Origin of the sequence: Streptomyces yangpuensis, from assembly GCF_024666385.1 — a bacterium.
GTDB lineage: Bacteria > Actinomycetota > Actinomycetes > Streptomycetales > Streptomycetaceae > Streptomyces > Streptomyces yangpuensis.
Genome location: NZ_CP102514.1, coordinates 1,928,523 through 2,041,774, shown reverse-complemented (window position 1 = coordinate 2,041,774; position 113,252 = coordinate 1,928,523). Strand labels below are relative to the sequence as shown.

Here is a 113,252-nt window from a genome sequence, read left to right as displayed (position 1 = left end):
GATGGCCTCCGAGATGAACTGCGCCGGGTAGCGCTTCTCGAAGATCTCCTTGTTCTTGTACGGGTAGCCCCACTGCGCGAACGGCATCGAGCCCGAGTCGTACCAGGCGTCGATGACCTCGGGCACGCGGACCGCTTCGAGGGAGCAGCCCTCGGCGGTGCAGGTGAAGGTCACGTCGTCGATGTACGGGCGGTGCGGGTCCAGGTCGGAGTGGTCCTGGCCGGACAGCTCGGACAGCTCGGCGCGGGAGCCGACGCAGGTGAGGTGGTTCTCCTCACAGCGCCAGATCGGCAGGGGGGTGCCCCAGTAGCGGTTGCGGGAGAGCGCCCAGTCGATGTTGTTGTTCAGCCAGTCGCCGAAGCGGCCCTGCTTGACGGAGTCCGGGAACCAGTTGGTCTTCTCGTTCTCCCGCAGCATCGCGTCCTTGACGGCGGTGGTGCGGATGTACCAGGACGGCTGCGCGTAGTAGAGCAGGGCCGTGTGGCAGCGCCAGCAGTGCGGGTAGCTGTGCTCGTAGGCGATGTGCTTGAAGAGCCGGCCGCGCGCGTCGAGGTCGGCGGTCAGCTTCTCGTCGGCCTTCTTGAAGAAGACGCCGCCCACCAGGGGGACCTCCTCCTCGAAGGTGCCGTCGGGGCGGACCGGGTTCACCACGGGCAGGCCGTACGAGCGGCAGACCGCGAGGTCGTCGGCGCCGAAGGCGGGGGACTGGTGGACCAGACCGGTGCCGTCCTCGGTCGTGACGTACTCGGCGTTCACGACGTAGTGGGCGGGCTCGGGGAACTCGACGAGGTCGAAGGGGCGCTCGTAGGTCCAGCGCTCCATCTCCTTGCCGGTGAAGGACTCGCCGGTGGCCTCCCAGCCCTCGCCGAGGGCCTTCTCCAGCAGCGGCTGGGCGACGACCAGCTTCTCGGTCCCGTTCGTGGCGACGACGTAGGTGACCTCCGGGTGGGCGGCGACCGCCGTGTTGGACACCAGGGTCCACGGGGTGGTCGTCCAGACCAGCAGGGCCGCCTCGCCGGCCAGCGGGCCGGAGGTCAGCGGGAAGCGGACGTAGACGGAGGGGTCGACGACCGTCTCGTAGCCCTGGGCGAGCTCGTGGTCGGACAGGCCGGTGCCGCAGCGCGGGCACCAGGGGGCGACGCGGTGGTCCTGGGTGAGCAGGCCCTTGTTGAAGATCTCCTTCAGCGACCACCACACGGACTCGACGTACTCGGGGTCCATGGTCCGGTAGGCGTCGTCCAGGTCGACCCAGTAGCCCATGCGGGTCGTGAGCTCGGTGAACGCGTCGGTGTGGCGGGTCACGGACTCGCGGCACTTGGCGTTGAACTCGGCGATGCCGTACGCCTCGATGTCCTGCTTGCCGTTGAAGCCCAGTTCCTTCTCGACGGCGAGCTCGACGGGCAGGCCGTGGCAGTCCCAGCCGGCCTTGCGGGCCACGTGGTAGCCGCGCATCGTGCGGAAGCGGGGGAAGACGTCCTTGAAGACGCGGGCCTCGATGTGGTGCGCGCCGGGCATGCCGTTCGCGGTGGGCGGGCCCTCGTAGAAGACCCACTCGGGGCGTCCCTCGGACTGCTCCAGGGTCTTGGCGAAGGTCTTGCTCTCGCGCCAGAAGTCGAGGACCGCGTGCTCGAGGGCAGGCAGGTCGACCTGGGCGGGTACCGGGCGGTACTGCGGCGGTGTGGTCATGAGGCTGAACTCTTCCTCCGGCGGGGTGTCACTTCCGTCCGGAGGGACGAGAGCCGACTGCTGCTCCCGCGGTACCACCCTCCTTGGCCGCCGGACGGATCCGGTGGCCCCCTCATTGGGGTGCGAAGCCGGTTCTACTCGCCCTGCGGGGGACCCGCGGCTTTCTTCCGGCGGCTCAGGGGTGATCCTTCACGTCGCGCTCGCCCCCGGGCTCTCACCGTCCCCGGGTCGCTCCTGGCTGCGTCCGACGCTACTCGTCCCCGTCCATGCCTTTCGCTGGGGCCAGTGTACGGGTGCGGGGGGCGCTCGGCAGACCGGTTTACGGGGGCCCGTGCGGGGCCCGCGGGCACGGCGTGGCGGGGGTCCGGCCGGGGGCCGGGGAGGGAGGCAGGGCAGGGGCCGGGAGTGACCCGAACGGGCCATCTGCGGCGCCGGGGCGTCGGGTGGGGTGCGAGGGGCGGATTACCGGGCTTCCGGATGGGCACAACGGATGCAGGTTGACCTCGACGGATGCGTGCCCCGTTGCCGCGGGGGCGGAGCCGATTTATCGTTCCGGCACGATTCGCGAGCAATATCACAGTATGTGAAGGGGCCGCGGCCATGGTGGCGAAGAAGACAGCGGTCTCCGGGGACCCGGCTCCCGCCGAGAAGGCTCCGGCGAAGAAGGCTCCGGCCAGGAAGGCGGCGGCGAAAAAGACGGCCGCGGCCGGTAAGGCATCGGCCGGCAGGCTGACCGCGGCCGGGAAGAAGACGACCGCAGTCAGGAAGACGACCGCCGTCGAGAAGCGGACGGCCCCGGCCAAGAAGGCCGCGGCCGAGGGGGCGGCGCACGCCGCGAAGAAGACGGGAGTCCCGAACGTGGTTGCCAAGAAGAGCGCCGGTGCGGCGAGGAAGACGGCCGCGGCCGCCACGAGCGGGCTGCCCAAGACCCGGGTCACGGCGGCCGCCGCCCCCGGTGAGCTCGCCGTACGGCCCGGGGAGGACCCCTGGACGCCCGAGGAGGTCGAGGAGGCCCGCGAGGAGCTGGCGTCGGAGGTCCTGCGGCTGCGCGCCGAGCTGGACGCCTCCGAGGTGGCCATCTCGGGCCTCATGCGGGACTCGGGCGACGGAGCAGGCGACGACCAGGCCGACACGGGCACCAAGAACATCACGCGGGAGTCGGAGCTGGCGCTCGCGGCCAACGCCAGCTCGATGCTGGAGCAGACCGAGCGGGCCCTGGAACGGCTGGAGGCGGGCACGTACGGGCTCTGCGAGAACTGCGGGCAGCCCATCGGCAAGGCCAGGATGCAGGCCTTCCCCCGGGCCACGCTGTGCGTCGACTGCAAGCAGAAGCAGGAGCGCCGCCACTAGCGGGTGTCCGGCGGCACCGGGGCGCTGCGCCGGTGCGTGACGGGAAAGGCAGGAGGCGGGGAGGGCGGTGTGCGGGGGCCCTGACGTACCCTCGTCTGGTCAGGGTCCAGAAGGAGCCTGGGTCGGCTAGTTCGAGGGACTCACGTGGCAGAGGCGGAGCGCATCATCGGTACGCCGGAGGTCGGGGACGACCCCCAGCCGGAGTCGGCCGCGCCCAAGGGGCATCGGCGGATCGCGGCACTGCTCGTCGTGGCGGTGCTCGCCTACCTGCTGGACCTCGGCACCAAGATGCTGGTCGTGGCGAAGCTGGAGCACCAGCCGCCGATCGAGATCATCGGTGACCTGCTGAAGTTCGAGGCGGTCCGCAACCCGGGCGCCGCGTTCGGGTTCGGCGAGGCCTTCACCATCATCTTCACCGGTATCGCCGCGGCGGTGATCGTGGTGATCGTGCGGCTGGCCCGCAAGCTCTACAGCCTGCCGTGGGCGATCGCCCTGGGTCTGCTGCTGGGCGGCGCACTGGGCAACCTGACCGACCGGATCTTCCGCTCGCCGGGCGTGTTCCGCGGGGCGGTCGTGGACTTCATCGCGCCCGCGCACTTCGCCGTCTTCAACATCGCCGACTCGGCGATCGTGTGCGGCGGCATCCTCATCGTGCTGCTGTCCTTCAAGGGTCTGGACCCGGACGGCACCGTCCACAAGGACTGAGCGAAGCGCTGATCGCGGAACAGCTCGTCCGCCCCGTCCTGCATACTCGACGGGTGAGTACGATTCCCGAGATCCGCACCCTGCCCGTTCCCGATGGCCTCGAAGGCGAGCGCGTCGACGCCGCCATCGCCCGTATGTTCGGTTTCTCCCGGACGAAGGCGGCCGAGCTCGCGGCCGAGGGGAAGGTGTCGGTCGACGGCAGCGTCGTCGGGAAGTCCGAGCGCGTCCACGGCGGTGCCTGGCTCGAAGTCGAGATGCCCGCGCCCCCGCGCCCGGTCGAGGTCGTCGCCGAGCCGGTCCCGGGCATGGAGATCGTCCATGACGACGACGACATCGTCGTCATCATGAAGCCGGTGGGCGTCGCCGCCCACCCGAGCCCCGGCTGGACCGGCACCACCGTCATCGGCGGTCTCGCCGCCGCGGGCTACCGCATCTCCACCTCCGGTGCGTCCGAGCGCCAGGGCATCGTGCACCGCCTCGACGTCGGCACGTCCGGCCTGATGACCGTCGCCAAGTCGGAGCGCGCCTACACCTCGCTGAAGAACCAGTTCCGCGAGCGGGTCGTGGACAAGCGCTACCACGCGCTCGTGCAGGGCCACCCCGACCCGATGAGCGGCACCATCGACGCCCCGATCGGCCGCCACCCCAGCGCGGACTACAAGTGGGCGGTGACCCAGGACGGCAAGGCCTCCGTCACCCACTACGACCTGATCGAGGCCTTCCGCGCCGCCTCGCTGCTGGACATCAAGCTGGAGACGGGGCGTACGCACCAGATCCGCGTGCACATGTCCGCGCACCGCCACCCGTGCGTCGGTGACCTGACCTACGGCGCCGACCCGACCGTCGCGAAGCGGCTCGGGCTCACCCGCCAGTGGCTGCACGCGGTCCGGCTCGGTTTCGAGCACCCCGCGGACGGCCAGTGGGTGGAGTTCGAGAGCAGCTACCCGGCGGACCTCCAGCACGCCCTCGACGTGATCCGGGCGGAGAGCGAGTAACGGCTCCCGCCCGCGGCGCCCCGACACGCGGCCGCGGCCCCGACCGCCGCTGCCGGGCCCGGCGGGCTGGCAGGGTGGGGGAGTGGATCAGCTTGCTCTGCTGTTCGTGCTCCTCCTCGGGGCCGTGGTCATGGTGCCGCTCGGGGACCGGCTGGGACTGCCCGCGCCCGTCCTGATGACCCTCGGCGGGGTGGTCCTCGCCCTGGTGCCGGCGGTGCCCGAGGTCGACGTCCCGCCCGAGTTCATCCTGCCGCTGGTGCTGCCGCCGCTGCTGTACGCCTCCGTGCAGCGGACCTCGTGGCGGCAGTTCGCCGCCAACGTGCGGCCGATCCTGCTGCTGGCCGTGGCCCTGGTGTTCGTCACGACCGCCGCCGTGGCCGCCGTCGCCCATTCCGTGGTGCCGGCGCTGCCGGTCGCCGCGGCCGTCGCGCTCGGCGCGCTCGTGGCGCCGCCCGACCCGGTCGCCGCCACCGCGGTCGCCGGATCGCTCGGGCTGCCCCGGCGCATGGTGTCGATCCTGGAGGGCGAGGGGCTCTTCAACGACGTGACGGCGATCGTGCTCTACCACGTGGCGATCGCCGCGGCCGTCAGCGGCAGCTTCTCCTGGCCCGAGGCGCTGGGCGAGTTCGTGCTGTCCGCCGTCGTCGCCGTGGTCGTCGGCCTGGCCCTCGGCTGGACCACCCACCGGCTGATGGGCCGGCTCGGTGACGCCACCCTCCAGATCGGGCTGACGCTGCTCGTGCCCTTCGTGTCGTACGTCCTCGCCGAGGAACTGCACGGGTCCGGGGTGCTGGCCGTACTGACGACGGCCCTGTTCCTCGCCGAGTACGCCTCCGACGCCGACGACGTGCTGGGCCGGCTGGCCGGGCACACCTTCTGGGAGGTCGTGGACACGCTGGTCACCGGCGTGGCCTTCGGGCTGATCGGGCTGGAGCTCCACAACGTCTTCGGGACGGCGCAGGACCGGATGTGGGAGATGGCCGGGTGGGCGGCGGTCGTCGTCGCGGTCGTGGTCGGCGTACGGCTGGTGTGGCTGCTGCCGGCCGGTTGGCTCGCGAAGAAGCTGCACCAGCGGCGTGACTACGACGAGGAGATCCCGCTGAGCTGGCGGGAGAGCGTGGTGATGTGGTGGGCGGGGATGCGCGGGGTGGCCTCGGTCGCCCTGGCCCTGGCCATTCCCCTCAGGACCGATTCCGGCGAGCCCTTCCCCGCACGGGACGAAATCGTCTTCATCGCCTTCGCGGTGATCATGGTGACCCTGGTGTGCCAGGGGCTGACCCTGCCCTGGCTGGTGCGGCGCCTCGGCGTGGAGGAGGACACCGACGCCCGGCGGGACGCCGAGCGGCAGCTGGCCGTCCGTGCCGCCAGGGCCGCGAAGCACCGGCTGAAGGAGATCGAGGAGGCCGAGGACCTGCCGGAGGACCTGATCGAGCAGCTGAACCGGCGCGCCTACGACGTGGGCGCCCGGATCAGCCCGGACATGGTGGACGAGGAACGGCGCGAGGCGTACGCGAAGCGGGTCCAGCGGCTCCACGACATCCAGCGGATCCAGCGGGAGATGATGTCGGCCGCCCGCCACGAGGTGCTGGCCGCCCGCAGCGAACCCGGCTCCGACCCGGAGGTCGTCGACCGGGTGCTGCGCCACCTGGACGTACGCAGCCTGCGCGCCCCTTAGACGGGGTCCGGCGCGTCCGGGGCGAGGGCGGCCGGGGAGGTCGCGATGCGGGGGAGGGCGTAGGGGTGGTGGGTGGCCAGCCAGGTGATCAGCTGCTCGCGGACCGCGCAGCGCAGGGTCCAGAGGTCGTCGGCGTCCTTGGCCGTGACCACCCCGCGGACCACGACCGTGTGCGGTGTGGTGTCCGTCACGGCGAGGCCGCCGCCGCGGCCGTCCCACTCGGGCAGTTCCGCGAGGATCTGCCCGAACCGTTCCCGCATCAGCCCCAGGGGCGCGCTGTGGTCCAGGTGCCAGAAGACCGTGCCGGTCATCTGCGCGCCGCCGCGCGACCAGTTCTCGTACGGCTTGCTCGTGAAATACGACACAGGCATGGTGATGCGGCGCTCGTCCCAGGTGCGGACGGTCAGGAAGGTCAGGGTGATCTCCTCGACCCGGCCCCACTCCTTGTCGACGACGACCGTGTCGCCGATGCGGACGGTGTCGCCGAAGGCGATCTGGAGGCCGGCGAAGAGGTTGCTCAGCGAGGACTGGGCCGCGATGCCCGCCACGATGCCGAGGACGCCCGCGGAGGCCAGCATCGAGGCGCCGACGGCGCGCATCGGGGGGAAGGTCAGCAGCATCGCCGCCACGGCGACCACGACCACCACCGCGGTGACCACCCGCTGGATCAGCGTGACCTGGGTGCGCACCCGGCGGACCCGGGCCTCGTCCTGGGTCACCGCGGCGTAGCGCGCGTACGTGGAGTCCACGGCGGCGGTCGCGATGCGCACCGCCAGCCAGGCCGCCGAGGCGATCAGCACCAGGGTGAGGAAGCGGCCGACGCCGACGGGATGGTCGGGGAGGATGCCCGCCCGGCGGTAGGAGGCTCTGAGCAGGCAGGTGCACAGCACCACCTGGAACGGGAGCCGGCAGCGGCGCAGCAGTCCCCAGAGCGGGGTCTCGGGGTGCCGGGCGTCGGCCCGGCGCAGCAGCAGGTCGAGCAGCCATCCCGCGATCAGGGTGGCGACCAGCGAGCCGCCGATGACCGTCGCGGGGCGCAGGAAGGTCTCGGTCTCCATGGGGACGAACGTAGCGGGAAGCCGTGGCGCAGCACCGCCCGCGACGGCTGGCACGATGGAGGCATGAACATCATGCTCTTCCATTCGACGTACGGGCTGCGGCCCGCGGTGCACGCGGCGGCCGACCGGCTGCGCGCGGCCGGTCACCAGGTCCAGGTGCCGGACCTCTTCGAGGGGCGCACCTTCGAGACCGTCGAGGAGGGCATGGCCCACCAGGACGAGATCGGCCGTGACGAGTTGCTGAAGCGGGCGGTGCTGGCCTCGGCCCCGCACTCCGACCAGGGCCTGGTCTACGCGGGCTTCTCCTTCGGCGGTTCCCTCGCCCAGCACCTGGCGCTGGCCGACGAGAAGGCGCGCGGGCTGCTCCTGCTGCACGGGACGGCGGACCTGGAGGACAGCGCCTCGGTGGACGGGCTCCCGGTGCAGCTGCACATCGCGGACCCCGACCCCTTCGAGCCGCACGACTGGCTGACGGCCTGGTACCTGCGGATGCAGCGGGCCGGCGCGGACGTCGAGGTCCACAGCTACCCGGGCGCCGGGCACCTGTTCACCGACCCGGGCCTCGACGACTACGACGCCGAGGCGGCGGAGCAGGCGTGGGCGGCCGCGATCGGCTTCCTCGACAGCCTGTAGCGGCGCGGGACATGCGCAGGGGCCCGGTCCGGCGGTCGCCGGTCCGGGCCCTCGTCGTCGCTGGGGTCAGCCCGCCCGGTAGGCGGTCCAGTTGCTGCTCATGCGGGCCACCTGGCCGGCGGTGAACTGGTACATGCAGGAGTCGTACGTGTAGTCCATGAAGTTGCGGATCGGGTCCGCGCCGGGCTTGCTGGCGCAGCTGTCGCGCCCGGTCGGGCACTCGTAGGCGGCGCTCTTCTCGGCCGGGGTGTCGGAGACGTAGTCGCCGTTGCCGTTACAGCCGCCCTGGAAGGTGTGGTACAGCCCGAGCCAGTGGCCGACCTCGTGGGTCGCGGTGTCGCCCTCGTTGTAGTTGGCGGAGGAGCCGCCGGGCAGCGAGCTGTCGAGCACGACCACGCCGTCCATCTTGGGGCTGGAGGCGTAGGAGGTCGGGAAGGTCGCCCAGCCCAGCAGGCCGCCGGAGAGCTTGGCGGTGTAGAAGTTGAGCGCGCCCGGGCCGCCCTTGCGCAGGGTGTTCTTCATGTCCTTCTCGGCCTGGGAGCCGGAGGCCAGGTTGTACCAGGACGCGTTGTCCGTGTAGTCGGTCGACGCCAGGGTGAACTGGAAGTTCGTGTTGACGTTGCCGGTGCCCTGGCCGCCGTAGGCCGCGTTGAGGACCGCGAGCTGGTTGCTGACGTCCGTGGACGTGAGCTTGCCGGCGGTGCCGGAGTGGACGACGTGGAAGTACACCGGGATGTTCACGACGGCCTCGGCGGCGGCGAGGCTGCGCTGCGGCTGGTTCTTGAGGGCCTTGTCCAGCTTCGACTTGAGGTCGGCGTCCATGGCCTTCGCCTGCGCGTCGGTGACCTCGTTCGGCTCGTCGGCGTGCTCGTCGTGGGCGCGGGTGACGCGGGCGTTGGCGGGCGCGGCGGCCTCGTCGGCGCACACCTCGGCGGGGGTCTTCGCGGCCGCGAGCGTGGTGGGGGCGGCAAGTGGGGTGAAGGCCAGGGTTCCGGCCAGGACCGCCGTGCCCATCAGGCGGCGGCGGAGAAGGGGGGATATGCGGGCGTTCGCGCGCACGTGTGCTCCTCGCGGGTGGGGGGTGGTGGGGGGTGGTGGCCTGAAGGATCTTCTTCAGCTGGCGCGAAGCTTATGTGTGCATGACATATTCAGGTCAAGAGCCTTACGTAAAAGATTTGTTGCTTCGAACGCACAAGGGGCGCCTGGTATGTACCAGACGCCCCTTGTGGCCGTAGAATTGACGGTCTATCAGGTAATTCAGCGAACGGGCTGGTAGGACCGCTCCACCTTCTGGGTCCCGTTCAGGGTCCGGTAGGAACGGGACCATTCGGATGTGGCGCCCGGCCGGCGCTTGTCGGATATGACGTAGTAATCCATCTGCGAGCGCTCCGTCGTCACGTCCAGCACGCCATAGCCGTGCGCGTCCATGTCGAGCCACTTCACGTGCCAGTTGGCGGCCTTGATGGCCGACTCGGCCACCAGCGAGACCGTGTCGGGCAGCACGTGCAGGAGGTCGTCGAGGTTGTCGGAGGTCACCGACGTGACGACGAACTCGGTCGCCGCCGTGCCCGAGCCCGGGTAGGTGGCCATGTTCACCGGGACCTCGTTCGCCCAGGCCATGTGGATGTCGCCGGTCAGGAACACCGTGTTCTTGACGTTGCGCTCCTTCAGGTGGCCCAGCAGCTCCTTGCGGTCGTCCGTGTATCCGTCCCACTGGTCCACGTTGATCGCGATACCGCCCTCGGGCAGGCCGAGCAGCTTGGCGAGCGGCCCCAGCAGGTGCGCGGGCAGCGAACCGAAGGCCGCCGGCGAGATCATCACCGAGGTGCCGACCAGCTTCCAGGTCGCGTCGGAGCCGGCCAGGCCCGACTTGAGCCAGTCCAGCTGGGCGCGCCCGGTGATGGTGCGCTCCGGGTCGTCGACCGTGCCGCTGCCCACCTTGGTCTGCTGCGACCGGAAGGAGCGCAGGTCCAGCAGGTGGAGGTCGGCGAGCGTGCCGAAGCGCAGCCTGCGGTAGACGGTGCCCGCGGTGGAGGTCCGTACCGGCATCCACTCGAAGTAGGCCTGTTTGGCGGCCTCGGCGCGGGCGGCCCAGTCGCCCTCGGCGCCCGGCGTGTGGTTCTCGGCGCCCCCGGCCCACATGTCGTTCGCGAACTCGTGGTCGTCCCAGATGGCGATGACCGGGTGGGCCTGGTGCAGAGCCTGGAGGTCCGCGTCCGTCCTGTACCTGCCGTGCCGGGTGCGGTAATCGGCCAGCGAGACGATCTCGTGCTTCGGCTCGTGCTGCCGCACGGTGTACTTGGCCTCCGGGTAGCCCCCGGAGGCGTACTCGTAGATGTAGTCGCCCAGGTGCAGGACCGCGTGCAGGTCCGTACGGGCGGCCAGGTGGCGGTAGGCCGAGAAGTAGCCGGACTCCCAGTTGGCGCAGGAGACCACGCCGAAGCGGACCCCCGGGGTCGTCACGTCGTGGCCCGGGGTGGTCAGCGTGCGCCCGACGGGGGAGACGGCCGAGCCGGCGGTGAACCGGTACCAGTACGGCGTCTGCGGCCGGAGCCCCCGCACGTCCACCTTCACCGTGTGGTCGGCGGCCGCGCTCGCCGTGACGGTTCCCCCGGCGACGATACGGGAGAAGGCCTGGTCGGAGGCCACCTCCCAGGACACCTGGACGGCCGGGCCGAGCCCGGAGCCGGGGACGGCCTCGGGGGCCGGGGTGACACGGGTCCACAGCAGGACGCCGTCGGGCAGCGGGTCGCCGGAGGCGACGCCGTGCAGGAAGGCGGGCGCGGTGCCCGCGGCGTGGGCGGTTCCGGCGCCCAGCGTGGTGAGAGGGGCCAGGGTGGCTGTGGCCGCCGCGGCGAGAACGACCGTACGGCGGCGGGGGGTTGCCGCGGCCGGGTGAGGGGTGAGATGACTGGTCACGGATGATCATATTACCGACGGGTACACCCCTGGGAACAGACGTCGGAATGCAACGGGCGGGCGAACTCTGGGAGTTCGCCCGCCCGTCGGTGCGGCCGGTCCGGGAGGCTGTGCCCCCGAATGCCCGATGTCAGCCCTGCAGGGCCTTGTCGATCGCGGCCGTGAACGCCTCCGCCGTCTGCGGGGTGTCGATCTTCTTGCCGTCCATCTTCAGGGTCGGCGTACCCTTCACACCCGACTTGTCGAAGGTCTTCGACATCTCCAGCGCCCACCGGTCGTACGTGCCGTCCTCGACGGCCTTCTTGAACTCGGCATTGCCCTTGAGCGCCGGAACGGTGTCCGCGACCTTCAGCAGGTAGTCGTCCTTGGCGAAGCTGTCGACGGTCTCCTCGGGGTGCTGCTCCTTGGAGTACAGCGCCCCCTTGAACTCCAGGAAGGCCTCCGGGCTCACGTTCAGCGCCGCGCCCAGCGCGCTCAGCGCGTTCTTCGAGCCCTCGCCCTTGACCGCGTTGTCGATGAAGGTCGCGCCGACGTACTGGAGCTTGTACTTGCCCGCGTCGACGTCCTTCTTGATCTGCTCGCCGGCCGCCTGCTCGAAGGAGGCGCACGCCGGGCAGCGCGAGTCCTCGTACAGCTCCAGGGTCTTCTTCGCGTCGGCCTTGCCGACCACGACCGTGGTGCCGTCCTCACCGGTGGTGTTCTTCGGCTTGACCAGCTCGGCCTTGGCGGCCTTCTCCCAGTGGTCGGGCTCGTTGGCCTTCATGACCCCGTAGGCGATACCGCCGGCGAGGCCCAGAGCGGCCACGACACCGACGCCGACTATGACCTGCCGGCGGATCCTGTCCTTCTTGGCCTGCGCCTCGCGCTCGGCCCGCAGCCGCTCGCGGGCCGCCGCCTTGTTCGCCTGGCTGTTGCGTGAACTCATCATGATCTCCGTGGTGTGTGACGTGGGAAACGGACTGCCGTACGTGCGTCAGGCGCGCGCGAGCGCGCCGAGCACGGGGGGTCCTCGCCGTCCCACGGAGTGTGCGGGGAAACGCGTACGGGCCGCGGCGCCCGCCAGGACCCGCCGCAGCACCCGCCGCGTCGGCCCGCAGGCCACCGTCACCCCGGCCGCCGCCAGCCGCAGCGGCCGGAACGCGAAGGCCGCCACCGCCCGCAGCAGCCGGCCCAGCGCCCGCTCGCCGTGGCGCAGCCAGGCGGCCGCGAGCAGCCCCACCGAGACGTGCGCGCCGAGCAGCAGCCACGGCGTGTACGGACCGGGCGAGGCCAGCAGCGCGGCCGCGTCGGCGGCGGGCCCGGTCACCTCGGCCAGCGGCCCGCCCACCGGCGCACCCCCGCACAGCTCCTCCAGGCCCATGGCGCGCAGCGGACCCGCGACGGGCCCGCCGGCCGGGCCGTAGCACAGGTGCTGGCCCGCGGTGAAGACGGTGTCGGCCGCCAGTTCCAGCGGCACGAGCAGCCCCGCCATGGGGCCGAAGCCCCGCTCGCGGCCCGCGAGCGCGTAGGCGATCGCGAACACACCCGCGAAGGCCCCGGCCACCAGCGTGGGCGGCAGCGGGACCTGCGACATCAGGACGTGCGAGCCGGACGAGAGCAGCACGACGACAGCGCTGAACAGCGCGGCCCGCAGCCCTCTGAGTCCCGTCCCGGAAAAGTCCATCCTCGCGAGTGTGCCACGCGTTCCTGTGGAAACCGGTTCAGGGGGTGAGACGCCCGTTGCGGAACAGGTCCACGAAGATCTGGTGATCGGCGCGCGCCCGGGCCCCGTACGCGTGCGCGAAGTCCACCAGCAGCCCCGCGAAACCCTCCTCGTCCGCCGCGATCGCCGCGTCGATGGCCCGCTCCGTGGAGAACGGCACCAGGGACTGCCCGCTCTCCGCCTCGTCGGCCGACGCGTGCATGGTCGCCGTGGCCCGGCCGAGGTCCGCGACCACCGCCGCGATCTCCTCCGGGTCGTCCAGGTCCGACCAGTCCAGGTCCACCGCGTACGGGGAGACCTCCGCCACCAGCTGCCCGGCGCCGTCCAGCTCCGTCCAGCCCAGCCACGGGTCGGCGTGCGCCTGGAGCGCCCGCTGCGAGATCACCGTGCGGTGCCCCTCGTGCCGGAAGTACTCCCGCACCGCCCGGTCGGTGATGTGCCGGGAGACCGCCGGGGTCTGCGCCTGCTTGAGGTAGATCACGACGTCGTTCTCCAGGGCGTCGCTGTGCCCCTCCAGCAGGATGTTGTAGGAGGGCAGGCCCGCCGAGCCGATGCCGACGCCCCGGCGGCCGACGACGTCCTTGACCCGGTAGGAGTCCGGGCGCACCAGGGACTCGTCGGGCAGCGTCTCCAGATACCCGTCGAAGGCCGCCAGCACCTTGTAGCGGGTCGCGGCGTCCAGCTCCATCGCGCCGCCGCCGGCCGTGAAGCGGCGCTCGTAGTCCCGTATCTCCGTCATCGAGTCCAGCAGCGAGAAGCGGGTGCGGGAACGGGCCGAGCGCAGCGCGTCCAGCAGCGGGCCCTCGGCGGTGTCCAGGGTGAAGGAGGGCACCTCCTCGTGCTTGGCGCCCGCCGCCAGCCGGTGGATCCGCTCCCGGTAGGCGGCGGCGTAGATCCGCACCAGCTCGCTTATCTGGTCGTCGCTGAGCGCCTTGGTGTAGCCGATCAGCGCGACGGAGGCGGCGAAGCGCTTGAGGTCCCAGGTGAAGGGGCCGACATACGCCTCGTCGAAGTCGTTGACGTTGAAGATCAGTCGGCCGGTGGAGTCCATGTACGTGCCGAAGTTCTCGGCGTGGAGATCGCCGTGTATCCACACCCGGCCCGTCCGCTCGTCCAGGTACGGACCGCCGTGCCGGTCCCGCTCCAGGTCGGAGTAGAACAGACAGGCCGTGCCGCGGTAGAAGGCGAAGGCCGAGGCCGCCATCTTGCGGAACTTGACCCGGAACGCAGCGGGGTCGGCGGCGAGCAGTTCACCGAATGCGGTGTCGAACACGTCGAGGATCTCCTCGGCGCGCTGCTCGTCGGTCGTCTCGGGGACCGCCATGGCGGGTTCCTCCTGGTGCACGGGGTGGTACGGGCTCTGCCGGACGGGACGTCGGACCGGTGCCCCTGGTTCTGCAACGCCCGACCGTACCGCTGCGTGCCCCGGATCTGTCACCCGTGGGACGTAGGATTCGAAGCTGCCCCCCTCCCCCGCCGCCAGGAGACCAGCGCCGTGACCAAGACGCCGTTCACGCACCTCCACGTCCACACCCAGTACTCGCTGCTGGACGGTGCCGCACGGCTGAAGGACATGTTCAACGCGTGCAACGAGATGGGCATGACGCACATCGCCATGTCCGACCACGGCAACCTGCACGGGGCCTACGACTTCTTCCACAGCGCCCAGAAGGCCGGGATCACGCCGATCATCGGCATCGAGGCCTACGTCGCCCCCGAGTCCCGGCGCAACAAGCGCCGCATCCAGTGGGGCCAGCCCCACCAGAAGCGCGACGACGTCTCCGGCTCCGGCGGTTACACCCACAAGACGATCTGGGCGGCGAACTCCACCGGCCTGCACAACCTCTTCCGGCTGTCCTCCGACGCGTACGCCGAGGGCTGGCTCACGAAGTGGCCGCGCATGGACAAGGAGACCATCAGCAAGTGGTCCGAGGGGCTGATCGCCTCCACCGGCTGCCCCTCCGGCGAGCTGCAGACCCGGCTGCGCCTCGGCCAGTTCGACGAGGCCCTGAAGTCGGCCTCCGAATACCAGGACATCTTCGGCAAGGACCGCTACTTCCTGGAGCTGATGGACCACGGCATCGAGATCGAGCGCCGGGTCCGCGACGGGCTGCTGGAGATCGGCAAGAAGCTCGGCATCCCGCCGCTGGTGACGAACGACTCCCACTACACCTACGCCAGCGAGGCCGCCGCCCACGACGCCCTGCTGTGCATCCAGACCGGCAAGAACCTCTCGGACCCCGACCGCTTCCGCTTCGACGGCTCCGGCTACTACCTGAAGTCGACCGACGAGATGTACGCCATCGACTCCTCGGACGCCTGGCAGGAGGGCTGCGCCAACACCAAGCTGGTCGCGGACCAGATCGACACCGAGGGCATGTTCACCTTCCGGAACCTGATGCCGAAGTTCGACATCCCGGACGGCTACACCGAGGTCACCTGGTTCCGCGAGGAGACCATGCGCGGCATGCACCGCCGCTTCCCCGGGGGCATCCCCGAGGACCGCATGAAGCAGGTCGAGTACGAGATGGACACGATCATCTCGATGGGCTTCCCGGGCTACTTCCTCGTGGTCGCCGACTTCATCATGTGGGCCAAGAACCAGGGCATCGCGGTGGGCCCCGGCCGAGGCTCCGCGGCCGGCTCGATCGTCGCCTACGCCATGGGCATCACCGACCTCGACCCCATCCCGCACGGCCTGATCTTCGAGCGGTTCCTCAACCCCGAGCGCGTCTCCATGCCCGATGTCGACATCGACTTCGACGAGCGCCGGCGCGTCGAGGTGATCCGGTACGTGACCGAGAAGTACGGGGCCGACAAGGTCGCCATGATCGGCACGTACGGCACCATCAAGGCCAAGAACGCGATCAAGGACTCCGCTCGCGTCCTGGGCTACCCGTACGCCATGGGCGACCGCCTCACCAAGGCCATGCCCGCCGACGTCCTCGGCAAGGGCATCCCGCTCTCCGGCATCCTCGACCCCTCGCACCCCCGCTACAGCGAGGCCGGCGAGATCCGCAGCATGTACGAGAACGAACCCGACGTGAAGAAGGTCATCGACACCGCCCGCGGTGTCGAGGGCCTGGTCCGCCAGATGGGCGTGCACGCCGCCGGCGTGATCATGTCCAGCGAGCGGATCACCGACCACGTGCCCGTCTGGGTACGGCACACCGACGGCGTCACCATCACCCAGTGGGACTACCCGAGCTGCGAGTCGCTCGGCCTGCTGAAGATGGACTTCCTCGGCCTGCGCAACCTCACGATCATGGACGACGCCGTCAAGATGGTGAAGGCCAACAAGGGGATCGACATCGACCTCCTGGGCCTCCCGCTCGACGACCCCAAGACCTTCGAGCTGCTCCAGCGCGGCGACACCCTCGGCGTCTTCCAGTTCGACGGCGGCCCCATGCGCTCCCTGCTGCGCCTGATGAAGCCCGACAACTTCGAAGACATCTCCGCCGTGTCGGCCCTGTACCGCCCGGGCCCGATGGGCATGAACTCGCACACGAACTACGCCCTGCGCAAGAACAAGCAGCAGGAGATCACCCCGATCCACCCCGAGCTGGAGAAGCCGCTCGAAGAGGTGCTCGCGGTCACCTACGGCCTCATCGTCTACCAGGAGCAGGTCCAGAAGGCCGCCCAGATCATCGCCGGCTACTCGCTCGGCGAGGCCGACATCCTGCGCCGCGTGATGGGCAAGAAGAAGCCCGAGGAGCTGGCCAAGAACTTCACGATCTTCCAGGAGGGCGCCCGGAAGAACGGCTACTCCGACACCGCCATCCAGGCCCTCTGGGACGTCCTGGTCCCCTTCGCCGGCTACGCCTTCAACAAGGCCCACTCGGCCGCGTACGGCCTGGTCTCCTACTGGACCGCCTACCTCAAGGCGAACTACCCGGCCGAGTACATGGCCGGCCTGCTCACCTCGGTCAAGGACGACAAGGACAAGTCCGCGATCTACCTCAACGAGTGCCGCCGCATGGGCATCAAGGTGCTCCCGCCCAACGTCAACGAGTCCGAGTCGAATTTCGCCGCCCAGGGCGACGACGTGATCCTCTTCGGCCTCACCGCCGTCCGCAACGTCGGCCAGAACGTCGTCGACTCGATCATCAAGACCAGGAAGGCCAAGGGGAAGTACTCCTCCTTCCCCGACTTCCTCGACAAGGTCGAGGCCGTCGTCTGCAACAAGCGCACCATCGAGTCGCTGATCAAGGCCGGCGCCTACGACGAGATGGGCCACACCCGCAAGGGCCTGGTCGCCCACCACGAGTCGATGATCGACAACGTGGTCGCCGTCAAGCGCAAGGAGGCCGAGGGACAGTTCGACCTCTTCGGCGGCATGGGTGACGACGACGGCGGCGACGAGCCCGGCTTCGGCCTCGACGTGGAGTTCTCCGACGTCGAATGGGAGAAGTCCTACCTGCTCGCCCAGGAACGCGAGATGCTCGGCCTCTACGTCTCGGACCACCCGCTCTTCGGCCTGGAGCACGTGCTCTCCGACAAGACCGACGCCGGTATCTCCCAGCTCACCGGCGGCGAGCACTCCGACGGCGCCGTCGTCACCATCGGCGGCATCATCTCCGGCCTCCAGCGCAAGATGACCAAGCAGGGCAACGCCTGGGCCATCGCCACCGTCGAGGACCTGGCCGGCTCCATCGAGTGCATGTTCTTCCCCGCGACCTACCAGCTCGTCTCCACCCAGCTGGTCGAGGACACCGTCGTCTTCGTCAAGGGCCGCCTCGACAAGCGCGAGGACGTCCCACGCCTGGTCGCCATGGAGATGATGGTCCCCGACCTCTCCTCGGCCGGCACCAACGCCCCCGTCGTCCTCACCATCCCCACGGTCAAGGTCACGCCCCCGATGGTGACCCGTCTGGGCGAGATCCTGCGCCACCACAAGGGCAACACCGAGGTACGGATCAAGCTCCAGGGGCCGCGCACCACCACCGTGCTGCGCCTCGACCGGCACCGCGTACAGCCCGACCCGGCCCTCTTCGGTGACCTCAAGGTCCTCCTCGGACCGTCCTGCCTGGCCGGATAACAGCGGCCGCCGCGCGTACGGAAGGGCCTGCCCGGCGATGCCGGGCAGGCCCTTTCGGTTCCGGTCGTCACAGACCGACGCGAAGGACGTCAGTTGTGGCCGAACTTCTTCTGCTTGCTCTTGTGGGCCAGATCCATGGGGCTGGGGGCGTGCGACGACTGCTCGGGGGAGTCCGAGGAGCGCGACGTGTCCTGCCCGGACGAGCGGGCCTGCTGCTTCGCCGGCTGCTTCTGGTTCTTGTTCTTGGCCATGGGGGAGCCTCCGTGAGGGTCTAGGGGCCAGGACCGCCTTCACACTCACACAGCGCCAGAAACCGCGCATTTTGGATCATTACTGCGCGTAGCCGATGGCCGTGGCCCGCCACCCCGCCGGATCCGCCACGCCGATGATCGAGTTCCGGCCTTCAACACCCGCCAGGTCGGGCAGACTCGGGGCACCCCGGAAAACACACGGGGACCCCCCAGGGAAGAGGGTGGAACGCGTGGACCGCTGCGTCGTCCTGGTGGACGCCGGCTACCTGCTGGGCGCCGCCGCCAGCCTTCTCGCCGGGGAGCCCTCCCGCTCCCGGATCACCGTCGACCATGCCGCCCTCATCCAGGGCCTGCGCGAGCGCGCCGAGGCCGACACCCAGCAGCCCCTGCTGCGCATCTACTGGTTCGACGGCGCACCCGACCGGGTGCCGCAGCCCGAACACCGCAGGCTGCGCGTCATGTCCCGGGTCACCGTCCGCCTCGGCGCCCTGACCCGCAGCGACGGCCGCTGGGCCCAGAAGGGCGTCGACGCCGCCATGCACGCCGAACTCACCGAGCTCGCCCGCAACCGCGCCTGCTCCGACGTGGTCCTCGTCACCGGCGACGGCGACCTCCTGCCCGGCCTGATGTCCGCCAAGGAACACGGCGTCGCCGTCCACCTGTGGGCCGTCCAGGCCGCCGACGGCGACTACAACCAGTCCGAGGACCTCGTCGCCGAGGCCGACGAACGCCGCGTCCTCGACCGGGCCTGGATCACCCGGGCCGTCCGCGCCAAGGACCTCGCCGGACTGTGCTCCCCGCCGCCCGTGCCCCGCCCCGACATCGCCGCCATCCTCTCGGCCCCGCTGCCCGAGGCGGCCCTCGCCGAAGCCGCCCGCAACGGCGCCGCCGCCCCCGCCGACGACGACCGGGAGGCGGTCCCCGTACCGGCGCCCACCACCCCCGGCGGAAAGAGCGTCCCCACACCCAAGGACCTCGCCGGCGCCCTGCGCGCCCCCGCACCGCACACCGGCCAGCACACCGCCGCCGCCACCACGCCCGCCCCCGCCAGCGCCCTGCGCTGGTCCTCCGACAAGGGATGGATCGACCGGGCCGGACCCCTCGGCGAGCCGGCCGAGACCGCCTCGCTGCCCACCCTCGCCCAGCTCACCAGCGCCGAACAGCGCTGGGCGGACCGCGAGGAGGACATCACCACCGTCGGCGGCGACCCGTTCGAGGTGGGACAGGTGTTCGCCCGGCGCTGGATGGAGCGGCTCCCCGAGACCGCGCACCTCCAGAAACTCGCCACCATGTACCCGCGCATCCCGCACCGCATCGACGGCGAGCTGCTGCGCTACGCCGCCCGGTTCGGCCTGCTCGCCCACAAGGACGACCAGATCGACGAACACGACCGCTACGCCATCCGCGCCGGGTTCTGGAGGGAGATCGACGTCCGCGCCGCCGCCGAGCACGTCGCCGCGGTACCGGCCGCCGCACCCGGAACCGCACCGGGCGACCTCACCGCCCCGCTGACCCCGGCGGCCGAGTAGGGGCGGGAACCCCGTAGGCTGCTCCCTCGTGAGTACGGGCACAGCACAGGCGCAGGACAGCACGGCGGCGGCCGCGGGAGCGGCGTCGGACGTGGTCTGCGCGGTACGTGACCTGGTCAAGACGTACCCCGCGGTACGCGGACGGCGCGGCGCCCCCGCCCTGCCCGAGACCCGCGCCAACGACGGCGTCAGCCTCGACGTCCGGCGCGGCGAGATCTTCGGCCTGCTCGGCCCCAACGGCGCCGGCAAGTCCACCCTGGTCCGCCAGCTCACCGGCCTGATGCGACCCGACTCGGGCACCGTGACCCTCCTCGGCCACGACCTCGTACGCCACCCCGGACGGGCCTCCCGGCTGCTCGCCTACCTCGGCCAGGAGTCCACCGCCCTGGACGAGCTCACGGTGGCACTGGCCGCCGAGACCACCGGACGGCTCCGCGGCCTCGACGTACGGGCGGCACGCGCCGAGCGCGACGCCGTACTGGAGGAACTCGGGCTGACCCCGATCGCCGGGCGGCCCCTGAAGAAGCTCTCCGGCGGCCAGCGGCGCCTCGCCTGCTTCGCCGCCGCACTCGTGGGCGAGCGGCCCGTCCTCGTCCTCGACGAACCCACCACCGGCATGGACCCCGTGGCCCGGCGGGCCGTGTGGTCGGCCGTGGACCGGCGCCGCGCCCGGCACGGCGCGACCGTCCTGCTCGTCACCCACAACGTCATCGAGGCCGAGACCGTCCTCGACCGGGTCGCCGTCATCGACCAGGGCAAGGTCATCGCCTGCGACACCCCCGCCGCGCTGAAGGCCCGGGTCTCCGGCGAGGTCCGGCTGGAACTCGTATGGCGCGAGGCCGCTCCGCTGGAGGTGCCCGAGGTCGCCCGGCTGCGCGAGCGGGCCGCCGAATCGGGACGCCGCTGGGTGCTCCGGCTGGCGCCGGACGAGGCCAGGGCGGCGGTGGCCTCGGTCACCGGCGGCCCCGCCTTCGCCGCACTCGACGACTTCACCCTGGCCACCCCCAGCCTCGAAGACGTGTACCTGGCCCTCGGCGGCAAGACGAAAGGGCTGGTGAAGTCGTGAGCGACCGCACGACGGGAGCCGTCCGGGCCACGCCCGCGCCCGACGCCGCCGCAGCGACCCCGGTAGCCGTGCAGGTGGCCGCGCCGCTGGCGCCCGGCGCGCGGTTCCTCCCCGCGCTGGCCGCCGTCTACCGCGCCCAGCTGTCCCGGGCGCGGGTCGCGCGGATCCCGCTGCTGTTCGTCGCCACCTTCCAGTCCGTCGGGATCATGATCCTGATGCGGGGGGTCGTCGACGGGGGCTCCGAGGCCCGGGCCGTCGTGGCCGGCTCCTCGGTGCTCGTCGTCGCCTTCGTCGCGCTGAACCTGCTCGCGCAGTACTTCGGGCAGCTACGGGCCGGCGGCGGACTCGACCACTACGCCACCCTGCCCGTACCGCCCGCCTCGGTGGTGCTGGGCGCGGCCGCCGCGTACGCCTCCTTCACCCTGCCGGGGACGCTGGTCACGGCGGTCTTCGGATGCCTGCTCTTCGGCCTGCCGATGGGCGGCCTGTGGATCCTGGCCGCCGTGGTGCCGCTGGCCGGGGCCGCGCTGGCCGGGCTCGGCGCGGCGCTGGGGCTGCTGGCCCCGCGCCAGGAGCTGGCCACCCTCGCGGGACAGCTCGGGATGTCCGCGGCACTGCTGCTGGGGGTCCTGCCGCCCGAGCGGATGCCTGCCCTGATCGTCTGGGCGCGCGACCTGCTGCCGTCCACGTACGGGGTGGAGGCGTTCGCCCGGACCTTCGAGCAGTCACCCGACTGGGCCGCCGTCGCCTTCGACCTCGGCGTCTGCGGGGCCGTGGGCGTCGCCTCCCTGGCCGCCGCGACCTGGGCGTACCGGCGGGCCTCGGTGCGCTGACGCGGTCCGCCGACACCCCGGCCGGGCACACCTGGCACGATGTGGGGGTGACCGAAGCCGTGACCCCGCAGTCCCCGTTCGACCCGCCGCCGTCGCCGCCCGAGAAGCCGGGCCCCGCCGCCGCGGCCATCACCCCGGAGGACATCCGCGACGGGGCCGTCGTGGCCCTGGCGGTCGCGGTGGCCGGACTGCTCCTCGGACTGCTGTGGATGTGGCTCGCGCCCCGGGTGCAGTACGTCTCCAACGGTGAGGCGGTCTTCCTGCGCAACAGCGAGAGCGAGGCGCGGATCGCCGCCGACGGCACCTTCTTCCTGCTGGCGGTCGGGCTGGGCGTGCTGAGCGCCGTCGGCACGTTCCTGTGGCGCCGGGCCGGTGGCGTGCCGCTGGTGATCGGGCTCGCCGTGGGATCCTGCTTCGCCGCGCTGGCGGGATGGCGGTTCGGGCTGTGGCTCGGGGCGTCGTCGACCGACCTGGCCGCCGCCGCGGCCGCCGCGGGCAAGGGCGTGCCGTTCGACGCGCCGCTGGAGCTGATGGCGCACGGCGCGCTGCTGGCCTGGCCGATGACCGCCGTGCTGCTGCACCTGGGGTTCACCGCGCTGTGGACGCCGCGGGATCCGGAGCCGGATCCGCTGTACGGGTGGAGCGGGTACTACCAGCCGGCGGCGCCGCCGTCGGCCGAGCGGACGCTGCCGCCCACCGACACCGGGCCGACGGCGTCGGAGGCTCCCCGCGCCTGACCCCTTTCGGGGCTGCGGAACGAGCCCCGCCGGCGTTCGAGGCCAGGGATCCCGGGTTGAGCCCCGGGAGCACGGGCGCGAGCCCGGTGGACCTCCCGGGAGCGGGCGCGAGCCCGGTGAGCCTGCCGAGCCGGAGGCTAAGGGCGGCCGATCGGGGCCAGAATGGCTTCCGTGAGGGTGGTCAGGTCGGTCGGGGACAGTTCGATCTCCAGGCCGCGGCGGCCCGCCGAGCAGCAGATCGTCGGGTGCGCCGACGCCGACTCGTCGATCACCGTACGCAGCCGCTTGCGCTGCCCCAGCGGGGAGATGCCCCCGCGGACGTAACCCGTCGTGCGTTCCGCCAGGGCCGGGTCCGCCATGGCCGCCCGCTTGCCGCCGACCGCCGTCGCCAGCGCCTTCAGATCGAGCGACCCCGAGACCGGAACCACCGCCACCGTCAGGACGCCGTCCACGTCCGCCACCAGGGTCTTGAAGACCTGCGTGGGCGAGACCCCCATGGCCTCGGCCGCCTCCTCGCCGTACGAGGGATGCGCCGGGTCGTGCTCGTACGCGTGCGTGGTGAAGGCCACCCCCGCCGCCGTCAGCGCCGCGATCGCCGGAGTGCCGGCCGCCTGCTTCGTCCTCTTCGCCATCGGTCCCCCGTCAGTTGGGGCTCGTCGGAGCCCGGGTCAGTTCCACCGCCGGCAGCGACGGCAGGTGGCGGATCACCGCCGTCTCCGTACGCAGCAGCTTCAGCTCCTCCGCCAGCCGCGTCGCCGTGTCCGGGGCCTGGAGCAGCCGCTGCTTCGACGGGATGTCCAGCACCGCCGCCGCGGCCACCAGGTACGAGACCACCGACGGCTCGTCGGGGAGCTCCGCGCCCGTCAGGGACCGCTCACGGGCCCCCGCCAGCCGCTTCTGATAGCTGCGGAAGGCCCGCAGCACCCCCTCCGAGAGGACCCCGGCGCCGTCGCCCGCGTCCTCCGGGAGCTCCTCCAGCTCCGCCGTCAGGAACGGGCCCGAGGAATCGACCGACAGCAGACGGACCCGCGTCGTACCGGTCGCCAGCACCTCGAAGCTGCCGTCCTCCCGCTCCCGGATCGTCGCCGCGTCCGCGATGCAGCCCACCCGGTGGAACGCCTGGATCGGATCCGCACCGAAGCCCGCGGACGGGCCCCGCTCGGGCACGGCCGTCGGATCCGGCAGGCCGGGCGCGGTCGGGGCGACCTCCCGGCCGTCGCGGATCGCGACGACCGCGAAACGGCGCGGCTTGTCCTCACCCGTCTTCAGCAGCTCGCGCATCATGGCGCGATAACGCTCCTCGAAGACGTTCAGCGGGAGGACGAGTCCCGGGAACAGCACCGAGTTCAGCGGGAAGAGTGGCAGGCGAACGGTGGTCACGACGCACAGGGTAATCGTCCGAAGACGCCCCCCGTCACCCCCGCCGCAGCAGCCGGGAGGCCCCCGCCGCCACCGTCGTGGCCAGGATCCAGCCCATGATGACGAGGGCAGCCGCCCCCCACTGCCAGCCGCCCGCCAGTTTCCAATGACCCTGCTGGCCGAGGTCGATCACCGGGAGCAGCAGATCCAGCGCGTACAGCGGGGCGTTCCAGTGCGGATGCTCGTCCTGCTTGATCGCCGGCGGGTCGAGCTGCGCGAACAGCAGCGTCCCCGCCGCCCACAGCACCGCCATCCACAGCGCCGCCCGGCCCGGACGGTACCCGTACACCACCGTCCAGTCCTGGAGGTACCCCCACGCCTTCGGCCCCGGCGGCAGCGTGGCCCGGCGCCGCCGCTGCTTGGCCAGCAGCACCTCGCGCGCGTCCGCGTCCTCGCCGCAGGCCCGCAGCACGGCCGCCAGCCGCTCGTACGGCCCCGGCGAGTACTCGGGGGTGGCCGCCTCCAGCCAGGCCAGCCGGCGGGAGAGGGGGAAGTGCCCGCGGGGCGCCAGGTCCTCGTACTCGAACCCCTCGATGGACACCCCGCCCGGGCCCGGCCAGCTCGTGGCGGTGTCGACGAGCTTGACCACCTTGGCCCCCGACACCACCACCCGGCCGCGCTCCGGGCCCTCCCCGACGAAACGGAACTCCGGGGTCTGGATCCGGCGCAGGGAGATCTCCTGCTCGTCCGTGAGCAGGAACCGCGCGCCGTAGAAGTCGATGGCGTCCCCGAACCGTCCGTCGTCCAGCCGCAGCCCGCCCCGGCACTCGAACGGCTGCGCCCGCTGCCCCCGCGTCGGCGTCCGGCCCAGCCCGTACGGGGGAGTGGAGGAGCCCGAGCCGCCCCGGCCGTAGTCCATCGCGATCGACGTCAGGTACAAGGTCCGCTCCACGGTCAGCTGCGGCGCGTTCAGCGCGTACCGCCCGGAAGGATTGCCCAGCCGGGCCCCGCGCAGATTCATCGACACGCCGACCTTCGCGCCGCGCAGGCTCACCTCCCCGTACGTCTCCAGCAGCTCGCCCTGGAAGTCCTGCGCGACCGACATCCCGTCGGCGGCGATCGCCCGGCCCTTGGTGTCCCGCTGCACCACCACCTGGCTGACCAGCAGGTCCGTCCCGATCTGCGCGTCGGTCAGCCGGATCCCGCGCGCCACCCGGCAGCGGGGCAGATGCAGATCGCCCTCCGTGTGCAGCCGGGACGCCTCCAGCCGCGGGATCGCACAGTTGACCAGGCGCAACGTGCCGAAGCGAGCCTCGGACAGCTGGATCTCGCTGTCGAACCGGCACGACTGGAGCTCCACGTACGGAGCAACCGTCCCACCGGAAAGATCCAGCCGCCCGGTGATCCGTACGCCGCGCAGCTTCAGCGACGCCACCCGCCCCGGCACCGGCGGCGGACCGTGGAGCAGCAGCAGCGCCACCACCCGGGCGCGGACGCTGCGCCCCGGACCCCACACCCGGTCGGAATGCGGATCGTCCTGGTCGGCGGCGCGGGCACTGAGATCGCAGACGCTGCCCGTGCGGAAGGCGTCCCACATGCGCCGCTCGGAAGCGCTCAGATCCGCCGGTTCCCCGTCCGGGCTCGCCTCGGTCACCGCGGTCCCCCTCCGCCGTCAGGTACGTGTAGGCGAACGCTAACGGGCACCGGTGACGTCCGGGGCCGTCCGTGACGTGTATCAGCCAGTGATACGGGCGGACAGTGGCACCAGGCGGTCTGAGAGAATTGGGAGGTGATCTCTCGTATCGACCTGCGCGGTGACGCCCTCCCCGAGGGCGGCGCCCTGCGCGACCTGCTGCCCCGTGCCGAGTTCGACGTGGAAGCCGCCCTGGAGAAGGTGCGGCCCATCTGCGAGGACGTCCATCATCGTGGCACGGCGGCGCTGATCGAGTACGCGCAGAAGTTCGACGGGGTGACGCTGGAGCAGGTCAGGGTGCCCGTCGAGGCACTCAAGACCGCCCTCGACGAGCTCGACCCGGCCGTCCGCGCAGCCCTGGAGGAGTCGATCCGGCGCGCCCGGATCGTGCACCGCGAACAGCGCCGCACCGAGCACACCACCCAGGTGGTCCCCGGCGGCACCGTGACCGAGAAGTGGGTTCCGGTCGAGCGCGTGGGGCTGTACGCCCCCGGCGGCCGTTCGGTGTACCCGTCGTCCGTCGTCATGAACGTGGTGCCGGCCCAGGAGGCAGGCGTCGAGTCCATCGCGCTCGCGTCCCCGCCGCAGAAGGAGCACGGCGGGCTGCCGCACCCGACGATCCTCGCCGCCTGCGCCCTGCTCGGCGTGGACGAGGTGTACGCGGCCGGCGGCGCCCAGGCCGTCGCGATGTTCGCCTACGGGACCTCCGGCCCCGACGGCTGCCCGCCCGCCAACATGGTCACCGGCCCCGGCAACATCTGGGTCGCCGCCGCCAAGCGCTACTTCACCGGCCGGATCGGCATCGACACCGAGGCCGGCCCGACCGAGATCGCCGTCCTCGCCGACTCCACCGCCGACCCGGCGCACGTCGCCGCCGACCTGATCAGCCAGGCCGAGCACGACCCGCTGGCCGCGGCCGTCCTCGTCACGGACTCGGAGGAGCTCGCGGACGCCGTCGAGCGGGAGCTGGAGCCGCAGATCGCCGCGACCAAGCACGTCGAGGACCGGATCAAGCCCGCCCTCGCCGGCAAGCAGTCCGCGATCGTCCTCGTCGACAGCCTGGAGGACGGCCTCAAGGTCGTCGACGCCTACGGCGCCGAGCACCTGGAGATCCAGACCGCCGACGCCGCCGCCTGGGCCGCCCGGGTCCGCAACGCCGGCGCGATCTTCGTCGGCCCCTGGGCCCCGGTCTCCCTCGGCGACTACTGCGCCGGCTCCAACCACGTCCTGCCCACCGGCGGCTGCGCCTGCCACTCCTCGGGCCTGTCCGTGCAGTCCTTCCTGCGCGGCATCCACATCGTCGACTACACCCGCGACGCCCTCGCCGAGGTCACCCACCACGTGGTCACCCTCGCCGAGGCCGAGGACCTGCCCGCCCACGGCGCCGCCCTCAAGGCCCGCTTCGGATGGAAGGTCCCCACCCCGTGACCATCGGCATCGACGACCTCCCCATCCGGGACGAACTGCGCGGCAAGAGCCCGTACGGCGCCCCGCAGCTCGACGTGCCCGTCCAGCTGAACACCAACGAGAACCCCTACGAGCTGCCCGCCGAGCTCGTCGCGCGCATCGCCGAACGCGTCGCCGACGCCGCCCGAACCCTCAACCGCTACCCGGACCGGGACGCGGTCGAGCTGCGCACCGAGCTGGCCGCCTACCTCACCCGTACCGGCAAGCACCCCGTCGCACGGGAGAACGTATGGGCCGCCAACGGCTCCAACGAGGTCATCCAGCAACTGCTGCAGACCTTCGGCGGGCCCGGCCGCACCGCGATCGGCTTCGAGCCCTCCTACTCCATGCACGCGCTGATCTCCCGCGGCACCGGCACCGGCTGGATCTCCGGCCCGCGCCGCGAGGATTTCACCATCGACACGGAGGCGGCCGAGCGGGCGATCGCCGACCACGCACCCGACGTCGTCTTCATCACCTCCCCCAACAACCCCACCGGCACCGCCGTCGACGCGGAGACCGTCCTGGCCCTCTACGAGGCGGCCCAGGCGGCCAAGCCCTCCCTCGTCATCGTCGACGAGGCCTACGTGGAGTTCAGCCACCGGGACTCCCTGCTGCCCCTCATCGAGGGCCGGCCCCACATGGTGATCTCCCGGACCATGTCCAAGGCCTTCGGCGCGGCCGGCCTGCGCCTGGGCTACCTGGCCGCACACCCCGCCGTCGTCGACGCCGTCCAGCTGGTCCGCCTGCCGTACCACCTGTCCGCCGTCACCCAGGCGACGGCCCTGGCCGCCCTGGAGCACACCGACACCCTGCTCGGCTACGTCGAGCAGCTCAAGGCCGAGCGGGACCGCCTCGTCACCGAGCTGCGGGCCATCGGCTACGAGGTCACCGAGTCCGACGCGAACTTCATCCAGTTCGGGAAGTTCGAGGACTCGCACACCGCCTGGCAGAAGATCCTCGACCACGGGGTCCTGGTCCGGGACAACGGCGTACCCGGCCGGCTGCGGGTCACCGCCGGCACCCCGGCAGAGAACGACGCGTTCCTGGAAGCGGTTCGCGCACTGAAGAAGGAGCAGCACGCATGAGCCGCATCGGACGGGTCGAACGGACCACCAAGGAGACCTCCGTCGTCGTCGAGATAAACCTCGACGGAACCGGCAAGGTCGACGTGTCCACCGGCGTGGGCTTCTACGACCACATGCTCGACCAGCTCGGCCGCCACGGCCTCTTCGACCTCACCGTCAAGACCGACGGCGACCTGCACATCGACTCCCACCACACCATCGAGGACACCGCGCTCGCGCTCGGCGCCGCCTTCAAGCAGGCCCTCGGCGACAAGGTGGGCATCTACCGCTTCGGCAACTGCACCGTGCCGCTCGACGAGTCCCTCGCCCAGGTGACCGTCGACCTGTCCGGCCGCCCCTACCTCGTGCACACCGAGCCCGAGAACATGGCACCGATGATCGGCTCCTACGACACCACGATGACCCGGCACATCCTGGAGTCCTTCGTCGCCCAGGCGCAGATCGCCCTGCACGTCCACGTCCCGTACGGCCGCAACGCCCACCACATCGTGGAGTGCCAGTTCAAGGCCCTCGCCCGCGCCCTGCGCTACGCCGCTGAGTTCGACCCGCGCGCCGCCGGCATCCTGCCCTCCACGAAGGGCGCCCTCTAGCAGTGAACGGGCTCAACACCATCCTGATCGTCCTCGGCCTCTTCCTGGCCGGGGGCGTCTACTCCTTCCAGAAGCAGCAGATGCCCAAATCGGTCATCATCCTGCTCGCCCTCGCCTCCGCGATGTGTCTGGCAGCCGGAGTCCTGCGAATCCAAGGAATCTGGGAATGAGCACAGCACGCCCCACCAAGAAGGTCGTCGTCTTCGACTACGGCTTCGGCAACGTCCGCTCCGCCGAACGCGCCCTCGCCCGCGTCGGCGCCGACGTCGAGATCACCCGCGACTACGACAAGGCCATGGACGCCGACGGACTCCTCGTCCCCGGCGTCGGCGCCTTCTCCGCCTGCATGCAGGGACTCAAGGACGTCCGCGGCGACTGGATCATCGGCCGCCGCCTCTCCGGCGGCCGCCCGGTCATGGGCATCTGCGTCGGCATGCAGATCCTCTTCGAGCGCGGCATCGAACACGGCGTGGAGACCGAAGGCCTCGACGAGTGGCCCGGCACTGTCGGCCCGCTCAAGGCCCCGATCGTCCCGCACATGGGCTGGAACACCGTCGAGGCCCCGGCCGACAGCCAGGCCTTCGCCGGCCTCGACGCCGACGCCCGGTTCTACTTCGTGCACTCCTACGCGGCACGCGACTGGAGCCTGGAAGTCACCAACCCGCTGATCCGCGCCCCCAAGGTCACCTGGGCCACCCACGGCGAACGCTTCGTCGCGGCGGTGGAGAACGGGGCCCTGTGGGCCACCCAGTTCCACCCCGAGAAGTCCGGCGACGCCGGAGCCCAGCTCCTCACCAACTGGATCGAGACCCTCTGATGCCGAACACGCTTGAACTGCTCCCCGCGGTCGACGTCCGCGACGGCCAGGCCGTCCGCCTCGTCCACGGCGTCTCCGGCAGCGAGACCTCCTACGGCTCCCCGCTGCAGGCCGCCCTCGCCTGGCAGGCCGCCGGCGCCGAATGGCTCCACCTCGTCGACCTGGACGCCGCCTTCGGCACCGGCGACAACCGCGCCCTGGTCGCCGAGATCACCCGCGCAATGGACATCAAGGTCGAGCTGTCCGGCGGCATCCGCGACGACGCCTCGCTCGCCGCGGCCCTCGCCACCGGCTGCACCCGCGTCAACCTCGGCACCGCCGCCCTGGAGACCCCCGAGTGGGCCGCCAAGGCCATCGCCGAACACGGCGACAAGATCGCCATCGGCCTCGACGTACGCGGCACCACCCTCAAGGGCCGCGGCTGGACCAGCGAGGGCGGCGACCTCTACGAGACCCTCGCCCGCCTCGACTCCGAGGGCTGCGCCCGCTACGTCGTCACCGACATCGGCAAGGACGGCACGCTCACCGGCCCCAACCTGGAGCTGCTCCGCAACGTCTGCGCCGCCACCGACCGGCCCGTCGTCGCCTCCGGCGGCGTCTCCTCCCTGGACGACCTGCGGGCCCTGTCCGAGCTGGTCCCGCTGGGCGTCGAGGGCGCGATCGTCGGCAAGGCCCTGTACGCCAAGGCCTTCACTCTGGAAGAAGCCCTGAAGGTGGTCTCCGCATGAGCTCCCCCGACACCGCCGCCGTACGCCGCATCTCCTCCGGCGGCCCCTACGAGGACGTCATCGCGTACTCCCGCGCCGTGCAGCTGCCCAACGGCCTCGTGCTGGTCTCCGGCTGCACCGCGGCCGACGCGGGCGGCCCGTACGACCAGACCGTCGCCGCCTTCGGCGTCGCCTTCAAGGCCCTCGCCCAGGCCGGCCTCGGCCCCGAGGACGTCGTCCGCACCCGCATGTACCTGACGCACGCCCGCGACGTGGACGAGGTGGGCCGCGCCCACAAGGAGCTCTTCGACGCGGTCCGCCCGGCCGCGACGATGCTCATCGTCTCCGGCTTCGTCGACCCGTCGATGGTCGTCGAGGTGGAGGTCGAGGCGTACAAGGCGGTGCCCGCATGAGCCTCGCCGTACGCGTGATCCCCTGCCTGGACGTCGACAACGGCCGGGTCGTCAAGGGCGTCAACTTCCAGAACCTGCGCGACGCGGGCGACCCGGTGGAGATGGCCAAGCTGTACGACGCCGAGGGCGCCGACGAGCTGACCTTCCTCGACATCACCGCGTCCTCCGGGAACCGCGAGACCACCTACGACGTGGTGCGGCGCACCGCCGAGCAGGTCTTCATCCCGCTGACGGTGGGCGGCGGCGTCCGTACCGCCGACGACGTGGACAAGCTGCTGCGCGCCGGAGCGGACAAGGTCGGCGTGAACACCGCCGCCATCGCCCGCCCCGAGCTCATCCAGGAGATCGCGGAACGGTTCGGGCGGCAGGTCCTCGTCCTGTCGGTCGACGCCCGCCGCACCGAGTCGGGCTCCTTCGAGGTCACCACCCACGGCGGCCGCCGGGGCACCGGCATCGACGCCGTCGAGTGGGCCCACCGGGCCGCGGAGCTGGGCGCGGGCGAGATCCTGCTGAACTCGATGGACGCGGACGGTACGAAGGACGGCTACGACACCGAGATGATCGCGGCGGTCCGCAAGCACGTCACCGTGCCGGTGATCGCCTCCGGCGGCGCGGGCCGCCTCGGCGACTTCGCCCCGGCGATCGCGGCGGGCGCGGACGCGGTGCTCGCGGCGTCGGTGTTCCACTTCGGCGACCTCCGCATCGCCGAGGTCAAGTCGGCCCTCCGCGAAGCGGGCCACCCCGTCCGCTAGTCCCGGTGCCCTGGCCGGGCGGGGCCGTTGCCCTGGCCGGGCGGTGCGGGGGTTTTCCGGGTGCGGGCCGGTGGCCGCCTCTGCCCTGGCCGGGCGGTGCGGGGGTTTTCCGGGTGCGGGCCGGTGGCCGCGCCTCAATCGCCGGCGGGGCTGGGTGGTGCGGCGGTGGTTTCGGGGTGGGCGGTGGTGTGGGGTGGGGCGGCGTCCCTCCGGGGGCTCTCCTCGGCTCGGCGCGTGCGGCTTTGGCTCGAACGTACGGCCCTGGTCGCGCCTCGTCCTGCGGGGAGCCCCCGCAGTGCCCCCGCCCCACGGCCCCGCTGCGGAGGAGACGGCCCGACCCCGCCAAGGAGGAGGGTGGGGGCGGCCCCGCTGCGGAGGAGACGGCCCGACCCCGCCAAGGAGGAGGGGTGGGGGCGGCCCCGGCTCCGCACGAGACGGCCCGACCCCGCCGAGGGAGGGACCCGACTCGCCTCGTCCGGGGTGGGCGGGAGCTGCCGGGTGGGGGTGTGGGGACGGTGGGGGGTGTCCCCGCAGGACGAGGCGGTACCGCCGCCCGGCGGCCGGGACAGGGCCGCACGCGCCGAGCCGAGGAGACACCCCCCGGCGGCCCCGCACCCCCACCCCCTCTCCCGCTCCGCCCCGCGACACCACCCAGCCCCGCCGGCGATTGAGGCGCGGCCACCGGCCCGCGCGGGGGACAGGATCACGCACAGCCGGCCAGGCTAGAGGCCCAGTTCGGCCGTCGTCAGCCTGGCGACGGCCTCCTTCTCGCCTTCCAGCGTCACCGCGGCAGCCGCCTGACGGCCGAAGCAGAACAGGGTCAGTTCCCCCGGCTCGCCCGTCACCGTCACCACCGGCGCACCCTTGTGCGCCACCGCCGTCTGCCCGTTCGGACGCCTCAGCACCAGGCCCACCGGCGAGCGCCGCCCCGTCAGCCGTGCCATCCTCTCCAGCCGGGACCACAGCGCGTCCGAGAACACCGGGTCCAGCTCCCGCGGGGACCAGTCCGGCTGGGCCCGGCGTACGTCCTCCGCGTGGACGTAGAACTCCACCGCGTTCGCCGCCTCGTCGATCTGCTTCAGCGCGTACAGCGACATCCGCGGCGGCCCGGTCCGGATCAGCTGGACCAGCTCCTCGTACGGCTTGGCCGTGTACTCGGCCATCGCCGCGTCCAGCCGCCCCTTCAGCACGTTCAGCAGCAGGCCGCCCGCCGCGTCCGGCCGCCGCTCCCGGACCACCACGTGTGCGGCCAGCTCCCGGCACCTCCAGCCGGTGCACAGCGTGGGGGCCTCCGGACCGGCCGCCTCCAACAGGTCCGCCAGCAGCAGTCGTTCACGCTTCGCATGGGTAGACATGCGCGCCAGCCTACGGCCGGAACGCGTCGTACGCCCGCCCATCGGTCGGACATGGATCACCACGTCCATCCGGGCCCGGCACAATGGCCCCATGAGTATGTCCCCCCGCCCCGGCAACCTCGATCCCGCCATCGCCGCGCGCCTCAAGCGCTCCGCCGACGGCCTGGTACCGGCCATCGCCCAGCAGTACGACACCGGTGAGGTGCTCATGCTCGGGTGGATGGACGACGAGGCCCTGCACCGCACCCTGACCACCGGTCGCTGCACGTACTGGTCCCGCAGCCGCCAGGAGTACTGGGTGAAGGGGGATACCTCCGGCCACTTCCAGCACGTCAAGTCCGTCGCCCTCGACTGCGACGCCGACACCGTGCTCGTCCGGGTCGACCAGGTCGGGGCCGCCTGCCACACCGGATCCCGCACCTGCTTCGACGACGATGTCCTCCTCCGCGCAGCCGACTAGGTAGGGGTCCCACGCAATGGATCTTGAGACGTTCCGCAAGCTCGCGGCCGACCGCCGCGTCATCCCCGTGAGCCGCAAGCTGCTCGCCGACGGGGACACGCCCGTCGGGCTGTACCGCAAGCTGGCCGCCGAACGCCCCGGCACCTTCCTCCTGGAGTCCGCGGAGAACGGCCGGTCCTGGTCGCGGTACTCCTTCGTAGGGGTGCGCAGCGACGCGACCCTGACCGTCCGGGACGGCCGGGCCCACTGGATCGGCACCCCGCCCGTCGGCGTACCCACCGACGGCGACCCCCTCGACGCCCTGCGCGCCACCGTCGAGGCCCTGCACACCCCCCGCGACCTCGCGGGCGGAATGCCGCCCTTCACCGGCGGCATGGTCGGCTACCTCGGCTACGACATCGTGCGCCGCCTGGAGCGCATCGGCGAGCACGGCAGCGACGATCTCCAGCTGCCCGAGCTGACGATGCTGCTCACCTCCGACCTCGCGGTGCTGGACCACTGGGACGGCACCGTCCAGCTCATCGCCAACGCCATCAACCACAACGACCTCGACTCCGGGGTCGACGAGGCCCACGCCGACGCCGTGGCCCGCCTCGACGCCATGGAGGCCGACCTGGCCCGGCCCGCGCCCTACGTGCCGGCCCCGCTGCCCGCCTCCGAGCTGCCCGAGTTCTCCGCCCTGTGGGGCGGCGAGAAGTACCAGGCGGCCGTCGAGGACATCAAGGAGCGGATCCGGGCCGGCGAGGCCTTCCAGGTGGTGCCCTCGCAGCGGTTCGAGACCTCCTGCGAGGCCTCCGCGCTGGACGTCTACCGGGTGCTGCGGGCCACCAACCCGTCGCCGTACATGTACCTCTTCCGCTTCGAGAACGGCTTCGACGTGGTCGGGTCCAGCCCGGAGGCGCTGGTCAAGGTCGAGGACGGGCGGGCCATGGTCCACCCCATCGCCGGCACCCGCCACCGGGGCGCGACCCCGCAGGAGGACAACGACCTCGCCGAGGAGCTGCTGGCCGACCCCAAGGAGCGCGCCGAGCACCTGATGCTCGTCGACCTGGGCCGCAACGACCTCGGCCGGGTCTGCGAGCCCGGTTCGGTGGAGGTCGTCGACTTCATGTCGATCGAGCGCTACTCCCACGTCATGCACATCGTCTCCACCGTGACGGGGCGCGTGGCCGAGGGGAAGACCGCCTTCGACGTGCTGACCGCCTGCTTCCCGGCCGGCACCCTTTCCGGGGCGCCCAAGCCGCGCGCCATGCAGATCATCGAGGAGCTGGAGCCCTCCCGCCGCGGCCTCTACGGCGGCTGCGTCGGCTATCTGGACTTCGCCGGGGACTCCGACACGGCCATCGCCATCCGTACGGCGCTGCTGCGCGACGGTACGGCGTACGTGCAGGCCGGAGCCGGTGTCGTCGCGGACTCGGTGCCCGAGCTGGAGGACAACGAGTGCCGCAACAAGGCCTCCGCCGTGCTGCGCGCGGTGGCGGCGGCGAACCGCCTGAGCGGCTCTTGAGGGCGTAGGGGATAGTGGGGTACGTGAGTGCCGTACCCCCGCCCCGTTCCGATGCCTCCGCCGAGCCCGGGCCCGAGGCCGCCGACAGCCGCGGCAGCCGCCGCAGCGTGGGCGCCGCCCTGCTGCTCGGCGCGCTCGGCGCCACCGTCGTCCTGCTCGCCTCCGGCAGGGTCTGGGCCCGGGGCACGGCCGCGATCGGCAGCGACTCGCTCCAGCTGAGCGCCGACGGGCGGGCCGTGACCGGGCTCCCGGCGGCCCTGGCCATCGTCGGCCTGGCCGCGCTGGTCGCCGTCTTCGCCGTACGCGGCAAGGGCCGGCTGCTGGTGTCGGGCCTGCTGGCGCTCAGCGGCCTCGGCGCGGCACTGTCGGCGCTCTTCGGCTCCGACGGCCGCAGCGCGCTGGACGCCCAGGCCGCCCGTACGACCGCGGACAGCGCGGCGCACGTGGCCGGCCTGACGCAGACCACGTGGCCGTACGTCACGGCCGCCGGAGCGGTCCTGATCCTGGCCGCGGGCCTGCTGGCGCTGCGCTTCGGCCGCGGCTGGCCCTCGATGGGCGGCCGCTACGAGCGTGACGGCAGCCCCCGTGCGCGGGCCGTCGCGGCGGTGGATCCGGACCGGCCGGAAGATCTGTGGAAGGCTCTGGACCGCGGCGAGGACCCGACCACCGACCCGGGCAGCGACCGGACCCGCCGACCCGGTCCCTGAGCCGACCCCCCTGGACGGCCAGGGCGCCCGGTGCGGGACAATGTCACCGAGCGTCCGACACAGACCGCACGTTCGACACAGCAGCGCGACAGAGCAACGAGGAGCAAACTCATGGCGGGCACGAGCCACGGACATACCCCGGCCGCCTGGACCGGTGTCATCATCGCCTTCATCGGTTTCTGCATCTCCGGCGCCTTCATGGTGCTCGCGAACCCGCTCGGCTTCTGGGCCGGCATGGTCGTCGTCGCGCTCGGCGGTGTCGTCGGCCTGGCGATGAGGGCCGCGGGCATGGGTGCGCCGAAGGCCGAGCACAAGGACCTCGCCGACGTCATCGCCGCGAACAAGGTCCCCGCCAAGGCCTGAGCGCGCCACCTGCGCCAGTACCTGGAAGAGAGCCGAAAGGCGCGGCCCCGCCGGGCTGCGCCTTTTGTCGTGAGCGGAGAGAATCAGCAGGTGGACGCCTCCAGCACCCCCGATGCCGTGCCCGGTCCGCAGGCCGGACCGGCCGGACCGGCCCTGCCCGCGGTGCCCGTCCAGCGGGCGTCCCGGGCCAGGCGGCTCGCCGCCCCGGCGCTCTACCTGGCCGCGGCCGGTGCGGCGTTCGCGTACGTGGGTGCGGTGGACCCCAACGAGCCGGGCCACTACCCGGTCTGCCCGCTGCTGCGGCTGACGGGCGTCCTGTGCCCGGGCTGCGGCGGGCTGCGCAGTGCGCACGCGTTCGCCCACGGGGATCTGGCCGCTGCTTTCGGGTCGAATGCCCTCGCCGTGGTCGGCTACTTCGTCTTCGCGGGTTTCATGGCCCTGTGGCTGGTTCGCGCCTTCCGGGGCGGGCCGGTCCCGAGGATCGTGCTGCGTCCCGCCCTCGCGTGGGCGGTGGGCGCGGTGGTACTGGTTTTCGCCGTTGTCCGAAATCTCTCTTTCGGGTCGGCGCTGGCGCCCTGAGCCCCGTGCGCAGCCGGGATGAAGGGCGTATTCCGAATGTCCAGTTACTGGGACGCCGTCAACCGAGTGCGGAGGGCGACGCCTCCGCCGGATACCATTTGATTGCCGACCTTGCAGAGGTACGTGTCCGCAGGGCGGCCGACCGTCATCGACCCGGAAGGGGGCCGCTCGCGTGAGTGTGCTCGACGAGATCATCGAAGGGGTCCGCGAAGACCTTGCCGAACGGCAGGCGCGCGTGAGCCTCGACGAGCTCAAGGAGCGTGCCGCCAAGGCGCCCCAGGCCAAGGACGGCGTCGCGGCCCTGCGCGGCGACGGCGTCAAGGTGATCTGCGAGGTCAAGCGCTCCAGCCCCTCCAAGGGCGCGCTGGCCGCGATCGCGGATCCGGCCGGGCTCGCCGCGGACTACGAGGCGGGCGGTGCGGCGGTCATCTCCGTCCTCACCGAGCAGCGCCGGTTCGGCGGCTCGCTGGCCGACCTGGAGGCCGTCCGCGCCCGCGTGGACATCCCGATCCTGCGCAAGGACTTCATCGTCACGGCGTACCAGCTGTGGGAGGCCCGCGCCTACGGCGCCGACCTCGCGCTGCTGATCGTCGCGGCCCTGGAGCAGGAGGCCCTCGTCTCCCTCATCGAGCGGGCCGAGTCCATCGGTCTCACCCCGCTCGTCGAAGTCCACGACGAGGAGGAGGTGGAGCGTGCGGTGGCCGCCGGTGCCAAGATCATCGGTGTCAACGCCCGCAACCTCAAGGACCTCAAGGTCGACCGCTCCACCTTCGAGCGCGTCGTCGGCGAGATCCCGCCCCACATCGTGAAGGTCGCCGAGTCCGGCATCCGCGGACCGCACGACCTGATCGCCTACGCGAACGAGGGCGCGGACGCCGTCCTCGTCGGCGAGTCCCTGGTGACCGGCCGCGACCCGAAGGCGGCCGTGGCCGACCTCGTCGCCGCCGGCGCCCACCCGGCCCTGCGCCACGGACGGAGCTGACCCGTCCCATGACCCCTGACCGCCCCTCCGTCCGCACGCGCCGCGTGCCGACGGCGTACGCGCCCCTGGCGCGCGGCTGCCGCCCCCGCGGCTGCCGCGCCCCGGCCCGGCGCGTCCACGGGCGGCGGGTCCGGTACGTGATCGGCTCCGAGCCCGGCCAGGTCAACGGCATGCGATGGCGCCGCGGAGGCGCGCCGTAACGAGGGCCGCCGCGGCCCGGTACGCGAGACGTACCGCGCCGCCGTGCGGTCCCGTACGGCCTGCTGCCCGGGCCGGCCGGCTCCGGGAGCGGGCCGCTGCGCACCGTACGCGCGACATTCCCCCAGCGGGGTGTCCGCGACGCGGGCGGGCGGCGCAATACGGTGAAACCACCCGCCGCATCTCGCACCCGTAGGAGCACTGGACATGTCCAGCGAGTTCTTCATCCCGGACCCGGAGGGTCACGTCCCCAACGCCGAGGGTTACTTCGGCGACTTCGGCGGCAAGTTCATCCCGGAGGCGCTCGTCGCCGCCGTGGACGAGGTCGCCGTCGAGTACGAGAAGGCCAAGGGCGACCCGTCCTTCGCGGCCGAACTGGGCGACCTCATGGTCAACTACACCGGCCGCCCCAGCGCCCTCACCGAGGTGCCCCGCTTCGCCGAGCACGCCGGCGGTGCGCGGATCTTCCTCAAGCGCGAGGACCTCAACCACACCGGCTCGCACAAGATCAACAACGTGCTGGGCCAGGCGCTGCTCACCAAGCGCATGGGCAAGACCCGGGTGATCGCCGAGACCGGCGCCGGCCAGCACGGCGTGGCCACCGCCACCGCCTGCGCCCTCTTCGGCCTCGAATGCGTCATCTACATGGGCGAGATCGACACCCAGCGCCAGGCACTGAACGTCGCCCGCATGCGCATGCTGGGCGCCGAGGTCATCGCGGTGAAGTCCGGCTCGCGGACCCTGAAGGACGCGATCAACGAGGCGTTCCGCGACTGGGTCGCCAACGTGGACCGCACCCACTACCTCTTCGGCACGGTCGCCGGCCCGCACCCCTTCCCGGCGATGGTCCGCGACTTCCACCGCGTCATCGGCGTCGAGGCCCGCCGCCAGATCCTGGAGCGCGCCGGCCGGCTTCCCGACGCCGTCGCGGCCTGCGTCGGCGGCGGCTCCAACGCCATCGGCCTCTTCCACGCCTTCATCCCGGACACGGAAGTCCGTCTGGTCGGCTTCGAGCCCGCCGGGCACGGCGTCGAGACCGGCGAGCACGCGGCGACCCTGACCGCGGGCGAGCCCGGCATCCTGCACGGCTCCCGCTCCTACGTCCTCCAGGACGAGGAGGGCCAGATCACCGAGCCGTACTCCATCTCGGCCGGCCTGGACTACCCCGGCATCGGCCCGGAGCACTCCTACCTCAAGGACGTCGGCCGCGGCGAGTACCGCGCCGTCACCGACGACGCCGCGATGCAGGCCCTGCGCCTGCTGTCGCGCACGGAGGGCATCATTCCGGCGATCGAGTCGGCGCACGCCCTCGCGGGCGCACTGGAGCTCGGCAGGGAGCTGGGCAAGGACGGCCTGCTGGTCGTCAACCTGTCCGGCCGCGGCGACAAGGACATGGACACGGCGGCCCGCTACTTCGGGCTGTACGACGGCGAGAGCGCCGAGGGGGAGTCGAAGTGACCATGGGCAACATCCAGCTGCTGAGCGACACCCTCGCCAAGGCGAAGTCCGAGGACCGCGCGGCCCTCGTCGCCTACCTCCCGGCCGGCTTCCCGACCGTCGACGGCGCCATCGAAGCGGTCAAGGCCGTCATCGAGGGCGGCGCCGACGTGGTCGAGATCGGCCTCCCGCACAGCGACCCGGTGCTGGACGGCGCGATCATCCAGACCGCCGACGACATCGCCCTGCGCGGCGGGGTCAAGATCGCCGACGTGCTCCGCACGGTCCGCGAGGCGTACGAGGCGACCGGCGCCCCGGTCCTGGTGATGACCTACTGGAACCCCATCGACCGCTACGGCGTCGAGCGGTTCACGGCCGAGCTGGCGGAGGCCGGCGGAGCCGGCTGCATCCTGCCCGACCTGCCGGTCCAGGAGTCCGCGCTGTGGCGCGAGCACGCCGGGAAGCACGGGCTGGCGACCGTTTTCGTCGTCGCGCCGAGCAGCAAGGACGCGCGTCTGGCCACCATCACGGCGGCCGGCTCCGGCTTCGTCTACGCCGCCTCGCTGATGGGCGTCACCGGCACCCGCGAGTCGGTCGGCAACCAGGCCCAGGACCTGGTGCGGCGCACCCGCGCGACGACCGAGCTGCCGGTCTGCGTGGGCCTCGGCGTCTCCAACGCCGTCCAGGCCAAGGAGGTGGCAGGCTTCGCCGACGGCGTGATCGTCGGTTCGGCCTTCGTGAAGCTGCTGCTGGACGCGCCGGACCTGCCGGCCGGGCTGGACGCCGTACGGGCACTGGCGGGCGAGCTTGCGGAAGGCGTACGCAGGAGCTGAGACAAAACGGACGCCTGATCGGGTTCTGTAGTCCGATCGGGTGGAATGGCGAGCAGGGAGGCACGCGAGTGCCTCCCTGCTTCGTTTGGCGGAGCGTGAGCGACAAGAACGACGGTGCGAACCGCGATGCGACGAAACGATCGGCCCGGGAGCGACTCCTCGTGGAGCGCGAGCGGCAGAAGACCCGGGACAAGCGCCGGCGGACCCTCATCGTGGCGGCGGCGGTGGTCGGCGTCCTGGGTCTGGCGACGGTCGTGGGCGTGATCGCGGCCAACGCCGGCAAAGGCGACAAGTCCGACTCGGCGGGCCCGGTCGTCGCCCCCTCCGGCGCCACCGGCAAGGACGCTCTCGCCATTCAGACGGGCAAGCCCGAGGCCAAGGCCACCCTCACGGTGTGGGAGGACTTCCGCTGCCCCGCCTGCAAGGTCTTCGAGGACAACTACCGGGACACCATCCACGAGCTGGAGGACAAGGGCCTGCTCAAGGTGGACTACCACCTGGTGACGCTCATCGACGGGAACATGGGCGGCAGCGGCTCCCTCAAGGGTGCGAACGCGGCGGCCTGCGCGCAGGACGCCGGCAAGTTCACCGAGTACCACGACGTCCTCTTCCAGAACCAGCCGCAGGAGGTCGACGACGCCTACGGCAAGAACGCCAAGCTGCTGGAGCTCGCGGGCAAGGTGGACGGGCTGGTCACCCCCGAGTTCACGGCGTGCGTCGAGAACGGCACGCACAACAGCTGGGTGGGCAAGTCGCACGAGGCCTTCGCCGCCGGGAACTTCCGCGGCACGCCGACGGTGCTGCTCGACGGCAAGGACATCTTCTCCGACCAGGCGAACCCGCTGACCCCGCAGAAGCTGAAGGAGAAGGTGGAGGCCGGCGCCACCGGCTCGGGCGGAGCCGGAGCGAAGGGCTCCGAGAAGGGGACGGGCGAGAAGGACACGGGGAAGAGCGGGGCGAAGGGGTCGGCCTCGCCGTCGGCCTCGGCCTCGAGGACGGCGTCGAAGAACTCCGCGACCGGAACCGGTTCCGGGGCGGGGTCCGGGAGTGGGACCGGGTCGGGGAACGGGTCCGGGGCCGGGTCCGGTTCAGGGTCGGGCTCCGGGACCGGGAACGGGTCCTCGGGGGGCTGACTTCCGCCGTTCCATGTCTGGATTTGGTTTCGACCCTGCCGGGCGGGTTGCGGTACGCACCGTCCGGCAGGGTAGCGTCAGGTCTGCCATGGACATTGCTTACATCCCCAGTCCGTCGACCGGCGTGATCCATCTCGGACCGATCCCGCTCCGCGGCTACGCGTTCTGCATCATCATCGGCGTCTTCGTCGCCGTCTGGCTCGGCAACAAGCGCTGGATCGCGCGCGGCGGCAAGCCGGGCACGGTCGCGGACATCGCCGTGTGGGCGGTGCCGTTCGGGCTCGTCGGCGGTCGCCTCTACCACGTGATCACCGACTACCAGCTCTACTTCGGCGAGGGCCGCAACTGGGTCGACGCCTTCAAGATCTGGGAGGGCGGCCTCGGTATCTGGGGCGCGATCGCGCTCGGCGCGGTGGGCGCCTGGATCGGCTGCCGGCTCCGCGGCATCCCGCTGCCGGCCTGGGCCGACGCCCTGGCCCCCGGCATCGCGCTGGCTCAGGCCTGCGGACGCTGGGGCAACTGGTTCAACCAGGAGCTCTACGGCCGGGCCACCGACCTGCCCTGGGCGGTGGAGATCAGCGCCGGCCCGAACCGGGACGCCGGGACCTACCACCCGACCTTCCTGTACGAGTCGCTGTGGTGCGTCGGTGTCGCCGTCCTGGTGATCTGGGCCGACCGCCGCTTCAAGCTCGGCCACGGCCGGGCCTTCGCCCTGTACGTCGCCGCGTACTGCGTCGGCCGCGGCTGGATCGAGTACATGCGGGTCGACGAGGCGCACCACATCCTGGGCGTGCGGCTGAACGTCTGGACCTCGATCGTCGTCTTCGTGCTCGCGGTGATCTACTTCGTCCTCTCGGCGAAGCTGCGGCCGGGCCGCGAGGAGATCGTCGAGCCGGACCGCTCCGGCGGCAAGGACGACAAGGAAGGCAAGGACGGCAAGGACGGCAAGGCTGCCGTCGGGACCACGGCCGAGGCCGAGGACAAGGCGGCGGTGGAGGCGGCCGACGCCGGTCCGAAGGACTCCGCGCCGGCCCTCGCCCAGGGCGCCGTCAAGGCGGACCTGCGCAAGCCGGCCGTGGACGCCGAGGCCCCGGAGGCCGACAAGTCCTGACCGCGGGAGCGGTCGGGAAGGGGGGTGCCGCGCACAGCGCGGCACCCCCCTTCCCGCATCCTCGGGCCACACCGGACCGATCCCCGCGCGGTGAGCGCAGAGGCGGCGCGCGGCTGCCGGGGCCGCGGCCGGGATCCGGGCCGGGTGGGGTCAGGCAGGGCTCGGCCGGCAGCGCGTGGCGAGCGCACGGTCAGTGGACCGGTACCCGCGCGGCGAGCGCGAGCGTGCGGTGGGCCGACGCCACGACGGCCGGATCCACGAACCGGCCGTCGGGCAGCGCCAGCGCCCCCGGCGCGGCACGCGCCGCGCTGAGCACCTCCACCGCGGCGGTCACCTCCTCGGGCGCCGGGAGATAGGCCCGCTCGATCACCGGGAGCTGGCGCGGGTGGATCGCCGCCCGGCCGAGGAAACCGAGGGACCGGCCGCGGGCGCAGGAGACCGCCAGCGCGTCCAGGTCCCGGATGTCCGGGAACACCGACTGGGCCGGCGGCGCCAGCCCGGCCGCGCGTGCCGCGACCACCACCCGGGAGCGGCACCAGTCCAGGCCCTCCTCCGCGCTGACCGCCAGGTCCGCCCGCAGGTCGGCCTCGCCGAGGGAGAGCCCGTGCAGAGCGGGGTGCGCGCGGGCGATCTCGTACGCGCGCTCCACGCCCAGCGCCGACTCCAGCAGGGCGTAGAGGCCCACCCCGCCCGTACGGTCCGCGGCCGCGGCGATCTGCTCCGGCGCGCTGATCTTCGGCAGGCGGAGTCCCGCGAGCCCGCGCAGCCCGGCCAGCGCGGCGAGATCCGCACCGCCCCACGGGGAGTCCAGGGCGTTGACGCGGACATGGACCGGTACCGGTGGCCGCTCGGCGAGCAGTTCGACGGTGGCGGCGCGGGCGTACTCCTTGCGGGAGGCCGCCACCGCGTCCTCCAGGTCGACGATGACGGCGTCCGCCCCGCAGCCCAGCGCCTTGGCGACCACCGCCGGGCGGTCGCCGGGCGCGTAGAGCCAGGTGAGGATCACAGGGCCCCCTCGGTGCGCAGCGCGGTGATCTCCGCCCCGGTCAGTCCGAGCTCGGCCAGCACCTCGGTCGTGTCCGCGCCGTGCGGGCGGCCCGCCCAGCGGATCCCGCCGGGGGTCTCGGACAGCCGGAAGAGGATGTTCTGCATCCGCAGGGGCCCGAGCTCCGGATCCTCGACCTCGGTCACCGTGTCGAGGGCCGCGAACTGCGGATCCGTCATCACGTCGCGGACGTCGTAGACCGGCGCGACGGCCGCCTCCGCGTCCTCGAAGGCGCAGACGACCTCCTCCGCCTTGTGGCGGGCGATCCAGCCGCCGACCGCGTCGTCGATGACGTCGGCGTGCCGGGCCCGCCCGGCACCGGTGGCGAACCAGGGTTCGGCGATCAGGTCCGGCCGGTCGACCAGCCGCATCACCCGCTCGGCGATGGACTGGGCGGAGGCGGAGACCGCCAGCCAGCGGCCGTCGGCGCTGCGGTAGGTGTTGCGGGGGGCGTTGTTGGCGGACCGGTTTCCGGTGCGCGGCTGGACGTGGCCCAGCTGGTCGTACCAGAGCGGCTGCGGGCCGAGCACGGTGAGGATCGGCTCGATGATGGCCAGGTCCACGACTTGGCCGTGCCCGGTGCGGTCCCGTCCGGCGAGCGCCGTCATCACGGCGTACGCGCAGGTCAGCGCGGCGATCGAGTCGGCGAGGCCGAAGGGCGGGAGGGTCGGCGGACCCTCCGGCTCCCCGGTGACCGCGGCGAAGCCGCTCATGGCTTCGGCGAGGGTGCCGAAGCCGGGGCGGTGGGCGTACGGGCCCTGCTGGCCGAAGGCCGTGACGCGGGCCAGGATCAGCCGCGGGTTGGCGGCGGACAGCTCCGGCCAGCCCAGGCCCCACCTTTCCAGGGTGCCGGGGCGGAAGTTCTCGACGACCACGTCGGCGGTGGCGGCGAGCCGCAGCAGGGTGTCCCGGCCGCCGGGGGTGGACAGGTCGAGGGTGATGGTCCGCTTGTTCCGGCCGAGCAGTTTCCACCACAGGCCGATGCCGTCCTTGGCGGGGCCGTGGCCGCGGGAGGGGTCGGGGAGGGTCGGGTGCTCGACCTTGACGACGTCGGCGCCGAAGTCGCCGAGCAGGGTGGCGGCGAGGGGGCCGGCGAAGAGGGTCGCCAGGTCCAGGACGCGCAGTCCGCGGAGGGGGCCTTGGCCCTGGCTCTGCCCATGCGCATGCCCTGGCCGGGCGCTGGCGGGGGTGGGGGGTGGTGCGGGTTCTGTGCCGGTGGCTTCGGCCGGGGCGGGGGTGGCTTCGGTGGGGCCGGGTGCGCGCCGGGGCGTCTCCTCGGGCGCCGAACGGTTCTCGGGGCCGGAATGTGGGGCGGTGGTGCGTTCGGCGCCCTGCGGGGATCGCCCCGGCACACCCCCGGCCCCGGCGGAGGCGGACGGCGCGGCCGTGGTGCGCTCGGCGTTGTGGGGGGATCGTCCCGGTACGTGGTCGGCCTCGGTGGGCGTGGGGGTGGCTTCGGTGGGGCCGGGTGCGCGCCGGGGCGTCTCCTCGGGCGCCGAACGGTTCTCGGGGCCGGAATGTGGGGCCGTGGTGCGTTCGGCGCCCTGCGGGGATCGCCCCGGCACACCCCCGGCCCCGGCGGAGGCGGACGGCGCGGCCGTGGTGCGCTCGGCGTTGTGGGGGGATCGTCCCGGTACGTGGTCGGCCCTGGCGGTGGCGGACGGTGCGGGCGTGGTGTGTTCGGCGTTGTGGGGGGATCGTCCCGGTACGCTCCCGGCCCTGGCGGGGGTCATGAGGCGGCTCCGGTGTCGGGGTGGTGGTTGGCCTGCCAGTCGGCCAGGGCGAAGGCGTCGGTCTCGGCGCGGGTCGGCATCGAGTCCTGGGCGCCGTGGCGCTGCACGGAGAGCGCGGCCGCCGCCGAGGCCCAGCGCAGCGCCTCCGGCATCGGGCGGCCCTCGCCCAGGGCCACGGCCAGCGCCCCGACGAAGGTGTCCCCGGCCGCGGTGGTGTCCACGGCCCGGACCCTGGGCGCGGGCACGTTCAGCGGATCCCGGCCACGCGCCGCGTAGAGGACTCCGGCCGCGCCGAGGGTGATCACCACCTCCGGCACGGTGGCCAGCAGCGCCTCGGCGGCCTGCCGGGGGTCGGTCAGGCCGGTCAGGGCGGCCGCCTCGTGCTCGTTGGGCACGAGCAGGTCGGTCGCGGCGAGGAGTTCGGCGGGCAGCGGCTGGACGGGGGCCGGGGTGAGTACCGTACGGACGCCGTGCGCGCGGGCCGCGCGGGCTCCGGCGAGTACCGCGGGCAGGGGCAGTTCGAGCTGGAGGAGCAGGGCGCCGGCGGCGGCGATCCGGGCCTCGTCGCCCGCTTCCAGGGCGGTGACGCTGCCGTTCGCACCGGGGATGACGACGATGCGGTTGCCGCCCTCGTCGTCCACGGTGATGTGCGCGGTGCCGCTCGCGCCCTCGACGGTACGCAGGGCCGCCGTCTCGACCCCGGCGGCGGTGAGCGCGGAGCGCAGCCGTACGCCGAACTCGTCGGCCCCGACCGCGCCGATCATCACCACCTTCCCGCCGGAGCGGGCGGCGGCGACGGCCTGGTTGGCGCCCTTGCCGCCGGGGACGGTCCGGAACGCGCGGCCGGTGACCGTCTCCCCGGGGAGGGGGGCCTTGGGGACGTAGGCGACGAGATCCATGTTGGTGCTGCCGAGCACGGCGATGGCCGTCATGAGCGTGCTGCCTCCTGTGCGGTGAGGTGGGCGAGGGTGTCGAAGCCGATGCCGTCGAAGCCGGGGACGGTGGTGGCGAGGCGGTTCTTGAGGGGGGCGGTCCAGCGGTGCGGGATGCGCTGCGGCGAGCCGGTGAGCAGTCCGGCGAGGGCGCCGGCGGTGGCCCCGTTGGAGTCGGTGTCCCAGCCGCCGGAGACGGCTCGGCAGACGGAGCGGGTGAAGTCGCCGTCGGCGTGGGTCAGGGCGGCGGCGATCAGGGCGGTGTTCGGGACGGCGTGGACCCAGTGGTAGTGCCCGTAGCGGGCGTGCAGCCGGTCGACGACGAGGTCGAAGTCGGTTTCGTCGGCGGCCGTGCGGAGGCCGAAGCGGACGGCTTCGGCGAGGCGGGAGCGGGGCGGTACGGCGGCCAGCCCGGTGCGCAGCGCGGTGTGCACGTCGGCGCGGCCGGTGGCGGCCTCGGCGGTGGCGGCGGCGACGAAGAGGGCGGCGTAGAGGCCGTTGCCGGTGTGGGTCAGGGTGGCGTCCCGGTAGGCCTGGGCCGCGGCGGCGGCCGGGTCGCCGGGGTTGGTCCAGCCGTGGACGTCGGCCCGGATGAGGGCGCCGATCCATTCGCGGAAGGGGTTGTGGTGGGTGGCGGTGGCGGGGGGTTCCAGCCCGAGGAGGAGGTTGCGGTAGGCGATCCGCTCGGCGGTGAACGTACGCCCGGCGGGCAGCTCGTCGAGCCACAGGCGGGCGACGTCGGCGGTGGTGAAGGCCTTGCCGTGGCGCTGGAGCAGGAGGAGGCCCAGAAGGGGGTAGTTGAGGTCGTCGTCCTCGGGCATGCCGTCGATGTTCTCGGCGAGTGAGGTGGGGGCGGAGCGGCGGTTCCAGGGGTGCGCGGCCAGCAGGGCGGGCGGGACGCCGCGGGCGCTGAACCAGTCGTCCAGCGGCCAGTTGCCGGCGGCGCGGGCGAGGGCGCGGATCCCTTCGAGCGGCAGCTTCTCGACGGGCTTGCCCAGCAGACACCCGACGGCCCGCCCGACCCACGCCGCCTCCAGCCGCTCCCGCAGCCCGCGCCCGCCGGGCCGCCCGGGCCCGGCCGCGGAGCCGGCCTGCGGTGGGCGCGCCGCCGCCCCGCGGGCCGCGGGGGCGTCCGGGCGGGCGGGGGCCGCGCGGTCGGGCCCGGTCCCTGTGGCGGCAGCCCGCAGCGGGCGGGCCGGGCCGGAGGGTTCGGGGCCGGTACCGGCCCGGCTCGTCGCGGGGGTTGCCCGTCCGGGCGCAAGGGGGCCGGTCCTGGTGGTGGCAGCCCGCAGGGGGCGGACCGGTGCGGTGGGTCCGGCTGCCGGACCGGGGCCGGAGGGCTCCGGGCCCGTACCGGCCCGGCTTGTCGTGGGGGCGTCGTGGGCGGCGTGCGGCCGGGCGCCGGGTTCGGGGGGCTGTGTCCCGTCCGGGTCCCGGGGCCCAGGGCCGGCCGTCGGGTACGTGACTCCAGCGGGCCCGGGCGGGGTGGCGTGCGGCCATACCGGCTCGGGTGCCGCGGGAACGGGGGACCCGGCCGTCGCGCAGGCTGCGACGATGGCCGCCCAGCCGGTGGGCTCGTCGGCGGCCCAGGGGGAGGGGAGGCGGGCCAGTTCGTCCAGCAGGCGCGTCGCCAGCGCCCGCAGGTGCGGGGGCGCCGGGGTGGGGGAGGCCCCGGCGCGCTCGGGCGCCGGGTGGCCGCCCGCGGCGGACCAGGCCCGCAGGGCGGGACCGGGGTTCCGCCCGTCCTCGGCGGCCTGGCGCAACTCGTGCCCGACGAGATCCTCCGGCTGGGCCCAGGTCAGGCGTACGCCGTCGGCCGGTCCGGGGCCTGGGCCGTCGGGCCGTTCGGGTGCCCGGGCGGCGTCCGGGGTGTGGCTACTCGGCCCGGGCGCCGCCGCCGCGCGGGCCGCGGGGTGCGAGGCCAGTGACGGGGCCGCCTCGTCGCAGGCGTTCCGGCGGGTCGGGTCCGCGCGGGTGGGGCCGGGGCCGGTCACCGGCCGGGCGGCCGTCGGCCCTGCGGTCCCCACCGGGGCGGCGGCCCGGGGCGTGTCCGGGCCCGCGGTCGCTCGCGACGGTGGCGCGTCGGCGGGGGCGCGGACGGGGTTTGCCGGGGTGGGGGTCATCGGGGGGTTGCGATCTTGGTGAAGGCCGATTCGTGGGTGCGGCGGCGGGCACGGTCGCGGGCGAAGATCTCCCGGGCCACGGTGGCCAGCGCGACGGCCGGGGCGTGCAGGTCGAGGCGGCTGGCCTCGGCGACCTGCTTCGCCCAGACCGCCGGGACCACGGCCTCGCCGCCGAGGGCCCCGGCGATCGCCCCCGCCATGGTGGCGATGGAGTCGCAGTCCCGCCCGTAGTTGACCGCGCCGAGCACGGCCGCGTCGTACCGTCCGTCCGCCACGAGCAGCATCCCGAGCGCGATCGGCAGCTCCTCGATGGCGTGGAGCCGTGAGGGGCGGCGGGCGTCCAGCGACGGGTTGCGGTAGTCCGGGCCGACCGAGTCGTACGGGGCCACCGCCGCCCGCAGCGGGGCCAGCGCCGACTCGAAGTCCCGGTAGCCGGAGGCGACTTCGCAGACGGCCGAGATCGCCGCGCGCGTGCCGTCCTTGGCCAGGGACAGGGCCGCCTCCACCACCGAGGCGGCCGTCGCCCCCGGCAGGCACGCCGCCGCCACGGCCGCCGCGAACACCCCCGCCGCCTCCCGCCCGTACGACGACTGGTGCGCGCCGGCGATGTCGAGGGCCTCCGCGTAGGCGCCCGCCGGGTTGCCCGCGTTGGCGATGCCCACGGGAGCCATGTACATGGCCGCGCCGCAGTTGACGATGTTGCCGGTGCCGGCCTCGCGCGGGTCCGCGTGCGCGTAGTGCAGGCGGGTCACCATCCACTTCTCCGCGAGGAAGATCCGCTGCAACGGCAGGGCCTCCGCCTCCAGTTCGGGAATCCAGCGGGGGACGGACATCAGGTCGGGCACCAGGTGCTCGGCGACGGCGTACGCGTCGAGGTGGTCGCGTACGGCCTCGTAGACCCGTACCAGCGCGTGCGTCATCAGGGTGTCGTCCGTGACGTGTCCGTCGCCCTTGTGGTACGGGGCGATGGGGCGGGCGGTGCGCCAGTTCTCGTGCCACGGGCCGACGATGCCGTGGACGCGGCCGCCGTGCCGTTCGACGATCTGGTCCGGGGTCCATCCCTCGACCGGGCCGCCGAGCGCGTCGCCGACCGCGGCGCCGACGAGGGCTCCGCGGGCCCGGTCCTCCAACGTGAGCGTCATGTCCGAATCATCCCTTGGGTGAGGTGAGTTCCGTGTGCGCGAGGAGCGCGGCGAGTTCCACGAGGTCGGTGCCGGCGAGGCGGGGGAGGGCGCAGCCGGAGAGGGTGCGGCAGGCCTCGCGCCAGGCGGCGGGGATCGAGTCGCCGCCGCCGATCGCGCCGGTGAGCGCGCCGGCGAGGGCGGGGGCGGAGTCCGCGACGCGGGACAGGCAGGCGGCGGCCGGTACGGCCTCGGTCGGTCTGCCGCGGGCGGCGGTCGCGAGGGCGAGGGCCACGGGGACGGTCTCGGCGGCGGCGATGCCGTAGCTGTACACGTGGTCCACGATTTCGTGTTCGAGGGTCGGGACGATGGCGAACGCGCCGCCGTCGGCGTGGGCGCGCGCCAGTCCGACGGCGTGCCGGGCGTTGCGGCCGATCTCGGTGGCCTCCGGGAGCAGGGCGAGTGCGGCGTCGACGGCCGCGTCGACGTCGGCGGTGGTGAGGGCGGTGGCGACGGCGGCCGCCATGGCGCGGGCGCCGTGCACGCCGTCGCCGTCCTGGGTGTAGCGGGCGTCGAACTCGGCGAGGTCGGCGGCGGCCTCGGCGTCGCCGGGGTGGACGACGGCGAGGACGCAGGCGCGGACGCAGGCGGCGTCGTCGAAGTAGTGCGGGTTGTCGTGGCCGGTGGCGGGCGGTCGCAGGCCGGTGGCGAGATTGCCGAGGCCGGCGCGTACGGAGATGCGGGCGCGGAGGGGGAGTACGGCGGACTCGACCTCGGGGGCGCGTTCCGCGGCGGCGGCGACCTCGGAGGCGAGGGCGTTCCAGGCCAGGTCGATGGCGGCGCGCATGCGGCGGGAACGGGAGAGGTCGCTGAGGAGGACCCCGGCGGCGGTGAGGACGGACTCGGCGACGAAGGCCGCCCATTCGGCGTCGTCGGACGGGCCGAGGCGCAGCGGCTCGGGAGGCTGGTTGAGGGCGATGGGGACGGGGAGGGTGGTGGTGGCGTTCTGCTCGGCGAAGGTGTCGAGCTCGCGGGTGAGGCGGCGGGTCCACTCGGGCATCCGGCTGGCGCGGTGGCGGGCCGCGGGCCAGCCGGCCGCGTCGCCTGCGGCGAGCCCGAGGAGGAGCCCCTCGATGGGGCGCCGGTCCGCGACGTCCGGCCCGGTCCGCGCCTCCCCGGGGTGCGCGGCGGCCCGGATCACGGCCCGCAGCGGGACGGACGGGGCCCGTCCCGGCCCGACCGCCACCCCGGCCCGGTTTCCGGCGGCTTCCGCCGCCCGGCCCCCCGGCACAGCCTGCGGCCCTGCCTCGGTCCGGGCCCCCGCCGGTACGGCTAGCGGCCCGCGGTCCGGCGTGGCCGGGCCCGCCGCCGCGTCCGTCGGGGCAGGCAAAGGCGGCTGACCGTTCGGTGCGCGCTCTGCGGGGGCCGTGGGGGGCGGGGTGGTTTCGTCGGGGGAGTGGACGGTCATCGGGGGGCCTCGTATTCCGGGGTGAGGAGGTCCGCGATGTCCAGGACGTGGTAGCCCCGCATCGACGGGAGGCAGCTGCCGCGCACCGGGCCGATGGCCGAGCCCCACGCGGTGGGGATCGCCGCGGCCCCCGACATCGCGCCGGCCAGGGCGCCCGCCACCGCGGCCGTGGTGTCGGCGTCGCGGCCCATGTTCACGGCGGTGAGGACGGAGGAGGCGAAGTCCCCGCCGGAGGCGGCGAAGGCGCCGAAGGCGAGACCCACCGCCTCCGGGGCCAGGTCCGTCCACGGGTAGCCGCCGATGACCACCGCCGAGCGCACCGCCCGCTCCCCGCGCGGGGCGGCGGTGACCGCCCGGCGCAGGGAGCGGGCCGTCCACGAGTCGGACGGGATCACCGAGAGCGCGGCGGAGACCACGGACGCCGGGCTGCCGCCCGCCATGGCCACCGCCACGCCCGCCGCGACCGCCTGGCCGCCGTAGATGCCCTCGCCGTCGTGGCTGACCGTGCCGTCGATGGCGACGAGCCGCGCCGCCTCGGCGGGCCGTCCCGCCGCGAAGACGCCGAACGGCGCGGCCCGCATGGCCAGGCCGTCCGACCAGGCGTGCCGGTGCTGGGCGGAGATGGGCGCCGCCAGGCCCCGGCGGAGGTTCTCCAGCGTGCCGCGCTCCGAGAAGCCGGCACCCCGGAAGGGGCCTTCGTCGAGGTCCGCGATCCAGTGGTGCCAGGCCCGTTCGACGTGCGAGACGGTGAGCGCCGAGCCGTGGCGGGCCAGGAGCAGCCCCGAGAAGATCGCGTACTCGGTGTCGTCCGTACCGGCCGGGTCCTCCGACACGAAGCCCTCGATGCGGCCCCATTTCGCCCGGATCTCCGACGGCTTCATGTTCTCCGCGGGGGCGCCGAGCGCGTCGCCCACCGCGAGCCCCAGAAGAGCGCCCCTTGCCCGTTCGAGGAGGACCTGCGGATTGCATGCGATCAGCTTCACCGGCTCCATTGGCGCGCCTCTCCCCCTTGGATGGGGCTCATCGATGGGGCTCATCATGAACCCTTGGGGGATTTGTGCCATGTCATGCGGTTTGTCGCGCGCCGCGAAACACCCCGGGAAGTCCGGCGTCACCCGGTCGCCGAGGCGCAAAACCGCAGGTAAGTACGGCCTTCCTTGCTGGCGGGCCACAAAAATCGTGCGTAGTTTCGAGGTGTCCAGGGGGAGCGGGGCGCGTCATGGCGTCCGTTCGCACCAATGGGGAGATAAGGGGAGACACCACGCATGTCCATCATCGACATCGAAGCGCCGCTGCACACCGCGCACCGCGACAACCACACCCACCGTGACGTCAACGGTGGATGGCTGCGGCCGGCCGTTTTCGGTGCGATGGACGGGCTCGTCTCCAACCTCGCCCTCATGACCGGCGTGGCCGGCGGCGCCGTCTCCCCGCAGACGGTCGTCATCACGGGCCTCGCCGGACTCGCCGCCGGAGCCTTCTCGATGGCCGCCGGTGAGTACACCTCCGTGGCCTCGCAGCGCGAACTGGTCCTCGCCGAGCTCGACATCGAGCGGCAGCAGCTGCGCAAGCACCCCGTCGACGAGATGGAGGAGCTGGCCGAGCTCTACGTCTCCCGCGGTGTCGAGCCGGCGCTCGCCCGCGAGGTGGCCATGCAGCTGTCCCGCGATCCCGAGCAGGCGCTGGAGATCCACGCCCGGGAGGAGCTCGGCATCGACCCCGACGACCTGCCGTCGCCGATGGTCGCCGCCGTCTCGTCCTTCGGTTCGTTCGCGCTGGGCGCGCTGCTGCCCGTACTGCCCTACCTGCTCGGCGCCACGGCCCTGTGGCCCGCGGTGCTGCTCGCCCTGGCCGGGCTGTTCGCCTGCGGCGCGGTCGTCGCCCGGGTCACCGCCCGGTCCTGGTGGTACAGCGGCCTGCGCCAGCTGCTCCTCGGTGGCGCGGCGGCCGGTGTGACGTACATCCTGGGAACCTGGATCGGCGCAGCCATAGGCTGACCGCCCCCGGAGTGAGACACTATGCAGTACGCAACATAAGTAGTCCGTTACTCGGCGGTTTCGAATCCGTGTCCGCCGGGCATCACTCCAGGACTCCGGGCGGGCAACGATGCTCGCCCTGTACCGGGACCTTCGCCCCACGCACTACGCGGGGATGCGCGGGAACACGCCGGGACCGCCCAGCGCCACCCCGCTGTCCGCCCGTACGGCGGCGCGAAAGTCCCCTCTTTCTGCCTCGCGCAGTGTCCGCATGCTGGAATGGCATATCCGCTTCTCGGGATTGTCGTCATCATGTAATCTGCACGAAATTTCGCAGAGGGCCAACGTCGTCCCTCGGCTATGCACATATGCCACGACGACGACGGGAGAGCCGATGCGTTCCGCATCCACGCACTCCGCGACCGGCCTGAACACCGCCTGGTCGCCCATGGACGGTCGCCCCGCCCAGCAGGGCATGTACGACCCGCGCAACGAGAAGGACGCCTGCGGCGTCGGATTCGTGGCGAACCTCACCGGCGAGGCCACCCACACCCTCGTTGAGCAGGCCCTGACCGTTCTGCGGAACCTCGAGCACCGTGGCGCCACCGGCTCCGAGCCGGACTCCGGCGACGGCGCGGGAATCCTGTCCCAGGTGCCGGACGCCTTCCTGCGCGAGGTCGCCGGATTCGAGCTCCCCGAGGCCGGCGCCTACGCCGTCGGCATCGCCTTCCTCCCCGCCGACGGCACCGCACAGGCCGTCGCCGCGGAGCAGATCGAGGCCATCGCCGCCGAGGAGAACCTCACGGTCCTCGGCTGGCGCGAGGTCCCGGTCACCCCCGACCTGCTCGGCAATGGCGCCCGCGCCACCATGCCCGCCTTCCGCCAGCTCTTCGTGAGCAACGGAAGCACCGGCATCGAGCTGGACCGCAAGGCATTCGTGCTGCGCAAGCGCGCCGAGCGCGAGGCCGGCGTGTACTTCCCGTCGCTCTCCGCCCGCACCATCGTCTACAAGGGCATGCTGACCACCGGCCAGCTGGAGCCCTTCTTCCCGGACCTCTCCGACCGCCGCTTCGCCTCGGCGCTCGCCCTGGTCCACTCGCGCTTCTCCACCAACACCTTCCCGTCCTGGCCGCTGGCCCACCCGTACCGCTTCGTCGCGCACAACGGCGAGATCAACACGGTCAAGGGCAACCGGAACTGGATGAAGGCCCGCGAGTCCCAGCTCGCGTCCACCGTCTTCGGTGACGCCGCGCTCGACCGCATCTTCCCGATCTGTACCCCGGACGCCTCCGACTCGGCCTCCTTCGACGAGGTCCTGGAGCTGCTCCACCTCGGCGGCCGGTCGCTGCCGCACAGCGTGCTGATGATGATCCCGGAGGCGTGGGAGAACCACACCTCCATGGACCCGGCCCGCCGCGCCTTCTACCAGTACCACTCCACGCTGATGGAGCCCTGGGACGGTCCCGCCTGCGTCACCTTCACCGACGGCACCCAGGTCGGCGCGGTCCTCGACCGCAACGGCCTGCGCCCCGGCCGCTACTGGGTCACCGACGACGGCCTCGTCGTCCTCGGCTCCGAGGTCGGCGTCCTCGACATCGACCCGGCCAAGGTCGTCCGCAAGGGCCGCCTGCAGCCCGGCAAGATGTTCCTCGTCGACACCGCCCAGAAGCGGATCGTCGAGGACGACGAGATCAAGAACGAGCTCGCCTCCGCCGCCCCGTACGCCGAATGGCTGGAGACCGGCGAGATCGAGCTGACGGACCTGCCCGAGCGCGAGCACATCGTGCACACGCACGCCTCGGTCACCCGCCGCCAGCAGACCTTCGGCTACACCGAGGAAGAGCTGCGCGTCATCCTCGCGCCGATGGCCCGTACCGGCGGCGAGCCGCTCGGCTCCATGGGCACGGACTCCCCGATCGCGGCCCTGTCCGAGCGCCCCCGGCTGCTCTTCGACTACTTCACCCAGCTGTTCGCCCAGGTCACCAACCCGCCGCTGGACGCCATCCGCGAGGAGCTCGTCACCTCGCTGCTGTCCTCGATCGGCCCGCAGTCCAACCTGCTGGAGCCGACCGCCGCGTCCTGCCGCAGCGTCACCCTGCCCTTCCCGGTGATCGACAACGACGAGCTGGCCAAGCTCATCCACATCAACGCCGACGGCGACATGCCCGGCATGAAGGCCGCCACCCTGTCGGGCCTCTACCGGGTCTCCGGCGGCGGCGACGCACTCGCCGCGCGCATCGAGGAGATCCGCGCCGAAGCCGACGCGGCCATCGCCAACGGCGCCCGCCTGATCGTCCTCTCGGACCGCCACTCGGACGCCGAGCACGCGCCGATCCCGTCGCTGCTGCTCACCGCCGCCGTGCACCACCACCTCATCGCCACCAAGCAGCGCACCCAGGTGGGCCTCCTCGTCGAGGCCGGCGACGTCCGCGAGGTCCACCACGTCGCCCTGCTCATCGGCTACGGCGCCGCCGCGGTCAACCCGTACCTCGCCATGGAGTCCGTCGAGGACCTGCTGCGCGCCGGTACGTTCATCGAGGGCATCGAGCCCGAGCAGGCCATCAGGAACCTGATCTACGCGCTCGGCAAGGGCGTGCTGAAGGTCATGTCCAAGATGGGCATCTCCACCGTCGCCTCCTACCGCGGCGCCCAGGTCTTCGAGGCCGTCGGCCTGAACGACGAGTTCGTCGAGACCTACTTCAACGGCACCGCCACCAAGATCGGCGGCGCCGGCCTGGACGTCATCGCCAAGGAGGTGGCCGCCCGCCACGCCAAGGCGTACCCGGCCTCCGGCGTCACCGCGACGCACCGCGCGCTGGAGATCGGCGGCGAGTACCAGTGGCGCCGCGAGGGCGAGCCGCACCTGTTCGACCCGGAGACGGTCTTCCGCCTCCAGCACGCCACGCGCAACCGCCGGTACGACATCTTCCGGCAGTACACGGACCGTGTGAACGAGCAGTCCGAGCGCCTGATGACGCTCCGCGGCCTCTTCGGCTTCAAGTCCGACCGCCCGTCGATCTCCGTCGACGAGGTCGAGCCGGTCTCCGAGATCGTCAAGCGCTTCTCCACCGGCGCCATGTCGTACGGCTCCATCTCCAAGGAGGCGCACGAGACCCTCGCCATCGCCATGAACCAGCTGGGCGCCAAGTCCAACACCGGTGAGGGCGGCGAGGACCCGGAGCGCCTGTACGACCCGGCGCGCCGCTCCTCCATCAAGCAGGTCGCCTCCGGCCGCTTCGGTGTCACGAGCGAGTACCTGGTCAACGCGGACGACATCCAGATCAAGATGGCGCAGGGCGCCAAGCCCGGCGAGGGCGGCCAGCTGCCCGGCCACAAGGTCTACCCGTGGGTCGCCAAGACGCGTCACTCGACGCCCGGCGTCGGCCTGATCTCCCCGCCGCCGCACCACGACATCTACTCCATCGAGGACCTCGCCCAGCTCATCCACGACCTCAAGAACGCCAACCCGGTCGCCCGCATCCACGTGAAGCTGGTCTCCGAAGTCGGCGTCGGCACGGTCGCGGCGGGCGTCTCCAAGGCCCACGCGGACGTCGTCCTGATCTCCGGCCACGACGGCGGTACGGGCGCCTCCCCGCTCACCTCGCTCAAGCACGCGGGCGGCCCCTGGGAGCTCGGCCTCGCCGAGACCCAGCAGACCCTGCTGCTCAACGGCCTGCGCGACCGCATCGTCGTCCAGACCGACGGCCAGCTCAAGACCGGCCGCGACGTCGTCATCGCCGCGCTGCTCGGCGCCGAGGAGTTCGGTTTCGCGACCGCGCCGCTCGTCGTCTCCGGCTGCGTCATGATGCGCGTCTGCCACCTGGACACCTGCCCGGTCGGCATCGCCACGCAGAACCCGGTCCTGCGGGACCGCTTCTCCGGCAAGCCCGAATTCGTCGTGAACTTCTTCGAGTTCATCGCGGAGGAGGTGCGTGAGCTCCTCGCCGAGCTGGGCTTCCGTACGATCGAGGAGGCCGTCGGCCACGCCGAGCTCCTCGACACCACCAAGGCCGTCTCGCACTGGAAGGCGCAGGGTCTCGACCTGGAGCCGCTCTTCTACGTGCCCGAGCTGCCCGAGGGCGCGGTCCGCCACGCCCTGATCGAGCAGGACCACGGTCTGGAGAAGGCCCTCGACAACGAGCTGATCGAGCTCGCGGCCGACGCGCTGAACGCCGAGACCGCGGAGGCGGCCCAGCCGGTCCGCGCCCAGGTCGCCATCCGGAACATCAACCGGACCGTCGGTACGATGCTCGGCCACCACGTCACCAAGAAGTTCGGCGGTGCGGGCCTGCCCGACAACACCATCGACCTGACCTTCACGGGCTCGGCCGGCCAGTCCTTCGGCGCCTTCGTCCCGAAGGGCATCACCCTCCGCCTGGAGGGCGACGCCAACGACTACGTCGGCAAGGGCCTCTCCGGCGGCCGCATCGTGGTCCGCCCGGACCGCGCCGCCGACCACCTCGCCGAGTACTCCACCATCGCCGGCAACACCATCGGCTACGGAGCCACCGGCGGCGAGATGTTCCTGCGCGGCCGCACCGGCGAACGCTTCTGCGTCCGCAACTCCGGTGCCCTGGTCGTCTCGGAGGGCGTGGGCGACCACGGCTGCGAGTACATGACCGGCGGCACGGCGGTCGTCCTGGGCGAGACGGGCCGCAACTTCGCGGCCGGCATGTCGGGTGGCGTCGCGTACGTCATCGACCTCGACCCGAACAACGTCAACGTCGGCAACGCGGGCGCGGTCGAGGCCCTGTCCGACACCGACAAGCAGTGGCTGCACGATGTGGTGCGCCGCCACGAGGAGGAGACCGGCTCGACCGTGGCCGCGAAGCTCCTGGCCGACTGGTCCACCGCGGTGGACCGCTTCAGCAAGATCATCCCGACCACGTACAAGGCAGTGCTCGCCGCCAAGGACGCCGCTGAGCTCGCCGGACTCTCGGAATCCGAGACCACGGAGAAGATGATGGAGGCGGCGACCCATGGCTGACCCGAAGGGCTTCCTCACCACCACCCGCGAGACCGCCTGCTCCCGTCCCGTCGCCGACCGGCTGAAGGACTGGAACGAGGTCTACGTCCCGGGCTCGCTGCTGCCGATCATCAGCAAGCAGGCCGGCCGCTGCATGGACTGCGGCATCCCGTTCTGCCACAACGGCTGCCCGCTGGGGAACCTGATCCCCGAGTGGAACGACTACGCCTACCGCGACGACTGGGCGGCGGCGTCGGAGCGGCTGCACGCGACGAACAACTTCCCGGAGTTCACGGGCCGCCTGTGCCCGGCCCCGTGCGAGTCGGCGTGCGTGCTCGGCATCAACCAGCCGGCCGTCACCATCAAGAACGTCGAGGTCTCGATCATCGACAAGGCGTGGGACAACGGGGACGTCACCCCGCAGGCCCCCGAGCGCCTGTCCGGCAAGACCGTCGCCGTGATCGGCTCGGGCCCGGCCGGCCTGGCCGCCGCCCAGCAGCTGACCCGGGCCGGCCACACCGTGGTCGTGTACGAGCGCGCCGACCGCATCGGCGGCCTGCTGCGCTACGGCATCCCCGAGTTCAAGATGGAGAAGGTGCACATCAACCGCCGCATCGAGCAGATGCGCGCGGAGGGCACCAAGTTCCGCACCGGCATCGAGGTCGGCCGTGACATCACGGCGACCGACCTGCGCAAGCGGTTCGACGCGGTGGTCGTCGCGGCCGGTGCCACCGTCTCGCGCGACCTGCCGGTCCCGGGCCGCGAGCTGAACGGCATCCACTTCGCGATGGAGTACCTGCCGCTCGCGAACAAGGTCCAGGAGGGCGACTTCCTGGCCCCGCCGATCACGGCCGAGGGCAAGCACGTGGTCGTCATCGGCGGCGGCGACACCGGCGCGGACTGCGTGGGCACCGCCCACCGCCAGGGCGCGGCCTCGGTCACGCAGCTGGAGATCATGCCGAAGCCGGGCGAGGAGCGCAGCGCCAACCAGCCGTGGCCGACCTTCCCGATGCTCTACAAGGTCACCTCGGCCCACGAGGAGGGCGGCGAGCGGGTCTACTCCGTCTCCACCACCCACTTCGAGGGCGACGAGGACGGCAACGTCAAGGCCCTCCACCTGGTCGAGGTCGAGTTCGTCGACGGCAAGCTCGTCCAGAAGCCCGGCACCGAGCGCGTCCTCCCCGCGCAGCTGGTGACCCTGGCGATGGGCTTCACGGGCACCGACCAGGCGAACGGCCTGGTCCAGCAGTTCGGCGTGGAGCTGGACGCCCGCGGCAACATCGACCGCGACGCCTCCTACGCGACCAATGTCGACGGCGTCTTCGTCGCCGGCGACGCGGGCCGCGGCCAGTCGCTCATCGTCTGGGCCATCGCGGAGGGCCGCTCGGCCGCCCGCGGCGTGGACCGCTTCCTGACCGGCAGCAGCACCCTCCCGTACCCGGTCAAGCCGACGGACCGCTCGCTGACGGTGTAGCCCTCCCGGACGCCGTCCTCGCACCGTTCGGCCGTGGGGCGGCCTCCCGGGCTTCGCCCGGCTGCGCCGGCCTCCGACCGGCGGTGCGGGCCGGGCCGACCCGGCAAGCGCCCCCGCCTCGCGAAAGGCGGGACCCCTCATACGGTCCGTACAACGGCGTACGGAACACCCGACACGGCGCCCGCCACGTCCCCGACCAGGGGTGGCGGGCGCCGTGGCGTTCCGCGGTCGTATGAATGCGTTCCGCTGCCCCGGTGTCGTGGTGAGGGCTACGCTGCTGCCCGCCAAGGGGACCGTAGGAGCGGGGAGTTGTCGCATGGCCAAGCCGAAGGGCGAGGGTGGCGCGGCGCAGACGCCGGAGGAGTTCGCCCGCGAGGAACTCCGGCGCCACCGCGAGGCCGCCGGGCTGACCCAGGAGGGCCTGGGCGAGCGGATCTTCACGAGCGGGGCGTACGTCGGCCAGATGGAGTGCGGCACACGGAGGCTCCGGCCGGAGATCGCGGAGTTGATCGACCGGGTGTTCGGCACCGGGGACTATTTCACCCGCCTGTCCAAGGCGTTCAAGCCCAAGTACGAGGACTACTTCGCCGAAGCGGCCGAGCTGGAACGTCGGGCGACGGCCATCTACGAATACGCCTCCACTCTGGTTCCCGGGTTGTTCCAGACCGCGGACTACGCCCGGGCCGTGATGCGGGGCGGCAACCCCACCGCGCTCGCCGAGTACGTCGACGGCCTCGTCGCGTCTCGTCTGGAGCGCGCAGGCCTGCTCGACGATCCGGCGACCCCCGAGGTGTGGGTCGTTCTGCACGAAGCGGTACTGCGGACGGCGGTCGGGGGACCTGGCGTGATGGCCGCGCAGCTGCGGCATATCTCCGCCTGCGTCCGAGGCCATCGGATCACCGTACAGGTGGTGCCCTTCTCGGCCGGCGCCCAAGGGGCCCTGGGGTCTTTGGTGAGCATCATGCAGTTCGCGGATGCGCCCGACGTGGTGTACACGGAGGGGCCCCGCGTGGGGCAGTTGCTCGACTATCCGGCCCTGGTACAGCGCCATTGGAAACTCTACGATCTGGCCAGGGCCGCTGCGCTGTCGCCGGAAGTGTCCCTGACCTTTATCGAGTCGGTGGCGGAGGAATACGCGGCATGCGCGCAGACGTGAACGGCCTGTCCTGGCGAAAGTCCTCGTACAGCAACTCCGAGAGCAACAGCTGCGTCGAGGTGTCCGACGACCTCCCCGGCGCCGTCCCGGTGCGCGACAGCAAGCTCGCCGACACCGGTCCGGTCCTGGTGTTCCCGGCCGCTGCCTGGTCTTCGTTCATTGGCGCGGTCAAGAAGGGCTGACGTACAGCGATTCTTTGTACCCGTCGGGCGGGACGCGTCGTCAGCCGATGCCGAAGTGTACGTACTGCGGCTCGATGTGGCGCCGGGTGGTGCCGCCCTGGAGGGTGTAGCCCGAGGCCACCCATTCCGAGGTGTTCGGGTGGTGTCGGCGGCAGCTGAGGTAGTCGCCCCACGCTTCGTCGGGCGGTCCGTCGGTCCCGGCGCGGGCGACGGTCAGGCGCCACTCGCCGCCGTCGCGAAAGCCGACGACGTGCGAGGGGTGCCGGGGGCCGCCGCCGATCATCAGCGACACCCCGACCACCCCTGCCGCGTTCGGGCAGGCCGCGGGATAGGCGAAGGCCGACTCCGTGTTCCAGATGTCGGGCTCCTCCACCATCAGTTGGGTGGTGACGTCGACGACCGCCGCCTTGACGTACGGCACGGGCCGCTCGGGCCTTGGGCCGGCGGTCCAGAGGAAGCCCGCACGGGTCCCGGTGATCCAGCCGCCCGTGATCCGCGGGTCGACCGGGCGTCCGAGCCAGTTCGCCCCGTCCGGCCCCCGCGAGACATATGGACCCGCACTCCACGGGCCGGGCTGGACGTCGAACGAGCCCACCGTGTTGGAGGAGTCCGGCCAGCCATGGATGCGCAGCTTCGTCCCCGTTGTGTGGCCGGCGAAGAACATGCTGTCCGATGCCCCCTGGGTGAGCCGCAGGGACCCGACGCTGGTCGTCGTGAACGACTGGTGCGTCAGATCGGCGCCCGCGCGCAGCAGGTCGAGCGGCATCTTGAAGGCCACCGCGGCCCGCCACCGGTTCCTCGGCTCTGTATGGTCGAACAGGTTGAACGTGAGGTACAGGTGGTTGCTGCTGACCGCTGCGTCGGGGTAGTCGAACCACCGGTCGGTCCACGCCGGATTGACGTCACGGGGGCTGATGTCCCACCAGTGCCATGTGCTCGGGGTCGCTCCAGGCGCGACGGCGACGCGGAAGACATTGTTCCCGCCCGGGACGGCGAGGTACTGGAGGATCCAGATCCAGATGTCCCGAACGGGTTCGTAGAGGGTGACCTGGTCGCAGCAGAACCCGTCGGCGGCCGGGGGAAGCAGGGTGAAGGGGTCCACCTGTGTCCAGCTCTTGCCGTTGGTGGTGCTGCTGCTGGCAAACCAGTTGCCGGTGACGAAGATGTTGCTGTTGGCCGTCGCGACGGTCGTCTCGTTGATGGTGCTTGTCCGCTGGCCAGTGGCCTGGTCTACGAGGCCGATGTTCTGGATGAGGCTGACGTTCGCCATGGCTGGTGCGCTCCTTGGAGAGCTGCGGCGGAGAGCCCGCGTTCACGGACCTCGGTGACTACTCGTCGGGGACGGTCTCCGGCGCTTGGTCGGGTGTGGGGCCCATCGGCTTGCGTGGGCGCTGGGTGAACTTCTTCTCTCGCGCGTCGAGCTGCTTGGCCGTCGGCGGCTTCGGCTTCTTCGCGCCCGTTTCGCCCTGTGGCGCCGGCTCATCCGGGCCTGGGAGGGACTGGGCTGCTCCGGCATGGGAGAGCTTGGCATCCTGCGCCCTGTACTCGGGGCCGGTGCCGCGGTTCGCATTCGACATGTTTCATCCCCTCAATCGCGCTGTTCTCCAATGGATTTCTCGGCAGGTCGATTTCCCCCGACCGCTGTCATATCCATTGGGTGTCTCGTGTGGAGAGATGTCAAGTGCATGCAGTATTGGTGAAAGTCGATCCGTTTTCCGCTTCATATGTCGTTCGTTCAATTTCCCGGGTAAGTGATTGAAGGGTGGAGAGGTTCGATCTCACAGACCGGCCAGAAGCCGTCCGGCGTAGCCGGCCATCACGGTCCAGAACAGTCCCGTGTATCCGCGTTCGCCGATCCTTGCGTTGAAGCGCCGCCCGAGGAACGTTGCGGCGAACATCAGGGGCACGCACACCAGGGCCACGAGGTAGTCACTGCCTGTCAGTAGCGATGCCTCCGTCCAGACGGCCGTCTTGGTGGCGTCGCCGGCGAGCGAGGCCAGGGACAGCGCACCGACCAGATGGAAGCGGTCGAGGTCGAGCCCGCGGACGGCAAGCCCCTTCAAGGGGCCCGAGGTGCCGCTGAATCCTGACGTCGCGCCCGCGGCGAAGGCCATGACGGGTGCGCTCAGCCGCCGGGAGCGCTTGAAGCCGAGTGACTCGATCAGGAATGCTGCGACGAAGCTGACGATGACCGCCAGCGTCACCGCGCGCTCGGGTGCGAGAATCAGGAGCTTCGCACCCAGGAATGTGCCGGCTGCCACCAGCAATACGATTACGGTTGCCTTCCGGTACGGAAGTGTTTTCCGGTAGGCGAAAACCTTGACCAGATTGTTCGCGGCAAGGAGGAGGGCCGCCAGCGCCACTCCGGACTTGGTACCGAGGAGCAGGGCCAGAGTGGGAACGAGGATCAGGCTTCCCCCGAACCCTGCCGACGCGGAAAGAGTGAACGCGGCCACCACCGCCAGAAGGACAACCGGAAGCAGATGTGGCTCCATCGGTGCTCCTCAGTTGCTCATACCCTTCCACGATCCTGCGCCCGACCCGGATCTGCCACCGGGCGTGTGGCGGGTCGGCGGCACCGGGACCGGCCACATGACGGTGGGCGACGTGTGCGGGTGGGGGCGCCTCACGGGCCCGGCCCTCGTCGGCTCGGCCGACGGTCCGCTCGCTGACGGTGTAGCCCCCTCCGGCCGTCGGGTGCGGGGCTCGGGCCGTCCCCGATGGCACGCACGCCACGTCCCCCACCAGGGGTGGCGGGCGCTGTGGCGTGTTCGGGGTCAGGCATCGGGCGTGAACTCGTAGGACAGCTCGTAGAGGTGGCCCGCCTTCACCATGACGGTGACTTCGATGGGCCGGTCGCCGTCGCCGTACACCGTGCGGAGCGTGCGCAGGACGGGCAGGTCACCGGGCAGGCGCAGTGCCGCGTACTGCTCCTGTGTGGCGATGCGGGCCGAGACCCGGTCCACGCTACGGCGGGGCGGGTGGCCGAGCTCCGGCAGCAGGGTGGGTGTGCCGCCCCTGATCCTGCGGGGTTCGGCGAGTGCGGTGCCGCGGGCGATGTCCACGGGATAGTACGAGCTCACCAACTCCGCCGGCTCCCCGTCGATGCTGATCAACTGGCGGCGGCAGACGGCCGGACCGCCCTCCGGAAGACGGAGCGCCGCTCTCACGTCACCGGTCACCCGGACCTCCGCGACGGACAGCAGCGTGCTGCGCGCGGCAGGGTGCCCCTCCGCCCTCTCCGCCAGCCACGGGTGGGCGGCCCCAGCCGGGGCCGGGGCGAGCGAGCGCGCCGGGTACACGGTCCGCTGCCGGTTCTCGCGTACGGTCACGGCAGCGCCGGCTCGCCCCAGGGCCAGCCCCTCGGCCTTGAGCAGGTGAACTGCCTTCTGAATGGTGGCGTTGGACGCGTCGAAGCGCGTCTTCAACTGCGCCGTCGACGGCAGATTGCCCCCTGCGGCGAGATCGCCGTTCATGATCTCCTCGCGGAGATCGGCCGCGATGCGGGCGTGGAGCGGCCGCGGGTCGCCGCCGTCTGCTTCATGGCTGGGCACGGTCATCCGATCCTGATCTCGTACTGCAACTGCTGGCGTCCGGATGGCATGAGCATCACGTCGGCCTGGATCGCCCGACCCGTAGCGTCGTACGTGGTGCGGGCCAGCTGGAGGACCGGTTCGCCCGCGTCGAGGCGGAGTTGCGTGCGCTCCTCGGTGTTCGGCGTACGGGCCGTGACGTTCTCGACGACCCGTACCCCGGTGTGTCCGAGAGCCGCCAGCAGGGTCACAGCGCCGCCGGGGATCTTCGCCGTTGCCGCCAGCGCGGTACCAGCGGCGATCTCCACGGGGTAGTAGGTGTCGGTCAGTTCGGTCGGCTCGCCGTCGAGTTCGATGAGCCTGCGGCGCACCACCACGGGGCTGCCCTCCGGCAGGCCGAGCAGCGAGGCGACGCCGGCCGTGGCCGCCGCCTCGCCCGCGTGCACGATGCGCTGGGTGCCGCGGCGCCCCGCCCCGGCGGCCTCCTCGGCCCACGCGTCCCCCGTCCCTGCCGCGCGAGGAGCCAGGTACGGCATCGACGTGCTGGTCCACCCGCTGCCACTCACGATGACTCCCACCCGTCCCGATTCCCGCTGTCCGTGACCACGTTAGGTGAATCCGGCAAGGGAACCCACTCCTGGAACCTTGCTGCTTTTCGCGAATAGCGATACGTTCTGTGTGTCCTCGGAAGCTCAGGGTGAAGGGGGTTGGGGGCTGTGCCCGTCAGCCGTCAGCAGCGGTTTCCCCAGGCGCGCGCCTCGGTTCGCGCTGCTCGGCAGTTCGCAGGTGACGCACTCGCGGAGTGGGGGGTTTCCGAGCGTCGGGACGACATACGCCTCTGTGTCTCCGAACTGGCGGCGAACGCCGTGCTGCACGGGGTGCCGGAAGGACGTGAATTCTGCGTGCGGCTGTCGCTGGACGAGGGGGTGCTGTGGATCGAGGTGCGCGACAGCGGCCCCGGCCGTCCGGTCGCGGAGCGAGTCGGCCCCGAGGCCCAGCGAGGCCGGGGGCTGTGGCTGGTCACGACGCTGGCCGACGAGTTCCACATCCGCGGCGAAGGGGTCGGGAAGTCGGCCCGTGCGGGGTTCAAGACCCTCAGCGGCTGAGCCGGGGCATGGACGCGGCGCCCGCCACGTCCTGACCAGGAGTGGCGGGCGGCGGGCTGGTTCGGGTTACTCGGGCTGGGTGACCGTGGCGCCCCAGTGGGTGGTCGGGGTCGAGGCGGTCACCCAGGCGGTGAAGCCGCCGTGCAGGCCGGTGCCGAGGGGGAGTGTCACGACCGTCGGGTCCGTGCCGGGGCAGTCGACGGTGAAGGGGGCCGGGTCGCGGTCGGGGTGCTCCTGGAGCTTGAACGACACCTCGATGCTGCCGCCTCCGGCGCATCCGAACGTGATGAACGTGTCCAGGCTGGAGGAGAGGCCGCCCGAGACGAAGCCGCTGGAACCGGCCTGGTCGGCGATCCAGATCAGGCCGTCGGGGCCCGGGTAGCCGATGATCTCGCCCGCCGGGGCGGCTTGCGCCGGGGCGGCCGTCAGGGCCAGGGCGAAGGCCGGGGCCAGGGCTGCCAGGGCTGCGGTGCGTTTCTTCATGTCGTCCCCCAGGATGTCGTTCCCGTCCGTCCGTCGGACAGGCGCGACGCTACCCGGCGGTACTGACACCCGCCTGAGTACGCGTACTCAGGCGGGCACGGATCAGCGGTTGAACAGCGGTGACGCCGCGTTCTCCGAGGTGCTCTGCCAGTACGTCACGCGCGCCTTGTCGTCCATGTACACCCCGCCGGACGGCAGTTGGAGGAGCATTCCCTCACCCGTGTCCTCCTCGGGGCTCTGGCCGTGCGGGGCGAGCGCGAGGTCGGTCGTGCGCGTGCCGGCTCCCTTGCCGCCCTGCCGGGCGAGCAGGCCCGCGTAGGCCTCTTTGCCGGGGCCGAGGACCACCGGGGTCTCGGGCTTGCTGTTCTCGAAGACGGCCACCAGCCGGCCGTGCCCGTCCTTGACCCGGAGCACCGGGTAGGTGGTCAGCAGACAGGCCTTGGGGCCCGTGTTGACCACCGTGAGCAGGAGCTTCGAGTCGTCCTTCGTCGGCGGGACGGCCCACTCGACGGACACGTGGGCGTACTCGTCGGAGCAGTTGTTGTTCTTGCCCACCGGTTCGCCCTCCGCCTCGCCCGGCCGGGGCACGGGGGAGGCGGTGGCCGAAGGGGAGGGGGAGGGGGCCCCGGAGGCGGCTCCCGGCGTGGACCCGGAGGGCTTCGGAGCCGCCGTGGCGCCCGCCTTGTCATCGGATCCGGGCCCGCAGGCCGTGGTCGTCGCGAGGAGCGCTGCGGCCGTCAGGCTCAGGAACGCGAGCGTCCGGGTACGTCCGGCTGTCGTGCGGTGGCGGTAGGTGTGCATCACGATCCCCCGTGGCGGCTCTGCTGGGTGTCCGGCCGAGCGACCGGCCGGCCGGCTGACAAGGGTTCAGCCCGGTGCGGTCAGAATGCCCGGCGTGGCATCGGATTCACGCCACCCGGGGGATCGTTACAGGTCGCGCATATGAATGCCACGCTCCCGTCATAGGGGGTCGTGGAGGGTCATCCGGCCGTCGGCGCCGGGTCCTCGCGCGGCGGTTCGTCGTCGTTGCCGCGGCGCTGGGTGCGCAGCCCGTGCTCCGGGAGCCACGTCCGTACCACCAGGTCGTCGCCCTCGACGCCGATGTGGACGACCTCCGTCAGGTCCGCGTAGAAGAGGTGGAAGGGGTGCGGGGTCTCCGTCTCCTCCGCGTACCGGTGCAGTTCCGGCGGGTCGACGAGCTCCACCGCGCGCCCGGAGATCCGTACGTCCCCGTCCGGCATGGACTCGCCCTCGCCCGGATTGGTGTGCAGGGCGAAACGCGGGTCGCGCTGGAGATCCCTGGCCTTCATCGAGCCGGCCATCATCCCGAGCCACAGCTCCCCGCCCCGGATGTCGACATTCAGCCCCGCCACCCGGGGAGAGCCGTCCTTGCGCAGAGTGGCCAGGACGTGGTGCGGGTACTGCGCGAAACGGGCCCGGACGGCCGCCGCGAAATCCGGTTCCGCCTGCTCGAAGACTGCCCAGCTGGTGTGCGTCATACGTCCATCAAAGCGCGGGCACCGGCGGGCCGGGGTCAGGCGCGCACGATGCCCGCACCGCGGGCCGCCGCCAGCCAGGCCGGGAACTCGCCGACGAGACGGTCGTACAGTTCGCCGTCCGGCACCGCGCGGGGGTCCTCACCGGCGTGGAAGTAGCCCGCGTTGTCCACGGCCCGCTTCGCGGGCACGGGCAGCTCGTCCAGCCGGCGCAGGAAGTCGAACTGCGTGCTGCGGGTGTTGCCGAAGCCGACGAACTGCCAGAAGAGTGGCAGCCGGGCCGCCTTGCACAGGTACTTCTCGGCCAACGGTTTGCTGATCGGCCCGCCGTCGGTCTGGAAGACGACGAGGGCGGGTGCCGTGGAGTCCGAGTCGAGGTAGTGGTCGATCACCGCGTCCATCGCCGCGTGGTAGGCGGTCTTGCCCATGTGGCCGAGGCGGGACGCGATCTCGGTGACCCGGCCCTCGTGCCCGGCCAGGGAGATCTCCTCCACCGCGTCGACCTCGGTGGAGAAGAAGATCACCGGCACGCTGCCGTCGTCGTCCAGGTGCGCGGACAGTCCCAGCACCCGGTCCGCGAGGGCCTGCACGCTGCCGTCCTGGTAGTACGGGCGCATCGACCCGGAGTAGTCCAGAACCAGGTAGACGGCGGCACGTCCGCCCTCCATGCCGTGCTTGCGCAGGGATATCCCGGCGCTCTTGTAGAGGCTCACGAGGGCCGGAGCCGACTCCTCGACCTTGCGGAGGCTGATGGCGCTGCTCGTCATGGGGCGAGGGTACGGGGACGGCCGCGGGCCCCGGTCACTTCGGGCGGCGCACCTGGGCCTCTCTGAGGAGCTGCGGGTACGGCGTCTGGGCCAGAGAGCCGCGCACGAAGGCCAGGCCGTACCGGTCGATGGCCTGCCTCTGCTGCGTCGGGTCCTTGAGGTCGAGGACCTTCTTGTCATCGGGACTCGCGACATGGACGTAGACGGCCGGAAGGGGGCGGTACAGCCACCAAACCGTCACGCGCTCCCGGCCACGCGTCAGATTCAGGAGCTCACTGCTCTGGGATATAGGGGCCTGGTATCGGAAATACTCCTTGCGGTCCTTGATGGGGCTCGGGGGGTCATCGCCCTTCCCCTCCTTTTCCAGCTTTCCCCGCCATCTGCCCGACCTCTCGTATTTGACATCCAATTTCATCCTGTCCTGCCTGAACGCGTATGCCTCCACCTGAGCCGTGACCGCTTCGTAATTGGCGTCCGCAGGTTTCGCGATCTCGGCGACCACGTCCGCCGCGATCTCCTCGCCGGGGCTCAGTTCCTCCCCCGGCGGCTTGACCAGTTCACCGGGTTTGAGCAATTTGACCCTGTCCTTCGGATCGCTCGCGAGCTTGAGGTGGATCCAGTAGATGCTGCCGAGGATGTGGACGGGGACCTCGCCGGAGTTCTTGAGGTGCAGACGCACTGGCAGGAACATCTTCGTCCCGTCCTTGTTCAGGCTCGGCCTTCCGATGTCCGCCGTGCCCTGCACCAGCGTGCGGGAGATGGAAGGGAGGTAGATCTGCGTGTACGCCAGGTTGGTGACGACGAGGACGGTGGAGACGATCGCCCCGATCGCGATGCGGCCGGGATAGCGGAGTGCCTTCCACACGCGGCGTCGGTAGAGCATCCACAAGGACCACGAGGCGCAGACCATCAGGCCTGCCCAGAGGACCAGGCACAGCGCGTACGCAGGCCTTCCCCTGTTGGCGAAGTACATGAGGATCAGCACCAGGGCGACGAAGAGTTCGATCAGTGCCCCGAAAAGAAGGGCCGGACCCGAGTACCGCATCTTGCGCTTTCGCCAGTAGTCGAATCCTGCCGCGAAGGCGACCAATTCCACGGCGGCCATGAAGAGGAAGACGAATCCTGTCACCCGGCCGGCAAAGGTAAGGGCGTCGAGGGAGTCCTTCACCCCTATCCAGGCGCACATGGCCGCCGTTGCCAGGAAACCGGCTGCCATGACGGCACCGGTCATGCGGCGTCCCCAGGAATGGGCCGGCCACACGGTACAGTTTCCGCCGCGCCATTCGATGTCGGTCTTGGGATCCACGCCGGCGCGGCGCAGGACCTTCTGCAGTTCGTGGTGGCTCCACACCTTGCCCTTGCTCTTGCCGTCGATCACGACTTTCCGCAAGCCGTCGTCATCCGGTGGTCCTACGACCACGTTGGGTTTGGTATCCATGCCGTCAGCCTGCGCCCGCGCCCAGGCGACCGCCGCTGGGGCAGCCGCCGGGGGAGCCTCGCCCCCGGAATCACCGGGGCACGGCCATCACCCGAATGGAGCAACAGTGCGGGGGTCCGGACGCGGGGCCGGGTGACGATGGTGATGACCGTGTCGCTCGTCCCTACTGGAGGTTCGGATGCGTACACGACTGCTCGCGCTGATCGCCGCCGCCATACTGGCCGCCCTCGGCGTCACGACCCCCGCCGCACAGGCTGCCGTCGCGATCGACGGTCAGATGTGCACGGACGGCGGCGGAACCGTGGAGTACGAGTCCACCAAGAACTCGTGGATCTGCGTCGACGGCACGCACAACGGCAAGTCGATCGACTGACCCCACTCCCGCCCATGGCGCCCTTCCCCCCGAGGTATACGACTGCTAGAGATATGACTGGTAGTCATATAGGGGAGGGGCTCCATGGGGCGTGCCGGGCTCGACGGGAAGGTTGTCGTCATCACCGGCGCCGGGCGTGGCCAGGGGGCCGCCGGGGCCCGGCTCTTCGTGGAAGCCGGGGCGCGGGTCGTGGTCACCGACGTACGGGAGGACGAGGGCCGGGCCGTCGCCGCCGAGCTGGGCGGCGACGGGCTCTACGTACGCCACGACGTCGCCGACCCGGCGAGCTGGGCGGCGGTGGTCACCGAGGCGGTCCGCGCCTTCGGCACGGTATCGGCGCTGGTCAACAATGCCGCCCTGTGGCGCACCGCGCACGTGGAGGAGCAGCGGCTCGACGACTTCGAGACCCTGCTGCGCGTCAACCTGCTGGGGCCCTTCCTCGGCATCCAGGCGGTCGCCCCCGTCCTGCGGGCGGCCGGCGGCGGCTCGATCGTCAACGTCTCCTCCACCGCCGGACTGGTCGGGATACCCGGCCACGCCGCCTACGGCTCCACCAAGTTCGGGCTGCGCGGACTGACCCGGTCGGCGGCGCTCGATCTCGCCGGGGACCGGATCCGGGTGAACTCGGTGCACCCCGGGGCCATCGACACCCCGATGGTCGCCGGAGCGGTCGAGAGCCGGGACTTCTCGCACCTGCCCCTGGGGCGGATCGGGCGGCCGGAGGAGGTCGCCGAGCTCGTCCTCTTCCTCTGCTCGGACGCCTCCTCGTACGTGACGGGCGCCGAGTTCACCGTCGACGGCGGGATGACGACCGCCTGACGGACAGGGCACCCCCAGGCCCTCCGGGCCCGGGCATGATGTGTCCATGGCTGATCGAATACGGCGACTGCCCGGCGCGGTCCTGCGCAACTGCCTGCTTCTGGCGGTGGAGTTGGGTGCGATCTGGCTGCTGCGTGGCCCGGAGGGGCTCTGGGTCCCGGTCCTGCTGGCCGTCTTCGTCGCCGGTGCGGCCGTACCGCACGGCACCGACGCCGAGTTCGTCGCCCGCACCGCCGTGGCGCTCACCGCCGTCGGGATCGCGGTGCTCGGCGGCATCAGCTGGGACCGGCACGTCCTGCACGACCGGGGCCGGGAGGAGACCGCGGTGGTCGCGCAGCGGACGATGGTGCAGGACGGCGCGGGCCTGTCGCCGTCGCTGCGCCTGCGCACCGAGGCGGGCCGCGACCTGCCCGGCCCGGTCACCCTCGACCTCGCGGTCGGCGCACGGCTGACGGTGACGGTGGACCCCGACGGGTCGGCCTGGGCCCCGGGCGGCCGCCCGGACCGGCCGCTGTGGCAGGCGGCCGGCACCGGCACCCTCCTCCTGCTCCAGACCGCGCTCCTGGTCCGGTTCTCCCTGCGCCGCTCCCGGACCTGACGACGCGACGACCCGAGAGGCCGGCCGGCTAGTGCTTGATCTTGTAGGAGCAGCCCTTGGCGTTCGTGACGCCGTCGCTCTCCGCGACCACCTTGCCGTCGACCTTGATGGTGCAGGGGGCCTGCTGGAGCTTGCCGTCGGCACCCGTGATCGTGCCCGGGACCACGCTCACCAGGTAGCCCACCTTCTGCTCCGCGGCGGTCAGTTCGGCGGTACCCGACTTCGTCCACGGCAGGGTCTGCGGCTCGAAGCCGCTGCCGATGCCGCTGTACATGACAGCCGTTTTGCCCGTGCCGCCGACCTCCAGGGTCACCTCGTGCTTGGCGCCCCCGCCCGAGCCGGCCGGGGCCGACGAGGGGCCGCCCTGGTTCTGCTGCTGGGAGGCCGCGGGCTGCGGCTGCTGCTTCCCGCCCTCCGGAGCGGGCTTCGGGTCCGCGCTTCCGCAGCCGGTGAGCAGCAGCGTCGCCGCGGCGCACAGCGTCATGGCGGTGATGGTCCTGCGCATGTCCTGATACCTCGATCTTGTTGCCTGGTACGTGTGAGCGAACACGTGTGATCGAAAACAATGGACGCATGACGACACGCGCCCGTTCCTTCGACGCCGCAGCCGCTTCCTACGCCGCCCACCGGCCCGGCTACCCGCCGGCCCTCCTCGACGCCGTCGAGGAGCTGGCCGGGCGCCCGCTCGCCGGGGCGCGCGTGGCGGACGTGGGCGCGGGCACGGGGATCGCCACCGCCCTGCTGCACGAGCGCGGCGCCGAGGTCCTGGCCGTGGAGCCCGGGGACGGGATGGCCGCACAGCTTCGCCGGGCGCACCCGGGGATCCCGGTCGTGCGCGGGGACGGGGACCGACTGCCCCTGGCCACCGGGGCGTTCGACCTCCTCACCTACGCCCAGGCCTGGCACTGGACCGACCCGGCCCGCTCGGTCCCCGAGGTCCGCCGTGTGCTGCGCCCCGGCGGTGCGCTCTGCATCTGGTGGAACGACGCGGACCTCACCGTGCCCTGGATCGCCGGGCAGGAGGCGCGCCTGGCGGAGTTCTTCGGGGCGGCCGAGGGCAGCGGCTTCCGTACGCTGCCCCGCGGGCTCGGCGGGTTCACCACCCGCTCCGTGAGCTGGTCCCGGCGCATCCCGCTGGACGCGCACCTGGCCAATCTCGCCAGCCACTCCGCCTTCCTGATGCTGGGCGAGGCCGGCACGCGCGAGTACGTCGCCGCGGAACGGGAGCGGCTGGCCCCGCTCTTCCCCGACGGCACGGTCGAGGAGAGGTACGTGGCCGGCCTCCACGTCACCCGGGTGTGACCGACCGCATGACCTCCGCCCGGCAGGCCGACGGTGTGCCCCAGGCGTCCCGCAGCGGGCGTGCCTTGCGCAGCCACAGCGACAGGTCCAGCTCCTCGGTGTAGCCGACCGCGCCGTGCAGCCTGAGCGCCGTCATGGCCGCGTGGTACGCCGCCTCGCCGCAGCGCAGCTTCGCCGCGGCCACGTCGCCGGGGGCCGTCGACAGCGCCGCCGCCCACAGCAGCGGGCGGGCGAACTCCAGGGCCAGGAGGGTGTCCGCCAGCCGGTGCTTGACCGCCTGGAAGGAGCCGATCGGCGCCCCGAACTGGGTGCGCTGCTTCACGTACCCGACCGTCCGTGCCAGCAGGGCCTCGCCGACGCCCAGGCACTGGGCCGCCGTCAGCAGCCGGGCCCACCGCCCGGCCACGACGGCCGCGCGCGCCACCGCGGGTCCCGCCGCGAGGAGTTCACCCCCGTCACCCCCGGAACCCCCGTCACCCCCGGCCGCCGCGGGCCGCGACAGCCGCCGGGCGGGGTCCGTCGACCGCAGCACCTCGCCGGGGGCGGCCAGCCGCAGCTCGCCCGCCGCCGACACGGCGAAGCAGTGCGCCGCCGCGTCCGCGTCCAGGGCGTACGGGCTCCCGCCGCCGGCGCCCGGCAGCGTCAGTGTGGCCCAGGCCTCGCCCGCGACCAGGCCCGGCAGGAACCGCTTGGCGAGGGCCTCGTCCCCCAGCTCCGACAGCAGCACCGACACGGCGGCGCTCTCCACCACCGGCCCCGGCATCCCCGCCCGGCCCAGCTCCACGAAGCCGAGCGACAGCTCCGGCGGGAGCAGGCCGGCCCCCTCGTACGCCTCGGGTGCGGCCAGCGCGAACAGGCCCGTCGCCGCCAGCCGCGACCGCAGCTCGTGGCCGGGCCCGTGCTCGCCGTCCGCCCAGGCCCGTACCACCGCCGGGACCTGCGCCGAGCCCAGCAGGGAGCGCAGCGTACGGGCGAAGTCCGACTGCTCGTCGGTCGGCAGGAAACGCATCAGCGGCGGCCCTTCGGCAGGCCGAGCAGCCGCTCGGCGATGATGTCGCGCTGGATCTCGTTCGTCCCCGCGTAGATCGGCCCGGCCAGCGAGAAGACCCACGGCTCGGCCCACTCCCCGTCCGCGCGTTCCGCGTCCGCGCCCAGCAGGTCCAGCGCCGTTTCGTGCAGGGCGATGTCGTACTCCGACCAGAACACCTTGTTCAGGCTGGACTCGGCGCCGGCCGCCCCGCCAGCGGCGAACCGGGCGGCGGCGGCCCAGGTGAACAGCTCGTAGGCGCGCGCCCCGACCACCGCGTCGGCCACCCGGTCGCGCAGTGCCGTGTCGGCCGGGTCCCCCTGCGCCTGCCACAGTGTGGTCAGCCGGCCGGCCGCCGCCAGGAACCGGCCGGGGGAGCGCAGGGTCAGCCCGCGTTCGTTGCCGGTGGTCGACATCGCGATCCGCCAGCCCTGCCCGGGCTCCCCGATCACGTCCTCGTCCGGTACGAAGACCTCGTCGAGGAAGAGTTCCGCGAAGGCGGGCTTGCCGTCGAGGCGGCCGATGGGCCGCACCGTGACCCCGGGTGCCCGCAGGTCGAACATCAGGTACGTCAGCCCCTGGTGCGGTTTCGGGGTGTCCGGGTCGGTGCGGAAGATGCCGAAGGCCCGGTCGGCGAACGCCGCGCGCGAGGACCAGGTCTTCTGCCCGGACAGCAGCCAGCCGCCCTCCGTCCGGACCGCCCGCGAGGTCAGCGAGGCCAGGTCGGAGCCCGCCTCCGGCTCGGACCAGGCCTGCGCCCAGATCACCTCGCCGCTCGCCATCGGCGGCAGCACGCGCGCCCGCTGCCCGGCCGTGGCATGGTCGAGGAGGGTCGGTGCGAGGAGGCTGATGCCGTTCTGCGAGACCCGGCCGGGTGCGCCGGCCGCCCAGTACTCCTCCTCGAAGACCAGCCAGTGCGCGAGGTCGACGCCCCGGCCGCCGTACTCCTCCGGCCAGGACACCACCGACCAGCGGTCCGCGTGCAGCCGGGCCTCCCACGCGCGGTGCGCGGCGAAGCCCTCCCGCGTCTCCAGCGAGGGCAGCGGGGCGGCGGGGACGTGGTCGGCCAGCCAGGCGCGCGCCTCGGCCCGGAAGGCCGCCGTCTCCGCCGTCTCGGTCAGGTCCATCGGGTGGCCGCCTCCTCGAACGCCGTCACTTCCCTAACAAGTGTTTGGTAGGTTAACGTACGGTCATGAGCAGCGTCGAGGAGTTCGCATGAACGAGCCCCGGTACACCCCCGGCCACCACCTGCTGCAGGACCGCACCGCCGTCATCACCGCCGCCGCCGGGGCCGGCATCGGCGGGGCCACCGCCCGCCGCTTCCTGGAGGAGGGCGCCCGCGTCGTCATCGGCGACGCCCACGCCCGCCGGCTGAAGGAGACCGAGGACGCGCTCACCGCCGAGTTCGGAGCCGGCCGCGTCACCTCGCTGCCCTGCGACGTCACCGACGAGGACCAGGTCCGGGCCCTGTTCACGCTCGCCGAACAGACCCACGGCCGGCTCGACGTCGTCGTCAACAACGCCGGACTCGGCGGCACCGCGGCCCTCGTCGACATGACCGACGACCAGTGGACCCGCGTCCTCGACGTCACCCTGAACGGCACCTTCCGCTGCACCCGCGCGGCCCTGCGCTCCTTCAGGGCCTCCCGCACGGGCGGAGTCGTCGTCAACAACGCCTCCGTCGTCGGCTGGCGCGCCCAGACCGGCCAGGCCCACTACGCCGCCGCCAAGGCCGGGGTCATGGCACTGACCCGCTGTGCGGCCCTGGAAGCCGCGGAGTTCGGCGTACGCGTCAACGCGGTCGCCCCCAGCCTGGCCATGCACCCGCACCTGGTGAAGGTCACCAGCGAGGAACTCCTCGCCGAACTCACCGCCCGCGAGGCCTTCGGCCGGTACGCCGAACCCTGGGAGATCGCCAACGTCATCGTCTTCCTGGCCAGCGGCTATTCGTCGTACATGACGGGCGAGACGGTGTCCGTCAGCAGCCAGCACCCCTAGCCCGACAATGGACGCGTGCCCACGAACAAGCCCGCAGCCCAGCCCCCGGCCCCCTCGGCAGCCCGCTCGGCAGCCAAGAAGAAGCCGCAGGTGACCCCTTCGCCCGAGCGGCGCCGTGAACTCCTCGACACCGCCGCCGAGGTCTTCGCCGCCCAGGGCTACAACGCCACCACCGTCCGCAAGATCGCCGACGCCGCCGGGATGCTCGCCGGCAGCCTCTACTACCACTTCGATTCCAAGGAATCGATGCTCGACGAGATCCTCTCCGCCTTCCTGACCGAGCTGTGGGACGGCTACGACGCCGTGCTCGCCGCCGGACTCGGCCCCCGGGAGACCATCGAGGCCCTCGTCACCGAGTCCTTCCGCGAGATCGACCGGCACCGGGCCGCCGTCGCGATCTACCAGAAGGAAGCCCGCACCCTCTCCGCACAGCCCCGCTTCCACTACCTGTCCGACTCGCAAGTGAAATTCGAGAAGGCCTGGCTGGGGACCCTGGAACGCGGCGTCGCCGCCGAGGTCTTCCGCGCCGACCTCGACATCCGCCTCACCTACCGCTTCGTGCGCGACACGGTCTGGGTGGCCGCCTCCTGGTACCGGCCGGGCGGACAGCACAGCCCCGACGAGATCGCCCGCCAGTACCTGTCGATGGTCCTGGACGGGATCGCCCTGCGCCCCACCTGACCGACCCGACGTCCGAGGAGTCCCGATGCCCGAGGCCTACATAGTCGACGCCGTACGCACCCCCGTGGGACGGCGCGGAGGCGGCCTGTCCGCCGTCCACCCGGCCGACCTCGGCGCCCACGTCCTGAAGGAACTGGTCGCACGGTCCGGGGTGGACCCGGCCGCCGTGGAGGACGTGGTCCTCGGCTGCCTCGACACCGTCGGCCCGCAGGCCGGGGACATCGCCCGCACCGCATGGCTCGCCGCCGGCCTGCCCGAGGAGGTCCCCGGCGTCACCGTCGACCGCCAGTGCGGCTCCTCCCAGCAGGCCGTGCACTTCGCCGCGCAGGGCGTGCTCTCCGGCACCCAGGACCTCGTCGTCGCCGGCGGCACCCAGAACATGTCGATGATCCCGATCGCCTTCGCCTCACGGCAGGCGGCCGAACCCCTCGGCCTCACCGAGGGCCCCTACGCGGGCTCCGCCGGCTGGCGCGCCCGGTACGGCGACGCCCCCGTCAACCAGTTCCACGGCGCCCAGCTCATCGCGCGGAAGTGGGGGATCTCGCGCCGCGACATGGAGGAGTACGCGCTGCGCTCCCACCGGCGGGCCGTGCGCGCCGCCGACGAGGGCCGCTTCGACCGCGAGATCGTGCCCCACGGCGACGTCACCGCGGACGAGGGCCCGCGCCGGGACACCACCCTGGAGAAGATGGCGGGCCTGAAACCGGTCGTCGAGGGCGGCACCATCACCGCCGCGGTCTCCTCCCAGGTCTCCGACGGCGCGGCGGCCATGCTGATCGCCTCCGAGCGGGCGGTGCGCGAACACGGCCTGCGGCCCCGGGCCCGCATCCACCACCTGTCGGTCCGCGGCGAGGACCCCATCCGCATGCTGTCCGCGCCCATCCCGGCGACGGCGTACGCGCTGAAGAAGACCGGCATGACCCTCGCCGACATCGACCTGGTGGAGATCAACGAGGCCTTCGCGCCGGTCGTGCTGGCCTGGCTGAAGGAGACCGGGGCCGACCCGGAACGCGTCAACGTCAACGGCGGCGCCATCGCGCTCGGCCACCCGCTGGGCGCCACCGGGGTCCGGCTGATGACCACCCTCCTGCACGAACTGGAGCGCACCGGAGGCCGGTTCGGCCTCCAGACGATGTGCGAGGGCGGCGGCCAGGCCAACGTGACGATCATCGAACGCCTGTAGCCGCCGGCCGGCCGCCCCCGCGGCGGAAGTCAGGAGGCGGGCAGCAGGGCGAAGCCGAGGAGGACCGCGGCGTCGACGCGCACCGAGCCAGGCGACAGCGTGCCGTCGTGCTCGTGGTCCGCGCGCCCGGCGCTGCGGCCGTGGCCGCCGACCGACTCCGGGTTCACGTCCTCGATGTGGATCACTGTCCCCAGATCGATCCCGCAGGCCTCCGCGTACACCTCGGCCTTGCGGCGGGCGGCCTCGACCGCACGGGCCCGCGCCTCGTCGCGCATCGCGGGCTTGTCGCGGACCTCGAAGCGGACGTCGTCGACACGGTTCGCACCGGCCGTGACGGCGTCCTCGATCAGCAGCTCGAGCCGGTCCAGCGCCTCCGTCCGCACCGTGTACTTCGCCTCGCAGGTGTAGCCGAGGAAGGTCCGCTCCGCGCCGTACCCGCTGTACTGCGAGGTCAGCCGGAGCCGGGAGCCGGATACGTCCGCGTCCGGTATCCCGTGCTCCCGCAGGGTCTCCCGCAGCCGCGCCACCGCCGCCCCCGCCTCGGCGAAGGCCACCTTCGGCGTCGGGGCGAGGAGGTCGACCGCGAGGTCCACGAAGGCGAGACTGGGTTCGGCGGACACGCTGCCCGCGCCGAGCACACTGAGCCCCCAGGGCTCTCTGATCGCTGCCATCCCATGATCAAACCAGGCGGCGGAGCCCGCCACCAGGGGCTTTCGGTACCACCGGGGGCGGAGGTCACACCCACCCGTCCGCACCTCGGGACCGAGGTGTGCTAGCTTAGGGAGCGTTGCAGTTGTGGTACCCATGAACTTTATGTGCGCCTGACGGGAATGTTCCTCAGGCGCTTTTATTGTTTTTTTGCCGGAATCTCCGGATGGGGCCCTTTGCCGCCTATTCAGGAGATTTAACATGGCACTTGGCACCGTGAAGTGGTTCAACTCGGAAAAGGGCTTCGGCTTCATCGAGCAGGACGGCGGCGGTCCGGACGTCTTCGCCCACTACTCGAACATCGCCACCCAGGGCTTCCGTGAGCTCACCGAGGGCCAGCGCGTGTCCTTCGACGTGACGCAGGGCCAGAAGGGCCCCCAGGCGGAGAACATCATCCCCGCCTAATTCCTTCAGCATGCCGGGGTCCGCACCGAGAGGTGCGGGCCCCGGCTTGTCTGCTGTCTCGACCTTTGTTTTACCTGCCGGTTTCAGGAGGGCTTTCTCGCATGACCAGCTCCAGCTCCGCACGACCCAGCCGCCGCCCCACCCGGGGACGAGGAGCGGCCCAGGGGCGTCCGAAGGCTGGCGCGGGACGTCAGAAGTCCGCCCCGCCCGCCCCCCGGCCGCAGGAATTCACCATGCCCGAGCCGGCCGTCCCCGCGCTGCCGCCGGTCGCCGCGTTCGAGGACATGGACATGCCCGAGGCGCTGCTGAAGACCCTCGCCGCCCAGGGCGTCACCGAACCCTTCCCCATCCAGGCCGCGACCCTGCCGAACTCCCTCGCCGGCCGCGACCTCCTCGGCCGCGGCCGCACCGGCTCCGGCAAGACCCTGGCCTTCGGCCTGGCGCTGCTGGCCCGTACCGCCGGCCGCCGCGCGCAGCCGAAGGCGCCGCTCGCGATGGTCCTCGTACCGACCCGCGAGCTCGCACAGCAGGTGACCGACTCGCTGAGCCCGTACGCCACGGCCGTCAACCTGCGCATCGCCACCGTCGTCGGCGGCATGTCGATCAACCGGCAGTCCGGCGCGCTGCGCCGCGGCGCCGAGGTGCTCGTCGCCACCCCCGGCCGTCTGAAGGACCTCATCGACCGCGGTGACGCGGACCTCTCGCAGGTGTCGATCACCGTCCTCGACGAGGCCGACCAGATGACCGACATGGGCTTCATGCCGCAGGTCACCGCGCTGCTCAAGCAGGTCGAGGAGGGCGGCCAGACCATGCTGTTCTCGGCGACCCTCGACAAGAACATCGACAAGCTCGTCAAGATGTTCCTGACCGACCCGGTCGGCCACTCCGTCGACCCCTCGGCCGGCGCGGTCACCACCATGGAGCACCACGTCCTGTACGTCATGGACGAGACCGACAAGAAGGCCGTGGCGACGCGCATAGCCGCCCGCGACGGCCGGGTGATCATGTTCGTGGACACCAAGCGCGGCGTGGACCGCATGGTCAAGAAGCTCCTGGCGGAGGGCGTGCGCGCCTCCGGCCTGCACGGCGGCCGCTCGCAGCCGCAGCGCAACCGCACCCTGGACTGGTTCAAGACGGGCGAGGTCACCGCGCTGATCGCCACCAACGTGGCGGCCCGCGGCATCCACATCGACGACCTCGACCTCGTCGTCAACGTGGACCCGCCGACCGACCACAAGGACTACCTGCACCGCGGCGGCCGTACCGCCCGCGCGGGTGAGTCCGGCAGCGTGGTCACGCTGGTGCTGCCCGACCAGAAGCGCGAGATGACGCGGCTGATGTCGGACGCCGGGATCTCCCCGCGCACCGCGCAGATCAAGTCCTCCGACGAGGAGCTGGCCCGGCTCACCGGCGCCAAGGAGCCCTCGGGTGTCCCGGTGGTGCTGGAGGTGCCGCAGCAGCCCGCGCCCAAGGCGCGCAGCGGCTCCGGTTCGGGCTCCGGCTCCCGCCGCCGCTCGGGCGGCCCGCGTACCGGCTCCGCCACGGGCGGCGCCCCGGCGGCCGGAGGCGGCCGCGGCCGTCGTTCCGGCGGCGGCTCCGGGCAGGCCCCGGCGGCCTCCGGCGCGGGCCAGGCCCGCCGCGGCGGCCAGGGCGGCCAGGGCGGTCAGGGCGGCTCGGCCGGCGGTTCCGCCGAGCGCGGCCGACGCGGTACGGGCGGCTCCGGCGGCGGTGCCGCGGCGGCCTCCGCGCGCAGCCGGGTCGGCACCGGCGGCCAGGGCCGCCGCCGCACGGTCTGACCGGAACCCCGCGGCGTACGACGACGGGCAGTGCTTCGCGCACTGCCCGTCGTCGTATCCGCTACCGGACCAGCTTGCTCTGCAGCTTCGCCAGCGTCTGCAGGTCCAGGCCGAGGCCCTGCGTCAGGTAGCCGTAGAAACTGCCGTAGTCGGCCTCCATCTGCGCCGTCGCCGAGTCCAGGTAGTCCTGGCGGACCTCCTGGAGCGGGATCAGCAGGTCCGGGTTCTGCATCCGGCCCGACTGCTTCAGACCCGCCCGCACCCTGGCGTCGTAGGCGGCACGGAAGGTGTTCGACGCCAGGTAGTCGCCCTCGGCGCTCTCCTCGGGCACGGCGAGGGCGCGCAGCAGTACGTAACTCACCCACCCGGTCCGGTCCTTGCCGGACGTGCAGTGGTACAGGACCGGCCCCTGCCGGCCGTCCGCGAGGTCCCGCAGCGTCGCCGCGAACTGCGCCCGGTTCTCGGGGCTCGTCACGAACGTGCGGTAGATGTCGCGCATGTAGGCCTCGGCGCGGCCGCCGCCGAGCATCCGCTCCTGGGTGACGGGGTCCCCGCTGCCGATCGCCGCGACGAGCGTCCCGTAGAGGCCGAGGTCGCTGACCGGGCGTGCGGTGGGGGAGAGCCCGGCGGGCAGCCGGTCGGCGCCGTCGTACTGGACCTCCATCGGGATGCGGAAGTCGATGACCTTCGTGAGGCCGAGACCGGAGACGGTGGTGACGTCGGCGTCGGTCAGCTTGCCCAGTGCGTCGGAGCGGTAGACGAGTCCCTGGCGGACCTGGCCGCCGGTCCAGGTGCGGTAGCCGCCGAGGTCGCGGACGTTGACGGCGCCCTGGAGGACGATCTGGCGGATCGGTTCAGCCTGCTGCTGGTGCCGGGAACCGACTGCGGCTCCGGGCGCCGCCGCCGCGTGCGCGGCGGTCGGCAGGGCGGCGGTCGGCAGGGCGGCGAGGGCGAAGGCGGCGACGGCCGCCGCGGCCCCGCTGCGGATTCTGACACGGCTCATGGGAGCGACTCCAGTGACGGAGAAGGGGGTTCACCCTGGTGGTGGCAGGGTGCCGGGCGCGTGCGCTCCGTGCGGCCCGTGGAGACGGTCCAGCACGGAGTGGGCCTCGGCCATGACGCGGGAGACGAGCTCCGCACAGGACGGAAGATCGTCGATCACCCCCGCGACCTGGCCCGATGCCATGACGCCGAGGTCCGTACGGCCCTCGACCATGGACGCCTTGAGGAGCATGGGAGTGTTCGCGGCCAGCAGGACCTGGCTCCAGGACAGGTCCTTGCCGTGTTTCATCGCCAGGCCGTCGCGGACCATCTGCGGCCAGCCCAGGCCGGACAGCTTCCGGAAGCCCGCCGCGTGCCGGACCGCCCGGACCAGCGCCCGGGCCCGCCCGGCCCGCTCCAGGGAATCGACCAGCTCCGTACGGAGCATCCGGTGCGGGAGCCCGTCGACGGCCGTGGTGACGGTGACGTCCCGGACCGTCGCCCGCAGGTACTCGGCCTTCACCGCGTCCGGGACGGTCGAGTCCGAGGTCAGCAGGAACCGCGTGCCCATCGCGATGCCCGCCGCCCCGTACGCCAGGGCCGCGACCAGCCCGCGGCCGTCGGCGAAGCCGCCCGCCGCGACCACCGGGATGTCCACGGCGTCCACGACCTGCGGCAGCAGCACGGTCGTGGCCACGTCACCGGTGTGGCCGCCGCCCTCGCCGCCCTGCACGATCACCGCGTCGGCGCCCCAGGCCGCCACCTTCTCGGCGTGCCGCCGGGCCCCGATCGACGGGATGACCACCACGCCCGCGTCCTTCAGCCGGGCGATCAGCTCCCGGGAGGGCGCGAGCGCGAAGGAGGCGACCTTCACCCCCTCGTCGATGATCAGCCGGACCCGCTCGGGCGCGTCCCCGGCGTCCGCGCGCAGGTTGACGCCGAAGGGGGTCCCCTCCGGGACGCGGGAGCGGACCTCGCGGACCGCCGACCGCAGCTGGTCCGTGGTCATCGTCGCCGAGGCCAGGATGCCCAGGGCGCCGGCGCGCGCCGCGGCCGACACCAGACGGGGCCCGGCGACCCAGCCCATGCCCGTCTGCACGAGGGGGTGCTCGACCCCGACCAGCTTCGTGAACGCCGTCTCCACCGGATCAGCCCCGCACTTCCCCGTCGCGCAGCCCCTTGGGATCGATGACCTCGCGGATCAGCCGCAGTTCGTGCGCGGTCGGCTCCCGCGTGTACGGGACCTCCTCGGGAAGCGCCAGCTCGAAGCCCGTCGCCGACCGGACCTCCTCGACGGTGACCCCCGGGTGCACGGAGGCCAGCCGCATCGTGTTCCCGGGGCCGGTGAAGTCGAGGACGCCGAGGTCGCTGACCACCCGGGGCAGCCGGTGGAAACGGGTCACCCCGGCCTCGGCGGCCCGGTCGTGGCCGACCCCGCTGACCATGTCGACACGCTCGACGAAGACCCGCGTCGAATGCCTGGGGATCCAGTAACTGACCGGATTGTTCACGGTGTTGACGGGTGCGCCGCGCACCCCGAGCAGCTGCCGGGCCGGCCGCTCCCAGTCCCCGATGCAGGAGATGTTCTGGTTGCCGAACCGGTCGATCTGGCTCGCGCCCATCATCACGTGCCGCCTGCCGCCGGTGACCATGGTCAGGTGCCGCCGGTACGGCAGCCAGCCCTCGGGCGTGCCGTCCAGCCCGACGAGCATGGCCTCGCCGTCCGTCAGCAGCAGGTCGGGGGAGAAGGTCCGCTTCGCCAGCCGCGCCCCGAAGGAGGGGATCAGGCCCATCGGGCTGGCGAGCACCTCGCCGTCGCCCCGCCAGGCCTCGGCGCACGCGATCACGCAGTACTCGGCACGGGTGGGGCCGGTGGGGGCGGTGGTGTCGCCGGTGCCGGTGCCGGTGCCGGTGTTTCCGGTGTCTCCGGTGGCGGTCGTCGGGGTCACTGCTGCTCCTCGTGCCAGGTCCGGACGGCCGACTGGTAGTCGTGCTCGGTCGCCCCGGACAGGAAGCGGGCCGAGAACTCGGGCCAGGGGGTGCTCGCGTAGAGCTTCTGGAAGGCCTCGTCGCGGCCGTGGTCGGGGGCGCAGGAGGTGAAGTGCGCGCCGTTCGGGGTCTCCACCACCCCGGTGACGGAGTGCCGGCTGATGAGGAGGGACTGCGGCGGGCCGGCCTTGGCGAGCTCGGCGGTCTCCACGAGCTGCTCGCAGGAGACGTAGGCGGCGTCGGCGGCCTCGCAGAACAGGTCGTCGAAGTACGGGTCCGGGCCCAGGTACTGGGCGTTGCCGAGGCGGTCGGCGCGGTTGAGGTGGACCAGAGCGGCGTCCATCCGCAGGGCGGGGACGGCGACGAGCTCCTCGCCGTCGCCGTAGGGCGAGGTCACCGTGCGCAGTTCCGGGTTGACCCGCATCACGTCCGAGCCCAGGCCGGCGCGGACGGGGAGGAAGGGCAGCCGGTTGGCGGCGGCGTGCAGACCCCACATGAACATGGCCTCGTCGTACTCGGTCAGGGCGAAGGCGGCACGTTCCCGGGCGGCCCGGAAGTGCGGCTCCAGGGCGATGGAGTCGAGGGTGGCGAAGGGGGCGACGAGCCGGCGGATACGGCCCGCGGCGGCCAGCAGGCCGACATCGGGACCGCCGTACGAGATCACCGTGAGATCGGTGATCTCGGACCGGAGCAGCGCTCTGACCAGGGCCATCGGCTTGCGCCGGGACCCCCAGCCGCCGATCCCGAGGGTCATCCCGCTGCGCAGCTGCCCGACCACCTCGTCGACGGTCATGGACTTGTCGCTCATGCGCGCTCTTCCTTCCCGAAGGTGTCGCGGACCCGGTCGGCGACCCCGCTGAGATTGGCCTCGAAGGTGAAGCCCTGCTCGAAGCGGTAGCTGCGGCGCACGTCCACGGGGTCGATGCCGTTGATGGCCGCCTTCGCCAGCCGGATCAGGTAGCCGTCCTTCTGCGCGATCTCGGCGGCCAGTTCCAGGGCGGCGCCGCGCAGCGCCCCGGGCGGGACCACCTGCCAGACCGAGCCGTGGGCGTGCAGTTCGGCGGCGGTCGCGGTGCGCGAGGTGTAGTAGAGGGCGCGCATCAGATGCTGGGGGACCAGCCGGGCCAGGTGGGTGGCGGCGCCCAGCGCGCCCCGGTCGAGCTCGGGCAGGCCGAAGACGGCGTCCTCGGAGGCGACGATCGCGTCGGCGTTGCCGGCCAGGCCGATCCCGCCGCCCAGGCAGAAGCCGTGCACGGCCGCGACGACGGGCACCTCGCACTCGTAGACAGCGGCGAACGCCTCGTAGCAGCCCCGGTTGGCGCCGATGAGGGCCGCGTGGCCGGTGTCGCGCTGCATCTCCTTGATGTCGACGCCCGCGTTGAAGCCGCGGCCCTCGGCGGCGAGGACCACGCACCGGACCTCGGGGTCGCGGCCCGCGCCCCGCAGGGCGTCGGCGAGGTCGTACCAGCCCCGCACGGGCAGCGCGTTGACGGGCGGGAAGTCGACCGTGACCAGTGCGACGCCCTTGTCCGGGCGGGAGGTGGAGACACCCATGAGAGGATCAGCTACCTTTCCACCAAACATTTGTTAGGTGAGGAAGGTAGCAGCCGATGGAGCTCGACGGGAGGGTTGTCGTCGTCACCGGCGGAACCAGGGGCGTCGGCGCCGGGATCGCCCGGTCGTTCCTCGCGGCCGGCGCGGAGGTCGCCGTGTGCGCCCGCAGGCCCCCGGACGAACCGGTCTCGGCGGACGGCCGCGAGGCGTCCTTCACCGCGCTCGACCTGCGCGACACCGGCGCCGTACGGGACTTCTTCGACACGGTCGCCGGCCGGTACGGACGGCTCGACTGCCTGGTCAACAACGCCGGCGGGACCCCGTACCGGCTGCTCGGCGAGGGCGACGCCGAACGCCACGCACGGGTCGTCGAGCTCAACCTGCTCGCCCCGATGACGGCCTCGCTGGCGGCCCGCCCCTGGCTCGGACGGACCCGCGGCTCGGTCGTGATGATCGGCAGCGTCAGCGGGACCCGCCCCTCACCGGGGACGGCGGCCTACGGGGCGGCCAAGGCCGGCCTGGAGAACCTCGCCCGGTCCATGGCCGTCGAATGGGCGCCCGAGGTACGGGTGAACTCGCTGATCCTCGGCATGGTGCGGACCGAACTCGCCCACCTGCACTACGGGGACGAGGCCGGGATCGAAGCGGTGGGGGCGACCGTCCCGCTGGGGCGGCTCGCCGAACCGGCCGACGTGGGGGACGCGGCGGTCTTCCTGGCCTCCGACCGGGCGCGGTACGTGAGCGGGGCGAGCCTGCTGGTGCACGGCGGCGGGGAGCGCCCGGCGTTCCTGGATGCGGCGACTGTCAACAAGGAGAGCTGAGATGGCGGGACTGTGCGAGGGCCGGGTCGTGATCGTGACGGGCGCGGGGCGGGGGCTGGGCAGGGCCCACGCCCTGGCCTTCGCCGCGGAAGGGGCGAAGGTCGTCGTCAACGACCTCGGCGTGGGCCTGGACGGGCTGCCCGGACCGGAGAGCCCGGCGGCGCGGGTGGTCCGCGAGATCGAGGCGCTCGGCGGCGAAGCCGTCGCGCACGGCGGGGACGTCGCGACCCCGCGGGGCGCGGACTCCCTGGTGGAGGCCGCCCTCGACGCCTACGGGCGCCTCGACACGCTGGTCAACAACGCCGGCTTCCTGCGCGACCGGATGCTGGTGAACCTGGACGAGGACGACTGGGACGCGGTCGTACGGGTCCACCTGAAGGGGCACTTCCTGCCCCTGCGGTCGGCGGCCGCATGGTGGCGTACGGAGGCGAAGGCGGGCCGCGCCGTGGCCGCCCGGGTGGTCAACACCTCCTCCGGGGCGGGGCTGCTGGGCTCCGTCGGACAGGGCAACTACAGCGCGGCCAAGGCGGGCATCCTCGGCCTGACCCTGGTCGCGGCGGCCGAGATGGGCCCGTACGGGGTCCAGGTCAACGCGATCGCCCCGGCAGCGCGGACCCGCATGACCGAACGGACCTTCGCGCAGACCATGGCCGCGCCCGAAGACGGCGGCTTCGACGCCATGGCCCCCGAGAACGTCTCACCGCTCGTGGTCTGGCTCGGCGCGGACGCCTCGGCCGGGGTCACCGGGCGGGTCTTCGAGACCGAGGGCGGCCGGATCACCGTGATGGAGGGCTGGCGGCCGGGCCCCACCGCCGACCACGGGGCCCGCCGGACCCCGGCGGAGGCGGGCGAAACGGCGGTCGAACTGCTGGCCGAGGCACGGGCCCCACTGCCGGTGTACGGGTCGCGCTAGGGGGTGTCCGGCGGCCCGGCGCCGGAGCCGCCCGCGGACGCCGGAAACGGAAGCGGGCCCGGCCCCCTGGCGAGGGGTCGGGTCCGAGTCTTCGTCGGTGCGTTGAGGTATGACTACCCGCTGGGTCCGCCCGCTGAACCGCAGTCAGGCCATCATGTTGTGCGGACGGCCTGTGCGCGGGTCGTGCGCACAGGCCGTGAACGAAGGGGAACCGGGTGGTTCCCCGTGCGTCAGGAGAGCTTGCCGTCGTAGTCCGGGAGCTTGACCGTCCGCTCCGCGTGACCGCCGACCAGGTCGGTCGGGCTGTTCCCGATGTTGGCGATGATCGTGTAGCCGCGCGCCTCGATCTCCGCGCGCTTGGCCGTCTTGTACTTGCTGACCTCCTCGAAGAGGTCGGGCAGATCGCGGACGTAGAGCCCCGACACCGGGTAGCCGACGGCCTTGAGGTTGTACTCGGTGAGGGAGTGGATGATCCCGGGGCGGGCCGTGACGAAGAAGACGGCGACGCCGCGCGCGTGGGCGTACTGGGTCAGCGCGCGGACCTTGGCGATCGCGGGGGTCGGGTAGGTCCAGAACCAGTGGAAGTCCGTCTCCAGCGAGGTGTTGTCGATGTCGAGGACGAGGGCGGGCTTCTCGCCTGCGGGCGAGTTCGCGATGCGCTGCTCGATGGCGGGGCGGGCCGCGTCGACGATGGCGGCCACCTCGCGCTGCCAGGTGGCGTAGTCGATGCCGAGTATCGCCGCGTTCCCGCCGGGCGCGGACGTGTTCGCCGCGGCGGCGACGCGTGCGGGTGCGGTGACGGGGGCGGCCTGGGCGGCGGTGGCCGGAACGAGCGTCAGGACGGCGGCCGCAGCGGCCACGCCGACGGCGGCGGTACGGGTCGTTCGGGTACGGCGGAAAGTGAGCATGTGGGGGCGCTCCTCGGACACGAATTGGCAGGGACGTGACCAGAGTTGGCGAGAACCGCACCCGTGTCTACTGGCCGGTAGGAAACTTTTCGCGACCGACCGGTGAATGATCAAGCCATATGCGTGCGGACCAGGACACCCGCTACGTGTCACAGTCCAGCACCGTGCCGCACAGGCCGCACCGCGCCCGCAGCCGTCCGCGCACCGGCACCCGCACCCGCTGCGCGCACACCGGGCACGGGAAGGCGACCCGCAGCCCCGGGCCGGAGGCCTCGGGCTCGAAGCGGTACGCCGCACCGGCCGGGGCGGCCCCGCCGCGCCGCGCCCTCGCGTACCGCCGCCGCGCCAGCGGGCCGGCCGCGGCGAGCGGCGCCCGGCGGTGGTCCCGGGCCGCCCGCGCGCTCCCGCGCACGTAGGCCTCGTACGCCTGTGGACTGGTGAACCAGGCGGACGGGTCCTCGCCGAACAGCGCGGCCCGCTTGGCCAGGACGTAGCCGAACTCCTCCGGCGTCAGGTAGCCGAACCTCTGGTGGGTGAGGGCGTCCTCCCGGTAGGCGTCCAGGAGCAGCCAGCCCGCCCCCAGGTAGGCGGCGGCGGTGTCGGTGAGGATCTCGTTCTCCGCCGGATCGGGGAAGGCCAGTTCCAGCCGGTGCAGCAGCACGTGGGCGATCTCGTGCGACAGCGCCGCCGCCAGGTCCCGCCGGTGGATGCGGAAACGGTCGCTGACCTCGATGAAGTACTCGGGACCCGCGGTCAGTTCCACCACGGCCGCCTCCTCCATCGGGCGGAACGCGACCACCGTGCGCACATCGGGCAGCCGCAGCGCGCGCACAACCGCCGAGGCCACCCGCTGCGCTCCCAGGTGCAGATCGTCGGAGGCGTCGAAGGCCGCGTCGGCGGGGGAGAGGCTCGTGGCGTAGGCGCGGACCCCGTCGGCCGACATGCGCCGGAACAGCGCGGTGATCGATGCGCGCACGGTCGCCAGGTGCGGAAATCCGTGCTCGATGGTCCCGCCCCGCCCGCCGTTCTTCGTCATCCGGTGCCCCTTTACCGCAATCCCTCCCGCTCCGGAGGGAGTTGGCCGAAACTGCCTTCTTGTTGGCCGCCATCCTCCTGATGTGTCATGGACCCGTCATTCCCCGATGACACGCACGGCCCAACCCCCCACGAAAGGCAGTGTGTTGACTGTGTCCAGCCTTGTGCGATTCATGAAGCGCACCCTCGCCGTCGGCGCCGTCGCCCTCGCGGCCGTCAGCCTCCAGCCCGGCACCGCCACCGCCGGCACCGCCCCCGTCGTGGGCGGCACCCGAGCCGCCCAGGGCGAATTCCCCTTCATGGTGCGCCTCTCCATGGGCTGCGGCGGCGCCCTCTACACCCAGCAGATCGTCCTCACCGCCGCCCACTGCGTCAGCGGCTCCGGCAACAACACCTCCATCACCGCCACCGCCGGAGTCGTCGACCTCAACAGCACCAGCGCCATCAAGGTCAAGTCCACCAAGGTCCTGCGCGCCCCCGGCTACAACGGCACCGGCAAGGACTGGGCCCTGATCAAGCTCGCCAAGCCCATCAACCTGCCCACCCTCAAGATCGCCGAGACCAAGGCCTACGACAACGGCACCTTCACCGTCGCCGGCTGGGGCGCCACCCGCGAAGGCGGCGGCCAGCAGCGCTACCTCATGAAGGCCACCGTCCCCTTCGTCTCCGACGCCGACTGCAACGCCGCCTACAGCGACCTCGTCCCCGGCGAGGAGATCTGCGCCGGCTACCTCGACCAGGGCGGCGTCGACACCTGCCAGGGCGACTCCGGCGGCCCCATGTTCCGCCGCGACAACGCCGGAGCCTGGATCCAGGTCGGCATCGTCAGCTGGGGCATCGGCTGCGCCCGCCCCGACTACCCGGGCGTCTACACCGAGGTCTCCACCTTCGCCGCCCAGATCAAGAGCGCCGCGGCGACCCTGTAGTCCCCCCACCGCCTCGTCCTTCCGGCCACCCGCGAACCGGCCGGAAGGACGAGGCGCACCCGCGTCCGCCCCCGTACCGTGGACCGACGTACCGCAAGACCGGCACACCGCCGCCCCGGCCCCGCCACACCCACCCGGCGGCCCGCCCCGCGGCCGCGGCCGCGGCCCGACCCTCCCCGACATCCGCATGCCGAAGCTCGACGGCCTCGACGTCACCCGCCGCCCGCCCGGAAGCAACCGGCCACGCACCGTCATCGTCACCACCTCCGACCCCGACGAAATACGTCCACGCAGCGCTCCACGGCGGAGCGTCCGGCTTCCTCCTCAAGGACGCCGGCCCGGCCACGCAGGTTGAGGCCGCAGGGCGACGGGCCGGCCGGTCCGTCTCGCAGCCCACCGGCCCGGAGGCCCGCACCACCGACAACGGCGGCCGACCCGCCCGCCTCTCCGGGAAAGCCCGCGGCGGCCACTGCCTCGCCGGCACCGCCGAACGCGCCCAGGCCCTCGGTGGCCTCCCCACCGCCGGCCCCCGCCCCGAAGGCGGCTGGGCCGTCACCGCCGTCCTCCCCCCCGTGACCCGGCCCCGTCTCACAGGCCGACTACCCCCGCGACCTGCGGGCCCGCGCCACGTATTCTCGACAACCATGAACATCAGCGACCTCGACAACGGCACGGGCGACGGCCAGGACGCCACCCCCGACGGCATCGACGACAACGTCACCGCCGAACTCGCCCGCCTGCGCGACAGCATCGACAACATCGACGCCGCCGTCGTCCACATGCTCGCCGAACGCTTCAAATGCACCCAGCAGGTCGGCCACCTCAAGGCACGCCACCAACTGCCCCCCGCCGACCCCGGCCGCGAGGCCAGCCAGATCGCCCGGCTCCGCCAGCTCGCCGAGAACGCCAAGCTCGACCCCGCCTTCGCCGAGAAGCTCCTCAACTTCATCATCGCCGAGGTCATCCGCCACCACGAGACGATCGCCGCCGGCGAAGAGCAGTAGCTCGGGCTCCTGCCGCCCACTGCGGCAGCATGGCCCCATGTCCGCACTCAAGCGCAACGAAGCGCAGCTCCGAGCCCAGCTCCTCGACGTCCACCACTACGCCGTCACCCTCGACCTCACCGGCGACGACGACACCTTCGACTCCACCACCGTCATCCGGTTCACCGCCCGCACCACCGGCGACACCTTCGTGGAGCTGAAGCCGGACCTCCTGCGCTCCGCGACCCTCGACGGCAACCCCCTCGACCCGGCCGCCCTCGAAGACAACCGGCTGCCGCTCACCGGCCTCACCCAGGGCCCCCACGAGCTGCACCTCGACACCCGCATGCGCTACTCCCGCACCGGCGAGGGCCTGCACCGCTTCACCGACCCCGCGGACGGCCGGACGTACGTCTACAGCCAGATGTTCCTCGACGACGTCCAAAGGGTCTTCCCCGCCTTCGACCAGCCCGACCTCAAGGCCGTCTTCGAGTTCACCGTCACCGCCCCCGCCGACTGGACCGTCCTCGCCAACGGCATCACCACCCGCCTCGCCGACCGCGACACCGACGGTGCCGGCATCTGGCAGTCCGCCCCCACCCCCGTCATCTCCACCTACCTCGCCGCCGTCGCCGCAGGCCCCTGGCACAGCGTGACCACCCAGCACGCCGGACTGCCCTTCGGCATCCACTGCCGCCAGTCCCTCGCACCCCACATGGACGCCGACGCCGACGAGATCCTCTCCATCACCAAGGCCTGCTTCGACCGCTACCAGGTCAAATTCACCGAGCCCTACCCCTTCGACTCCTACGACCAGGCCTTCGTCCCCGAATTCAACGCCGGCGCCATGGAGAACCCCGGCCTCGTCACCTTCCGCGACGAATTCATCTACCGCTCCGCCGTCACCGACACCGAACGCCAGTCCCGCGCCATGGTCATCGCCCACGAAATGGCCCACATGTGGTTCGGCGACCTCGTCACCCTCGCCTGGTTCGACGACATCTGGCTCAACGAGTCCTTCGCCGAATACATGGGCTACCAGACCCTCACCGAAGCCACCCGCTTCACCGACACCTGGACCGACTTCGGCGTCACCCGCAAGCCCTGGGGCTACGACGCCGACCAGCGCCCCTCCACCCACCCCGTCGCCCCCGACGACGTCCCCGACACCGCCTCCGCCCTCCTCAACTTCGACGGCATCTCCTACGCCAAGGGCGCCTCCGCCCTGCGCCAGCTCGTCGCCTGGCTCGGCGAAAAGGACTTCCTCGCCGGCATCAACACCCACTTCGCCCGCCACAAGTTCGCCAACGCCTCCCTCGCCGACTTCATCGACTCCCTCGCCGCCCACACCGAACGCGACGTCCGCGGCTGGGCCGACGCATGGCTGCGCACCACCGGCATCGACACCCTCACCCCCCGTATCGAGGACCCCGCGGGCACCAACGGCTGGACCCTCACCGTCGACCGCACCGGCAGCCGCCCCCACCACATCGCCGTCGGCGTCTACGACCGCGACCCCGTCGACGGCCGCATCCTGGAACTGCGCGAACTCCTCGACCTCGACGTCCCCACCGACGAGATCATCTCGGCCGGCGGCGAGCGCCCCGCACTGCTCCTCCTCAACGACGCCGACCTCACCTACGCCAAGGTCCGCCTCGACGAAACCTCCCTCGAAACGGTCCTGCGCGGCCTCTCCGGCATCCCCGAGGCCCTCACCCGCGCCGTCGTCTGGAACTGCCTGCGCGACATGGTCCGCGACGGCGAACTCGACCCGCACGACTACCTGGCCACCGCCGAGGCCCACCTCCCCGAGGAACACGACCTCGCCATCGTCCAGGGCGTCCTCACCTTCGCCCGCACCGAGGTCGCCGTCCGCTACATCGCCCCCGAGGACCGCACCGCCGCACTCGGCACCCTCACCACCATCGCCCGCGACCTGCTCCGCCGCACCGAGGACGGCTCCGAACCCGGCATGCGGCTCACCGCCGTACGCACCCTCGTGGGCAGCGCCACCCAGCCCGACACCATCGCCGCCTGGCTCGCCGACGACACCGTCCCCGGCGGCCCCGCCCTCGACCCCGAACTGCGCTGGCGCATCCTCGGCCGCCTCGCCGTCCTCGGCGCCATCGGCGCCGGCGAGATCGACGCCGCCCTCGCCGCCGACCCCAGCGCCACCGGCGAGGAAGGCGCCGCCCGCTGCCGCGCAGCCCTCCCCACCCCCGACGCCAAGGCCGCCGCCTGGAACCGCCTCTTCCACGACGACACCCTGTCCAACTACCTCTTCAGCGCCACCGCCCAGGGCTTCTGGCAGCCCGAACAGGCCGACCTCACCGCCGAGTACGTCACCCGCTACTACCCCGACGCCATCGCCCTCGGCGCCCGCCGCGGACCCGCCATCGGCGAAGCCGCGGGCCGCTACGCCTTCCCGGCGTACGCCGTCGACGAAGCCAACCTCAAGGCGGGCCGCGCCGCCCTCACCGACCCGGACCTCATCCCGCTGCTGCGCCGCAAGCTCGTGGACCAACTGGACGACCTGTCCCGAGCCCTGCGCGTCCGAGGCTGACCCTGCGGGGCCCCTGCGGGGGGCTCGGCGGAACGGGGGCCGGTGCCGCTCCGGGGTGCCGCCCGGGACCGCATGATGTACGGCGCCTTCACGGGACCGCCCGGTACGGGGGAGCGGGGCCGCGCGGCCGGTGACGGGGACGGGGTGGGGTGCTGTCCGGGACGTAGAACGTGATTTGTTGGCGCAACCGCAGCCCGTCTGGGCAGGTCGGCCCGAGGCGCCATAAATCATGCAGTCCCGGACGGCACCCCACCCCGCCCCCGGCACCGGCAACCCGCCTGCGGCAACGCCGCCCCCGCCCCCGGCAGCCTGCCTGCGCAAGGCCGCCACGGGCACCGCCGGCCCGCCTGCGCACGGTCGACCCCGACCCCGGCGGCCGCCTGCGGCACGGCCGGCACCGGCACCGGGCCCGGCAACCCCGTACCCGGCAACGCCACCGCCGAGCCGGACAAACCCCGGCGGTTACCCCATTCGGGTCTGATCGTTGTACTGGTCGGGTGTCCCGCACCGCACGGCACCCCGCCAGCCCCCGGAGGTCCCGTTGACAGCGCCGCACGGCAACCCGCTCGCCGGCGGAGCCACCGGCCCGCACGCCCTGCGCCCCCTCCTCGACACCGTCCTCGACGCCCTCCGCACCGGCGCGCAGGACCGTTCCGGCCGCCCCCTCCCCGCCGGCGGCCCCGCCACCGTCACCGCCCACGCCCGCACTGCACTCGGCGACGTACTGCCCGACCACGGAACCGGCGACCACGAAGCCCTCCGCACCCTCGTCCACACCCTCGCCGCCGGCGCCGCGGACCCCGCCCACCCCCACTGCGCCGCCCACCTGCACTGCCCACCCCTCGCCGTCGCCGTCGCCGCCGACCTCGCCGCCGCCGCCCTCAACCCCTCCCTCGACTCCTGGGACCAGGCCCCCGCCGCCTCCGCGATCGAAGCCCTCCTCACCCGCGCCCTCGCCGCCGAGTTCCACGACACCCCCCACCCCGACGCCCTCATCACCACCGGCGGCACCGAATCCAACCAACTCGCCCTGCTCCTCGCCCGCGAACGCCACGGCCCCCACCTCACCGTCCTGCACGGAGCCAACGCCCACCACTCCATCCCCCGCGCCGCCTGGCTCCTCGGCCTCCCGCCGGCCACCGAACTCCCCACCCCCACCGGCGTCCTCGACCCCGCCACCCTCGCCGACGCCCTCGCCACCACCCCCCGCCCCACCCTCGTCACCGCCACCGCCGGCACCACCGACGCAGGCCTCATCGACCCACTCCCGGCCATCGCCGACCTCTGCGACCAGCACGGCGCCGACCTCCACATCGACGCCGCATACGGCGGCCTCCTCGCCCTCAGCCCCCACCACCGGCACAAACTCACCGGACTCGGCCGCGCCCACTCCCTCACCATCGACCTGCACAAACTCGGCTGGCAGCCCGTCGCCGCAGGACTCCTCACCGTCCCCGACACCACCCTCCTCGCCCCCCTCGCCCACCAGGCCGACTACCTCAACGCCACCGACGACACCGAAGCCGGACTCCCCGACCTCCTCGGCCGCTCCCTGCGCACCACCCGCCGCCCCGACGCCCTCAAGATCGCCACCACCCTCCGCTCACTCGGCCGCGACGGCCTCACCCACCTCATCGACCACACCTGCCACCTCGCACACCACCTCGCCCGACTCCTCGACGCCCACCCCCGCTTCGAACTCCACGCCCCACCCACCATCACCACCGTCCTCTTCCGGCCCACCCACGCCACCGACGACGACGTCGCCACCCTGCGCCGCACCCTCCTCCACCAAGGCCGCGCCGTCCTCGGCCGCACCCACGCCGACGGCCGCCTCTGGCTCAAAGCCACCCTGCTCAACCCGCACACCACGGCGGGAGACCTGGACACCCTCATCGCCCTCCTGGAAGGCAGTACCCACCGATGACCGCCCAGCTCGATGCACCCCACGACCTCGTCGGAATCGGCATCGGACCGTCCAACCTGTCCCTCGCCGCCCTCGCCCACGGCCTCCCCCACCAAGGAGCAGGCGAACTCGCCACCGCCTTCTACGAGCAGCGCCGCGACTTCCGCTGGCACCCCGGCCTCCTCATCGACGGCACCACCCTCCAAGTCCCCTTCCTCGCCGACCTCGTCACCCTCGCCGACCCCGCCAGCCCCTGGAGCTTCCTCAGCTACCTCAAGCACAAGGAACGGCTCTACCCCTTCTACTTCGCCGAGCAGTTCCACATCCACCGCGCCGAATACGACGCCTACTGCCGATGGGTCGCCGGCCGCGTCCCCGGACTCCACTTCGGCCACCAGGTCGACGCCGTCCGCTGGAACCCCGAACGCGACCTCTTCGAAGTCGACTTCACCCAACTCGACCCCTCCGGCGAAGCCGAAGCCCTCGGCCGCACCTACACCCGCAACCTCGCCCTCGGCATCGGCACCGCACCCCACATCCCAGAACCCCTGCGCCCCCTCGCCGAAGCCCCCACCGTTCCCGTCATCCACTCCGCCGACTACCTCGACAACCGCCAACGCATCATCGGCGCCGACCACGTCACCGTCATCGGCTCCGGCCAGTCCGGCGCCGAAGTCTTCCTCGACCTCCTCCGCGCCCGCCCCGCCGGCCGCGAACGCCTCACCTGGCTCGCCCGAACCCCCTCCTTCGCCCCCATGGAGTACTCAAAACTCGGCCTCGAACACTTCACCCCCGACTACACCCGCTACTTCCACTCCCTCCCCGAACCCGTACGCGACCACCTCGTCCCCGCCCAATGGCAACTCCACAAAGGCATCGACACCGCCACCATCGCCGCCATCCACGACGAGCTCTACCGCCGCACCCTCCACGGCGGCTGGCCCGACGCCGTCCTCACCCCCGGAGTCACCGTCCGCACCGCCGGACGCGTCGCCACCACCAAAGTCGAACTCCACCTCGAACACACCGAACAAGGCGCCCGCTCCCGCCTCACCACCGACGCCGTCGTCCTCGCCACCGGCTACCGCGAACGCCCCCTCACCCGCCTCCTCGCAGGCCTCGACCCCTACCTGCGCAAGGACTCCGCCGGCCGCCCCCGCATCGACGACCGCTACCGGATGATCCTCGACCCCTCCGTCACCGGCAGCATCTTCGTCCAGAACGGCGAACGCCACACCCACGGCGTCGGCGCCCCCGACCTCGGCCTCGCCGCCTGGCGCAGCGCCGCCATCCTCAACACCCTCACCGGCAAAGAGCCCTACCCCCAGCCCCCACGCACCGCCTTCACCACCTTCGGCCTCGAACAGCACGAACACACCCGCCCCCGCCCCGCAGGCGAACTCCTCCCCCTCGTCGACCACCCGTAGACCGCGTCCCGTCGATCAGGCCGGACCGACGGGACACTCCTTGGCCCCCTTCGGCAGCCCCCTCGCCCCACCCGCACCTGACCTGCGGCTATCGTCGCCGTCATGCAGCGAACCAGTGCCGACGGGGTCACCGTCCTATGGCAGGCCGCCCCGGCCCCGGGCCCCCTCAGCGCGGTCCTCTCCTTCGGCACCGGGCTGCGGGACGAGACCGCCCCCACCCTCGGCGCCGCCCACCTCGTCGAAGCCCTCGTGACGACCCACCTCGGCAGACGGCCTCACGAGTTCACCAGCTCCGTCGAGGAGGAGGCGACCCACTTCGTCGTCAAAGGCACCCCCGAAGAGGTCACCGGCTTCCTCCACACCGTCTGCAGCGCCCTGCGCGACCTGCCGGTCCGGTACATGGAGCACGCCACCCGCCTCCTCGGCCTCCACCCGCCCCGCACCTGCGACCAGCGCGGCGCCGAACCCCTCAGCGCCCGCTACGGGCCCCACGGCCTCGGCCTCGTCCTGCACCACGAGCCCGACATGTACGCCCGGCTCACCCCCGAGGCCGTCCGCACCCACGCCGCCACCCACTTCACCCGCGGCAACGCCGTCCTCGCCCTCGACGGCCCCCCGCCGACCGGACTCACCCTCCCCCTGCCCGACGGCCCCCGCCCCGACCGGACCGCCCCCCGCCCCCGCGCCGGCGTACCCGGAACCTGGCAGCACCGCCTCGTCGACACCGTCTCCCTCCTCCTGACCTCACGCGCCCACGAACCCGCCGCCGTCGCCGCCTGCCACGTCCTCGGCCAACGCGTCGAGCACCTCACCCACGACACACGCGGCATATCCGACGGCGTCACCCTCCACCGCTTCCTCCGCGACCGACTGACCCTCGACCGCGTCCTCGTCCTGCGCCCCGCCGACGGCCACGCCGAGGAGGCCGCTGGCATCCTCTGGAACGAAACCCTGAACCTTGCCCGCCGAGGCCCCACCCGGCAGGAGCTCGACGCCTTCACCGAGCACGCACGCGCCGAACTCCGCTGCCACGACGGACACTGCGGCCACGACCGCTGGATGTCCCTCCGGCGTGCCCTCGAATGCGAACACTTCGGCATCCCCTTCCACGACGCCGCCACCCTCCTCGCGCAGCACGCCGCCGTCACCCCGCAGGACGTCGCCGACCACCTGCAACGCGCCCTCACCGACGCCGTCCTCGTCTTACCGCCCCAGGTCTTCCCCCGGCCCGCCACCCCCCGCGGCGCCCCCCTGCCCAACTCCACCTGCTGGCGCGTCCATGGCGAGCACCCCGGCACCCGCCATGCCTCCGGCACCCGCTTCCGCAAGAACCCCCTCCGCCGCCTCATCACCCCCCGCGATGAAAGCGGCGAATACCTCCTCACCCCCTGGGGCCTGGTCGTCCGCGACGGCAACCGCGACGAACACGACATCCGCTTCGACGGGATCGCCCTCATGCGCCGCGAAGGCCCCGGCCGCGTCGTCCTCACCGGCTGCGGCTGCGACCTGCACATCCACCCGGACCACGTCGCCCGCGGCGAACGCCTCATCGCCGCCCTCGACGCCGCCGTCCCCGCACACCTCGTCCACACCGACGACTGAAAACACGCGCGGGGCCGGTGCCCGCCGCCGCGGACACCGGCCCCGTCACGCGCGAGGGCGAACTAGAACACCGGCACACCCGCCCGCGTCAGCCGCCAGTCCACCGAAGCGAACTGCGCCGGATCGATCGTCCCCTTCGCCTTCACCCACTGGATGATCGTGTTGCGGATCTCGTCCGAGTTCGACCACAGCTGCTTCGCCTGCGGCACATGCGGGAAGTTCCCACCGCCCGACGCCCGGTAGTTGTTCACCGCCAGCACGAACTGCGCCGCCGGATCCACCGCCTTCCCCTGGAAGGACAACCCCGAGATCCGCGAACCCGCCGGCTGCGCGATGTCGATGTCGTACGACAACCCGTACACCGCGTCGTAGTTGTAGTCCGGAATCGCCTCGGCGTTCGTCAGCTTCGCCGGATCCACCGCGTCACCCGGCGCCGTCCGCACGAAGTACCGCGCCGAATACTCCAGATACTCCTTCAGCTGCGCACCCGTCAGCAGCCGCGCCTCCATCGTGTTCTCGAACGGATACAGACCCGCCGCATCCCGGATCGTCACCTGCCCGGCCGGGATCGCCGCCGTCCGCGAGAAGCACGAAGCCTGCGACAGCACCGGAAGCGCCGCCCACTGCGTACCCGCCAGCGCCGACTTCACCGTCTCCGCCTGCACGTGGTTGATCAGATCGGTGATCGGCACGTCCTTGACCGGACCCTCCGCCGAGGACATCGCCTGCGTCGAGGTACCGATCACCTGGTTCACGTACGCCACGACCTTGCGGTGCTCGTCCGACAGCAGCCGCGTGATCTTCGCGTCCTCCGCCACCGTGTTCGAGTTCAGCACCTTCGCCGCGACCTTCGCCACCGACCAGCGCCCCTTCTCCCACACCAGCTCGAAGTCGAACAGCGTCAGCCGCTGCCCCCACTTCAGCGGCTCCGACAGCACCACGTCCTTGCCGGTCGCCCTGTTCCTCACCCGGTACTCCGGGATCTCCGTGTGCGCGTGACCCACCAGGATCGCGTCGATCCCCGGCACCTGCTCCGCCACCAGCGCCGCCGCGTTCTCGACGTACGGCAGCTGGTCACCGTACGACGACGTACCGCTCGACCCCGAGTGCGCCGACACGATCACCACGTCCGCACCCATCGAACGCAGCCGCGGCACGTACTTCGCCGCCTGCTCCTCCAGCCCCGGGAACGTCATCTTCCCCTGCACGTTCGCCTTGTCCCACAGCGCGATGCCCGGGTTCGTCAGCCCCAGCACCGCCACCTTCACGTCCCGCCCGCAGGGCGTGCGCAGCTTGTGCATGCTGTACGGCGCGAACGCCGGCTTCAGCGTCTTCGCATCCAGCGCGTTCGCCCCCAGCAGCGGGAAATCGCACTGCTCCTCGAACTTCCGCAGCACCGGAATGCCGTAATTGAACTCGTGGTTCCCCAGCGCCGCCGCGTCATAACCGATCGCGTTCATCGCCTGCGCCATCGGGTGCACCGGACCACGCCGCGCCGTGATCGGATCGACCTTCGCGTAGTAGTACGACAGCTGCGTGCCCTGGATGGTGTCACCCGCGTCGATGAGCAGCGTGTTGCGCCGCCCCTTCTCCGCCCGCACCTGCTCCACCAGCGTCGAGATCTTCGCCAGACCGACGTCGTTGTGCGCCTTGTCGTCGAACTCCTTGTCCGTGAAGTAGTCCCAGTTGAAGACATTCCCGTGCAGGTCGGTCGTCCCCATCACCGTGAACGCGTACGTCCGCGGCCCCTTCGCCTTCGCATCCTGCGGTCCGGCGGCCGCCGCCGGGGTGCTCGTGGCCCCCGCCAGCGCCACGGCCGCCCCCGTCGCGGCCGTGGTCCCTATGAAAGTCCTGCGGTCGAACGCCATGCCATCTCCCTCTTGCGGCTGAACAACGCGCGTAGATTCTGACCCAGCAGTAACAAGTCGCAACACCCCCGCCAGGTTTCGATCCGGTGACCACACCCGAACGGGCGACAGTGCGACAGTGAATCCATGACCCAGGACGCAGCGCACACACCGCACGCATCCCACCAGCCCTACGGCACCCCCGAAGTACCCCGCGTAGCAGTCCGCGGCGAAGCCCGCCTCGAAGTCGACCCCGAAATCGCCCGCATCGGCATCACCGTCAACGCCCGCGGCACCGACCGCCGCACCGCACTCGAAGACCTCACCCGACGCAACAACACCGTCCTCGACCTCATCAAGAGCCACGGCGACACCGTCGAAAAACTCGAAACCGGCGCCCTCTCCATCACCCCCGAACTCACCCGCCACGGACGCGCCGAACGCGTCCGCGCCTACCACGGCCGCGTCCACATCACCGCCGAACTCAGCGACTTCACCACCCTCGGCGAACTCACCACCCGCCTCGCCGACCTCGAACTCACCCAGGTCGACGGCCCCTGGTGGGCCCTGCGCCCCACCTCCCCCGCCCACGGCGAAGCCCGCCGGCAAGCCGTACTCGAAGCCGTCCAGCGCGCCCGCGAATACGCCGAAGCCCTCGGCGCCCGCCTCTCCGCCCTCGTCGAACTCGCCGACCTCGGAGCCGAGAACGCCGCCCCCTTCGCCCAGGCCCCCGGCGGATCCGGCATGCGCACCATGGCCTTCAGCACCACCGAGGACGCCGGCCCCCCGCCGCTCGACCTCGAACCCCAGCGCCAGACCGTCTACGCACAGGTGAACGCCCGCTTCACCATGACCCCGCCCCAACTCTGAAACACGGAACTCTGAAACGCGGATAAAACGGGCCCCCGGGGGTGCTCATCAGAGCACCCCCACGCACATTCAACAATTGTCAACAACCTTTTGCCCATTGGTTGTTGAGCGGACACCAGGAAGCGATTACCTACCCGTTGGTAGGGGAATAGGCTCGCCCCATGCGCCGAGCGAAAATCGTATGTACCCTGGGCCCCGCCACCGACTCATACGACCAGATCAAAGCACTGGTCGAAGCCGGAATGGACATCGCCCGACTCAACCTCAGCCACGGCACCTACGCCGAACACGAGGAGCGCTACCAACGCGTACGCAAGGCCTCCGACGAAACCGGCCGCAGCGTCGGCATCCTCGCCGACCTTCAAGGCCCGAAGATCCGCCTCGGCCGCTTCCACGAAGGCCCCGTACTCCTTGAACGCGGCGACGACTTCACCATCACCGTCGAAGACCACCCCGGCGACCGCCACACCTGCGGCACCACCTACAAAGGACTCGCCGCAGACGTCACCACCGGCGAACGCATCCTCGTCGACGACGGCCGCGTCACCCTCGAAGTCACCCACGTCGACGGCCCCCGCGTCCACACCCGCGTCATCGAAGGCGGCATGGTCTCCGACCACAAAGGCCTCAACCTCCCCGGCGTAGCCGTCTCCGTCCCCGCCCTCTCCGACAAGGACATCGACGACCTCCGCTGGGCCCTGCGCACCGGCGCCGACGTCATCGCCCTCTCCTTCGTCCGCAGCGGCCGCGACATCCAAGACGTCCACCGCATCATGGACGAAGAAGGCCGCCGCCTCCCCGTCATCGCCAAGATCGAAAAACCCCAGGCCGTCGACAACATCGACGACATCGTCGCCGCCTTCGACGGCATCATGGTCGCCCGCGGCGACCTCGGCGTCGAAATGCCCCTGGAACAAGTCCCCATCGTCCAGAAGCGCGCCATCAAACTCGCCAAGCGCAACGCCAAACCCGTCATCGTCGCCACCCAGATGCTCGACTCGATGATCGACAACTCCCGCCCCACCCGCGCCGAAGCCTCCGACGTCGCCAACGCGGTCATCGACGGCACCGACGCCGTCATGCTCTCCGGCGAGACCAGCGTCGGCAAATACCCCGTCGAAACCGTCCGCACCATGTCCCGCATCGTCGAAGCCGCCGAAGAGGACATCCTCGCCAAGGGCCTCCCCCCACTCACCGACCGCAACAAGCCCCGCACCCAAGGCGGAGCCGTCGCCCGCGCCGCCGCCGAAATGGGCGACTTCCTCGACGCCAAATTCCTCGTCGCCTTCACCCAGAGCGGCGACACCGTCCGCCGACTCTCCCGCTACCGCTCACCCATCCCCCTCCTCGCCTTCACCCCCGACCCCGCCACCCGCTCCCAGCTCAACCTCACCTGGGGCGTCGAAACCTTCCTCGGCCCCCACGTCGACTCCACCGACGCCATGGTCGCCCAGGTCGAAGAAGAACTCCTGCGCATCGGCCGCTGCGTGACCGGCGACACCGTCGTCATCACCGCCGGCTCACCCCCCGGCGTCAGCGGCTCCACCAACCTCGTCCGCATCCACCACATCGGCGACCCGGTCCGCTGACCCCCACACGCACCACCGCGCCGGGCCCACCGAACGGCCCGGCGCGACACCGTGCGCACGCCACCACCCCAACACCCCCTGACCCAAGCCCACTTGAGGTCCTACGGTCACCCACATGACCACTCCACGCGAGGCTGCGGGAAGGCATCGAGACGCCGCATACGCGGCCACGATCGACGTCCTGCGCCGCATCGTCGCCAACCTCGGCGGCGACGGCGAACTGCCACAGCCGAAGAAAGGGCTGGCGACAGGCCCGACGCCCGAGTAGGAAGGGCGCCATGAGCACCTCCATACGGACCTTCGCCCGCACCACGCTCGACCTCGGCGACGCGCTGTTGCATCCGTGGGGCCGCAAGCCCGCCGGACCGGAACTCCTCGACGACCTCGTCACCGCCGCGGCCGACCCGAAGATCGCCCTCTGGAACCCCCTCCCGACCGCCGACCACGAAGCCGCCCGGACCTGGCTCGACGCCCGCGAGGACAGCTGGGAACGGGGCACGGGCGCGCCCTTCGCGGTGCTGGCCGCCACCGACGGAGCCCTGCTCGGCACCGTCAACCTCCGCTGGGTCGACCGCGCGGACGGCCTGGCCATGATCGGCTACTGGTTCCTGCCGGCCGCCCGCGGCCGCGGCCTCGCCACCCGCGCCACCAGAGCGGTCACCACCTGGGGCTTCCGCACGGGCGGAGCCCGCCGGATCGAACTCGCCCACGCCGCCGGCAACGAAGCCTCCTGCCGCGTCGCCCACCGCTGCGGCTACCTCCCCGAGGGCGTCCTGCGCGAGTCCCACCTCTTCGGCGACGGCCGCCACCACGACGAACACCTCCACGCCCGCCTCGCCACCGACCCGGAACCGGGCCCCTAGTACTTCGGCCCGATGTGGGCGTCCATGAGGGCGACGCAGTCCTTACGGGCGATGGATACGTTCAGCGGGTCGCTGCCGCGCGCGAGTACGGTCCACCGGACGCCGACTTTCGCGAGGGTGTCGGTGCAGAGCTTCCGGATGTCGTCGGACTTGTTCGTGAAGAAGTACCGCGGGTACTCGTAGCGCTTGCCGTTGCGCACCGTCCAGTTGGTGACCCGACACCCGTCGGAGTGGATCAGCCCCCGGAGGAACTCCCACGGGTGCGCGTCGACGATCTCCTGCTGCCAGCCCTCGAGGACGATCCGCCGCTCGTGCTTCTTCCCGGGCCCGTGCTGCGGGAACAGGCACGGCCAGTGCCGTCCGTAGCTGGTGACGTTGACACAGCCCTGGCGCTGCAGCACGTAGACCTTGTCGGCCGGGCGGACCGCCAGAATGGCCGCCCGGCACTCTTCGATGAGGCCGGGCCAGGCATCCGCGCACGCGATGCGCAGGTAGTGCCCGCCCTTCGGGTGAGAGCTGATGCACCCATCGCCCAGGTAAAGACCGAGGAGATAGGAGTACGCGGCCCGATCGGTCGGGCTCGTGCACGGCTGGGATTGGTTGAGCCGGGGAAGAGGTTCGATGCGGACGCGCCAGGAGCGAATGGCGGCCCGGGATATTCCCGTCTCTTTGCTGACGGAGTTGAGGCTACGGCCGCCGCCCAGAAGTCTGAGAGCGTGCTTGCGAGTCGCGAGGTCGTACATGCGACCGACACTGCTGCGCCTTTTCTGTGCACGTTGCGCATTTCGGGTATGTGACGCCGAAAAGAGTGAAGGTCACGCGTTCTCGCGTGACCTTGGAAAAGAAGGAAAGTGCCCCGGGTCGGACTCGAACCGACACTGTATGGGTTTTGAATCCATTGCCTGCTGCCAATTGGGCTACCGGGGCCCCACGAATCGAAGGTTTGCCCCGACCCGCTGCGAGTCCACCATACCGCAGCTAGGTAGGCTCGGGGGAGCAGTAATGCCCCGTATCAAGGAGCCCCCGTGACCGCCGAGCACGAGTCGACGCCCATGCCCGACGCCGACCAGTCGCACGTTCCGCCGCTGACGACCCGGGTCGTCATCGCCGAGGACGAGGCGCTCATCCGTCTCGACCTCAAAGAGATGCTCGAAGAAGAGGGCTACTCCGTCGTCGGCGAGGCCGGCGACGGGCAGACGGCCGTCGAGCTCGCCCGCGAGCACCGGCCCGACCTGGTCATCCTCGACGTGAAGATGCCCGTCCTGGACGGGATCTCCGCCGCCGAGAAGATCGCCCAGGAGTCCATCGCCCCCGTCCTGATGCTGACGGCGTTCTCGCAGCGCGACCTCGTCGAGCGGGCCCGGGACGCCGGGGCCATGGCGTACCTGGTGAAGCCGTTCAGCAAGAGCGACGTGGTGCCGGCCATCGAGATGGCCGTGTCCCGGTTCGCCGAGCTGCGCGCGCTGGAGCAGGAGGTCGCCGACCTCTCGCAGCGGCTGGAGACCCGCAAGCTGGTCGACCGGGCGAAGAGCATCCTGCAGACGCAGTACGGGCTGACCGAGCCGGCGGCTTTCCGCTGGATCCAGAAGTCGTCCATGGACCGCCGGATGTCCATGCAGCAGGTCGCCGAGGTGGTCATCGAGGACGCCGAGGCGAAGAAGAAGGAGAGCGGGAAGTAGTTCCCGTAGTTTCCGTCCCGGGCTTCCCGGAACATGCGTGAGGCCCGCCTCCCCCGAGGGAGGCGGGCCTCACACGTTGTGTCAGTCCTCGCCGAGGTAGGCCTTGCGGACGTCCTCGTTGTGGAGGAGGTCCTGGCCGGTGCCGGAGAGGACGATCTTGCCGATCTCCATGACGTGCGCCTGGTCGGCGAGGGAGAGCGCCGCCTGGGCGTTCTGCTCGACGAGGAGGATCGTCATGCCCGAGGCCTTGAGCTCGGAGATGGTCGACATGATCTTCTGCATCATCAGCGGGGAGAGGCCCATGGAGGGCTCGTCCAGCATGAGGAGCTTCGGCTGGCACATGAGCGCGCGGCCCATGGCGAGCATCTGCTGCTCACCGCCCGAGAGGGTGCCGGCGGCCTGCTTGCGACGCTCGCCCAGGATGGGGAAGAGGTCGTAGGCGCGCTGGATGTCCTTCTCGATGCCGTCCTTGTCGCTGCGGAGGAAGGCGCCGAGCTGGAGGTTCTCCTCGATCGTCAGCCGGGGGAAGATGTGGCGGCCCTCGGGGGAGTGCGCCAGCTTCAGGGCGACGATCTTGTGGGCGGGGACACCGACGAGGGGCTGGCCGTCGAAGGTGACGCTGCCCGCGGTGGGCTTCAGGAGCCCGGAGAGGGTGCGGAGGGTGGTCGTCTTGCCGGCGCCGTTGGTGCCGACGAGGCAGACGATTTCACCTTCGTTGACCTCGAAGGAGATTCCCTTGACGGCTTCGATCTTGCCGTAGGCGACCTTGAGGTCCTCGACCTTGAGCAGTGCGGTCACTTGGCCTCTCCTTCCGTGCTGGTGGTGCTGGTGGTGCTGGTGGTGCTGTCCGCGTCGGCGTCCGTGTCCGAGTCGGTGGGGGCCTCGGCGTCCGAGTCGGCCGCGGGGGCCTCGTCGTCGTCCGCGGCTTCCGCCTCGGTCTCGGCGGCCGCTTCGGTCTCGGCCTCGGCTTCGGCCTCAGGCTCGGCCTCGGCCTCCGCCTCGGCCGCGGCCTCGGCGTGGGCCTCGGCGGCTTCGACCTCGGCGACCTCGGCCGCGCCCGGTTCGCCCTCGAAGGGGGTGCCGAGGTAGGCCGCGATGACGCGCTCGTCGCCCTGGACTTCGGAGGCGGTGCCTTCGATGAGCTTCTCGCCCTGGACGAGACAGGCGACGCGGTCGCACAGGTTGAAGATGAAGCGCATGTCGTGCTCGATGACGAGTACGGCGATGCCCATGTCCCGGATCGCGAAGATGAGCTCTTCGGCGGCGCGGGTCTCCTGCGGGTTCATGCCGGCGGTGGGCTCGTCCAGGAGGATGAGGCCGGGGTCGCTGGCAAGGGCGCGGGCGATCTCCAGCTTGCGCTGTTCGCCGTAGGGGAGGTTCTTCGCGAGGTGGTCGGCCTTGTGCTCCAGGCCGATGAACTCGAGGAGTTCCATGGCGCGTGCCTCGCTGGCGGCTTCGGCCTTCTTGAAGCCGGGGCCGCGCAGCAGGGCGGACCAGAGGCCTTCCTTGGTGCGGGTGTGGCGTCCGACGAGGACGTTCTCCAGCACGGTCATGTTGTGGAAGAGCCGGATGTTCTGGAAGGTGCGGGCGATGCCGGCCTCGGTGACCCGGTGGGGCTTGGGCGGGAGGACCTTGCCCTTGTAGCTGACGGAGCCCTCGGTGGGGACGTACAGCCCGGTGAGGCAGTTGAAGAAGGTGGTCTTGCCGGCGCCGTTGGGGCCGATGAGTCCGACGATCTCGCCCGCGTTGACCTGGAGGTCGACGCCCTTGACGGCGGTGAGGCCGCCGAAGCGCATGGTGACGCCCTTGGCTTCGAGGACCGTGGTCTTCGTGGTGGTCGTGGTGGTGGTGTCCGTGGTGGTCGTCATGTTGTTCACGCCCCCGCCTTGGCGGTGGCCAGGTCCTTGGGGGCCTGGTCAGCGGTGTCGTCGTGGAACTCGAGCTGCGCGCGCTTGTTGGCGATGAGGCCTTCAGGGCGGAAGCGCATGAGCAGGATGAGGGCGATGCCGAAGGCGAGGAGCTGGTAGTCCTGGAGGAAGGCCAGCTTCGCCGGGATCAGGAAGAGGAGTGCGGCGCCGAGGATGGGGCCGCGGATGGTGCCCATGCCGCCGAGGATGACGGCGGCGAGGAGGAACGCGGAGTTCGGCGGGACGGGCCCGGCGAAGACGTAGTTCTCGGGGACGACCGTGGTGTTGACGTGTGCCTGGACGGTGCCGGCGAGGCCGGCGAGGGTGGCGCCGAGGGCGAAGGCGATGAGCTTGACCTTGAAGCCGTTGATGCCCATGGCTTCGGCGGCGGTCTCGTCCTCGCGGATGGCGACCCAGGCGCGGCCGATGCGGCTGTTGCCCGCGCGGGCGAAGACCAGGACGACCAGGGCCATCACCAGCAGCATCAGGAAGTAGTAGTTGGCGTAGGCGCCGAGTTCGATGCCGGCGACGGTGTGGGACTCGCCGAAGTTCCACCCGAAGATTTCGAGGTGGGGGATGTTCGGGATGCCGTTCGGGCCGTTGGTGACGTCCGGGCCGGAGGTGCCGTCGAGGTTGCCCATGGCGATGCGGAAGATTTCTCCGAAGCCGAGGGTGACGATGGCGAGGTAGTCGCCGCGCAGGCGGAGGGTCGGTGCACCGATGACCACGCCGAAGACGAGGGAGACGATGGCGCCGACGATGACCGCCGCCCAGAAGGGGAGGTGGATGCCGAAGGCGGAGGCGGTGCTGCCGGAGACCAGGGCGGCGGCGTAGGCGCCGACGCCGAGGAAGGCGACGTATCCGAGGTCGAGGAGGCCGGCGAGGCCGACGACGATGTTCAGGCCGAGGGCGACGGTCGCGAAGATCAGGATGTTGACCGCGATCAGCGTGTAGGTGTCGCCGCTCTGCTGGATGAACGGGAAGGCGATGGCGGCGGCCGCGGTGCCGAGGAGGGTGACCTGGCGGTTGTTCGCGGTGAGGACCGAGAAGCGGGCGAGGAGGCCCGACTTGTTCAGGGCGAGGGCCGCGAGGCCGACCGTGATCAGGTAGGCGACGAAGAGCTGCGGTTCCTTGTCATCGGTGTCGATGCCGAAGGTGATGACGAAGAGGCCGAGGGCGAAGACGCCGGTGATGATGAGGATTTCGGCCCAGTTGGGCAGCGTGCTCTTGGCCGGGGTGACCTTGCGGCTGTCGTCGGGGAGCTTGTACGCGGCGAGGGCCGGGACGAGGGAGCCGACGAGGGCGACGTAGGCGCCGGGTTCGAGGTTGATCACGCCGCCGAGGACGACGGTGATCGCGATGACCGTGAACCAGGTGGCTGCGGCGTTGCCGAGGGCGAGGAACCAGATGGCCTTGCGGGAGCCGGCGGGGGTGAGCCAGCCGAAGCCCTTGACGCCGAGCGCGGAGAGCGCGTGGACGAGGGTGAGGGCGGCGCCGGCCAGGGTGATGTACTGCAGGTCGGCGGGGCTGCCGTAGAAGGTGAGGTCGCCGGGGAAGTCGGCGGTCCACGTCCAGGCGAGGAAGGCGCTGACGATGGTGAGGAGGCTGCCACCGATGATCGCGTAGAGGAGCGCGGCGGGTGCGGGTGCCGTCTTCGCGGTCTGGGTCTGCGTCTGCGGGGTGGTGTCTGTGGTCATGGTTCTCACGCCCGATCCGTGACGCGCTGGCCGAGCAGGCCTTGGGGCCGCACGAGGAGGACGACGATGAGGAGAACGAAGGCCCAGACGTTGGACCAGGCTCCGCCGCCGAGCTGCTGCATGCCGGGGATCTCTTCGATGTAGGCGATCGAGAGGGCTTCGGCGAGGCCGAGGACGACGCCGCCGACCATGGCTCCGTAGATGTTGCCGATGCCGCCGAGGACGGCTGCGGTGAAGGCCTTGAGGCCGAGGATGAAGCCCATCTCGAAGTTGATCTGGCCCTTGTCGACGCCGTAGGCGACGGCTGCGACGGCGGCGAACGCGGCACCGATGGCGAAGGCCATGACGATGATGCGGTCGGTGTTGATGCCCATCAGCTTGGCGGTGTCGGGGTCCTGCGCGGTGGCCTGCATGGCGCGGCCGCTGCGGCTCTTCTGGACGAAGACGCCGAGGGCGAGCATGCAGAGCGGGGCGAGGATGAGGACGAAGAGGTCCGCACGCTGGATCGCGAGGCTGTCGGTGATCTTGAAGGCGGGGCCCGTGAACTCGGGGAAGCTGACGGCCTTCTTGGCGTCCGGGTAGAACTGCCAGACGAGCTGCTGGAGCGCGATCGAGAGGCCGATTGCGGTGATGAGGGGTGCGAGCCTGGGAGCGCTGCGCAGGGGGCGGTAGGCGAAGCGTTCGGCTGCGCATGCCACGGCGACGGAGCAGATGGCGCCGCCGATGATCATGACGGGTATCGCGATCAGCAGGCTGGTGCCGGTCGGGAGGATGGCGTAGGCGGTGAGCGCGCCGAAGCCGCCGATCATGAAGATCTCGCCGTGGGCGAAGTTGATGAGCTGGACGATGCCGTAGACCATGGTGTACCCGATGGCGATGAGACCATAGAGAGCACCGAGGGCCAGGCCATTGGCCAGCTGTTGCGGCAGTTCGTGCACCGCAGGGCCTCCGATGAGCGTGTCGGATAAGACTCCGCGCGAGGGCACTGTTTGCGCCCTCGCGCGGCGTTGGTTCAGGTGTTGCGGGTGTTACGGGTGGTGCTGGGTGTTACGGATTACTGGTTGAAGGTGTCGCTCTTGACGTCGACCCACTTGCCGCCCTCGACCTTGTAGACGGTGAGCTGCTTGTTGGTGGTGTCGCCGTACTGGTCGAAGGCGACCTTGCCGGTCACGCCCTCGAAGGAGACCTTGCCGAGAGCCTCGACGACCTTGGCGCGGGCGTCGGTGGGGAGCTTGCCGCTGTTGGCGGCGACGACGGCCTTGACGGCCTGGATGACGGCCCAGCCGGCGTCGTAGGAGTAGCCACCGTAGGCGGCGTACGGGTCCTTGTAGCCCTCGGCCTTGTAGTCCTCGATGAACTTCTTGGCGGTTTCGAGCTTCTCGACCGGGTAGCCGATGGAGGTGGCGAGGTCGCCCTCGTTGGCCTCACCGGAGGCGCTGATGAAGGCGGGGTCCTGGATGCCGTCGCCGCCCATGAGCGGGACGTTGGCGCCGGTCTTCTTGATCTGGTCGGCGAGCAGGCCGCCCTCGGGGTACTGGCCGCCGAAGTAGACGGAGTCGGCGCCGGAGGACTTGACCTTGTCGGCGGTGGAGGAGAAGTCGGTCTCCTTCACGGTGACGTGGTCGGTGCCGGCGACCTCGCCGCCGAGCTTCTTGAACTCGTCGGCGAAGATCGCGGCGAGGCCGGCGCCGTAGGTCTGCTTGTCGTCGACGATGAAGACCTTCTTCTTGCCGGCGTCCTTGAAGAGGTACTGGGCGGCGAACTTGCCCTGGACCACGTCGGTGGCGGCGGTGCGGAAGTAGGTGTCGAAGCCGCGCTTGAACTCGCCCTTGCCCCAGTTGTCGCCCTGGCTGAGCGCGGGGTTGGTGTTGGCGGGGGAGACCTGCGCCAGCTTGGCGGAGGCGAAGACGCCCTGCATCTGCTGGGCGACGCCCGAGTTCAGGGGGCCGACGACGCCGAGGACGTCCTTGTTGCCGACGAGCTTGGTGGCGTTGGCCTGGCCGGAGGCCGGGACGGCCTGGTCGTCGAGGGCCTCGACCTTGAACTCGATGCCCGGGACCTCGTTGTTCTTGTTGGCCGTCTTGGCCGCGAGGTCCACGGAGTTCTTGATGCCCTGACCGAGAGCGGAGAGGGATCCGGTGAGCGGGGCGTCGACGCCGATGACGACGACGGTCTTCTTGCCGCCGCTGTTGTCCTTGGAGCCTCCGTCGCGCGATCCGCAAGCGGTGAGGGTCAGTGCTCCCGTGGTGATCACGGTGGTGAGGATGAGCAAAGAACGGTGTCGCACGATTCTTCCTTTCCCTGGCGCAGCCCTCTGTCGAGGTGCCGTTGGGTCGCCGGGCCGCACTGGAGAGGTCCACGGCCGTGCTGATTCGCGCCCTGCGGCGCGGTGACTGGCCGTGACTCTAGGGCCGAGGTGGCGAGCACCGGGAGGCGGGAAAGGAGGATGTGACGCTCTTGTTATGCCAAGGCCAAGAATGTGTGGTGGGAGTTTGAACAAACCGGACATTTAGGTACCCCAGAGATCGTCCGCATCGTGAGAAATCGCAGTTCCTCTAAGGGGCTTGAGCCCTTCATGCTCCTGTCTTAGATCAAATTGAGCCGAATGTGGCTGCGCGTGCCCAAAAGAATCCTCCGGGTGGTCATTCCCAAGGGAAAAGGCGGATTCGAGCCGTCCTGGGCATTACGCAGCGTGATGATTGCGGTGGTGTGTCGGGACTGTGAACGATCTTGGGTGGACGGGGGAAAGGCCCCTCACCTGCGGTTCGACCGCGCGGAGGCATCTGCCCGGAAGGCGGACAGCCTGCACGGAATGCGGTGACGCCGGTCACACCGGCGGACGCTGGCTCTCCGAGCTGCCGGTCGCACCGCCCTGCTCGGCGCAGCGCCGCGCCACGAACCGGTCGATCAGCTCAAGTGCCTTGTCCCGCCCGGCAGTTCGCTCCTCGGCGCGCCCCGCGGCCACCGCGTCCTCGTGGATCGCGTACTGCTCGTTGGAAAGCCCCTTCTGCTCCCAGTCGAGGCCGGACCATTTCGTGCCCAGGAGGGTCTCCTTCGCCCAGTAGGACACGAGGCTCGTGCACACCTGTACGGGAGAGACGGGGGTGGGGGCGGAGGGGCTCGCGGAGCCCGCCGCGGGGGGTGGCGCGGAGGAGGAGCATCCGGTCAGGGCGAGCGCCGCGAGCAGGGTGTGGGCGGCGTACCGGGCCGTACAAGGCGTGGTCCCCATGGGGGGACGGTAGGCGGTGGCCACCGACGAGACAACAGATGTCACCGCGAAGCGTGCGGAGTGGCCAATTCCGGGCGGTTGACCGACCGGCGGCCCCGCTGGCCGCCGGGTCGGGTGTGAAACGCCTGCCCCTGGACTACGTCCTCGGCGTCCTCGGGTGCGCCGGGGACCCGGCGGCGCTGCCGGTCGTCGAGGGGTTCCTCGGGCGTCGGCGAGCCTGCGGTGCGCCGGGAGGCGGCCCGCGCCGTGCCGGAGCTGCGCCATCGCCTCCGGGGCGGCCGGGCGGGGCCGGCCCGAACCCCGGTGGCGGGCGGTGGCCTGCTCGTCGGGGCCGTGCGGGCCGGGTCAGGCCTGCGCGTGGGCCTCGGCGCCGCCGGCGACCTGGTCGACGTCGCGCAGCAGGCAGGTCAGGCGGGCGGTGCAGATCCGCTTGTCCTGCTCGTCGGTGATGACGATCTCGAAGGTGGTGGTGGAGCGGCCGCGGTGCACCGGGGTGGCGACGCCGGTGACGATGCCGCTGCGGGCGCCCCGGTGGTGGGTGCAGTTGAGGTCCACGCCGACGGCGATCTTGGTGATGCCGCCGTGCATCATGGCGCCGATCGAGCCGAGGGTCTCGGCCAGTACGGCGGAGGCCCCGCCGTGCAGCAGTCCGTAGGGCTGGGTGTTGCCCTTGACCGGCATGGTGCCCACGACGCGGTCGGCCGAGGCCTCCAGGATGCGGATGTCCATGCGCTCGCCGAGGTCTCCGGCCGAGAACAGCGCGGGCAGGTCGATGCCCAGGGCCGCGTACTCCTCGAGGACCTCCTGCGGGAACTTCACTGCGTGCTGCTCACCCATGGTCAGGCTCCGTTCGTCAACGCTCGTTAACTTCATTTCCTGACGGTCGTTCTATCAGGCCGGTTCGAAGCGCACGACGACGGACTTGCTGGCCGGGGTATTGCTGGTGTCCGCGGTCGAGTCGAGCGGGACCAGGACGTTCGTCTCGGGGTAGTACGCGGCCGCGCAGCCGCGGGCGGTGGGGTAGTGCACGACGCGGAAGCCGGGCGCGCGCCGTTCCACGCCGTCCTTCCACTCGCTCACCAGGTCGGTGTACGAGCCGTCGGCGAGGCCCAGCTCGGCGGCGTCGGCGGGGTTGACCATGACGACGCGGCGGCCGCCGGTGATGCCGCGGTAGCGGTCGTCGAGGCCGTAGATGGTGGTGTTGTACTGGTCGTGGCTGCGCAGGGTCTGCAGGAGCAGGCGGCCCTGCGGGACGCGGGGGTACTCCACGGGCGCGGCGGTGAAGTTCGCTTTGCCGGTGCGGGTGGGGAAGCGGCGTTCGTCGCGCGGGGCGTGCGGGAGGCGGAAGCCCTCGGGGCGGGCGGCGCGGGCGTTGAAGTCCTCGAAGCCGGGGACCACGCGGGAGATCCGGTCGCGGACGGTGGCGTAGTCGCGCTCGAACTCCTCCCACGGGGTGGCGGAGGCGGGACCCAGGACGGCGCGGGCCATCCGGGCCACGATCGCGGGCTCGGAGAGCAGGTGCGGGGAGGCGGGGGCGAGGTTGCCGCGGGAGGCGTGGACCATGCCCATGGAGTCCTCGACGGTCACGAACTGCCTGCCCGTGGCCTGGACGTCCTTGTCGGTGCGGCCGAGGGTGGGCAGGATCAGGGCGCGCCGGCCGGTGACCGCGTGGGAGCGGTTGAGCTTGGTGGAGACGTGAACGGTGAGGGAGGTGCGGCGGATGGCGGCCTCGGTGACGTCGGTGTCGGGGGTGGCGCCGACGAAGTTGCCGCCCATGGCGAAGAGGACCTTGGCGCGGCCGTCACGCATGGCCTGGATGGAGCGGACGACGTCGTAGCCGTGGCCGCGCGGCGAGGTGATGCCGAATTCCTTGTCGAGGGCGTCGAGGAAGGCGGGGGCGGGCCGCTCGAAGATGCCCATGGTGCGGTCGCCCTGGACGTTGGAGTGGCCGCGGACGGGGCAGACGCCGGCGCCGGGGCGGCCGATGTCGCCGCGCAGCAGGAGGAGGTTGACGACCTCGCGGATGGTGGCGACGGCGTGCTTGTGCTGGGTGAGGCCCATGGCCCAGCAGACGATGGTGCGCTTGGACGCCAGGATCATGGCGAGGGCGCGCTCGATCTCGGGGCGGGTCAGGCCGGTCGCGGTGAGGGTGTCGTCCCAGTCGGCTTCCTTCGCGGCGGCGGCGAGGTCCTCGTAGCCGTGGGTGTGCTCGCGGATGAAGGCCTCGTCGGTGGCGCCCTCGGTTTCGATGACGAGCTTGTTCAGGAGGCGGAAGAGGGCCTGGTCGCCGCCGATGCGGATCTGCAGGAAGAGGTCGTTCAGGGCGGTGCCCTTGAGCATGCCGAGGGGGGTCTGGGGGTTCTTGAA

Annotated in this window: 106 protein-coding genes, 1 tRNA gene and 1 pseudogene (2 of these 108 cut by a window edge); 57 read left to right on the top strand and 51 right to left on the bottom strand. The window is 71.8% G+C overall.

All coding sequences use genetic code 11. The annotated features are described in order from the left end of the window. Positions 1–1,686 carry the 5' portion of an isoleucine--tRNA ligase gene (gene ileS, locus NRK68_RS09410; protein WP_183065015.1) on the bottom strand. The gene continues 1,461 nt to the left of window position 1, outside the view, so only the first 1,686 of its 3,147 coding nucleotides appear in the window; its start codon is at positions 1,684–1,686; its stop codon lies off the left edge, out of view. A gap of 600 nt (positions 1,687–2,286) precedes the next feature. On the opposite strand from ileS, the gene NRK68_RS09405 reads away from it, so the two are divergent. The 4 genes from NRK68_RS09405 (at position 2,287) to NRK68_RS09390 (ending at position 6,411) form a co-directional block, all read left to right on the top strand. Beyond that, positions 2,287–3,036: a TraR/DksA family transcriptional regulator gene (locus NRK68_RS09405; RefSeq protein WP_183065014.1), complete on the top strand. Its 750-nt coding sequence runs from the start codon at positions 2,287–2,289 to the stop codon at positions 3,034–3,036. A 144-nt stretch (positions 3,037–3,180) separates the two neighbouring features. Further along, positions 3,181–3,741: a signal peptidase II gene (gene lspA, locus NRK68_RS09400; protein ID WP_183065013.1), complete on the top strand. Its 561-nt coding sequence runs from the start codon at positions 3,181–3,183 to the stop codon at positions 3,739–3,741. A gap of 53 nt (positions 3,742–3,794) precedes the next feature. Beyond that, the gene (locus tag NRK68_RS09395) at positions 3,795–4,736 is read left to right on the top strand and encodes an RluA family pseudouridine synthase (protein WP_183065012.1); all 942 of its coding nucleotides are present in this window, start codon (positions 3,795–3,797) and stop codon (positions 4,734–4,736) included. 82 nt (positions 4,737–4,818) lie between these two features. Beyond that, entirely contained in the window at positions 4,819–6,411 is a 1,593-nt protein-coding gene (locus NRK68_RS09390) for a Na+/H+ antiporter (RefSeq protein WP_183065011.1), read from the top strand. Here the strand turns inward: NRK68_RS09390 and NRK68_RS09385 are convergent. After that, positions 6,408–7,469 carry a mechanosensitive ion channel family protein gene (locus NRK68_RS09385; RefSeq protein ID WP_257855576.1) on the bottom strand — a complete coding sequence of 354 codons (1,062 nt, stop codon included), beginning with the start codon at positions 7,467–7,469 and terminating at the stop codon, positions 6,408–6,410. The two genes, NRK68_RS09390 and NRK68_RS09385, sit on opposite strands and share 4 nt — an antisense overlap. A 63-nt stretch (positions 7,470–7,532) precedes the next feature. Between NRK68_RS09385 and NRK68_RS09380 the strand changes: the two genes are divergently transcribed. Continuing rightward, a complete protein-coding gene (locus NRK68_RS09380) occupies positions 7,533–8,102 on the top strand; it encodes a dienelactone hydrolase family protein (RefSeq protein ID WP_183065009.1) in 570 nt (189 codons plus the stop codon). 66 nt (positions 8,103–8,168) lie between these two features. Here the strand turns inward: NRK68_RS09380 and NRK68_RS09375 are convergent, their stop codons facing one another. From NRK68_RS09375 to NRK68_RS09355, 5 genes are all read right to left on the bottom strand, one after another. Beyond that, entirely contained in the window at positions 8,169–9,116 is a 948-nt protein-coding gene (locus NRK68_RS09375; protein ID WP_183065567.1) for a zinc metalloprotease, read from the bottom strand. A gap of 243 nt (positions 9,117–9,359) precedes the next feature. Further along, positions 9,360–11,021 (bottom strand): alkaline phosphatase D family protein, encoded by a 1,662-nt coding sequence (locus tag NRK68_RS09370; RefSeq protein WP_183065008.1) that lies wholly within the window; start codon positions 11,019–11,021, stop codon positions 9,360–9,362. A gap of 130 nt (positions 11,022–11,151) precedes the next feature. After that, positions 11,152–11,946 carry a DsbA family protein gene (locus NRK68_RS09365; RefSeq protein ID WP_183065566.1) on the bottom strand — a complete coding sequence of 265 codons (795 nt, stop codon included), beginning with the start codon at positions 11,944–11,946 and terminating at the stop codon, positions 11,152–11,154. Positions 11,947–11,994: 48 nt separating this feature from the next. Beyond that, positions 11,995–12,684, bottom strand: a complete 690-nt coding sequence (locus NRK68_RS09360) for a hypothetical protein (protein ID WP_183065007.1) — start codon at positions 12,682–12,684, stop codon at positions 11,995–11,997. 37 nt (positions 12,685–12,721) lie between these two features. Beyond that, a complete protein-coding gene (locus tag NRK68_RS09355; protein ID WP_257855575.1) occupies positions 12,722–14,047 on the bottom strand; it encodes a DUF2252 domain-containing protein in 1,326 nt (441 codons plus the stop codon). Between the two features lie 171 nt (positions 14,048–14,218). Here NRK68_RS09355 and dnaE point away from each other — a divergent pair, with 171 nt between their 5' ends. Next, positions 14,219–17,761: a DNA polymerase III subunit alpha gene (gene dnaE / locus NRK68_RS09350; protein ID WP_183065005.1), complete on the top strand. Its 3,543-nt coding sequence runs from the start codon at positions 14,219–14,221 to the stop codon at positions 17,759–17,761. 89 nt (positions 17,762–17,850) lie between these two features. On the opposite strand, the gene NRK68_RS09345 is transcribed toward dnaE, so the two are convergent. Next, positions 17,851–18,012, bottom strand: a complete 162-nt coding sequence (locus tag NRK68_RS09345) for a hypothetical protein (protein ID WP_183065004.1) — start codon at positions 18,010–18,012, stop codon at positions 17,851–17,853. Between the two features lie 221 nt (positions 18,013–18,233). Here NRK68_RS09345 and NRK68_RS09340 point away from each other — a divergent pair, with 221 nt between their 5' ends. Genes NRK68_RS09340 through NRK68_RS09325 form a run of 4 tightly spaced genes read left to right on the top strand, consistent with a single transcriptional unit; the run spans position 18,234 to position 22,177 of the window. After that, positions 18,234–19,541, top strand: coding sequence for an NYN domain-containing protein (locus tag NRK68_RS09340; RefSeq protein WP_257855574.1), 1,308 nt, complete (start codon positions 18,234–18,236; stop codon positions 19,539–19,541). Positions 19,542–19,569: 28 nt separating this feature from the next. Continuing rightward, positions 19,570–20,607, top strand: a complete 1,038-nt coding sequence (locus tag NRK68_RS09335; protein WP_257855573.1) for an ABC transporter ATP-binding protein — start codon at positions 19,570–19,572, stop codon at positions 20,605–20,607. Continuing rightward, positions 20,604–21,440 (top strand): ABC transporter permease, encoded by an 837-nt coding sequence (locus tag NRK68_RS09330; protein ID WP_373023499.1) that lies wholly within the window; start codon positions 20,604–20,606, stop codon positions 21,438–21,440. The genes NRK68_RS09335 and NRK68_RS09330 overlap by 4 nt, the downstream gene beginning before the upstream one ends. A 47-nt stretch (positions 21,441–21,487) precedes the next feature. Next, positions 21,488–22,177 carry a hypothetical protein gene (locus NRK68_RS09325; RefSeq protein WP_183065001.1) on the top strand — a complete coding sequence of 230 codons (690 nt, stop codon included), beginning with the start codon at positions 21,488–21,490 and terminating at the stop codon, positions 22,175–22,177. Between the two features lie 137 nt (positions 22,178–22,314). On the opposite strand, the gene ybaK is transcribed toward NRK68_RS09325, so the two are convergent. The 3 genes from ybaK to NRK68_RS09310 are packed head-to-tail and all read right to left on the bottom strand — an operon-like array spanning position 22,315 to position 25,190. Then, complete coding sequence (ybaK, locus tag NRK68_RS09320; RefSeq protein ID WP_183065000.1) at positions 22,315–22,809, bottom strand: Cys-tRNA(Pro) deacylase; 495 nt, start codon at positions 22,807–22,809, stop codon at positions 22,315–22,317. 10 nt (positions 22,810–22,819) lie between these two features. After that, on the bottom strand, positions 22,820–23,557 hold the full coding sequence (locus NRK68_RS09315) for an LON peptidase substrate-binding domain-containing protein (protein ID WP_257855572.1): 738 nt from the start codon (positions 23,555–23,557) through the stop codon (positions 22,820–22,822). A 34-nt stretch (positions 23,558–23,591) separates the two neighbouring features. Beyond that, complete coding sequence (locus tag NRK68_RS09310) at positions 23,592–25,190, bottom strand: oxidoreductase (protein WP_373023498.1); 1,599 nt, start codon at positions 25,188–25,190, stop codon at positions 23,592–23,594. 135 nt (positions 25,191–25,325) lie between these two features. Here NRK68_RS09310 and hisD point away from each other — a divergent pair, with 135 nt between their 5' ends. From hisD to hisF, 8 genes are read left to right on the top strand one after another with little or no spacing between them, the layout of a single operon-like run. Then, a complete protein-coding gene (gene hisD, locus NRK68_RS09305) occupies positions 25,326–26,657 on the top strand; it encodes a histidinol dehydrogenase (protein ID WP_183064998.1) in 1,332 nt (443 codons plus the stop codon). Further along, positions 26,654–27,763: a histidinol-phosphate transaminase gene (locus NRK68_RS09300; RefSeq protein WP_257855571.1), complete on the top strand. Its 1,110-nt coding sequence runs from the start codon at positions 26,654–26,656 to the stop codon at positions 27,761–27,763. Before hisD ends, NRK68_RS09300 begins: the two co-directional genes overlap by 4 nt. Beyond that, a complete protein-coding gene (gene hisB / locus NRK68_RS09295; protein WP_030855496.1) occupies positions 27,760–28,353 on the top strand; it encodes an imidazoleglycerol-phosphate dehydratase HisB in 594 nt (197 codons plus the stop codon). The genes NRK68_RS09300 and hisB overlap by 4 nt, the downstream gene beginning before the upstream one ends. A 2-nt stretch (positions 28,354–28,355) precedes the next feature. Next, the gene (locus NRK68_RS09290) at positions 28,356–28,523 is read left to right on the top strand and encodes a CG2302 family histidine operon protein (protein ID WP_030855494.1); all 168 of its coding nucleotides are present in this window, start codon (positions 28,356–28,358) and stop codon (positions 28,521–28,523) included. Beyond that, a complete protein-coding gene (hisH, locus tag NRK68_RS09285) occupies positions 28,520–29,170 on the top strand; it encodes an imidazole glycerol phosphate synthase subunit HisH (RefSeq protein ID WP_060178927.1) in 651 nt (216 codons plus the stop codon). The genes NRK68_RS09290 and hisH overlap by 4 nt, the downstream gene beginning before the upstream one ends. Next, positions 29,170–29,898 (top strand): bifunctional 1-(5-phosphoribosyl)-5-((5-phosphoribosylamino)methylideneamino)imidazole-4-carboxamide isomerase/phosphoribosylanthranilate isomerase PriA, encoded by a 729-nt coding sequence (gene priA / locus NRK68_RS09280; protein WP_030964992.1) that lies wholly within the window; start codon positions 29,170–29,172, stop codon positions 29,896–29,898. The genes hisH and priA overlap by 1 nt, the downstream gene beginning before the upstream one ends. Beyond that, the gene (locus NRK68_RS09275) at positions 29,895–30,290 is read left to right on the top strand and encodes a RidA family protein (RefSeq protein WP_183064996.1); all 396 of its coding nucleotides are present in this window, start codon (positions 29,895–29,897) and stop codon (positions 30,288–30,290) included. Before priA ends, NRK68_RS09275 begins: the two co-directional genes overlap by 4 nt. Continuing rightward, positions 30,287–31,042, top strand: coding sequence for an imidazole glycerol phosphate synthase subunit HisF (hisF, locus tag NRK68_RS09270; RefSeq protein WP_257855569.1), 756 nt, complete (start codon positions 30,287–30,289; stop codon positions 31,040–31,042). Before NRK68_RS09275 ends, hisF begins: the two co-directional genes overlap by 4 nt. Positions 31,043–31,764: 722 nt before the next feature. On the opposite strand, the gene NRK68_RS09265 is transcribed toward hisF, so the two are convergent. Further along, positions 31,765–32,397: a TIGR03085 family metal-binding protein gene (locus NRK68_RS09265; RefSeq protein ID WP_183064994.1), complete on the bottom strand. Its 633-nt coding sequence runs from the start codon at positions 32,395–32,397 to the stop codon at positions 31,765–31,767. 91 nt (positions 32,398–32,488) lie between these two features. On the opposite strand from NRK68_RS09265, the gene hisI reads away from it, so the two are divergent. The 11 genes and pseudogenes from hisI (at position 32,489) to lgt (ending at position 41,707) form a co-directional block, all read left to right on the top strand. After that, positions 32,489–32,857, top strand: a complete 369-nt coding sequence (gene hisI, locus NRK68_RS09260) for a phosphoribosyl-AMP cyclohydrolase (protein WP_183064993.1) — start codon at positions 32,489–32,491, stop codon at positions 32,855–32,857. Positions 32,858–32,873: 16 nt separating this feature from the next. Then, positions 32,874–34,364, top strand: a complete 1,491-nt coding sequence (locus tag NRK68_RS09255) for an anthranilate synthase component I (protein ID WP_183064992.1) — start codon at positions 32,874–32,876, stop codon at positions 34,362–34,364. A gap of 14 nt (positions 34,365–34,378) precedes the next feature. After that, positions 34,379–35,071, top strand: coding sequence for a TIGR02234 family membrane protein (locus tag NRK68_RS09250; RefSeq protein ID WP_183064991.1), 693 nt, complete (start codon positions 34,379–34,381; stop codon positions 35,069–35,071). A 111-nt stretch (positions 35,072–35,182) separates the two neighbouring features. Next, positions 35,183–35,434 carry an HGxxPAAW family protein gene (locus NRK68_RS09245; RefSeq protein WP_183064990.1) on the top strand — a complete coding sequence of 84 codons (252 nt, stop codon included), beginning with the start codon at positions 35,183–35,185 and terminating at the stop codon, positions 35,432–35,434. A 90-nt stretch (positions 35,435–35,524) separates the two neighbouring features. Further along, positions 35,525–36,013, top strand: a complete 489-nt coding sequence (locus NRK68_RS09240; RefSeq protein ID WP_373024424.1) for a DUF2752 domain-containing protein — start codon at positions 35,525–35,527, stop codon at positions 36,011–36,013. A gap of 172 nt (positions 36,014–36,185) precedes the next feature. Beyond that, positions 36,186–36,995, top strand: coding sequence for an indole-3-glycerol phosphate synthase TrpC (gene trpC / locus NRK68_RS09235; protein ID WP_030032547.1), 810 nt, complete (start codon positions 36,186–36,188; stop codon positions 36,993–36,995). An 8-nt stretch (positions 36,996–37,003) separates the two neighbouring features. Then, positions 37,004–37,195: a tryptophan biosynthesis modulator TrpM gene (gene trpM / locus NRK68_RS09230; RefSeq protein ID WP_030966199.1), complete on the top strand. Its 192-nt coding sequence runs from the start codon at positions 37,004–37,006 to the stop codon at positions 37,193–37,195. Positions 37,196–37,400: 205 nt separating this feature from the next. Further along, the gene (gene trpB / locus NRK68_RS09225) at positions 37,401–38,651 is read left to right on the top strand and encodes a tryptophan synthase subunit beta (protein WP_183064988.1); all 1,251 of its coding nucleotides are present in this window, start codon (positions 37,401–37,403) and stop codon (positions 38,649–38,651) included. 2 nt (positions 38,652–38,653) lie between these two features. After that, positions 38,654–39,463, top strand: coding sequence for a tryptophan synthase subunit alpha (gene trpA / locus NRK68_RS09220; RefSeq protein ID WP_183065564.1), 810 nt, complete (start codon positions 38,654–38,656; stop codon positions 39,461–39,463). Between the two features lie 95 nt (positions 39,464–39,558). Continuing rightward, positions 39,559–40,338, top strand: a pseudogene (locus NRK68_RS09215) (DsbA family protein); the annotation flags it as partial. Positions 40,339–40,684: 346 nt separating this feature from the next. Next, complete coding sequence (gene lgt / locus NRK68_RS09210; RefSeq protein WP_183064986.1) at positions 40,685–41,707, top strand: prolipoprotein diacylglyceryl transferase; 1,023 nt, start codon at positions 40,685–40,687, stop codon at positions 41,705–41,707. A 190-nt stretch (positions 41,708–41,897) separates the two neighbouring features. Here lgt and NRK68_RS09205 read toward each other — a convergent pair whose 3' ends face one another. The 7 genes from NRK68_RS09205 to NRK68_RS09175 all read right to left on the bottom strand — a co-directional run bounded on the left by NRK68_RS09205 (position 41,898) and on the right by NRK68_RS09175 (position 51,121). Then, complete coding sequence (locus NRK68_RS09205; RefSeq protein WP_183064985.1) at positions 41,898–42,713, bottom strand: HpcH/HpaI aldolase/citrate lyase family protein; 816 nt, start codon at positions 42,711–42,713, stop codon at positions 41,898–41,900. Further along, the gene (locus NRK68_RS09200; RefSeq protein ID WP_183065563.1) at positions 42,710–43,876 is read right to left on the bottom strand and encodes a CaiB/BaiF CoA transferase family protein; all 1,167 of its coding nucleotides are present in this window, start codon (positions 43,874–43,876) and stop codon (positions 42,710–42,712) included. Before NRK68_RS09200 ends, NRK68_RS09205 begins: the two co-directional genes overlap by 4 nt. 605 nt (positions 43,877–44,481) lie before the next feature. After that, positions 44,482–45,417 (bottom strand): ribokinase, encoded by a 936-nt coding sequence (rbsK, locus tag NRK68_RS09195; RefSeq protein ID WP_183064984.1) that lies wholly within the window; start codon positions 45,415–45,417, stop codon positions 44,482–44,484. Further along, positions 45,414–46,973, bottom strand: a complete 1,560-nt coding sequence (locus tag NRK68_RS09190) for an ADP-ribosylglycohydrolase family protein (protein ID WP_444465703.1) — start codon at positions 46,971–46,973, stop codon at positions 45,414–45,416. Before NRK68_RS09190 ends, rbsK begins: the two co-directional genes overlap by 4 nt. A 563-nt stretch (positions 46,974–47,536) precedes the next feature. Continuing rightward, positions 47,537–48,682, bottom strand: coding sequence for an ADP-ribosylglycohydrolase family protein (locus NRK68_RS09185; protein ID WP_183064983.1), 1,146 nt, complete (start codon positions 48,680–48,682; stop codon positions 47,537–47,539). A 7-nt stretch (positions 48,683–48,689) separates the two neighbouring features. Continuing rightward, on the bottom strand, positions 48,690–50,129 hold the full coding sequence (locus NRK68_RS09180; protein WP_183064982.1) for an ADP-ribosylglycohydrolase family protein: 1,440 nt from the start codon (positions 50,127–50,129) through the stop codon (positions 48,690–48,692). After that, positions 50,126–51,121: an ADP-ribosylglycohydrolase family protein gene (locus NRK68_RS09175; protein ID WP_183064981.1), complete on the bottom strand. Its 996-nt coding sequence runs from the start codon at positions 51,119–51,121 to the stop codon at positions 50,126–50,128. Before NRK68_RS09175 ends, NRK68_RS09180 begins: the two co-directional genes overlap by 4 nt. A gap of 273 nt (positions 51,122–51,394) precedes the next feature. Between NRK68_RS09175 and NRK68_RS09170 the strand changes: the two genes are divergently transcribed. The 5 genes from NRK68_RS09170 to NRK68_RS09150 all read left to right on the top strand — a co-directional run bounded on the left by NRK68_RS09170 (position 51,395) and on the right by NRK68_RS09150 (position 59,883). Then, entirely contained in the window at positions 51,395–52,126 is a 732-nt protein-coding gene (locus NRK68_RS09170) for a VIT1/CCC1 transporter family protein (RefSeq protein ID WP_183064980.1), read from the top strand. A gap of 427 nt (positions 52,127–52,553) precedes the next feature. Then, positions 52,554–57,092, top strand: coding sequence for a glutamate synthase large subunit (gene gltB / locus NRK68_RS09165; protein ID WP_257857808.1), 4,539 nt, complete (start codon positions 52,554–52,556; stop codon positions 57,090–57,092). Then, a complete protein-coding gene (locus NRK68_RS09160) occupies positions 57,085–58,545 on the top strand; it encodes a glutamate synthase subunit beta (RefSeq protein WP_183064979.1) in 1,461 nt (486 codons plus the stop codon). Before gltB ends, NRK68_RS09160 begins: the two co-directional genes overlap by 8 nt. 316 nt (positions 58,546–58,861) lie before the next feature. Further along, positions 58,862–59,701 (top strand): helix-turn-helix domain-containing protein, encoded by an 840-nt coding sequence (locus tag NRK68_RS09155; RefSeq protein WP_257855566.1) that lies wholly within the window; start codon positions 58,862–58,864, stop codon positions 59,699–59,701. Next, positions 59,686–59,883 (top strand): DUF397 domain-containing protein, encoded by a 198-nt coding sequence (locus tag NRK68_RS09150; protein WP_257855565.1) that lies wholly within the window; start codon positions 59,686–59,688, stop codon positions 59,881–59,883. Before NRK68_RS09155 ends, NRK68_RS09150 begins: the two co-directional genes overlap by 16 nt. A gap of 40 nt (positions 59,884–59,923) precedes the next feature. On the opposite strand, the gene NRK68_RS09145 is transcribed toward NRK68_RS09150, so the two are convergent. From NRK68_RS09145 to NRK68_RS09125, 5 genes are all read right to left on the bottom strand, one after another. Continuing rightward, positions 59,924–61,153 carry a hypothetical protein gene (locus NRK68_RS09145; RefSeq protein ID WP_257855564.1) on the bottom strand — a complete coding sequence of 410 codons (1,230 nt, stop codon included), beginning with the start codon at positions 61,151–61,153 and terminating at the stop codon, positions 59,924–59,926. A 58-nt stretch (positions 61,154–61,211) separates the two neighbouring features. After that, positions 61,212–61,460: a hypothetical protein gene (locus NRK68_RS09140; protein ID WP_257855563.1), complete on the bottom strand. Its 249-nt coding sequence runs from the start codon at positions 61,458–61,460 to the stop codon at positions 61,212–61,214. A 201-nt stretch (positions 61,461–61,661) separates the two neighbouring features. Continuing rightward, complete coding sequence (locus NRK68_RS09135) at positions 61,662–62,378, bottom strand: sulfite exporter TauE/SafE family protein (RefSeq protein WP_257855562.1); 717 nt, start codon at positions 62,376–62,378, stop codon at positions 61,662–61,664. Between the two features lie 282 nt (positions 62,379–62,660). Then, complete coding sequence (locus tag NRK68_RS09130; RefSeq protein WP_257855561.1) at positions 62,661–63,443, bottom strand: GntR family transcriptional regulator; 783 nt, start codon at positions 63,441–63,443, stop codon at positions 62,661–62,663. Then, positions 63,440–63,982 (bottom strand): GntR family transcriptional regulator, encoded by a 543-nt coding sequence (locus NRK68_RS09125; protein ID WP_257855560.1) that lies wholly within the window; start codon positions 63,980–63,982, stop codon positions 63,440–63,442. Before NRK68_RS09125 ends, NRK68_RS09130 begins: the two co-directional genes overlap by 4 nt. 150 nt (positions 63,983–64,132) lie before the next feature. On the opposite strand from NRK68_RS09125, the gene NRK68_RS09120 reads away from it, so the two are divergent. Next, entirely contained in the window at positions 64,133–64,522 is a 390-nt protein-coding gene (locus NRK68_RS09120) for an ATP-binding protein (RefSeq protein ID WP_257855559.1), read from the top strand. 66 nt (positions 64,523–64,588) lie between these two features. On the opposite strand, the gene NRK68_RS09115 is transcribed toward NRK68_RS09120, so the two are convergent. The 5 genes from NRK68_RS09115 to NRK68_RS09095 form a co-directional block, all read right to left on the bottom strand. Continuing rightward, a complete protein-coding gene (locus NRK68_RS09115; RefSeq protein ID WP_257855558.1) occupies positions 64,589–65,005 on the bottom strand; it encodes a hypothetical protein in 417 nt (138 codons plus the stop codon). A gap of 102 nt (positions 65,006–65,107) precedes the next feature. Beyond that, entirely contained in the window at positions 65,108–65,806 is a 699-nt protein-coding gene (locus NRK68_RS09110; RefSeq protein ID WP_257855557.1) for a DUF4232 domain-containing protein, read from the bottom strand. A 179-nt stretch (positions 65,807–65,985) separates the two neighbouring features. Continuing rightward, the gene (locus NRK68_RS09105; protein ID WP_257855556.1) at positions 65,986–66,504 is read right to left on the bottom strand and encodes a pyridoxamine 5'-phosphate oxidase family protein; all 519 of its coding nucleotides are present in this window, start codon (positions 66,502–66,504) and stop codon (positions 65,986–65,988) included. Between the two features lie 35 nt (positions 66,505–66,539). Continuing rightward, a complete protein-coding gene (locus NRK68_RS09100; RefSeq protein ID WP_257855555.1) occupies positions 66,540–67,268 on the bottom strand; it encodes a vWA domain-containing protein in 729 nt (242 codons plus the stop codon). A gap of 34 nt (positions 67,269–67,302) precedes the next feature. Continuing rightward, positions 67,303–68,706 (bottom strand): MFS transporter, encoded by a 1,404-nt coding sequence (locus NRK68_RS09095; protein WP_257855554.1) that lies wholly within the window; start codon positions 68,704–68,706, stop codon positions 67,303–67,305. Positions 68,707–68,884: 178 nt separating this feature from the next. Between NRK68_RS09095 and NRK68_RS09090 the strand changes: the two genes are divergently transcribed. From NRK68_RS09090 to NRK68_RS09080, 3 genes are all read left to right on the top strand, one after another. After that, entirely contained in the window at positions 68,885–69,079 is a 195-nt protein-coding gene (locus NRK68_RS09090) for a hypothetical protein (RefSeq protein ID WP_257855553.1), read from the top strand. 84 nt (positions 69,080–69,163) lie between these two features. Next, positions 69,164–69,898, top strand: a complete 735-nt coding sequence (locus tag NRK68_RS09085) for a glucose 1-dehydrogenase (protein WP_183064970.1) — start codon at positions 69,164–69,166, stop codon at positions 69,896–69,898. A 46-nt stretch (positions 69,899–69,944) separates the two neighbouring features. Beyond that, positions 69,945–70,496: a hypothetical protein gene (locus NRK68_RS09080; RefSeq protein ID WP_257855552.1), complete on the top strand. Its 552-nt coding sequence runs from the start codon at positions 69,945–69,947 to the stop codon at positions 70,494–70,496. A gap of 28 nt (positions 70,497–70,524) precedes the next feature. Here NRK68_RS09080 and NRK68_RS09075 read toward each other — a convergent pair whose 3' ends face one another. Continuing rightward, positions 70,525–71,001 carry a hypothetical protein gene (locus NRK68_RS09075; protein WP_183064968.1) on the bottom strand — a complete coding sequence of 159 codons (477 nt, stop codon included), beginning with the start codon at positions 70,999–71,001 and terminating at the stop codon, positions 70,525–70,527. A gap of 68 nt (positions 71,002–71,069) precedes the next feature. Here NRK68_RS09075 and NRK68_RS09070 point away from each other — a divergent pair, with 68 nt between their 5' ends. Further along, on the top strand, positions 71,070–71,798 hold the full coding sequence (locus NRK68_RS09070; RefSeq protein WP_183064967.1) for a class I SAM-dependent methyltransferase: 729 nt from the start codon (positions 71,070–71,072) through the stop codon (positions 71,796–71,798). Here NRK68_RS09070 and NRK68_RS09065 read toward each other — a convergent pair. Beyond that, entirely contained in the window at positions 71,785–72,807 is a 1,023-nt protein-coding gene (locus tag NRK68_RS09065) for an acyl-CoA dehydrogenase family protein (protein ID WP_257855551.1), read from the bottom strand. The two genes, NRK68_RS09070 and NRK68_RS09065, sit on opposite strands and share 14 nt — an antisense overlap. Then, on the bottom strand, positions 72,807–73,952 hold the full coding sequence (locus NRK68_RS09060) for an acyl-CoA dehydrogenase family protein (RefSeq protein WP_183064965.1): 1,146 nt from the start codon (positions 73,950–73,952) through the stop codon (positions 72,807–72,809). The genes NRK68_RS09065 and NRK68_RS09060 overlap by 1 nt, the downstream gene beginning before the upstream one ends. Before the next feature lie 88 nt (positions 73,953–74,040). Here NRK68_RS09060 and NRK68_RS09055 point away from each other — a divergent pair, with 88 nt between their 5' ends. From NRK68_RS09055 to NRK68_RS09045, 3 genes are read left to right on the top strand one after another with little or no spacing between them, the layout of a single operon-like run. Beyond that, a complete protein-coding gene (locus tag NRK68_RS09055; RefSeq protein ID WP_257855550.1) occupies positions 74,041–74,823 on the top strand; it encodes an SDR family oxidoreductase in 783 nt (260 codons plus the stop codon). 15 nt (positions 74,824–74,838) lie between these two features. Next, positions 74,839–75,504: a TetR/AcrR family transcriptional regulator gene (locus NRK68_RS09050; protein WP_373023497.1), complete on the top strand. Its 666-nt coding sequence runs from the start codon at positions 74,839–74,841 to the stop codon at positions 75,502–75,504. Positions 75,505–75,529: 25 nt separating this feature from the next. After that, positions 75,530–76,687: an acetyl-CoA C-acetyltransferase gene (locus NRK68_RS09045; RefSeq protein WP_183064963.1), complete on the top strand. Its 1,158-nt coding sequence runs from the start codon at positions 75,530–75,532 to the stop codon at positions 76,685–76,687. A gap of 29 nt (positions 76,688–76,716) precedes the next feature. Here the strand turns inward: NRK68_RS09045 and NRK68_RS09040 are convergent, their stop codons facing one another. Next, positions 76,717–77,358, bottom strand: coding sequence for an SIMPL domain-containing protein (locus NRK68_RS09040; RefSeq protein WP_060178946.1), 642 nt, complete (start codon positions 77,356–77,358; stop codon positions 76,717–76,719). 238 nt (positions 77,359–77,596) lie between these two features. Between NRK68_RS09040 and NRK68_RS09035 the strand changes: the two genes are divergently transcribed. Both NRK68_RS09035 and NRK68_RS09030 read left to right on the top strand, forming a co-directional pair. Beyond that, positions 77,597–77,800, top strand: a complete 204-nt coding sequence (locus tag NRK68_RS09035; protein WP_030028954.1) for a cold-shock protein — start codon at positions 77,597–77,599, stop codon at positions 77,798–77,800. A gap of 101 nt (positions 77,801–77,901) precedes the next feature. Beyond that, positions 77,902–79,596, top strand: a complete 1,695-nt coding sequence (locus tag NRK68_RS09030; RefSeq protein ID WP_183064961.1) for a DEAD/DEAH box helicase — start codon at positions 77,902–77,904, stop codon at positions 79,594–79,596. Between the two features lie 61 nt (positions 79,597–79,657). Here NRK68_RS09030 and NRK68_RS09025 read toward each other — a convergent pair whose 3' ends face one another. From NRK68_RS09025 to NRK68_RS09005, 5 genes are all read right to left on the bottom strand, one after another. Continuing rightward, positions 79,658–80,599, bottom strand: coding sequence for a tyrosine-protein phosphatase (locus tag NRK68_RS09025; RefSeq protein WP_257855548.1), 942 nt, complete (start codon positions 80,597–80,599; stop codon positions 79,658–79,660). Between the two features lie 30 nt (positions 80,600–80,629). Continuing rightward, positions 80,630–81,721: an NAD(P)H-dependent flavin oxidoreductase gene (locus tag NRK68_RS09020; protein WP_257855547.1), complete on the bottom strand. Its 1,092-nt coding sequence runs from the start codon at positions 81,719–81,721 to the stop codon at positions 80,630–80,632. Between the two features lie 4 nt (positions 81,722–81,725). Next, positions 81,726–82,424 carry a CoA-transferase subunit beta gene (locus NRK68_RS09015; RefSeq protein WP_257857807.1) on the bottom strand — a complete coding sequence of 233 codons (699 nt, stop codon included), beginning with the start codon at positions 82,422–82,424 and terminating at the stop codon, positions 81,726–81,728. A gap of 98 nt (positions 82,425–82,522) precedes the next feature. Next, complete coding sequence (locus tag NRK68_RS09010) at positions 82,523–83,374, bottom strand: CoA transferase subunit A (RefSeq protein WP_183064957.1); 852 nt, start codon at positions 83,372–83,374, stop codon at positions 82,523–82,525. Next, a complete protein-coding gene (locus NRK68_RS09005) occupies positions 83,371–84,120 on the bottom strand; it encodes an enoyl-CoA hydratase family protein (protein WP_257855546.1) in 750 nt (249 codons plus the stop codon). The genes NRK68_RS09010 and NRK68_RS09005 overlap by 4 nt, the downstream gene beginning before the upstream one ends. Before the next feature lie 56 nt (positions 84,121–84,176). Between NRK68_RS09005 and NRK68_RS09000 the strand changes: the two genes are divergently transcribed. Together NRK68_RS09000 and NRK68_RS08995 are read left to right on the top strand one after the other, a co-directional pair. Next, the gene (locus NRK68_RS09000) at positions 84,177–84,941 is read left to right on the top strand and encodes an SDR family oxidoreductase (RefSeq protein ID WP_257855545.1); all 765 of its coding nucleotides are present in this window, start codon (positions 84,177–84,179) and stop codon (positions 84,939–84,941) included. A 1-nt stretch (position 84,942) separates the two neighbouring features. Continuing rightward, positions 84,943–85,854 carry an SDR family oxidoreductase gene (locus tag NRK68_RS08995; RefSeq protein ID WP_183064954.1) on the top strand — a complete coding sequence of 304 codons (912 nt, stop codon included), beginning with the start codon at positions 84,943–84,945 and terminating at the stop codon, positions 85,852–85,854. A 230-nt stretch (positions 85,855–86,084) separates the two neighbouring features. Here the strand turns inward: NRK68_RS08995 and NRK68_RS08990 are convergent, their stop codons facing one another. Together NRK68_RS08990 and NRK68_RS08985 are read right to left on the bottom strand one after the other, a co-directional pair. Beyond that, positions 86,085–86,762 carry an HAD family acid phosphatase gene (locus NRK68_RS08990; RefSeq protein WP_183064953.1) on the bottom strand — a complete coding sequence of 226 codons (678 nt, stop codon included), beginning with the start codon at positions 86,760–86,762 and terminating at the stop codon, positions 86,085–86,087. Positions 86,763–86,904: 142 nt separating this feature from the next. Further along, a complete protein-coding gene (locus NRK68_RS08985; RefSeq protein WP_183064952.1) occupies positions 86,905–87,798 on the bottom strand; it encodes a hypothetical protein in 894 nt (297 codons plus the stop codon). A 172-nt stretch (positions 87,799–87,970) separates the two neighbouring features. Between NRK68_RS08985 and NRK68_RS08980 the strand changes: the two genes are divergently transcribed. From NRK68_RS08980 to NRK68_RS08955, 6 genes are all read left to right on the top strand, one after another. Next, positions 87,971–88,723: a S1 family peptidase gene (locus NRK68_RS08980; protein WP_030963933.1), complete on the top strand. Its 753-nt coding sequence runs from the start codon at positions 87,971–87,973 to the stop codon at positions 88,721–88,723. 644 nt (positions 88,724–89,367) lie between these two features. Further along, the gene (locus NRK68_RS08975) at positions 89,368–89,727 is read left to right on the top strand and encodes a chorismate mutase (protein WP_183064950.1); all 360 of its coding nucleotides are present in this window, start codon (positions 89,368–89,370) and stop codon (positions 89,725–89,727) included. Positions 89,728–89,764: 37 nt separating this feature from the next. Further along, a complete protein-coding gene (pepN, locus tag NRK68_RS08970) occupies positions 89,765–92,269 on the top strand; it encodes an aminopeptidase N (RefSeq protein ID WP_257855544.1) in 2,505 nt (834 codons plus the stop codon). Between the two features lie 541 nt (positions 92,270–92,810). Continuing rightward, positions 92,811–94,196 carry a pyridoxal phosphate-dependent decarboxylase family protein gene (locus NRK68_RS08965; protein ID WP_257855543.1) on the top strand — a complete coding sequence of 462 codons (1,386 nt, stop codon included), beginning with the start codon at positions 92,811–92,813 and terminating at the stop codon, positions 94,194–94,196. Then, positions 94,193–95,602, top strand: coding sequence for a lysine N(6)-hydroxylase/L-ornithine N(5)-oxygenase family protein (locus NRK68_RS08960; RefSeq protein ID WP_183069506.1), 1,410 nt, complete (start codon positions 94,193–94,195; stop codon positions 95,600–95,602). Before NRK68_RS08965 ends, NRK68_RS08960 begins: the two co-directional genes overlap by 4 nt. A gap of 102 nt (positions 95,603–95,704) precedes the next feature. Then, on the top strand, positions 95,705–97,204 hold the full coding sequence (locus NRK68_RS08955; RefSeq protein ID WP_257857991.1) for a peptidase M16 family protein: 1,500 nt from the start codon (positions 95,705–95,707) through the stop codon (positions 97,202–97,204). A 62-nt stretch (positions 97,205–97,266) separates the two neighbouring features. Here NRK68_RS08955 and NRK68_RS08950 read toward each other — a convergent pair whose 3' ends face one another. Then, entirely contained in the window at positions 97,267–99,072 is a 1,806-nt protein-coding gene (locus NRK68_RS08950) for a bifunctional metallophosphatase/5'-nucleotidase (RefSeq protein WP_257857806.1), read from the bottom strand. A gap of 126 nt (positions 99,073–99,198) precedes the next feature. Between NRK68_RS08950 and NRK68_RS08945 the strand changes: the two genes are divergently transcribed. From NRK68_RS08945 to NRK68_RS08930, 4 genes are all read left to right on the top strand, one after another. Further along, a complete protein-coding gene (locus tag NRK68_RS08945; protein WP_183069508.1) occupies positions 99,199–99,921 on the top strand; it encodes an SIMPL domain-containing protein in 723 nt (240 codons plus the stop codon). A gap of 161 nt (positions 99,922–100,082) precedes the next feature. Further along, positions 100,083–101,510, top strand: a complete 1,428-nt coding sequence (gene pyk, locus NRK68_RS08940; RefSeq protein ID WP_183069509.1) for a pyruvate kinase — start codon at positions 100,083–100,085, stop codon at positions 101,508–101,510. Positions 101,511–101,625: 115 nt separating this feature from the next. Next, positions 101,626–101,778, top strand: a complete 153-nt coding sequence (locus NRK68_RS08935) for a hypothetical protein (RefSeq protein ID WP_257855542.1) — start codon at positions 101,626–101,628, stop codon at positions 101,776–101,778. Positions 101,779–101,788: 10 nt separating this feature from the next. After that, a complete protein-coding gene (locus NRK68_RS08930) occupies positions 101,789–102,373 on the top strand; it encodes a GNAT family N-acetyltransferase (RefSeq protein WP_183069510.1) in 585 nt (194 codons plus the stop codon). Here NRK68_RS08930 and NRK68_RS08925 read toward each other — a convergent pair. Together NRK68_RS08925 and NRK68_RS08920 are read right to left on the bottom strand one after the other, a co-directional pair. Further along, entirely contained in the window at positions 102,370–103,116 is a 747-nt protein-coding gene (locus tag NRK68_RS08925) for a transcriptional regulator (protein ID WP_183069511.1), read from the bottom strand. The genes NRK68_RS08930 and NRK68_RS08925 overlap by 4 nt on opposite strands. A 109-nt stretch (positions 103,117–103,225) precedes the next feature. Further along, a tRNA-Leu gene (locus NRK68_RS08920) sits at positions 103,226–103,300 on the bottom strand. A gap of 125 nt (positions 103,301–103,425) precedes the next feature. On the opposite strand from NRK68_RS08920, the gene NRK68_RS08915 reads away from it, so the two are divergent. Beyond that, positions 103,426–104,052: an ANTAR domain-containing response regulator gene (locus NRK68_RS08915; RefSeq protein WP_030846426.1), complete on the top strand. Its 627-nt coding sequence runs from the start codon at positions 103,426–103,428 to the stop codon at positions 104,050–104,052. Between the two features lie 81 nt (positions 104,053–104,133). On the opposite strand, the gene NRK68_RS08910 is transcribed toward NRK68_RS08915, so the two are convergent. From NRK68_RS08910 to NRK68_RS08875, 8 genes are all read right to left on the bottom strand, one after another. Then, positions 104,134–104,850 carry an ABC transporter ATP-binding protein gene (locus NRK68_RS08910; RefSeq protein ID WP_046775340.1) on the bottom strand — a complete coding sequence of 239 codons (717 nt, stop codon included), beginning with the start codon at positions 104,848–104,850 and terminating at the stop codon, positions 104,134–104,136. Continuing rightward, positions 104,847–105,920: an ABC transporter ATP-binding protein gene (locus NRK68_RS08905; RefSeq protein ID WP_257857805.1), complete on the bottom strand. Its 1,074-nt coding sequence runs from the start codon at positions 105,918–105,920 to the stop codon at positions 104,847–104,849. The genes NRK68_RS08910 and NRK68_RS08905 overlap by 4 nt, the downstream gene beginning before the upstream one ends. 5 nt (positions 105,921–105,925) lie before the next feature. Further along, positions 105,926–107,656 (bottom strand): branched-chain amino acid ABC transporter permease, encoded by a 1,731-nt coding sequence (locus NRK68_RS08900; protein ID WP_183069512.1) that lies wholly within the window; start codon positions 107,654–107,656, stop codon positions 105,926–105,928. Positions 107,657–107,661: 5 nt separating this feature from the next. Then, a complete protein-coding gene (locus NRK68_RS08895; RefSeq protein WP_183069513.1) occupies positions 107,662–108,594 on the bottom strand; it encodes a branched-chain amino acid ABC transporter permease in 933 nt (310 codons plus the stop codon). A gap of 116 nt (positions 108,595–108,710) precedes the next feature. After that, positions 108,711–109,943, bottom strand: a complete 1,233-nt coding sequence (locus tag NRK68_RS08890) for a branched-chain amino acid ABC transporter substrate-binding protein (RefSeq protein ID WP_183069514.1) — start codon at positions 109,941–109,943, stop codon at positions 108,711–108,713. A gap of 540 nt (positions 109,944–110,483) precedes the next feature. Then, on the bottom strand, positions 110,484–110,885 hold the full coding sequence (locus NRK68_RS08885; protein ID WP_257855541.1) for a hypothetical protein: 402 nt from the start codon (positions 110,883–110,885) through the stop codon (positions 110,484–110,486). A gap of 345 nt (positions 110,886–111,230) precedes the next feature. Next, the gene (locus NRK68_RS08880) at positions 111,231–111,722 is read right to left on the bottom strand and encodes a PaaI family thioesterase (protein ID WP_183069516.1); all 492 of its coding nucleotides are present in this window, start codon (positions 111,720–111,722) and stop codon (positions 111,231–111,233) included. Positions 111,723–111,776: 54 nt separating this feature from the next. Beyond that, positions 111,777–113,252, bottom strand: the 3' portion of a protein-coding gene (locus NRK68_RS08875; RefSeq protein WP_257855540.1) for an FdhF/YdeP family oxidoreductase. 795 nt of this gene lie beyond the right edge of the window; 1,476 of the gene's 2,271 nt are visible here — the last part of the coding sequence; its start codon lies beyond the right edge, outside the window — the gene reads right to left on this strand; its stop codon occupies positions 111,777–111,779.

Coding starts and splice junctions, on each gene's coding strand:
- NRK68_RS09405 (WP_183065014.1), top strand. CDS start 2,287: ATGGTGGCGAAGAAGACAGCGGTCTCCGGGGACCCGGCTCCCGCCGAG.
- NRK68_RS09385 (WP_257855576.1), bottom strand. CDS start 7,469: ATGGAGACCGAGACCTTCCTGCGCCCCGCGACGGTCATCGGCGGCTCG.
- NRK68_RS09380 (WP_183065009.1), top strand. CDS start 7,533: ATGAACATCATGCTCTTCCATTCGACGTACGGGCTGCGGCCCGCGGTG.
- NRK68_RS09375 (WP_183065567.1), bottom strand. CDS start 9,116: ATGGGCACGGCGGTCCTGGCCGGAACCCTGGCCTTCACCCCACTTGCC.
- NRK68_RS09365 (WP_183065566.1), bottom strand. CDS start 11,946: ATGAGTTCACGCAACAGCCAGGCGAACAAGGCGGCGGCCCGCGAGCGG.
- NRK68_RS09360 (WP_183065007.1), bottom strand. CDS start 12,684: ATGGACTTTTCCGGGACGGGACTCAGAGGGCTGCGGGCCGCGCTGTTC.
- NRK68_RS09355 (WP_257855575.1), bottom strand. CDS start 14,047: ATGGCGGTCCCCGAGACGACCGACGAGCAGCGCGCCGAGGAGATCCTC.
- NRK68_RS09345 (WP_183065004.1), bottom strand. CDS start 18,012: ATGGCCAAGAACAAGAACCAGAAGCAGCCGGCGAAGCAGCAGGCCCGC.
- ybaK (WP_183065000.1), bottom strand. CDS start 22,809: ATGGCGAAGAGGACGAAGCAGGCGGCCGGCACTCCGGCGATCGCGGCG.
- hisB (WP_030855496.1), top strand. CDS start 27,760: ATGAGCCGCATCGGACGGGTCGAACGGACCACCAAGGAGACCTCCGTC.
- hisH (WP_060178927.1), top strand. CDS start 28,520: ATGAGCACAGCACGCCCCACCAAGAAGGTCGTCGTCTTCGACTACGGC.
- priA (WP_030964992.1), top strand. CDS start 29,170: ATGCCGAACACGCTTGAACTGCTCCCCGCGGTCGACGTCCGCGACGGC.
- NRK68_RS09275 (WP_183064996.1), top strand. CDS start 29,895: ATGAGCTCCCCCGACACCGCCGCCGTACGCCGCATCTCCTCCGGCGGC.
- hisF (WP_257855569.1), top strand. CDS start 30,287: ATGAGCCTCGCCGTACGCGTGATCCCCTGCCTGGACGTCGACAACGGC.
- NRK68_RS09265 (WP_183064994.1), bottom strand. CDS start 32,397: ATGTCTACCCATGCGAAGCGTGAACGACTGCTGCTGGCGGACCTGTTG.
- hisI (WP_183064993.1), top strand. CDS start 32,489: ATGAGTATGTCCCCCCGCCCCGGCAACCTCGATCCCGCCATCGCCGCG.
- NRK68_RS09255 (WP_183064992.1), top strand. CDS start 32,874: ATGGATCTTGAGACGTTCCGCAAGCTCGCGGCCGACCGCCGCGTCATC.
- NRK68_RS09245 (WP_183064990.1), top strand. CDS start 35,183: ATGGCGGGCACGAGCCACGGACATACCCCGGCCGCCTGGACCGGTGTC.
- trpM (WP_030966199.1), top strand. CDS start 37,004: ATGACCCCTGACCGCCCCTCCGTCCGCACGCGCCGCGTGCCGACGGCG.
- trpB (WP_183064988.1), top strand. CDS start 37,401: ATGTCCAGCGAGTTCTTCATCCCGGACCCGGAGGGTCACGTCCCCAAC.
- trpA (WP_183065564.1), top strand. CDS start 38,654: ATGGGCAACATCCAGCTGCTGAGCGACACCCTCGCCAAGGCGAAGTCC.
- lgt (WP_183064986.1), top strand. CDS start 40,685: ATGGACATTGCTTACATCCCCAGTCCGTCGACCGGCGTGATCCATCTC.
- rbsK (WP_183064984.1), bottom strand. CDS start 45,417: ATGACGGCCATCGCCGTGCTCGGCAGCACCAACATGGATCTCGTCGCC.
- NRK68_RS09185 (WP_183064983.1), bottom strand. CDS start 48,682: ATGACGCTCACGTTGGAGGACCGGGCCCGCGGAGCCCTCGTCGGCGCC.
- NRK68_RS09180 (WP_183064982.1), bottom strand. CDS start 50,129: ATGACCGTCCACTCCCCCGACGAAACCACCCCGCCCCCCACGGCCCCC.
- NRK68_RS09175 (WP_183064981.1), bottom strand. CDS start 51,121: ATGGAGCCGGTGAAGCTGATCGCATGCAATCCGCAGGTCCTCCTCGAA.
- NRK68_RS09170 (WP_183064980.1), top strand. CDS start 51,395: ATGTCCATCATCGACATCGAAGCGCCGCTGCACACCGCGCACCGCGAC.
- gltB (WP_257857808.1), top strand. CDS start 52,554: ATGGACGGTCGCCCCGCCCAGCAGGGCATGTACGACCCGCGCAACGAG.
- NRK68_RS09160 (WP_183064979.1), top strand. CDS start 57,085: ATGGCTGACCCGAAGGGCTTCCTCACCACCACCCGCGAGACCGCCTGC.
- NRK68_RS09155 (WP_257855566.1), top strand. CDS start 58,862: ATGGCCAAGCCGAAGGGCGAGGGTGGCGCGGCGCAGACGCCGGAGGAG.
- NRK68_RS09150 (WP_257855565.1), top strand. CDS start 59,686: ATGCGCGCAGACGTGAACGGCCTGTCCTGGCGAAAGTCCTCGTACAGC.
- NRK68_RS09145 (WP_257855564.1), bottom strand. CDS start 61,153: ATGGCGAACGTCAGCCTCATCCAGAACATCGGCCTCGTAGACCAGGCC.
- NRK68_RS09140 (WP_257855563.1), bottom strand. CDS start 61,460: ATGTCGAATGCGAACCGCGGCACCGGCCCCGAGTACAGGGCGCAGGAT.
- NRK68_RS09135 (WP_257855562.1), bottom strand. CDS start 62,378: ATGGAGCCACATCTGCTTCCGGTTGTCCTTCTGGCGGTGGTGGCCGCG.
- NRK68_RS09130 (WP_257855561.1), bottom strand. CDS start 63,443: ATGACCGTGCCCAGCCATGAAGCAGACGGCGGCGACCCGCGGCCGCTC.
- NRK68_RS09115 (WP_257855558.1), bottom strand. CDS start 65,005: ATGAAGAAACGCACCGCAGCCCTGGCAGCCCTGGCCCCGGCCTTCGCC.
- NRK68_RS09110 (WP_257855557.1), bottom strand. CDS start 65,806: ATGCACACCTACCGCCACCGCACGACAGCCGGACGTACCCGGACGCTC.
- NRK68_RS09105 (WP_257855556.1), bottom strand. CDS start 66,504: ATGACGCACACCAGCTGGGCAGTCTTCGAGCAGGCGGAACCGGATTTC.
- NRK68_RS09100 (WP_257855555.1), bottom strand. CDS start 67,268: ATGACGAGCAGCGCCATCAGCCTCCGCAAGGTCGAGGAGTCGGCTCCG.
- NRK68_RS09095 (WP_257855554.1), bottom strand. CDS start 68,706: ATGGATACCAAACCCAACGTGGTCGTAGGACCACCGGATGACGACGGC.
- NRK68_RS09090 (WP_257855553.1), top strand. CDS start 68,885: ATGCGTACACGACTGCTCGCGCTGATCGCCGCCGCCATACTGGCCGCC.
- NRK68_RS09085 (WP_183064970.1), top strand. CDS start 69,164: ATGGGGCGTGCCGGGCTCGACGGGAAGGTTGTCGTCATCACCGGCGCC.
- NRK68_RS09080 (WP_257855552.1), top strand. CDS start 69,945: ATGGCTGATCGAATACGGCGACTGCCCGGCGCGGTCCTGCGCAACTGC.
- NRK68_RS09075 (WP_183064968.1), bottom strand. CDS start 71,001: ATGCGCAGGACCATCACCGCCATGACGCTGTGCGCCGCGGCGACGCTG.
- NRK68_RS09070 (WP_183064967.1), top strand. CDS start 71,070: ATGACGACACGCGCCCGTTCCTTCGACGCCGCAGCCGCTTCCTACGCC.
- NRK68_RS09065 (WP_257855551.1), bottom strand. CDS start 72,807: ATGCGTTTCCTGCCGACCGACGAGCAGTCGGACTTCGCCCGTACGCTG.
- NRK68_RS09060 (WP_183064965.1), bottom strand. CDS start 73,952: ATGGACCTGACCGAGACGGCGGAGACGGCGGCCTTCCGGGCCGAGGCG.
- NRK68_RS09055 (WP_257855550.1), top strand. CDS start 74,041: ATGAACGAGCCCCGGTACACCCCCGGCCACCACCTGCTGCAGGACCGC.
- NRK68_RS09045 (WP_183064963.1), top strand. CDS start 75,530: ATGCCCGAGGCCTACATAGTCGACGCCGTACGCACCCCCGTGGGACGG.
- NRK68_RS09040 (WP_060178946.1), bottom strand. CDS start 77,358: ATGGCAGCGATCAGAGAGCCCTGGGGGCTCAGTGTGCTCGGCGCGGGC.
- NRK68_RS09035 (WP_030028954.1), top strand. CDS start 77,597: ATGGCACTTGGCACCGTGAAGTGGTTCAACTCGGAAAAGGGCTTCGGC.
- NRK68_RS09030 (WP_183064961.1), top strand. CDS start 77,902: ATGACCAGCTCCAGCTCCGCACGACCCAGCCGCCGCCCCACCCGGGGA.
- NRK68_RS09025 (WP_257855548.1), bottom strand. CDS start 80,599: ATGAGCCGTGTCAGAATCCGCAGCGGGGCCGCGGCGGCCGTCGCCGCC.
- NRK68_RS09010 (WP_183064957.1), bottom strand. CDS start 83,374: ATGAGCGACAAGTCCATGACCGTCGACGAGGTGGTCGGGCAGCTGCGC.
- NRK68_RS09005 (WP_257855546.1), bottom strand. CDS start 84,120: ATGGGTGTCTCCACCTCCCGCCCGGACAAGGGCGTCGCACTGGTCACG.
- NRK68_RS09000 (WP_257855545.1), top strand. CDS start 84,177: ATGGAGCTCGACGGGAGGGTTGTCGTCGTCACCGGCGGAACCAGGGGC.
- NRK68_RS08995 (WP_183064954.1), top strand. CDS start 84,943: ATGGCGGGACTGTGCGAGGGCCGGGTCGTGATCGTGACGGGCGCGGGG.
- NRK68_RS08990 (WP_183064953.1), bottom strand. CDS start 86,762: ATGCTCACTTTCCGCCGTACCCGAACGACCCGTACCGCCGCCGTCGGC.
- NRK68_RS08985 (WP_183064952.1), bottom strand. CDS start 87,798: ATGACGAAGAACGGCGGGCGGGGCGGGACCATCGAGCACGGATTTCCG.
- NRK68_RS08980 (WP_030963933.1), top strand. CDS start 87,971: ATGAAGCGCACCCTCGCCGTCGGCGCCGTCGCCCTCGCGGCCGTCAGC.
- NRK68_RS08975 (WP_183064950.1), top strand. CDS start 89,368: ATGAACATCAGCGACCTCGACAACGGCACGGGCGACGGCCAGGACGCC.
- pepN (WP_257855544.1), top strand. CDS start 89,765: ATGTCCGCACTCAAGCGCAACGAAGCGCAGCTCCGAGCCCAGCTCCTC.
- NRK68_RS08960 (WP_183069506.1), top strand. CDS start 94,193: ATGACCGCCCAGCTCGATGCACCCCACGACCTCGTCGGAATCGGCATC.
- NRK68_RS08955 (WP_257857991.1), top strand. CDS start 95,705: ATGCAGCGAACCAGTGCCGACGGGGTCACCGTCCTATGGCAGGCCGCC.
- NRK68_RS08950 (WP_257857806.1), bottom strand. CDS start 99,072: ATGGCGTTCGACCGCAGGACTTTCATAGGGACCACGGCCGCGACGGGG.
- NRK68_RS08945 (WP_183069508.1), top strand. CDS start 99,199: ATGACCCAGGACGCAGCGCACACACCGCACGCATCCCACCAGCCCTAC.
- pyk (WP_183069509.1), top strand. CDS start 100,083: ATGCGCCGAGCGAAAATCGTATGTACCCTGGGCCCCGCCACCGACTCA.
- NRK68_RS08935 (WP_257855542.1), top strand. CDS start 101,626: ATGACCACTCCACGCGAGGCTGCGGGAAGGCATCGAGACGCCGCATAC.
- NRK68_RS08930 (WP_183069510.1), top strand. CDS start 101,789: ATGAGCACCTCCATACGGACCTTCGCCCGCACCACGCTCGACCTCGGC.
- NRK68_RS08925 (WP_183069511.1), bottom strand. CDS start 103,116: ATGTACGACCTCGCGACTCGCAAGCACGCTCTCAGACTTCTGGGCGGC.
- NRK68_RS08915 (WP_030846426.1), top strand. CDS start 103,426: ATGCCCGACGCCGACCAGTCGCACGTTCCGCCGCTGACGACCCGGGTC.
- NRK68_RS08905 (WP_257857805.1), bottom strand. CDS start 105,920: ATGACGACCACCACGGACACCACCACCACGACCACCACGAAGACCACG.
- NRK68_RS08900 (WP_183069512.1), bottom strand. CDS start 107,656: ATGACCACAGACACCACCCCGCAGACGCAGACCCAGACCGCGAAGACG.
- NRK68_RS08885 (WP_257855541.1), bottom strand. CDS start 110,885: ATGGGGACCACGCCTTGTACGGCCCGGTACGCCGCCCACACCCTGCTC.
- NRK68_RS08880 (WP_183069516.1), bottom strand. CDS start 111,722: ATGGGTGAGCAGCACGCAGTGAAGTTCCCGCAGGAGGTCCTCGAGGAG.